We start from the raw sequence: 115343 nt of genomic DNA on the forward strand, positions 1-115343 counted from the left end.
CGCTGGCGCGGGATCCTGGCACCGGCGATGACCCAACCGCACCTGGTCGACGGCCTCGACCGGGTCAGCCGCCAGTTCGGCGGCGTGACGAGGGTGTGGCGGTTCGATCGGATGGCCACCGTCTGCCATCCCGAGTCGGGCCGGGTGACCGCGAGCTTCGCCGGCGTCGCGAAGCACTACGGCGTCTCGGTGGCGATCTGCCCACCCAAAGCCGGGAACCGCAAAGGTGTCGTCGAGAAGGCCAATCATACTGCCGCGCAACGCTGGTGGCGCACCCTGCCGGACGACGTTACCGTCGAACAGGCCCAACAACGCGTGGACGAGTTCTGCCGGCTGCGGGGCGACACCCGGATGCGGGCCACCGCCGACGGCAAGGCCTCGGTGGCGACGATGGCGGCCGCCGAACCGTTGCCCGCGCTGCCGGCCACGCCGTATCCGGCGATCCTCACCGAACCCCGAACCCCGGACCGCATCGCGGCAGGCGCTGGTGTCCTACCGCGGCAACCGGTACTCGGTGCCCCCGGAGCTGGCGTCGGCGCAGGTCACCGTCACCCAAGTCCTCGGATCGGAGGTGATCGACATCGTCACCACCGCGCAGATCACCATCGCCCGCCACCGCCTGGCCCCGGACGGCGCCGGGGTGATCGTCCGCGATCACGGTCATGTCTACGCGCTCGAGCAAGTGGCCATGGCCGCCGCCGGGTCCGCCGGGCGCCCGCACCGTCGGAAGGAACGTATTCCACCCGGACCCGCCGCGATCGAGGCCGCGGACGTGTTGCGCCGCAACATCACCGGACCGGCCACCACAACATCGAGTGCGGTCGAACCCTCGGCTGCAACGGCCTCGACGGTCATCGATCTGTCCACCTACGAGCGGGCCGCCCGCGGAAGGAACACCCTCGCATGACCACCACCCCGATCCCCGATGCGGTGCCGGCGCCGAACACGGCCGAGGCGGCCAGCCTCTACCAACGCCTGCGCGGCCATCTGGCGGTGCTCAAACTCCACGACGCCGCCGAAGCCCTGCCCGCGGTCCTCGACCGCGCGCAACAGACCAACCTGTCGATGACCGCCACCCTGGAGGAGTTGCTCTCGATCGAGGTCGACGCTACCGAGGCCCGCCGACTCGCCGGACGATTGCGGTTTGCGTGCCTGCCGACACCAGCGTCGCTCGAGGACTTCGATTTCGACGCCGCCGCGGGCCTCGACCGGAAGCTGATCGCCGAGCTCGGGACCTGCCGCTACCTCGAAACCGCGACGAACCTGCTGCTCATTGGCCCGCCGGGGGTCGGCAAGACACACCTCGCGGTCGGGCTGGCGCGGGCCGCGGTGCACGCCGGATACCGCACCTACTTCACCACCGCCGCCGACCTCGCCGCCCGCTGCCACCGGGCCGCGATCGAGGGCCGGTGGGCGACGACGATGCGGTTCTTCGCCGGCCCCACCCTGCTGGTCGTCGACTTATGCCGCCCCCGTAACTATGCCGATGCCGGGCGGCGTTCCGGGTGGGCTGCCCTGTCTTGCAATGACTTGCAGTACTTCGAATCTGAATGTGCTTGGCATATTCACAGTGCCTCCAGGAACGCGAGCAGCTGATCCGGTGGTCGGTAGCGTCCGGGTGGCGATGTCGACGACGCGAGGTGTGCGAGGGCACGCTCTTTGATCGCGAGGTCGGCGTGCAGGTAGGCGGTGGTGGATCGAACGTCTGCATGCCCGAGCCAGAGGGCGATGACGGTCGTATCGACGCCTGCGTGCAGAAGCGTCATGGCGCAGGTATGCCGGAAGACGTGGGGGCTGAGGTGTTTTCCGACCAGCGACGGACAGGACTGCCGAGCTTGTGCGGCGTAGATGGTGACTCTGCGTTGGACGGCATCGACACTCAACCGTCGGCCGGTTCGAGTGCAGAACGCCGCATCGTCGCGTTGTCCGACTCGTTCGATCAGCCACACGTTCATGACTGCGCGCACTGATTCGGCACCGACCGTTCTTTGCGGCCCTTGCCGACGCACCGAACGTGTCCGCTCGTTCCGGTGACGACGTCGCCGCAGTTGAGTCCGAGCAGTTCCGAGACCCGCAGACCGGTCTGCATCGCCAACGTCATCAGCGCATGATCACGCCGCCCGGCCCAGGTGCCGCGGTCAGCAGCGGCAAGCATCGCAGCGGCCTCGGGTTCGTCGAGGAAGCAGACGATGGCTTTGTCGAACCGTTTCGGTGGGATCGCCAGGACCTGTGCGATGAGCGCTGCATGTTCGGGATGCCGCAGGGCGGCATAGGAGAACAGTGAGCGGATGGCGGTCAGTCTGGCGTTTCGGGTGCGGGCGGAGTTGGCGCGATCGTTCTCGAGGTGATCGAGGAACGCGCAGATCGCGTCGGCGTCGAGATCGGTCCAGTCCAACCGTGACGGGGCTCGGTGGGTTCGTTGTTCCATGAACGCCAGCAGCAGCCGCATCGTATCTCGGTAGGCGGCGATGGTGTGTTCGCTGGCGCGGCGCTGCATGGTCAACCGCTCGAGGAAGAACGACTGCACCGTCGACGCGATTGCGGTCATGAGTTCACCTGCGGCAGGGTTGGTTCGAGCCGCTCTGCCGCCAACGCCAGCAGCTGCGGTGCCGCGGACAGATACCAATAGGTCGATCGTGGGTCGCGGTGACCGAGGTAGGTGGAGAGCCGCGGAAGTCGAGCGGCGACGTCCTCGCCGTCGCGGTACCACTGCAACAGCACTGTCACTGCGAACGTGTGTCGGAGGTCGTGGATCCTCGGCGCCACCGTCGACTGTCGCCCGATTCCGCTGCCGCGCCGTAGGTCTGCGAATACTTCGAACACCGACTCGTAGATCACCCGGCGGCCGGTGAGCGAGACGAAGTAGCTCTCGTTCCCGGGTGTGCGGTCGAAGCTCTCGCGTAGGGATGCGTGGCGCGCCAACGCCTCGGTTTGCAGCATCGCGATTGGCACACCGGGTGCGGCGACACCCCGTACGTCGAGGTCGTCGCCCGAGACCACCCGCATGAGGTGCGGGCCAAGAGCGGCTACCGGCGGGTGTACGTCTCCGACGAGCTGGACCGCCTCTACGGCGAGTACGTCTGGCGGTTGTGTGAGGTCGGCGCCGATCTGGCCACCGACGACTTCGACGGCACTTGCGTGTTCGTCAACCTCGACCGGGAGCCGCGGTTCGCGCCGTGGCGACCGGAGTCCGTCTACGACCTGGTGGACCGGCTGCGCCGCGAGCTGTCGGGGCAGGTGCCGCAGGCCTGGTCGCCGCACTGGATGCGGCACAGCCACGCCACGGCGCTGTTGTTGTCGGGGGTACCGGTGCACGTGGTGAGTCGACGATTGGGGCATGTCGACGTGCAGACCACGCTCAACACCTACGCGCACGTGAGCGAGGACGCCGAGATGCGGGCGGTCGCCGACTGGAAGGCGGTCACCGCCGGCTGGCGAGTCGGCGCGCACCGCGACGAGCGGATCGAGTCCGGCTCGTGACCGGCGGGCGCGACGAGGCCACGATCGACTGGGTGGAAGCGGCCCGCGTCCGCTGCGACCCGCAGGCGCTGGAGGACTTGTGGGCGGCGGTGCCGGAACCGATGCGGCTGTTGTGCTTCGCCGAGTCGAGTGTCCCACCGGAATACGCGGGAGCGTTCTGCCACGACGGGACCTGGCGGGCCGGGGTGGACTTGTCGCAGCTGCCGGAGCCGATGCGCCGGGAGGTGGCGTGGTGTGTGTTCCGGATCATCGAGCTGGGCGGGAAGATCCCGACACCGGGCTTGAGCATGCTGGTGCGCCGGCTCGGTGAGGTGATCGCCGATCGTGCCGGGCGGGCGCCCGCCTCCCTGCTCGGACTGCCCGTGCGGGACTGGTGCCGGCAGATCCAGCATGCGGTGCACCGCCGCCGCGGACGGCTGCCGGCGGCCACCACGATGAACAACATCCGCTGCCTGCTGACGCGGATGATGCGGCTGCTCGTCACCGCCTCCGATACCGGCCCGTGGTGGCAGCGAGACCGATGGAACCCGGTCGAGGACAACCGGATCCCGCTGCGCGAGCACGAGCCGATGGGCCGGTACTCGGTGCGGTTCGACCGGATCGGCACCCGCTGGCTGCGGCGCGGGCTGCAGTGGCACTGCAAGGTCGGGCTGGAGACGGGATCGTTGAGCTGGTCGACGGTGCACCGCCGGATCGTGGCGGTGGGCGAGTTCGACGGCTTCCTGGGCGGCCGCGGGGTCGAGGGGCCGTGGCTGATCGATGGCGCCGCCGGGATGCGGGCCCTCATGCTGGAGTTCCTCGGTCATCTCCGCGCCAGGCCGGTCACCCGTGGACGCCGCACCGGCCGGTTGTCACCGGCGTCGATGCAGCGCCTGGCCAGCGATGTGGAGCAGTTCTACCTATTCATGACCGACAACAAGGACGCGGCCGCCGCGGCGCTGGCCGAACCGGGCTGGCGGCGACTCGGACCCGAGCACGCCGGCTTCTACCGGCGGGGTGAGCTGCCCGGCAAGCCGCGGCCCCGACTCGACGGTCAGGTCATCGACGACGACGCCATGACGCGGATCATGGGCGGGCTGGACCTGCTCGGCGCCGCGGTCGCCGACGGCGGGTTCGGGGACGAACAGGCCATGCGGATCACCATGCTGGTGGCGTTGTTGGGCCGGCGCGTCAGCGAGATCTGTCTGCTCGACCGCGACCCGCTGCTGCCGTTGTCGCCGACGGCCCCCGCCTCGCCGGGCGACCCCGCGGCAGACGGCGACGAGCTGGGGCTGGTCGCCAAGCTCCGCTACCAGCAGACGAAGATCGACGGCGGGCCGGACACCATCCCGGTGCACGCCGAGGTCGTCGCGATCATCCGCGAGCAGCAACAGTGGGCGCAGCGGTTCCTCGCCGAACACGGCGCACCCGGCAGGACCCCGAAGTACCTGTTCCTGGCCGCGCTGATGAACCGCAACGGCGACCGGCCCTACTCCGGCACCGTCCTGCGGAATCTGCTGACCGATCTGGCCGTCCGGCTGGACGTGCGTGACAGCACCGGAGCCCTGGTCGATTTCAACCGCACCCACCGATTCCGCCACACCGTCGCCACCCGGTTGCTGAACTCCGGCGTCCCGTTGCACGTGCTGCAGCGTTACCTCGGGCACCTCACGCCGACTATGAGCATGACGTATGCGCAGACGTTGCAGTCCACCGCCGAGGCCGAGTTTCTGCGCTTCCGCAAGATCACCGCCGACGGGCGCGAGCTCGAGGTCGATCCCCGCGACCTCTACGACATGCTCGAGCTGGACAGGCGCACCGACCGGATCCTGCCCAACGGGTACTGCCTGCTGCCGCCGCGTCAGGTCTGCGGCAAGGGCAACGCCTGCCTGACCTGCGACAAGTTCGCCACCGACGCCACCTTCCTGCCCGAGCTGCAAATCCAACTCGTCCGAACCACGCAACTCATTACCGAACGCCGCGCGACGTTCGAGGCCCGCACCGGACACCAGATGGGCGAGGACAACATCTGGCTCGCCGGACGCCACCAGGAACGCGACGCCCTCGGCCGAATCATCCTCACCCTCGGGCACACCCGGCTCGCCGACGGCACCGCCGGGGCGATACGCGGCGCCGGCGTCGAGGCTCGCACCGAGGCCATCACCGGAAAAGAGGACAACCACTGATGCGTGGCAACCCGGACAACCTCCGCCAGGCCGCCGCCCGCAAGAGCGCCGCCGCTCAGGCCCGAGCCGAGCAAGGACTGCACGAGATCATCCGCCGCAACGAGCCGGTCACCTTCCGCGGCCTCGCCCGGACCGCGGGTGTCTCCCTGGACTTCCTCTACCGCTGCACCCCGATCCGCCAACGCGTCCAACAACTTCGGGCACAACAGCAGAACACACCGCCACCGGCAGCAGCGGCCCCGACCGGAGACGGAACTCCGAGCAGCGTCGTCCGCACCCTCACCGCCCAGCTCACCGAACTCAAACGGCGTCACCGTGACGAGATCAGCGTGCTCCAACAAGCGCTCGAGGCCGCACACGGCGAGAACCTCGAACTACGTCGCCGCCTCGGCGCCCAACGCGCCCTCCAAACACCAGGGTGACGCCCTGACACTCTTCTTGCAGACGCGTACGCAAACGATCTACCTGCGTAAACACGCAAATTCACGCTCATTACCCCAGATAAGAATTCGGTATAGGTCGACGAACTGGGCTATCTCCCGTTGCCCGGTGAGGCAGCGTCGGCGCTGTTTCAGGTTGTCACGCAACGGTATTTGAAGACCTCGATCATCATGACGACAAACCGCAGTGTCGGCGAGTGGGGTCAGGTCCTCGGTGACACCACCGTCGCCGCGGCCATGCTCGACCGGCTCCTGCACCGCTCCGTGGTGCTCAATCTGGACGGGGACTCCTACCGCCTTCGGGATCATCACGCCCGCTCCGAAAACCTCCGCAAAGCCACCACCACACCCCGCCAACCGCTACAGTAATCACCGCTACAGGTGGGCACTTTCACCGAGCAAGTCTGAGCACTTTCGCCGAGCGTCGTCAGTATCCGGATCCGTGTCAGCGCCGGACTACTTCTCTGATTGGCTCTTGATTCCGGAGAGGTTCCCCTTGATCCCCTTATTGATGATCGACTTAAGCATGAAGTCCGGCACCGTCCATTTGATTGCGATATCCAACGAATAGATGAGCTTCGTGCCGGCGCCGTCTTGGACGAGCTGATAGGTCTGCTCCTGCTTCACGATCATGTCCCCCTCGGTGAGGGTTGATGTGATCGTGGAGCTGTCGGGGTAGCTGAAGGCGAGCGTGTACCCCGCCTTCTGACCCATGGCGGACACATCGAACTTCACTGTGGCCGGCCGGCCCTGATCATCTTTTTCCAGGATTTCCACCTTCTGCATTTCCTTCTGCCAGATGGGGTATGCCTCCACATCGAGGATCACCGATTGCACAGTTTCGATGGGCGCTTTGATGGTGGTGGACTCGGTAATGCTGCTACTCATTTTCTGGCCTCCGTGATTGTGGGATTTCGGGTGTTGCCGCGAGGGGCATGTTGATGCACCGACTGTCGGCGCGAGAGTCCGCTGTGGATTCTGCTGAAGTGGTGGGTATGTGACGCAAACCTATTCGTGAGCGGAACGGCGGTCCCGTCGCCACGCGTCGACGAGATCCAGGACGGTGCTCGGGGTTGTCAAGGGAGTGGCCAGCAGTTAACCTAAATCTGACTCAGTTTAGAATATGTATCCGGTGATTGCCACCCTTGCTTTCCGGAAATTTCGATTCGCCCAACAAGCCGGGCAAAGCTGCGACGGGCACTGTGACATTTCGATCACCAGATCGGGCCCCGAGTTCAACCCATCCGCCCGCGGTCAGACCGAAGGCACCCGCCCGACCGCTCCGATCGTCAACCTGAGAGGCAAGGTCATGGATGGATTCTTCTTGACTCTGGTTATCAGCTTCGGGGTGATTTTCGTGGCGGAGCTCGGCGACAAGTCACAGCTGATGGCATTGACGTTTGCTAGTCGTTTCCGTCCGCTTCCCGTCCTCATTGGTGTCACCATCGCAACGTCGTCGGTCCATCTGATCTCTGTTGCGGTGGGCCACGGTCTCGGAGTCTCGACAACTCCGGGCTGGACCTCATTGGCGGCGGCCACCGCCTTCTTCGGGTTCGGAGTGTGGACGCTGCATGGTGACAGCTTGAGCGAGGAGGACGAGGCAAGAGCGCGTCGCAGCGTTCGCTCCGTCATCATTGCGGTGTCCACGGCATTCTTCCTCGCCGAACTCGGTGACAAGACGATGCTCGCCACGATCACACTGTCGGCGCAGAACGGTTGGTTCGGGGTATGGCTGGGGTCAACCGCGGGCATGGTCGTTGCCGACGCGCTGGCGATCTGGATCGGAATGCGGATGGGCCGGCATTTGGATGCCCGAGTAATCCAATTGGGGGCATCTGCATTGTTCTTCGGATTCGCACTGTGGCTTACCGACCGTGCCATGTCGGAACTGACCGGTTCGTCGATCCTTGATCGCCTCGCAGTGCCATTCGAAGGACGGGTGGCGAGTCTGGTTGCATCGGTGCTGGGAGTCCTGGCACTCACGGCGGTGTGGATCACGCGCCGACACGCGCTCGGCCGGGGTCTGTGGCCACGTGGACGTGCGGTATCGGGCAGTGTGGTGTGGTGGGCGCGCGTCCTGTTCGGCGCGGCAGCTCTGCTCGGCATCCTGGCACCCATCGCCGTTCTCACCGGCGCGGTGGAGCCGATCGATCTCGATCTGCTCGCAGAACCGGGTCTAGTGACCATCGGCGCTGCCCTGCTACTACTCGGCGTGAGCGTCGTGTTGATCGCGCAGGTTCAAGTGGGTGCAGCGCGACGCGCGGAGACTTCTGGCCGCTCACCGCTCGCGACGCGCGGAGTCTTCAGCCGTACGCGGAATCCGGGATTCACCGGAATGGCGATCGCGAACGGGGGAATGCTCTTGATGGTCCCGACGGTCCTCTCGGTTCTCAGCACAATTCTGATGTTGGCAGCAGCCCGAGTACATGTGCGAGGTGTCCGGGAACCAGCCCTTATCAGGAAGCAGGGAGAACTCTTCGTCGAGTACTCCGACCGCGTGGGCAGGTTCTTGCCCCGCATTCGATGAAAGGAGCGCATCGCGCAATGAATGGTATCGAGTTGGCAAGGATTGGACTCCGTACGGTCGTCGGCACGACGATGGTCGCGCATGGCGTGAAGCACGGCCGGACGTTGGACGGGACTGCAGGTTGGTTCGAATCGATCGGGTTCCGCCAGCCGCGAATTCAGGCTCGTGCGAGCGCGATCGTGGAGGTCGGTGCAGGCGCCGCATTGATCGCCGGAATTGCTACTCCTGTTGCTGCTTCGGCTGTTGTCGCCACCATGGCGGTTGCCGCACGCACAGTGCATAAGGAGAACGGATTCTTCATCACGTCGGAGGGCTATGAGTACGTGCTAAATCTAGCCATGGCATCGGTCGCGGTCAGTGCGCTGGGGCCCGGGCGATGGAGTGTGGACCGGCTCATACGCGCCGATTCCCGATCCTCTGGTATGCAGCGTGCCGCAGTCACCGCAGGTCTCGGTGTGGCCGCGGCGGCCACACAGCTTGCGGTCTTCTGGCGTCGCCCGCCCCGGAGACTCTAGACGTGAGCCAACCTCCGGGCTTCTCGCGGACCGAAACTTGGTCGCCTCGGTGACGCCATCAGCCCTAGCGGGCCTGACAGCTAGTGTGTTTCAATTCATTGATGTAGAAATTTTGTTAGATTTCTGCGACAGCACGGAGCCAGACGGAGTGCCATGCGCCCGCGAACGGCGGCTCGATTCCATTTCAGTTGTCGCTAGCCGGCCGAGTTGCACGACGACATACGCAGAGATGCTCGATCGCTCTGCGTCGAGAGAGGACAGTCGACATGACAGCAGAAACCACGGAGCAGGCCGTCTCCACCGGTCCCTCCGAGGGAAGGAGCAGGATCGAGGTACGCTGCCCCGCTGACGGGCGGCTCGTGGGCCGAGTTCCCGACCTGGGTGCGGCAGGAGTCGCTTCGGCCGCGAAACAACTGCGTGAAGCGCAGCCGGAATGGGAGGCGATCGGACCGACCGGCCGCGCGAAGCATATGCGGAATTTCCTCGACTGGATTCTCGACAACGAAGCAAACCTCATCGGGATCATGCAGGAGGAGACCGGCAAGTCGTGGGGTGACGCCTCGCTCGAGATCGCGATGGCCGTTGATTTGATCAACTACTACAGCGGTCACGCCGCTGAGTTCCTCGCTGACCGAAAGGTTCGCAGTTGGGGAGCAGCGGGAATGACCAAACGCCTCAGAGTTTTCGCCCGCCCGTACCAGCTGGTCGGCATGATCACTCCGTGGAACGGGCCACTCGGCGGCCCGATGCTCGATGGCGTGGCAGCCCTAATGGCCGGCGCCACTGTTCTCTTCAAGCCGTCGGAAGTCACACCCTTCACCTGGGCCGAGGCCTCGCGTGGCTGGCTCGAGGACATTGGAGCACCACCCGTACTCGCGAATATCACGGGCGGCGCCGAGGCCGGCGCAGCGGTTGTAGACGAGGTCGACATGGTGATGTTCACCGGCTCGACCCGCACCGGGCGCAAGATCGCGGCACGAGCCGGCGAGCGGCTCATTCCATGCAGTCTTGAACTCGGCGGTAAAGATCCGATGATCGTACTGGCAGATGCGGACATCGACCGGGCGTCCAGCGCTGCGGCCTGGGGTGGGATGTGGAACTCCGGGCAGATATGCATTTCCGTGGAGCGGGTCTATGTCGAGGCTCCGGTCTACGACGAATTCGTCTCGAAGGTGACCGAGAAGGTCGCGAATCTTCGACAGGGAATGGACCCCGACGGCAGCTTCGCAACCGACGTCGGAGCGATGTGTACTCCGGCGCAGATCGACATAGTGAAAAGTCACGTTGACGATGCCCTCGCGAAGGGGGCGCGCGTGCTCACCGGCGGAAAGCGGGCCGAGACCGGGCAGTTCTTCGAACCGACTGTTCTGGTCGATGTAGATCACTCGATGCTGTGTATGCGAGACGAAACCTTCGGTCCCACTTTGCCGATCATGAAGGTGGGGGATGAGCGTGAGGCCGTCCAGCTTGCCAACGACACCCCGTACGGGCTGAGCGCGAGTGTGTGGACGTCGGATCGTAGACGCGCGGACCGTATTTCGCGTCAGGTTGAGGCGGGAGCTGTGAACCAGAACAACGTCATGATGAGTACGTTCCAGATGACGATACCGATGAGCGGTTGGAAGCAGTCGGGCGTGGGCAGTCGCTCTGGTGGAGCCCCCGGCATGCTCAAGTTCTGTCGACAGCAGTCGGTGGTGTCCGAACGAATCAAGCTGAAGTCCGAAGCGCATTGGTATCCCTACGTGCCGAAAAAGAGCCGCTTCCAGGCGAAGATGGTGCGGTTCTTGGGCGCTCACGACTGGCGGCGGCGGTTAGGTCGTGCGCCCAAGCGCTGATGGCGCGCAAGTAGGCGGTGCCGAGAACGAGCGGCGCCCGTGTGGTCGGTTCCCAGTTGGGAATACTCCATGCGGGCGCCGTTGGGTGTCTTGCGGGTGCCGGTAACGCCCCTGGTGTGTCAACCTGGCGGGAGGTTGCGCCACCATAATCTATGTTCACTTCGTATCAACTGTCCCCTACCTGTGGCTGGTTTTACCAGGTAAAACAGACCGGTGCGCCGCCGCAGGTGTTGCGAAATAATTGGTGTGTGGGGCACAATATCTAAGAAGATTTAGATGACGTATCTGGCAACGTGCCACAACACTGAAGGAGAGCATGTGCCGTCGATGATGAATCCGCGGGGTCCGATCGATGAGGTCCGCCTCCGCCAAGCGGTTCTAGTTGCCAACCTGCCCACGCTGACGATGGTGCTCTTCCAACTGACCGGGGATGAGCGATGGCTCCAGGACCCTTACCGCCCGCAACGTGCGCGGGGCCTGGGCCCGAACGATTCCGGTGGGTTTCCTCCTGACGTTGCCGACGTAATCCGATTGAACGCCGTATCCGCGATTGTCGAGTGGTCGCGTGGTGCTCCGCCTGTGGTCCCAGTTCCGGAGCCTGAGTTGCTCAAACAGATGCTCAGTATCTGTATGGGGGAGGAGATCCCGGACGAGTACGAGCGATTGATGCGGGAGGAGATGGGGTTCGTACCAGCGCCGAAAACTGAACCGGTACAAGCCGGTGACTTCTCTGTGGTGATCATCGGTGCGGGTATATCCGGCATGATCGCCGCGATTCGTTTGAAAGAAGCCGGCATTCCCTTCGTGATCCTTGAGCGCAATCCCGATGTCGGCGGGGTATGGCTCACGAACTCCTATCCGGGAGCGGGTGTGGACACGCCGAGCTACCTCTACTCCTTCTCATTCTTTCCGCGCAATTGGTCGACGCACTTCGGCAAGCGGGATGAGATGGTGGAATACCTCCACGAGGTCGCAGACCACTTCGAACTGCGCCGGAGCATCGTTTTCGAAACAGAGGTGGAGACGGCGGTCTACGACGAATCGGCGCAGCGTTGGACTGTGAGTTCCCGCGATCGAAACGGCGCTACTCAGGAGTTCACAGGTAATGCCGTCATCAGCGCCGTTGGTCTCTTCAACAAGCCGAAACTGCCGCAGATACCAGGAATGGACTCCTTTGAAGGACCGATATTCCACACTGCGCAATGGCAGGACGGTCTAGATCTGGCGGGTAAGCGCGTCGCCGTCGTCGGTACTGGTGCGAGCGCCATGCAGGTTGTTCCCGCTGTGGCAGACGAGGTAGCCAACCTCACGGTATTTCAACGTTCGCCGCAGTGGATCGGCGCCAGCGACGAATACTTCGCGCCGGTGCCGGAAGACGTTCATTGGCTGATGGAAAATGTCCCGAACTATCATGCGTGGTACAGGTTCCGGTTGGCCTGGGTGTTTAACGACCGTGTCCACGCATCGCTGAAGATCGACCCGGACTGGAAGCATTCGGATCGCTCTCTCAACGCCGTTAATGACGGGCATCGTCGCTACTTCACCAGGCATCTCACCTCCCAGCTCGAGGATCGACCGGACCTAATCGAGAAGTGCTTGCCGCACTACCCACCCTTCGGCAAACGGATGTTGCTCGACAACGGCTGGTTCGCTGCACTCAAGAAGGACAACGTCGAACTGGTTACGGACGGGGTCTCGGAGGTGACTCGAACAGGCGTGGTGAGCAGTGCCGGTGAAGAATTCGACGCAGACGTGATCGTGCTGTCCACTGGGTTCGATGCGTCTCGCTACCTCCAGCCAATCGAGGTGATCGGTCGGGGTGGGCGCTCGTTGCGCGACACGTGGGGCGATGACGACGCTACGGCGTACCTCGGAATCACCACGCCAGGGTTCCCGAACCTGTTCTTCATGTATGGACCCAACACAAACTCTGGCGCGGGGGGGTCCTACTTCTTCATAGGGGAGTCTCAGGGGCGTTACATCGTGGAACTGATCACGCGGATGGTCCGTGAGGGGCACGGCGCGGTGGAGTGCCGGGTCGAACCGCATGATCGATGGGTCAGAGAAATCGACGCCGAACATTCGCAAATGGTATGGAGCCATCCCGGAATGTCGACGTACTACCGTAATTCTCAGGGCAGGGTGGTCACGAACTCGCCTTACCGGGTCGTCGACTATTGGGCAATGACACATGATCCGGATCTTGCGGATTTTGTGACCGAACCAGTTTCCGTAACAGCGATTGCCGATGCAGCAGGAGCGCGCGCTGGATAACCGAACCGAGCTACGGTGCCCGCGTCACGAGCCAGCGCGGGCACCGGCAGGGGCGGGTCCGTTCCCTCCGTTGAGGACTCTTCAACACGGTGCGGGCGGTCCAGTATGAAGTCTGAGCTGCGGCCCGCTGGGTGCCGGGTGTAGTGGAAGCGTATCCGCCGTGCAGTTCCCACCACTCCTCGGCGCGTTTGGCGGTTTCGCGAGCGGGGGTCGTAGCCCTCGGTGCGGGCATTGGCCCGAGAGACGTTCTCATGCGGGAAGCAATCGCCGCGATCCGCTCACTCGGGGTCGAGTTTGCTGCCGCCGCGATCTCAGAGTTTCCAGGTGTTCCGCCGGCGTAACCTTGGTGATCTGCGTTTGTTCGCCAACTGAAGCAGATGGAGATCATCGACCACGAGTGTCTCGTTCGGCAGCAGTCCCGCGGGGTCGATGGCCACGTATTCGATCGCCTCCCGGAACTGCGGCGTGCGTTGTTTTCAGGCGGGCGATCACCGCCGCCGTGGTGCGCCCTTCTGTACCAGGATCCCCGGTTGTCGGACAGTCGATGAAGCCGGTGTCCCAGGGATCTCAAATCCGAGGTTGCCCGCTCAAGATTGAATTGAAGAGCCCCGTTGAGGGGAGTGCGGGAACTCCTAAAGCCAATACCGTTCAGTTAGTGAACAAGGATGGTGCATTTCGGCGGCTGGGTGGGTTGTGGATGGTGTTGGTGGTGCGCGCGTTTGGCGGCCCACTTGAGGACTTTGCGTTTGACGACCCGTGGGTTGGCGCGGTGGCGGCGTGCGGGATTGATTCGGCGCAATAATTTGTCGATGCCGCGGTTCCACAATCTGGTGGCAGCGTTGTGGTTATGAGGGGGAGAAGGAGCTGTGGGACAGGGATCGTCGGGCGATCCGCAAGGCGGCGACGAAGGAGACCCGGTCCGGGTCGTGACCGCCGGCGGTCGCGGCATCGAGCATGAGCGTGCGGATGGCGTAGTGGCAGCACAGGTGCCCCCAGATTTCCTGCTGCACCAATGGTGGGGATTTCGACCGCAGCACGGCGCGTGGTCCGCGCTGATGGGTTTTCAGCTCGTCGAGGGTGTTCTCGATTTCCCAGCGCTGGGCGTAGGCGAGGGCCAACTCTTCGGCAGGTGCATCGGAGGGGTCGAGGATCGTGGTCAGCAACCGGTACTGCTCGGGGTTCTCCCGCCCGTCGTCGAGGGTGTAGTCGATCACGCGCACCGTCAGTGCGCGCTGCCGCCGATTCTTCCCGGAGGTGGGGACGATCTGCGCCAGCCAGGATCCGTCGTCGAGGGTCTCGAGGCGCCGAGGTGAGAGGGTCGATTTGACCCTCCACAGCAGGTCGGCGCCGGTGGCGGCGGCTCGGGTCCACATGTCGAATCCGTAGACGCCGCGGTCGGCGAGCAGCAGCATCCCGGGTTCGAGGGTGTCCATCAGATCGTGCGCCAGCTCCCGCTCGGAGGTGCGGCACGATCCGATCGCGGCGTCGAACACCGCGTGGGTGCCGCACTCGGCGACCGCCACCAACCGCGCCTGCGGGAACGCGGACTGCTCGCCGCGACTCGATCCCGGCCGCCCGAAATGCTCGGCGTTGGCCGGGGTGTCGGGCAGGTCGAGACAGGTCCCGTCGAGGGCCACCAACCGGCGCCCCGCGAGCCAGGATCCTGGTGTACCCGTGTCGGCGAGCGGTCGCGCGACACGGCGGAACAGCTCCCGCACCGGTTCGTATCCCAAACGTGAACGGGCTTGAAATATGGCCGATTTCGTCGGCGGCGACCAGGACTGCGACCATCCCGACGACCACGACAAACCGTCGGTGAGCTGCTCGAAGACCTCCTCGTAGGAGCCCTGCGAATTCAATGCCATCCCGATCGAGAAATACGCCGTCACGCGAGCGGTCAACGTGCGACTTCGCTGCTCCCTGCGACCGTATTCCGCGATCACCTCATCGACCAAGGACGCGGGAAACACCCTGGTCAGCAACCCCACCGACACCACATCCGACAACCGCCGATCCGAGACCGGCTTCACCCATCCACTCCGAGGCACACCTCATCGTATCGCAAACATCACTAACTGAACGCTATCGCTCCTAAAGTGTAGGGGAGCGCTCGATGCGGTTCCGGTGGCTCACTTAGCGCTATCGGTCCACTGCGATTGGGGTGAAGGACATTTCGGTCTCGCGGCGCTTTGTTCAGGTGTAAGTACAGCGGTGTCGCGGAGCGTCACCTTCTGAACTCCCCAGCGATCTCACGGAACGTCAGGGCTGCATCCACGACGATGCTGCACGAGTCCACAGCACCCGTCGGGACGTGCGGTCCTATCCCATCGCATTGTTCGACGAATTTCGCACCCAGGCACCCAAGAATTCGCGGGCCTGGGTGCGAGCGGTTGTGCACTCCGTTTGCGACCAATCGGACACCAATTCAATTCGTGCCCAATTCGTTCGGGTGATCGATGCGTTGTCGGTGTAGTTGCCCAGGGGTGGCCGATATCACCCTGCGTCGCGCCCGGCCGATCTCTGCGTGTTTACTGGTTTTAGGAATCGTTCTGGAGGTTAGAAGAAGTCAAGACTATCGTGCGAGACGGACGAAGTCTTCGAGACCGCGGGTGCCGCGGTCAGCAAGTCCGTCGAACAGTTGAGAAGGACGATGCCGACGTTCCGAGCCACCGACATCGTGGCTCTGGCAGTCTGAAGTGGTTCTGGCCCACTTTCCGTGATGGTCGTGTTCTCCGCGTGTCGCCCCCGGTGGGGTGGGGATTGTGAGAGATGATCTTGCTGGTGTTCCGGAAGCTGTTGTGACCTGCGTGTTTTGCTTCCCCACCTGGTGGGTGTCGCGATCGATTCGATCGACGTCACTTAGGGCGGGTGAGCATTCGCGCTTCCCCACTGTCGGTGTCGGCGTCCTGCCCCACCTGCGGTGATACCTCCGAGCGAGTGCACAGCCGATACGAACGCACGGTGGTCGACACCGCGATCGGTAATCGACCGAGTCGCCTCGTCCTGCGGGTGCGCCGATTCCTGTGCAGTTCGACCGCGTGCGACCGGCGCACCTTCGCCGAGCAGATCGACGGTGTGACCACGCGATATGCGCGACGCACCCCACTGCTGTGGGGAATCCTCGAAGGGATCGGGCTGGCGCTGGCCCGCCGCGCCGGAGCCCGACTGGCGACAGCACTGGGCGTGCACGTCGGACGCAGCACCCTGCTACGACTTGTCCGTGCGCTTCCGGACCCGCCGGCAGCAACGGTGGAGGCGCGTTGACTCATCGAAAATGCTCGCGTAGCCGCCTTCGTTGACGCGCTCGAGAATGCCCGCGTGGCGGCGTGTCGCTTGAGCGTGCGGGCGGGGTTGCGCTACCGCCGGAGGATGGGATTGACGATGGCCGAGCGCAAAGCCGTGACGAAGACGATCGCGACCCGCTACAAGCGGGCGGACAAGGCCGGTAAGGCGAGGATCCTGGACGAGTTGTGCGCCACCACGGGCTGGCATCGCGATCATGCCCGTAAGGCGTTGCGTGGCGCACTGCGGCCGCGGGTGGTGCGCCCGCGGACGCCGCGTCCACCGACGTACGGTCCGAACGTCATTGCCGCGCTGATCTTCTGCTGGGCAGTGTTGGGGATGCCCGCCGGCAAGCGGCTGGCCCCGATCCTGGGCGAGCTGGTGCCGCGGCTGCGCCACTTCGGCGAGTTGGACATCGACGACGACACCGCTGCGTTGCTGGTGTCGATGTCGGCGGCCACCATCGACCGGCGCCTGACCCCCGAACGGCGCAAGCACGAGCTGGGGGGCCGCAACCACACCAAGCCTGGGTCGCTGCTCAAGTCGCAGATCCCGATCCGTACGTGGGCGGACTGGGACGACGCGAAACCGGGGTTCGTGGGGATCGACCTGGTCGGCCATGAGGGCGGCAACGCCGAAGGTGAACATGCCTACACGCTGACGGTGACCGACATCGCCACCGGGTGGACCGAGAACCGCTCCGTGCGCAACAAGGCCCGCAAATGGGTGATCGCCGCCCTGGACGAGATCGCGAGAATCATGCCGTTCCCGATCCTGGGCGTGGACAGACAACGGCTCGGAGTTCATCAATCATCACCTGCTCGCGTGGTGCGAGAAACGCGAGATCACCTTCACCCGGTCGCGGCCCGGCAACTCCAACGACGGCGCTCATGTCGAGCAGAAGAACTGGGCGATCGTGCGCACCATCGTCGGCTACCACCGCTACGACACCGAGGCAGAATTGTTGCTGCTCAACAAGATCTGGGCGCTGCAGTCGAACCTGGCCAACTACTTCTGCCCACAACGGAAACTCGTCTCGAAGGTCCGCAACGGCGCGAAGGTCGCCAAGAAGTACGACGTCGCGACCACCCCACACCGGCGCGCCGAACACCACAAAGCGGTCGGGAAACACGACAAGGAGATCCTTGCCGACACCTGCACGGGCATCAACCCCGCCGCCCTCCAACGCCGGATCCAGGCGCTCACCACCGAACTGCTGACGCTGACCACCAGCAAGGCAGGGCCAGCCCGAAAGGCACCCGTCACGCGGGCATCCACAAATGAGTCAACGAATCAGACTTCGCGGGCATCTTGACGTGAGGCAATAGGCGCGTCTCCAGACAGTGTCGCCGATGGAGTCTATCGGTTCCGCGCTTTGTCGGGCTCGCTGGCCGCGACCATTTCGTGGCGTTCGACGACCTTGATTCGCTCACGGCCCTCGGGCTCGCCCAGGCTGCGCTCGTGCGCATCGAGGCGGTACCAGCCCTGCCAGGTGGTGTACGGGACCTGCTTGCCCTCGAGGAAGTCGATGATCGCGTCCTCGGACGGGTTGGCGGGCTCGGCGAAGCCGGACCGGTCCTCGAGCAGGTTCGCGACGGTCTCGTTCGCGTCGCCCTTGGTGTGGCCGATCAGGCCGACCGGGCCGCGCTTGATCCAGCCGGTGACGTAGGTGGCGGGCATGAACCGGTCGTTGCCCTCGGCGGTGTCGTCGGCGATGACGCGTCCGGCCTCGTTCGGGACGGTGCCTGCCTGCTCGTCGAACGGGAGCTTGGCGATGTTCTGCGACAGGTAGCCCACCGCGCGATACACGGCCTGCACGTCCCAGTCGTTGAACTTGCCGGTGCCCTTGACGTTTCCGGTGCCGTCGAGCTGGGTGCGCTCGGTGCGCAGGCCGACGACCTTGCCGTCTTCGCCGAGCACCTCGGTGGGCGATTCGAAGAAGTGCAGGAACAGCTTGTGCGGCCGGTTGCCCACGTCGCGGATGGCCCAGTCCTGCAGGGTGTTGGCGACCATGTCGACCTGCTTGGAGTTGCGGCGCGCCTGCTCGGAGCCCTCGTCGTAGTCGATGTCCTCGGGGTCGACGATGACCTCGATCGTCGGCGAGTGGTCGAGTTCACGCAGCTCGAGGGGGGTGAACTTGGCCTGCGCCGGTCCGCGGCGGCCGAACACGTGGACCTCGACGGCCTTGTTGGCCTTGAGTCCCTCGTAGACGTTGGCGGGGATCTCCGTGGGCAGCAGTTCGTCGCCGGTCTTGGCGAGGACGCGGGCGATGTCGAGGGCGACGTTGCCGACACCGAGGACGGCGACCTTCTCGGCCTCGAGGGGCCAGGTGCGCGGGACGTCGGGGTGGCCGTCGTACCAGGAGACGAAGTCGGCGGCGCCGTAGCTGCCGTCCAGTTCGATGCCCGGGATGTTGAGGGCGCGGTCGGCGTTGGCACCGGTGGAGAAGATCACCGCGTCGTAGAAATTGTGCAGGTCTTCGAGGGTGATGTCGCTGCCGTAGTCGATGTTGCCCAGCAGGCGCACCGACGGCTTGTCGAGCACCTTGTGCAGGGCGGTGATGATGCCCTTGATGCGCGGGTGGTCGGGTGCGACGCCGTACCGGATCAGACCGAAGGGGGCAGGCATCCGCTCGAAGAGGTCGATGCTGATCCCGCCGTCAGACGCGGCATCGGATTTCATGAGAGCGTCGGCTGCGTAGATACCGGCGGGGCCGGCACCCACGATCGCAACGCGCAACGGACGTGTCTGCACGGAGTCGGACACAGCATCTCCTCACTCATCGGTTCCGGCAAGCGCTGGAACGTCAACTGATGTTACAGCATGAACGTCATCAAAATCTAAAAAGAAATCGAAAGAATCGACTTGTTGTGCCGATCATGTTGTTGACCTTTCCAGATCTCGCCAGAAGCGAGATACCCCACCCCAGCTGCTGGTATGGACAAATCGCTGAAGCGTCTCTGTCCTGTGTCTCCGATGCATGAAACTGCTGATTCACCGCAGCGTCGAGGGATGAACGGTGTCGCGGATGAGTAATCTATTCTCTGTTAGGCAGGCGGATGTGCCGGGGGTTAGCTCTCGGGCCAGTTTCTTGCAACTGAAGTTGGAAGCCCTTCGAAGGCCCGGCGCGAGAGCGAACAATCCGTCCAGATTCGCGAGGTTTCGGCTTCTCACGTAGAAAGCTGTGAACGGAGCGTCGATCTTGCGCCGGGCGAGGTTGTGGATTCGGCAACCATCCAAGATCAGGTCCCACCGGATCGCACAATTTCTAAGCTGAGATTGGTTGTAACCGTGAACGCAGTCCGCTTACACGGGTGGCAGATGCCCTCTGAGTAGTAGCCACGCGATTGCCGTGACCAACCCCTGGACCGGGTCGACAAGGTCGATGATCATCTCTCTTCCTTTCTGTGTTAGAGCCCCTTTGATCAGCGCAAATGCGTGCAGCGTGAGGGTTGGTCACGCTGATTGTCGCGTCTTTGCGCTGTTGGGTCGAAACGGCGATCTCGGACATTCGAGACACTTGGGGTCGCATTAGAGCGCCTCTTGCTTCAAGCGGTCGAGATCTTGTCCCGTTCCGATAATGGCAGACTACGTCTTCTTGCGCTCAAAAAAACCTGTGCTAGTTTAGATTCACTGTGACTCAGGGCACAAAGGAAATCGGAGGACCGAGAAGCAGCGCTTTCGATCCGGGCGGTCCAACCGCGAGTACCGGTCCACCCGCGAGCGGTCGGCCCTGAGTTCCATGGGTGAGAAGTACGCGGACGAGCGAGGCGCTCTGCAGGTAGCTGAATTGCGACATTCGTACTGGAAGGGCGGTGAGGGTAGTGGTGGGAGTCGAAGTGCAAGTGGAAGGACTGACCAAGTCCTTCGGTTCGCAGACGATTTGGAAGGACGTGACATTGACCCTTCCCCCAGGGAGGTCAGTGTGCTGTTGGGTCCGTCCGGGACGGGGAAGTCGGTCTTTCTGAAGTCTCTGATCGGTCTGCTCTGTCCTGAAGAGGGATCGATCGTCATCGACGGCACGGACATCATGGGCTGTTCGAGTGATGAGCTCTACGAGATCCGCAAGCTGTTCGGTGTGTTGTTCCAAGACGGGGCGTTGTTTGGGTCGATGACTCTTTACGACAATGTCGCCTTCGTTCTCCGGGAGCACACAAAGAAGAACGAGACCGAGATCCGCCGCATCGTGATGGAAAAGATGGAGTTGGTCGGTCTCATCGGTGCCGAGGAGAAGCTGCCGGGGGAAATCTCAGGAGGAATGCGCAAGCGTGCCGGATTGGCGCGCGCGCTAGTCCTCGATCCACAGATCATCTTGTGCGACGAGCCGGACTCCGGTTTGGACCCTGTCCGCACCGCGTACCTGTCGCAGCTGCTGATCGATATCAACGCGCAGATCGACGCCACCATTTTGATTGTCACCCACAATATTTCCGTGGCCAGGACAGTGCCGGACAACATTGGAATGCTCTTTCGCAAGGAACTCGTCATGTTCGGACCACGCGAGGTGCTGCTCACCAGCGATGAACCGGTCGTCGACCAGTTCCTGCAAGGTCGACGGCTCGGTCCGATCGGCATGTCCGAGGAGAAGGACGAAGCCCAGATGGCGGAAGAACAGGCGATGGTCGACGCCGGCCACCACCACGGTGGCACAGACGACGTCAAAGGAATTGTGCCCCAACTTCAGCCCACGCCCGGAATGCCGTTTCGGCAGGCAATTACCCGTCGGCAGGCGCGCGTACGTCAGATGATGGATTCGCTCCCGCCCAATGCACGTGCGGCTATCGAGGAAAGCATGCTCGACACCGACTGGGTGGACTATGAAGATGCTGAGTCTGCAGATGCACTGCATTCGGCACGGATCTGAGGTGCGACGATGAGCAGCGATGTCACGGAGCCGATAGCGATCGCCCGGGAGACCCGTACGCCTTCAACGGCGGCGCCGAGTAACTACCTGCTCGAACGATTCGTGAACACTCCATTGCACGCGGTGGGCGGATTCTTCGAGATGTGTGTGGACACGTTCAAGGCGACGTTTAAATCGCCGTTCCAGTGGCGTGAGTTCTTCCTGATGGCATGGTTCGTGGTGCGTGTTTCGTTGGTGCCAACGCTGCTAGTCTCAGTGCCCTTTACGGTGTTGGTTGTCTTCACCCTCAACATCCTGCTGGTTGAGTTCGGTGCTGCCGACCTGTCCGGTGCAGGTGCCGCCCTGGGTGCAGTGACCCAGATCGGGCCACTCGTAACTGTTTTGATCGTGGCGGGTGCCGGAGCGACCGCATTGTGCGCGGACTTGGGCGCACGCACGATTCGAGAAGAAATCGATGCTATGCGGGTTCTGGGCATCGATCCGATCCATCGTTTGGTCGTACCGCGGGTCCTTGCCTCGACCGTTGTTGCGCTCTTGCTCAACGGCTTGGTAGTCACGATCGGTCTGGTAGGTGGGTTCAGCTTCTCGGTCTTCATTCAGAACGTCACTCCAGGTTCTTACGCATCCTCGCTGACTCTCGTCACCGGACTTCCGGAAATTGTGATCTCAGAGGTCAAGGCGGCCTTGTTCGGCCTGGTTGCCGGTCTGGTGGCCTGTTACCGCGGCCTCACCGTCAAGGGCGGACCGAAGAGCGTGGGCGACGGGGTCAACGAAACAGTCGTCTATTCATTTATGGCCTTGTTCGCCATCAACGTCGTGGTAACCGCCGTCGGCGTCAAATTTGGTACAGGGCACTGAGAGAGATTGGACAAATGGCAGCGACAGCCTCGCGGCAACGACAATTTCCGCGCGCACGCAAGGTGATCAGTACACCCTCGCGTTCCGTGCGAGGCCTGGGTGGACATGGGGTGTTCTATTGGCGTGCAGCCCGCAACACCCCCCACGCGGTCACCGCGTATCGAAAGGAAACCCTGCGTCTCATCGCAGAGATCAGCATGGGTTCAGGAGCACTCGCGGTGATCGGTGGCACCGTAGTCATCGTCGGCTTCATGACCCTATCTGGTGGATCGCTGGTGGCCATCCAAGGGTTCTCGTCCCTGGGGAACATCGGAGTGGAGGCTCTCACCGGATTCTTCGGTGCCTTCATCAACGTCCGGATCATTGCGCCGGTAATCTCCGGTATCGCCCTAGCTGCGACTATCGGCGCCGGCGCAACTGCTCAGCTCGGCGCGATGCGCATTTCCGAAGAAATCGACGCACTCGAAGTCATGGGTATCAAGTCCATGTCGTATCTTGTCTCCACTCGCTTGATCGGCGGCCTGATCTCGATCATCCCGCTGTATTCCTTGGCTGTGATCATGTCATTCGTGGCGACGAGGGTCACTACGACCGTGTTTTACGGGCAGTCTTCGGGTGTCTACGATCACTATTTCGCGACGTTCCTGCGCCCAACTGATCTGTTCTGGTCGTTCCTCCAGGCGATCCTCATGGCGATCGTGGTGATGCTGATCCACTGCTACTACGGCTACACGGCTTCCGGTGGTCCCGCGGGCGTCGGTGAAGCTGTCGGGCGCGCTGTGCGGACATCTCTCATTGCGGTTGTCATGGTGACGCTGTTGGCGTCACTGGCCATTTACGGCACTGCCGGCAATTTCAACCTGGCGGGTTAACGGTGACGAAATTGAACGGGTTGACGTCTTCGAGAACCCATCATGCGCCGCCGCGGCTGATGACAGCTGGTGTGCTGCTTGGGCTGTCACTGTTCGGGATCGTGTCGCTCTGCCTCGTTCAGTTCCGGGGAGGCTTCGACCGTTACGATACCTTTACCTTGCGTGCGGATCGGTCTGGGCTCGTCATGGACCCGGGTGCGAAGGTTCAGATGCACGGCGTACAGATCGGAAAGGTCTCTCGTGTAGACATGACCGACGGATCGGCAACGTTGCAGCTGGAGGTCGAACCGAAGTGGGCTGACCTCATCCCGTCGAACGCGAGCGCGGAGATCAAAGCGACAACGGCATTCGGCTCGAAGTACGTGGCCATCAATGTGCCGACGAACCCCTCGGCTGACCGCCTTCATCCGGGATCGACAATCACCTCGACCAATGTCACTACCGAGGTGAACACTCTATTCGAGAGCCTGACCTCGGTGATGGGACACATCGATCCCGCCAAGCTGAATGCGACCCTGACTGCGGTCGCGGACGGGCTCAGCGGTCGGGGCGCGAAACTGGGGGAGACCCTCACGACATCGAACCAGTACCTGAGTGCGCTGAACCCGCACTTGCCGCAGCTGCAGGAAGACTTCCGACAGTCTGCGATCGTAGCGAACACATACGCCGGTGTCGTACCCGATGTCATGGGAGTTCTCGACAATGCGTCCACGACGTCGGACACCATCACACAACAAGAGAAGGATGTGGGTGGACTTTTGCTGGCCGCGATTGGTTTCGGGACTACGGCCACCGATGTTGGCAACGAGAACGTTGACGGATTCGTAGCGTCAAATGACCATCTGGTCCCGACGACCGAACTTCTTGCCGAGTACAGCCCCGAGTACCCGTGCTTGTTGAACGCATCGGTCCTGGGCGGCAAAGTCATGAACAACGCAGTCGCCGAGACCGGATACTCTCTCACCGTAGATGCGGCTCTGCTGCTCGGTGACAATGTGTACGAGTACCCCAAGAATCTGCCGAAGGTGGCGGCAAAGGGAGGCCCCGGTGGAAAGCCGGGTTGCTATCCCACGATCACCAAAGACCTTTATCCAACACCGTATTTGGTGGCAGACACGGGGGCCAGCATCGCGGATTCGACATCGATCAAACCGAACCACAACCCCGACCTCCTCCAGTGGTTGTTGGGGAGCACACCGGGAGGTGCGGCCCGATGAAGGTCGGCGGATCCATCATCAAGTTCTCGGTCTTTGCGCTGGTCATGATAGTGATCGCAGGAGGGCTGGTCGTGGTATTCGGCCAGATGCGCTTCGACAGCCAGAACGGATACAAAGCAGTCTTCTCGAACGTTTCTGGGCTTCGCACGGGGGAGTTCGTCCAAATTGCAGGTGTGGAAGTCGGAAAAGTCGACAAGATTACGATCGTCGACAATACCCAGGCCGAGGTGGAGTTCTCGCTCGATCGTGAAGTATCGCTCATGACCTCCACGCGCGCATCGGTTCGTTGGTCAAATCTGATCGGCGACCACTACCTCGAGTTGATAGAGGGTACGGCGACCGCTGAGCCGCTTCCCGTCGGGGGCACGATCCCCATCGAGAACACCTCGGCTGCATTGGATTTGGACGCACTTCTCGGTGGATTCAAGCCGTTGTTCAAAGCGCTGGATCCGGACCAGGTCAATCGCCTCAGTTCCTCGCTGATCACCGTATTTCAGGGTCAGGGTGGATCGATAGCCGACGTGCTCAATCAAACCGCCCAACTCACCGGCGCTCTCGCAGACCGCGACCAGTTGATCGGATCGGTGATCACCAACTTCAACACCGTCTTGCGGACAGTCGATCGGCACAACGAACAATTCTCCCAGGGAATCGACAACCTCCAACAGTTGGTGTCAGGTCTCGCTCAGCAATCCGACCCCATCGCAAATTCGCTGGCGCATATCAATGATGCTTCAGCGACCGTCGCCTCCCTACTCGGTCAAGTCCGTCCAAACATCGTCAACGACGTGCATCAACTCGACCGGACCGCAACTCAAATCAACAGCGACAGTGAGTTCCTCGATTCGGTTCTCGGGCGACTGCCCACGATCTACCAGAAGCTGTCCCGACTCGGCCTCTACGGCGACTTCTTCTCGTTCTACATTTGCGATGCAACACTCAAAGTGAATGGTCCAGATGGCAATCCGGTCCTCATTCCGATTGTCGGTCAACGTGCGGGAAGGTGTGCTGTCTGATGAGATCCGTTGACAGGAGCAAACGGATTCGGATCGGTCTCCTCGGAATCGTGACGACCGTCGCCGTGGTACTCATTGCGCAGAGTTACGGCAAGATGCCGTTCATCACGGGAGGTAATGACTACAGTGCATATCTCGCCGACACTGGTGGCCTGCAAGCTGGCAGCAAGGTCGAAGTGGCTGGGGTCACCGTCGGAAGCGTTCAGGATATCGACATCGACGGCGACAAGGTGATCATGCATTTCTCGGCCAAAGGGGTCGAGCTCAGCGCGGATACCTATCTCGCGGTCAAGACTCAGACGGTGTTGGGGACGAAGATGGTGGAACTGAGCCCCGGCCGAGGCGATCGCATGCCACGGGGCTTCGTCATACCCGTCGAACACACCACTGTTCCGTATTCATTGACAGACGCACTGGGTGACTTGACCAATACCGCAACCGGGTTGGATACCGAACAGGTGACGAATGCTCTCGACGTCCTCAGCCACACCTTCGAAGAGACGGCACCGCAGCTCGGGGCGGCGATGGAAAATGTCTCACGATTCTCCGATACCGTTGCCTCACGTGATCAGATGGTTCAAGACCTCTTCGGCAACGCCGAGAAGGTCACCAGCGTTCTCTCGGATCGAAGTGAACAGATCAACCGGCTGCTCCTCGACGGCAATACCCTCCTCGCCGCGCTGGACGCTCGTCGAGGTGCGCTAGACACCCTGCTCACCAACGTCTCCGCAGTCACCGCTCAGGTGAAGGGGCTTATCGCCGACAACAACACCGAACTGACTCCGATGCTCGAGAAACTGAACGCCGTGACGGATCTACTCAACAGGCGGAAAGACGACATCCACGCAATCTTTCAGCCTCTTGCCCTCTACGGAACCTCGCTCGGCGAGTCCGTTTCGGGAGGCCCCTTCTACAAGGCGTACGTGGCGAACATCCTGCCGGGGCAGTTCCTGCAACCGTTCATCGACGCAGCTTTCAAAGATCAAGGTGTCGATCCAGCGACACTCCCGGGGATAGGTGCCACATGGCCTGTCGACTGTGGAAACAACTCGCCCCCCGGCACGGTGCCACCAGGCGGCACGAAGCCGCTGCCCAACCCGAGCCAGTGCCCGGTATCGCCCGAGACCGTTCCCATTCCGGGCGTCAGCCCGCCACCGCCACCGGCACCTCAACCGCCGGTACCGCTGCCATTGATTCCGGGCCTGCCGGCCATCCCCGGATTGGGGGGCTGATCTGTGCAGAACATTCGGGAACTACGCGACAAGTTCGGCGTGCGTCGGCTGATCGCGGCTGCGGTGGTCGCAGTCATCGCTCTGGGCTCGGTTCTATTCGTGGGATGGCGCATCTATACCGCCACCACAACGACATCCGTTACCGCCTACTTCAACAACACGAGCGGTATCTATATCGGTGACGACGTGAAGATCATGGGCGTCAACGTCGGAAAGATCGACCAGATCGAACCGGACGGCGACCGAATCAAGGTCGACTTCCACTATGACTCGTCCTACAAAGTTCCCGCCGATGCAAAGGCAGTCATCTTGTCGCAAAGCTTGATCTCCTCGCGCGCGATCCAATTGGCGCCCGCCTACACAGGCGGTGACGCGCTCACTGACGGGGCTGACATACCGCTGGAACGGACCGCAGTTCCCGTGGAATGGGACGACTTCCGGGCGCAGTTGGAGCGTCTGTCCGCATCTCTCGGCCCCACCGAGACCAACAAGGACGGTGCCCTTGGCGGAATGGTCGACTCAGCGGCGGAGGCACTGAGTGGTAAGGGTGATTCGATCAACCAGACGATCAAGAAGATGTCGGATGCGATGTCGACCCTTTCGAATGGACGCACCGATCTGTTCGGAACCATCCAGCACCTTCAAGTGTTCGTGAGCGCGCTCGCTGCAAGTGACCAACAGATCGTCCAGATCAACGGTCACTTCGCTTCGGTCACCGATGCGCTGAACGGAACCGACCACGACCTCAGTGACGCCCTGAACGACATCGACTCGGTGACCGCTGATCTTCAGCAGTTTGTCGAGCAAAATCGTGACGGATTGACCAAGTCTCTCGACGACCTGGCTGCGGTGACCGGCTCGCTGGAGTCTTCCAAGCCGGACATCGAACAGATCCTGCACATTCTGCCGACAGCGTTGGCGAACTTCGCCAATATCTATCAGCCAGCGCAGGGAGGCATGACCGGGGCCTTGGCGGTGAATCATTTCCAGAACCCGCTCCAATTCATTTGCGGGTCCATCCAGGCCGCAGCGCAAAAGGGAGCAGAGGAGTCGGCGAAGCTCTGCGCACAATATCTGGCTCCCGTGCTGAAAACCCTTCAGTTCAACTATCCACCGGCAGGGATCAATCTGCCCACTGGCATCCAAGTGCGTCCAGAAGAAATCGACTACAGCGAAGATTCGTTGCGCCCACCCCCCGGAATGGTCGACACCTCGGTTCCGGGAGTATTCGAGTCGGCCCCGACGAAGAAAGCGACCGACACCGTGACGGCTGGGGACGGCTTGGCCGGCCTGCTCGGCGCACTGCGGCTGCCCGAAAACGGACCGAGCGGAGGTGGACGATGATGTTGAAAAGTCGGCGGGTCGCCAAGATAGGGATGGGTCTTACCGCAGCTGCGCTGGTGCTCTCGGGCTGTGAATGGCAGGGGGTCAACTCCCTCCCCATTCCAGGAACAGAAGGAAACGGCCCAGGTTCGTACACAGTCGACATCGAGATGCCCAATGTCGCGTCACTGCAACGGAACAGTCGGGTTCGTGTGGCGGATGTCGATGTCGGGCACGTCACGGACATCCGGTTGCAGGATTGGCACGCCCTCGTGACGGTGCAACTCGACGGCGGTGTCACGCTGCCGAAGAATACGGTGGCCAAGGTTGGCCAGACCAGCCTGCTCGGCACGCTGCACGTCGAATTGGCACCGCCCCTGGATGAGCCGGCAGAAGGAAGGTTGGCGGACGAAGACACGATCCCGATCGCGCATGCCGGGCTGTATCCGACGACGGAGCAGACTCTCGCATCGGTGTCAACGCTCCTCAATGGCGGAGGGTTGGCGCAGTTGAATCAGATCGATACCCAGCTCAATGCCGCGTTGTCGGGGCACGAGACCGACGTCCGCAGCTTGATCACCCAACTGGACACTTTCACGTCCGCGTTGAACGAACAGAAGGACGACATCATCACGGCGTCAGAGGGGCTCGACAGGCTGGCAGGAACCGTGAACGCCCAGACCCCCGTCCTGGAGAGGGCTCTCGATTCGATTCCGCCCGCGTTGGCCGTGCTGAATGAACAGAAGGACAATCTGAGCAACGCGATTGTCTCAGTGGGCAATTTCGCCGAGGTCGCGAATCGCGGAGTCACCGAAAGCCACGACGACTTGGTGCGGAATCTGCGTGCACTCGAGCCTACGTTGCGCGGTCTCGCTGACGCCGGACCTGCCCTGACTCAGGCGCTCGGCTACCTCCCCACATTCCCGTGGCCGCTCGACGGCACGCCGAATTTCGTCAAGGGCGACTACGCGAACCTCAGCCCCATTATCGATCTGACCCTGGGGCGGCTAGACAACTCGGTGCTGCAGGGCACTCCGGCGGAGGGTTCCCTCATCGCCCTCGAGACCGCGATGGGTCGCACACTCGGGCGCCAGCCCAACGTCGCGACCACAGCAAATCCGCTCACCGCACCGATGGCAGGAAGTGGCAACTAATGATGCTCTCCAGCTTCGTCCGCGTCCAACTGATCATTTTCTCCATCGTCACTGTCATTTCACTTGTCGTGATGGGCGCGTACTACATGCGCATACCGTCACTCGTGGGCATTGGCAGGTACGAGGTCACCGTTCAACTCCCCACCAGCGGTGGCCTGTATAAGACATCCAATATCACCTACCGTGGCGCTGATGTCGGGACAGTGCTCGATGTTGTTCCGACACAGCAGGGAGCCACCGCAACCTTGAGTATGAACAGTTCGGTGAAGATTCCTGCCGATGTCACCGCGGAGGTGCACAGCCGTTCAGCAATCGGCGAGCAGTACATCGACATGGTCCCCACGGCGCTCGACGGACCGTATTTGCACGACGGTTCGCTGATCCCAGCGGCGCAAACCACGGTGCCACAGGACATTGCCCCGATGCTCGATACCGCCAACAAGAACTTGGCGGCGATCGCACCCGGCAAACTCTCCACCCTCATCGATGAGAGTTACAAGGCGTTCAATGGAACTGGCCCGGATCTTCAACGGTTGCTTGACTCCGCAAATCTCCTAGTTCATGACGCACATGCCAACGTCGCCCCGACAACCCGGCTGATAGACGACATGGGCCCGTTCCTCTCCGCTCAGGCGCAGAGCAGTGACGATATCTATACGTGGGCGCGAAACCTGAACAGCCTCACTGCCCAAGCCAGGGAGCGAGACGAGTCGATCCGCGCGATCCTCCAGAAGGGTCCCGGTGCCGCCGACGAGGCCACAAAGCTGTTTCAGCAACTCAAACCGACGTTGCCGCTACTCCTCGGGAACTTGACGAGCCTGGGTCAAGTCGCCGCGACGTATAACCCGTCGCTCGAGCAGACACTGGTGATCCTGCCGCAGCTGATGAGCATGCTCAACACCATCGGCGTTCCGAACGACGTGCACAACGGAGGTGCGGGCGGTCCGGTCCTCTCCTTCAACCTCGGCAACCTGAACGCACCGGAAAACTGCACAACGGGTTACCTCCCCGCATCCGAGCGGCGCGACGCGAGCGCAATAGACGCGCCGCCACGTACTACCGACCCCATGTACTGTGCCATTCCACAGAATGCTCCACTAGATGTACGCGGAGCCCGCAACCTCCCATGCATGGAACATCCGGGCAAGCGCGCGCCGACCGTGGCGATCTGTAACAGTGACGAGGAGTACCAGCCCAAAGGCACCAACCCGTGGATTGGTGATCCTCTCCCAGTCGTCGGCAACCCACTGGGCGATCAGGTCCCCGGAAACGGCGGTCCAGCCCAACCGGCGCCGGGTGCTGGCGGCGGCACGCAAGCTGCACCGGCTTCCTACGGCACCGCTGTCACCCCAGGTGCCCCCGCACCCGTGGCAACCGCAACCTACGACGCCAAGACGGGTCGGTATCAGGGACATGACGGTGCGACATATGAGTTGTCCTCCGTTGCCACCTCCTCGTCGAATGAGGTTCGAACATGGCAGACGATGTTGACCGGCCGGAGCGCGTGATGCCTGCGGCCACCGGTACCGCAAGCGCACAACTGGCGCGTGCCCGCGCCGTTGCTGCGCAGAAGGCTGCCGAAGCAGCGGAGGCGACAGCCTTGGCCGCGGAGGCAGAGGCGGAAGCGGAAGCGGTTGCTGCCGACGAGTCCGCAGCCGTAGGGGCGCAGGAGATGGTCGCACACGATGCCGGAGAGCGGGCGGAGGAATCAGTTGCGGAGGAGCTGAGTTCGGAACACGAGGGCAACACGGTGAGTCGGAGTCCGATGGGGCGACGACAGTTCGCACTTGCCTCCGGATTCCTCGCCGTGGTCGCCGTGGCACTGGCACTCGCGAGCGTCTACATGCTGCTGCACCATCGGACAGTATCGACCCAGGAGGAGCGTGAAGCCGCGATCGTCGACTTCACCACCGCCAACATCAGCAATCTGATCGCCCCATCCTACGAGGACGCAGATGGGAGCGCACAGCGGATTCTCGACGCTGCTACAGGAGATTGGGCCGAACAGTTCGGGCCGAACAAAGATGCGTTCGCCGCCGCCCTGGTAGAGGCGAAAGTGCAGTCCTCGGCCGATGTAACCGATGTAGGAATAGAGAAACTCAACGAGGACGGAACCACAGATCTCCTCGTATCCGCGACATCCCAGGTGCAGAACACTGTGTCTCCCGATCCGACCCTGCGGACATGGCGTCTGCGCGTGACCGTCACAGAGATGGACGGGCAGTACAAGTTCTCGAAGGTGGAGCAGATCGTATGAGTACCGAGACACGCGCAGGCGAGGCCGTCGAAATCGACGACACCTCGCATCTCTACAAGCCCACGACCTCCGATGAGGAGGCGCCGGCAACCGGGCCCGGCACGGTCGCCGATCCCGAGGGGCGAACGGCCCATGCGCCGTGGCGCAAGCGTGTGGCCGCCTTCCTGATCGACGTGATCGCGCCCGTTGCTTGCATGCTTGCCGTCTTCGAGCTCTGGGACGTGCTACAGAGACCAGGATGGGGCTTGGCCGCAATGGTCGCCGTGTACCTTGCGTTGTGGGCTTTCCTGGTGTGGAACAGCATATTTGAGCAGGGTCGTACTGGTAGAACAATTGGAAAGTCTTTCGTGGGGATTCGAGTTGTTGACGGTGCCGACGGTCGACCGCTGGGATGGTTTCGAGCGTTTACTCGCAACCTTGCCCATGTCATCGACATCGTTCCACTGCTGTCGGGGTGGGCATGGCCGATCTGGAGCCGGCGAAAGCAGACGTTCTCCGACATGCTCTCCGGATCAGTCGTGCATATAGACACAGTACGGTCGGCCGACACTCGCTCGAAGCGGCTTCTCCCACTTGCCGTTGGGCTCGTGTCGGCGGGCACCCTCGTAGCGCTAGCGGTCGCGGCATATGCGACGCAATACAGTCAGGATAGAGACGCCGAGCAGACGAGAAGTGTGATTGCTCAGATCGCAGCAGACAAAGCTGCTGCGGTTCTCTCCTACAAGCCGGACACCGTAGAGACGGATATGGCTGCAGCACAAACTAATCTCACTGGCGGCTTTCTCGAGTACTACAAGAAGTACGCGGACGAAACGGTGATACCCAACTCGAAGAAGGATCTGATTGGTACCGCGTGGACCGTCGTGGGTACTGCGGTCACCAAGGCGGATCCGTCCACGGCTGAGGTTCTGGTGTACCTCAATGGCACCGTGACTACCGGCGCCCAACCGGCCGACATGATCAGTAGCATCCGACTGCACCTGGAGAAGGTTGACGGTGCGTGGTTGATCTCGGACCTCGTACCACTCTGACCGCGACGACCAAGAGAGACACCATCAAGTAAGGAAGGCACCATGGCAGAGCAGAACTTCTCTGTGACCGGTTCGACCCGCCTAGCGGCGGCACGGAAGCGAGCCAAAGGCGCCCGCGCCGCTGCGGAGCGAGCGAGCGCGGAGGCGGAGAAGGCGCTGCTGGCCGCTGAGACAGTGGCCGCCGAGGGCACGGAGAACGCGTCATCAGACGCGGCGGAAGAGCGGGCCGCCAGAGGTGTCCACCGCAGATCACGACGCGACCTGGCACTGATGGTGACCGCGGCGCTCGTGGCGGCTTCGGCGGGCGCGATCAGTATCGTTCTCGCCATCAACCACCACACAAAACAGGCCCGCGCAGACGAGGATGTCGCAATCGTGCAGGCCGCACGTGAGCAGGTGGTCAATCTACTCACTATCGACAAGAACGACGTAACTGGCTACTCCGATCGAGTGCTCGCAGGTTCCACGGGTCGGTGGCAGGAGGAGTTTACCGCGAACAAAGACGCGGTGATGGCCGCGCTCACCGATGCGACGCAGCCCACGTCTGGGCGGGTTGTAGAGGCGGGGATAGAAGATCGAGGAGAAGGAGGCACAACTTCGGTATTAGTGTCGGCCAACACGATTGCTGGTTCCAACGCCGATGAGAAACAACCGGGAACAGCGGTCCGCATGAGGGTCGGTGTCACCGAAGTAGACGGCCAATGGAAGCTATCGAAAGTCGAGATCGTTCGATGACGACAACACAGATGAAGGCCAGCGGCGGCGTGAACGGCCAGGCCGAGGAAAATTCGGCTCCGGAAGACACGGTTGTCGGCGCTGTGGAGCGGACAGAGTCTTCGGACACCTCAACACCGGATACGGACTACGCCGGATTCGCCCGGCGTGCGGGTGCATTCGGGCTTGACTGGATTGCCCCGGTGGTGGTTATCGCGACGGTGGCTGCGATCAATGTTGTTCTCGATCATCCGTTGTGGTGTCTGATCGTGTCCGGCCTGGTCGCTGCGGCCACCATCTCGTTTGTTCTCTGGAACCGGGTGTGGGAACAAGGGCGCACCGGGTCGACGGTGGGGAAAAGTGCCGCGCGCATCGTTACCGTCGACGTAGAAGAGGAAACGCCCATCGGGTGGCGGCGGGCACTATCTCGCGAACTGGCCCACGTGATCGACACGTGTGTATTGATGACAGGGTGGTTCCGACCTTTGTGGGACGGCAAGCGTCAGACACTCGCAGACCGTCTCGTGAAGACCGTCGTCGTAGTCGAGCCGTCCGAACCCGCTCGTGACAAGGGTCGGCTCCGCGTTGTCGCAATTCTCACGGTCGTAGTTATCGCGGGCGGGACGCTTGTGGCAACCACCTACTTCGCCCAGTACCGCCACGATCAGCAGACGTCGGAAGCAAGAACGACAGTCCAGCAAGTGGCCGCAGCCGGTTCGACCGCCCTTCTGTCGTACACCTTCGACACCGCAGAGGCCCAACTCGAGTCCGCCTCAACATTCCTGACCGGCGATTTTCTCGACTACTACAGGAAATTCACAGAACAGGTAGTTGTTCCTGCAGCCAAAGAGAAGAGCGTCACCACGCAGGCGAATGTCGTGGGTAGCTCGATCGAACAGGTAGACCCGACCAGTGCGACAGTACTGGTGATGGTAAATCAATCCACGACCACTTCCGACAGCCCGGCACCGTCCGCCTCCCAAAGTGCCGTGCGCGTCGAGTTGGAAAAAGTGGGCGGACGTTGGTTGATATCGGCCTTCAACCCGGTCTCGTGAACTTTTCGAATACCGAACCTCAAAGGAAGAAACCGATCCATGAGCACGCTGCTGAGAAGGTTCAAGTCCTCTGTCACCAGGGTTCAACCCGCGGGGACGGCCAGGAATTCGGCCCGGCGCAGATGGCTGATACGAGGCCTCGTATTGGCGGTCGTACATGTGATGGTCCGTGCCGCAATGGGGGTGGGAGTGACGAACCACCCATCATCGGATTCTGCCCTGCGGCTGCTGGCGATCGGTGCAGTCGTTGTAGTTGCTCTGGTTTGGGGAATTCTCGACGGGATCTGTAAAGGACGAGATTCTCCGTCCGCGCAGAACGCCGACCTGACCATCATTTGGCTTGAGGCGGCGGCGGTGGCGGCAGTCCTCGCGGGCGTACTGGCCTGGATTGTCGGTCAGGCAACCTCCATCGGCGTTGGCCGCAACTCGCTGTTCTTCGAGGCGACCTCTGGTGCGGCCTTCACGTTGATGCTAGTCTTCGCGCCCGCCGTAGCAGGATCAATTGTCGGACACTACCTGACGCTACGGAACACTAAGGGGCAGAAGGTGGCAGCAGTTTCCCAGAACAAGAACGTCGAGTATCTCGAAGACTTTGAGTATCTAGAAGAGGAAATCGTTGACCATTCCTACGAGGGTCCGCATCAGCATCATCGATAGCCGCGCCGGTGAATCACACCAGAGTGTGTGACAGCCAGCGCCTAGCGAAACCGTGCAACGCCAATCGACTATCTGGCCAATGTTGGGTCGGCAGTGGAAACATCTCTCCACCGGGTACCTGAGGGTGACGATCATCGTCATCAATGCGGAACTGATCAGCGACCGAAGACTGCGGCGCGCGAAAAGGCTTGCCCGTGGTAAACGGGGCGAGCCATCGGCAGGTCTGCGGTGTGCATACAGGTGTGACCGAGCGCCCATCGAATCTGGCGCGCAGCGACACGAGTCCACTTGACGGACTGTCGAATTCGGACAAGAATTCGCCAGAGGGGTCAGCAGTGCCCGTCGAAGGAGGCGCCGTGAGAAATGGATGGTCTCAGCGACTTTGCGTATGGAGCGGTGCTCTGTTCGCTCTCTTGTTCTTCATCGGTTTCGGCGTGATCGCGCGATACATCCCGCCGCCGGATCCACAACGAAGCGCGGCCGACGTCGCGGCGTTCTACCGTGACAACGCGAACTCAATCCGCACCGGCATGCTCGTCAGCATGTACGCCCTAGTCCTCTACGTTCCGTTTGTAGCCGCTATATCCGTGCAGCTCAAGCGCATCGAGGGAACACACACCCCGTTGACCTATACTCAGCTCGGAATAGGATGCACGCTCCCCGTGGCGTTCTTCCCTCCGCTATATTTCTTCCAGGTCGCGGCCTACCGGCCGGAGCGCTCCGACGACTCGATCATGATGCTCAACGACATGGGGTGGCTACCGTTTACCGGCATCATCTACGCGATCTTCATACAGAACCTTGCCATCGGCTTCGCCGTACTGGCGGATCGTCGTGCAAATCCGATCTATCCGAGGTGGTACGGCTACTTCTGCTTCTGGACCGCTTTGCTGTACTGCCCCGCCGGGTTCGATGTCTTCGTCAAGGACGGACCACTTGCTTGGGACGGCCTCTTCTCGTGGTGGCTCTCGCTGGTCTCGTTCTTCGCATGGCTAGTCGTGACCATCATGGTGACACTGCACGCGATAGCCGCCCACGTCGCTGCTCCTGACGACTGCGCAGACACGCCGGTCGCGGTCCGCGAAACCGCAGGACTGTTCATAACATGACCTCCACGAAGGACAACGCTGCCTGCGGGCCGCAAACAGATCGCCGCGAACGTAGCCTTCCGGCGGAAGCGGGCCTATGGCTGTTCATCTTCGGAGACCTGGTCGTATTCACCCTCCTGTTCCTCGTCTATCTCGCGTATCGCACAGACGAGCCAGAACTCTTCGCCAGCTCACAACAGACGCTGAGCATCAACGTCGGGGCCGTGAATACCCTGGTGCTACTCTGTAGCTCGCTGTTCGTCGTGGGGGCCGTGAGGGCGACACGAGCGGGCAACCGGCAACTCGCGCCATGTCTGGTACTCGCCGCGATGGCCTGCGGTTTCGTGTTTGTCTCGGTCAAGGTGTTCGAGTACCACGACAAGCTCGAAACTGATCACACGCCCGCCTCCAACTACTTCTACTTCTTTTACTTCTTCATGACCGGGCTGCACCTGGTCCATGTCGTGATAGGCCTGGGTGTCCTCACGTTCCTCTGGCGGCTGACCCGGCGCGCCGACGAACTCACCTCGCTGGGCATGTCGTCCGTCGAGGGGTCTGCGTCCTTCTGGCATCTTGTCGATCTGCTCTGGATCGTCATCTTCCCGCTGCTGTACCTAGTCCAATGAGCTTGTTCGAAGTCCCGAGGTCCCAGGCCCGATGAACAGAATCAGAATCCTTATTGCATCGCGGCCAATACTTGCTCTCAAGGTGCCCGAGGTGCTCGTCTGGATCGTGCTCGTAGTCGCGACGGCGTTCTCGTGGCTCCTCGGTCACGAGGCGGGGCGCGAGGTCGTAGCGATTGTCATCATGGCGGTCGCGTACGTGAAGGTACGCCTCGTCGGACTGTACTTCATGGAGTTGCGAGGCGTGGTTGGACTCCGTAGATCGCTCGATGCCTACATCCTGATCAGCCTCGTGCTGATCATCGGGTTCTACCTCGCCGCATGATAGACGGCCTTGCTTATTCGCGAGGAGCTCTTGCGACGATGTCATCGGTCGGCGAGGTCGGACACAACCCAGATCCACCAGAAACGTCTGAGCCTCTTCGGAAGTGAATCGTAGTGATCTGAAATCGATTCGATGAGCTCATCGCACACTTGGAATCTGCTCAACGGCAGGTTGCCTGGCTTCTGGTCGTCACGGGGAGTTGTCAGGTGGTCACCGCTGTCGACAGTTACTCCATTACTCCGACGGTTTCAAGCTGGTGCCCAGCCAGTGCCAGTCTTCGACGACCAGGACTACGGCCGCACCGCTCGGTAGCCCCGAGGTCGTGGATATGCACGATGTCCGGAGAGTCTGCCCATCGCGCGTGGTTCGCCGAGTAGCCGTCATGTTCTCGGCATCGAGATGAGACGGAGAAGTTTGACGGCGACGATTGAGTCTAGGGAGGGCTGATGGTAGGGGTACACGACGACGAAGCTGCCTCCCCCGATTTCCTGCAGCGTCGTCGACATCGCATTCGTCAACCCCTCAAGAATGGATCCTTGACAGAGCATTGGCGTGCGTCACTCGCCCACCATGGTGGCGAACCGGGAATCTGCCGCGGCGTCCGGATCGCCGGCGTCGGCTACGAGAATTCAGGATGTGCAGTCCGCGAGGGCACCGAGGAATTCGCCGACCACGTCCACGAACACCGCATTGTCGTCACCGGCAACCATGTGTCCGGCGGCGGCAACGGAGACGGCACGTGACTGTGGAATCAGGTCGAGCAATTCTTGGATGCCTTCGTTGCCGACGATGTCGGACTTGGCGCCGTGCACGAGCAGCGTCGGCGCAGTGATGTGGCTTGCTGCGGAGAAGGCAAGCTGATGAATTCCATGGGGGTTGTCCAGGTTTGCGCCGAGGCGGGTGAATGCTGGATCCCAGTGCCAGTAAAGGCGACCGTCGGCACGCTCACGAACGTTCTTCCGCAGGCCTTCGATGTTCTTCGGGCGGGGACGGTGGGGCTGATAGGCGGCTACTGCGTCGGCGACCTCTTCGAGGTTGGCGAAACCGTCGGGTGCGCTTCGCATGAAGTCGCGGATGCGTTTGATCCCCTGGGGTTCGACCTTAGGAGTGATGTCCACCAGAACGAGCGCGCGCGCGAATCCGGGGTTGCCACCCTCCGTGAGGATACTGGTGAGACCGCCCATCGAGGCGCCGAAGAGCACGGGACGGACGCGGTGTCCTGCTCTCTTTCCGATCTGGTCGACCACCATTTCCAGATCCCGGCCTAACGCGTCGATGGCATAGTCACCGTCTTGGTCCCAGGCGCTGTCGCCATGCCCACGAGCGTCGAGGGTGTAGACGTCCCATCCCTCGGCGACCAGGTTTTTCGCCGCGCGATCCCAGGAGTGCCTGGTTTGGCCGCCACCATGCAACATGACCACGGTTCCCCGGGTCGGCCCATCTGAGCGTGGCGACCATCGGTCTGCGGCGATAGTACCGGCGCCCCCGTCGAATTTGACAGGCTCCGACTTGTACTTGGTCACAGAGTTGCCCTTCTATAGATAGTGCGTGTCTGTGTTCCAGTGAACCGCATCGTCCGTGGTGACGGGATGGTGGGTCTGGCTGGTATGGAACTCTACCCAATGTGGGGCAAGCTCGCGACAGCGAAGAGCTTAGGAGTCAGCTTGCTCGTGCTTACGTTGGTGGTGGTGAGTGCCTGAGAAAAAGGTACCCGGTTGCGGCGTGAGGTGGGGTTCGGGATGGCGAATGCGAGTGAACCGTTGATGAATGTCGGAACCCGATTCGATGGCATCGAAGGCGTGGCATGGCGTGGCTCCGACTTCGGCTTCGGCTTCGGGAGGGAGTCTGGCGACGACAAGAGTGCCGGCGGCGCTCGCGCCATTCGCGGCGACGAGACCCTCGATACTCATCGGGCTGGCAAGGGTCTCACACGCCAGTTTCAGTCACGGGGGAAGAACACCAAACGAATCCCCCCGCGGCTACCGCAACTTTCGAAACTACCGTCTCCGTCTTCCTCTCACAGTGCAGAATCCTCCACAATCGCTGGACATCAACGGATCTGAACCCGCCGACCCAGCTGGGGATGTAGTGCCCGTAAACTGAGGATCATGACTTCGTCGACGCCGACCACCGCCAGCGACTTCCACCGTCTGCTCCAAGAGTAGATCCGCAACGAGTTCGCGGCGTCCCAGCAGTACGTCGCGGTCGCGGTGTACTCACAGCTGGCGGGACGCTTCTACCGGCAGGCGGCCGAGGAACGCGGCCACGCGATGATGATCATCCAGTACTTCGTTGACAACACACTCGAAGTAACGGTGCCGGGCATCCCGGACGTCGTCACCCAGTTCGATTCGGTCCGCGCGCCCGTCGAAATCGCACTCGAGTGGGAACGTGCCGTCACCGACCAAATCAGGACACTCGCGCGCACCGCCCGCGACAGCGGCGACTACCTCGGCGAGCAGTTCATGCAGTGGTTCCTCAAGGAGCAGGTCGAGGAGGTCGCCAGCATGCACACCCTGCTGACGATCGTCGACCGCGCCGGGGACAACCTCTTCAACGTCGAGAACTTCGTGGCCCGCGAGATGAGCGGCGTGGCCCGCGCCGACTCCACCGCACCGAAGCAGGCTTACGCCGACGACTGAGCGACCGCCAGCGGCGGGTGTGGCCGGGCTCGCCGCGGAACCGGGGACTGTCGGGATAACGGTTGAACTGGATCTGGCGACACGCCGAGTTCTCTTGGCGAGAAGGCAAGACGATGACCGAAACACTGGATCCCATGGATCAGTCGAAGATTGACCACCAGAAGCTGGCCCAACAACTGTTGGCCCAGGCCAAAGCTGAAGGTGTGGAGTTGGTCGGCCCGAACGGACTGCTCAACCAGCTCACCGCGAACGTCCTCGAAACCGCGCTCGACGTCGAGATGGATGAACACCTCGGATACGAGAAACACCATGTCAAGGGGAGAAATGGAGGGAACTCCCGCAACGGGCGACGAGCGAAAACGGTGCTCACGGAGATCGGCCCGGTCGAGATCGAGGTCCCGCGAGACACCGACGCCTCCTTCGATCCGCAGATCGTCAAGAAACGGCAGCGACGCCTGACCGGCGTCGACGAAATCATTCTGTCCCTCTCGGCAAAAGGCCTGACCACAGGCGAAATCGCAGCCCACTTCGACGACGTATACGGCGCATCGGTCTCGAAAGAGACGATCAGCAAGATCACCGACAAGGGCCTCACGGAAATGACCGACTGGTCCGTCCGCCCCCTCGACTCGGTGTATCCGGTGATATTCATCGACGCCATCCTCCCCCGCAAGCGGGGGCACCCCCAGTCAAGGTCCGCGACGGTCAGGTCGCCAACCGGCCCATCTACGTCGCGATCGGTGTCACCACCGCCGGAGAACGCGAGATCCTCGGATTGTGGGCCGGCGACGGCGGCGAGGGATATGGAACGAGCACAGGTTCGTTTCCGTAGTTTCGTGCTGCTACCTGAGGTTTTCCCACTGATTGGCGTGTCGTTAATCTTCGAGGTATAAGCCCGCGAGTTAAGCTTGTCGTTTAACCTCTGCCGTGGCGTGGGGCAGTTGGTGCTGGTGTTGTTCGGCGTGTCGCAGCGGCATGAGGCGACCACCGCCTGATCATCTTGAAGTTCCTTCCAGAGAACTTTCGAGACGAAGACAGGCGGTGGCCGTGAGTATCAGTGTGCCCGATCGGCGGGCGGTCGGGGAAGAATCGGTCCCCGATCCGCGTGTCGACCTGGTGTCGTTCCGCGAAGAGTTCTACCGGTCCCTGCCGGCCCGAGGTGATGCTTTGTTCGAGTTGACCGATGCGCTGCTGTGTTCCGGCACCGCGGTTCGCACCCTGGTCGAGTTGTCACTGGCCGCCGAGCATCGGCGCGGTCACGGCGCCTTGTACGACGCAATCAACTGCGGCCGAATAGATTACACTCGGCTGCGCCGCGCCCTCGGCGGGCTGACAATCCCGCGTGATCGCGGCGGCCGGATCGTGTTGGCCGTCGACATCAGTGCCTGGTTGCGCCCGGATGCACCGACGAGTCCGCAGCGGGGTTCTGCCACGTCTACGGCCGCGGGAAGAATCAGGCACAGCTGATCCCGGGGTGGCCGTACTCGTTCGTCGCCGCCCTCGAGACCGGCCGTACCTCGTGGACGACGGTGCTCGACGCGGTCCGCCTACGCCCCGACGACGACGAAACCGCTGTGACGGCCACCCAGGTGCGTGAAGTGATCACGCGGTTGCGCGACGCCGGGCACCACCGCGACGGCGACCCGGACATTCTGCTGGTGTTCGACGCCGGGTACGAGCTGGCCCGGCTGGCGTTCGTGCTCGCCGATCTCCCGGTGCAGGTGCTGGGTCGGATGCGTTCGGACCGGGTGCTGTGCTTCCCGGCGCCGCCACCGGGCCGTACCGGGCGCCCACCCCGGCACGGTTCCGACTTCAAATTCGCCGACCCCAGACCTGGCCCGAACCCGAGACCACCACCAGCACCGACACCGATCGCTACGGAACAGCCACCGCTGCGGCGTGGAATCGGTTGCACCCGAGGCTCGTCCATCGTGGCTCGTGGGCGGACCACCCGGGACCGCCACCGATCGTCGAAGGCACGGTGATCCGGCTGACGGTCGATCACCTGCCCGGGGACCGGCATCCCAAACCGGTGTGGCTCTGGTACTCACATCCTGGTGCGGGAACCGCCGATATCGACCGATTGTGGCAGATGTTTCTGCGGCGCTTCGACCTCGAACACACCTTCCGTTTCTTCAAGCAGACGTTGGGGTGGACCGCCCCGAAGCTCCGCAGTCCCGAGGCGGCCGACCGCTGGACCTGGATCGTGCTGGTGGCCTACGCCCAACTCCGGCTCGCCCGTCCTCTGGCCGAGGACCTACGCCGCCCGTGGGAACGACCCGTCCCACCAACACGATTGACGCCGGCACAGGTTCGTCGAGGGTTTTCGCGCACCCGCGCGACGATGCCTGTTCCGGCCAGTGCACCGAAACCCAGTCGACCCGGACCCGGACGCCCACCCGGATCGAAAAACACCCACCGCGCACCGCATCACCACGTGGGCAAACGCGCCGAAACCAAAGCTAGAAAACCCGTCGGGGCCGCCTGCCCAGGTTAAAGATCAAGTTAAGGTGTTACCGCGAAACGCTAGGTGCGAGGAAGGCGTGCGGTGGGTGACGAGCGACTGCGGGTGATCTCGGGCGACGTCGCACCGGGCGTGGCGACGCGAGATCCGCAGTGTTTCCAGGCCGAATGTGTGGAGGCGTTCGTCGCGTCGTGGACCGCGCGTGGATTCGCGGAATCGACGATCGCCAACGACGTCGGCGTGCTGGAGCGGATGCTGGCGGCGCTGGGTCGGCCGGTGTGGGAGGTGACCGCCGCCGACGTCGATAGGGTGGTGGGCGAGCTGGCCAGCTCGGGTCGATCGGTGTCGACTCGGCGGAACTATGTGCAGGTGTTCAAGGGCTTTCACCGGTTCCTCGAGGTTCGCAAAGCGGCGGAGATCGAGGCAGCGTTCGGGGTGCGGCTGGCCTGTCCGCTGGACGAGTTCAACGCCGCCCGCCACGTCGGCGACGACTCGCCAACCGCGAACACGCCGCCGACACCGGAGCGGGTGGCGGCATTCTTCGAGTTCCTCAAGGCGCGGATCGCGACCGCGCGCAAGTATGGCCCGGCCGCGCGGGACTACGCGTTGTTCCGCACGCTGTATCACGCCGGAGTGCGCGCCGAAGAGGTCGTGATGCTCGACCGCGGCGACGTGCACTTCGGGCGAGGCGCATTCGGCAAGCTGCATGTGCGGTTCGGGAAGGGCGCCAAGGGATCCGGGCCCCGGCCACGGGGGGTGCCGATGTTGGACGGGCTGGATCTGGTGTTGCGCTGGTATCTCGATGACGTCCGTGGCCGGTTCCCGGACAGCTCGGTGCTGCTGTGTGACGAGTCCGGCGGCCGGATGGCCGCGGCCACGATCCGTAACCGGTTGCGGCACCTGATGGACGTGGAGGGTCGGCCCGAAGCGGAGTGGTTCAGCCCGCACGGTATGCGTCGTGCCTGTGCCACCCACAACTACGAGCGCGGCGTGGATCTGGTTGCCATCCAACAACTTCTAGGCCACTGGACGGTCGGGTCGACCATGCGGTACGTGCGCCCGTCGGAAACGTTCATCGAAGACGCCTACCAACGCGCGATCTCGGCGACGCTGACCGAGTTGACCGGACAGGAGTGAGCATGCAGATCAGGTGGAAACTTCGGATGGCCGCCGCCCACCGCGAGGTCTGGACCGGCGCCCAGCTGCAACGGCTGCTCGCGGAGAAGGCCGGATTGGAGCTGTCCTCGGCGTCGGTGTCGGCGTTGTTCACCAAACAGCCCAGCCAGCTCAAGCTGTCCACCCTGATCGCGTTGTGCACCGCCTTGGACTGCACACCGAACGACCTGTTCGACATCGATACTACCCCAGTCGCACAACCGATCTCGTCGAACCCGACCAAGGTCGCGGCGAACGACACACGGGCGTCGCGGCGGGGCCGGTCGATGCCGCCGATCTGAGCATGACCCGCCGGATCCGGGACTGCTGCCGCTGCGGCCGCGGTGTCGGCAAATCCGACCGTGACCTGTGTGCACGCTGCCACTGGGCGGCTTCGCACGCCCCGGTCAAACACCGCTGCCCGGGCTGCGGTGCCGACCGGGTGCTGCAGCCGGGCACCGGTCGTTGCGTGCGCTGCTCGCGCACCTGCCGACAGTGCCAGGCCCCGGTGTTGTTCGTCGCCCGAGACCTGTGCAAGGAGTGTCTCCGACGGCAACGGCGAGACGCCGATCGAGCCGAGTGCCCGCGCTGCGGCAAACGCCGGGACTTGCGATCCGGCACCGGCTGCTGCGGTTCGTGTTCGCGTCCGGGCCGGCCACCGAATCCGGACACGACCTGCGTCGACTGCGGCCGGGTCACCCGACTGACCGGCGCCGGGCGGTGCCGACCCTGTTGGGAACGCTCGCCGCACAGGATCACCGTCCGCGCCGCCAATATCGCTGAAGCACTGGTTGATCCGCCCAGCTGGCTGGGCGGATTCGCCGCCTACCTGGTCGGCCGCCATCATCCCAGCCGCGCGTGCGCCATGCTCACCTGCCTCGGCAAACACCTGATCGACGATGCTCCGGTGTATCCGCAGGTACTACTGGACGCTGTCGCCGCCGACGTGCCGCTCGCGCGGGCGCTGGAGGATTTCCTCACCGCGAGCAAACTGGCACTGCCGCCCGACCGCGACGAACGCCGCGCCGCCGCCCGCCGCCAGTCCCGCATCGACGCCGTGCCCGCACCGCTGCGACCGGCGGTGACCGGGTTCGCCGCGCACCTTGTCGCCGGCCGCGAACGCGCCCGCCGCGCCGGCACCCACCGGCGCGGGCACGCCACGCTCGAGGCCCGCCTCACTGCGGTGCGGGATTTCGCGCGATTCCTGACCGCACGCCGTGGCAAGACCGACTGGGCGACAGTCGATGTCGGCGACGTCGAGGCGTTCTTGCACGCACATCCCGGCCGTCGGACCTTCTACCTGACCGGGCTGGGCCAGTTCTGCCGTTACGGAATGAGGCGTCGGTTGCTGCTGATCGATCCGACCGCCACGGTGCGAGCACCGCAAGCCATGGCAATTCCGCGGACCGACGCTTCCCGGCGACCGCCAGCGCGAGTTGTTCCGGCGATGGAGCACCGACCCCGACGTGCACCCGCACGAGGCGTTCGTCGGGCTCGCTGCCTTTTTGCACGGCGCTACCACCCGGGACCTGCAGCACCTCACCGACGACGACATCGACCACGACCAGCGCCGCATCACTCTGGGGCGTCGATCGCATCCCACACCGTTGGACCCGTGGACCTGGACCGCGCTGCAACGCTGCCTGCAGTACCGTCGGAACCTGGGCAGCCGAAACTCCCGTGTGCTGATCACCATGCAGACCAAGGCCACCCGAACGGCAGCCTCCGACAGCTACGTCAAGCACACCCTGCGCGAGGTCGGTATTCAACCCAGGATCCTGCGCTCCACCCGGCTGGTTGACCTCGTCGGCACGGTCGATGCGAAACTCGTCGCCGCCGTTTACTGCATGACCAACGAGGCCGTCATCGCCTACCTCTCCGATCACGTCGACACCGCGCGTCTGCCGAACCCGTGACAGTTCAGGCGCCACCTCGCACACGTTCGCTCGAACATGTGCGCTTTTGCCAAGTTCTGGCTCGCCGTGCTGACGGAAATCCGCAACCGCGGCGTCGCAGACGTGTGCATCGCCGTCTGTGACGGGCTCAAGGGGCTGCCCGAGGCGATCACCACCGTGTGGCCACTGACGGTAGTGCAGACCTGCCTGATTTATCTGCTCCGCAACACCTTCCGGTATGTATCCCGTCAGTACTGGGACGAGATGTCACGGGACCTGCGGCCGATTTACACCGCAGTCAACGAGACCGCGGCCAATGAGTGTTTCACCGAGTTCGCCGGCAAGTGGGGACCGAGGTATCCGGCGATAGTCCGGCTGTGGGACAACGCGTGGAGCGAGTTCGTGCCGTTCCTTGACTACGGAGCCCGTCGCAGAATGCGCGTTGAGAGAACGGGTGGAGCAGTCGAGTCGATTTTCTCGTTTGCTGCCGATTCTGAGGTGGCCGACTCGTTCCGGCTGGCGCGTTCAGCTGGCTGTTGCTCGGTGGATCTTCATCAGGTTGAATGCGCTGGCCGCGAGGTTGAGCTCGCCGAGGGCGCTGTTTAGACCACGGCCGGAGAATCGGTCGAGGACCTTCTTCAGGTTGCCGATGCCGGGTTCGACGGTGGCCCCGCGGCGTTTGTAGAGACGGGATCCTTCTGGTGTGCGTAGCCGGTGCGACATCGCCTGTCTCGGGCTCGCGCCTTCCGGAGGTGGTCCTGTCACGGGCTGTTCTATGACCGCTTTCGCGTGGTCGCGTGTCTTGTTCAGCGCGATTAACCGCTCTGGTCCGGGCGCAGAAAGGTTGCTGTCACTGCAGTACCCGGCGTCAGCGAGGACGACACCGATGATGTGTTCGGATCTGCCGGTATCGGTGTGCAGCATCGCGGCGGCGCGCCCACTTGCCTCCATCATCGGTACAAGGGATGCAATGTCATTGGGACTCTGACCAATCTGTACGGCCGCGATGATTTGATCGCTGGTGACGGCGAGTTGAGCGTTGTAGCCCTGGAGGAATCCGCGCCTGGTCGGCATTAACCGTGATTGTGGATCGGTGGTGTTGGCCACCGTCTTCGGCAATACACGCTTGGCCGGCTTCGTGGCGGCTGTGTGTTCGGCTGCCAGTGCGGCTTCGACGACTCGTCGGGCGCGGATGATTCGTGAGTGCTGTTCCAATGGAACAGGTGGGGCGCCCATCGGTTTCTTCCCCGCGGCGATCAGTGCGGCACGCCGTTCGAGTTTCGACTGGTGAGTAGCGGTTTCACGTGCCAGGTGGGCGCGTGCTTCCGCGAGCCGGTGCGGTCCGTCAGGGATACGACCGACCACAGGTTCACCCGCTTGAGATTTCGCCAACCGTGCCCGTGCCGCTGCATCGCGGTCATCTTCGTTGTTGCGCTGGCGTTTCAATTGTGCGGCCACCTCGTCGGCCGCTTGACGGATTCGCCGTGCACGACTGCTCTGGTCCATCAGCCGGGCAGGAACCCGATCATCGTCATCATGTGCACGCTGTGCAGCGCGGATGTTCTCGGTGGCGTCGGTCTGTTCGGCTTCGGCAACCATGTGAGTGACCTGCTCGCTCAGCCACTCATGCCCGCGGTTGGCGTCGATCGATGCGTTCGCGGCGATCTTGGTGCCATCGATTGCGACCGTTCCGAAGTGCCCTAGACCGGCGTGGCCGGCGATCATCAGTACCTGCGTGAACAACCCGGTGAACGCGTCCTGGCATTCGGCGCGGAACCGGGCGATCGTGCAATGGTCGGGGACGTCTTGCGCGCACAGCACCCGGAACGCGACATCGGTCGAGCACAACCGTTCAATCTGCCGCGAGGATCGAATCCCTCTGCAGTAGGCATAAATCAGAAGTCCCAGCAGCATCCGCGGGTCGTAACCGGCCGCGCCCACCCCACCACGGCGACGACGCCGGTCGAACTCGTGGGTATCGAGCACGTCGATCGTCTCCAACAGAAACCAGACAAGATGATCCGCAGGAAGCCATTCCCGCATATCCGGAGGCAAAAGGAACACCTGATCGCGCAACACCGGACGATATCCCTTGGCCATACCCAATTTTCCCAGACGAGCGTCACGATCAGTCCCGACGACACGCATTCTGCGACGGGCTCCATAGTCGAGGAAGGGAATGAATTCCGTCCAGGCGTTCTGCCAGAGCCGGATGATCGCCGGATACCGCGAGCCCACTTGCCGGTGAACTCGTCGAACTGCTCCCGTGCGGCAGCCTCGTTGGCAGCGGTATAAATCGGTCGCAGATCCCGTGACATCTCGTCCCAGTATCTGCGGGACGCGTACCGAAACGTGTTGCGGAGCAGATGAATCACACATGTCTGGACAATCGTTCGATCCCACACCGCGGTGATCGCGTCCGGCAGGCCCTTCAGTCCGTCACACACCACAATGCACACATCGGCGACACCTCGATTCTTGAGCTCGGTGAGGACGGCGAGCCAGAACTTCGCGAAAGCGCACACGTTCGCGCGAACGTGTGCGAGGTGGCGCCTGAACTGTCACGGGTTCGGCAGCCGGGCGAAGTCGACGTGGTCGGAGAGGTAGGCGATGACGGCCTCGTTGGTCATGCCGTAAGCGGCGGCGACGAGTTTCGCGTCGACCGTGCCGACGAGGTCGACCAGCCGGGTGGAGCGCAGGATTCTGGGTTGGATACCGACCTCGCGCAGGGTCTGCTTGACGTAGGAGTCGGAGGCGGCCGCGCGGGTGGCCTTGGTCTGCATAGTGATCAGCACAGGCAGTCACGACTACGCCCGCAGCGGCGTCACCAGCCTGGGGGTACCTCCCTGGACGTAGTCCTTGGGGGAGTCGCGGCGTTCAACATCGCCGACGGCACGGTGATCTCCGAGCTTTATCGACGTCACCGGGCCGTGGAGTTCAAGAAGTTCCTCACCGCGATCGACAAGGCCGTCCCCGATCTCGTTCGAGCGTTCCGTCCGCACCTTGGCTCGGAAGGTCCACGGTCTTCGTCCTTATGCCGCGCAGTTCCAGTTCGGCAATCACTGTGTCCCACACCCATGATCCGGTGAAGGCACCGTGCACGAGAAGCACGGGCTTGGCCATGAAATACACCTCATTCGTTTTACGCCGGGTAGTCGCATTATCGCCCGGGAGATGGTTGCCTCGCGATCGAGGCGTTCGGTTTCGCCCCGACACGTCAGGAGGAACGGCTTGGTCAATGTTTTACTCGGGCATTGTCACCCTCTGAGTCCGGAAGGCCGATGGCCTTCTACCCGTACGTACCCGCCACCTCTGAGCGTCACGCGACCAACCTGTCCCGATTGATTGCGATGGCGCAAGTTGGTCGCGTGAGCGCTCAGCGTGATGGCGGATGTGACGTTGGGGCGATCACACACTGGTCGTCACCGGCGCTTGTGACTCGCAGGCCGACGCAGCAGCGCCCAGGCCGAGGAAGCCGATGGCAATCAAGGCGATGAACCCGAGGAATACCAAAGCGGCGCCGAGTCGGGTGTTACCGATTCCTGACATGAGCACCGACCACGAAAGTGGCCCTTTCATCGCGAACACGGTGACAACCGCTTGGAAGACTCCGGCCAAAACGCAAATGCCGCTGAGGACCCGCGTACAGGTGCGCACGGTGGCGATCGCGAGAACGGTGGACGCCGTCGCGAAGACCCAGCCGAGCCAGCTGAAATACGCCGCTTGGAGGAAGGACGGACTTCCGACGCTCGCAGCCGCCAATCCGGCGAAGGTCAGATCCATCGCCGGGGAGTTCGTCGACGCTTGCGCCGGGACGTACGCCCCGGCTGGCCCCAGCAGACCCAGCCACAATGCCGCTGGACAGATCACGCCGAGCAGCGGCGGAATACGACGACCACCCGCGGTGATCTCGATATCAGTGCTCATTCGATTGTTCCTTCAGTTCGTAGGTGCACTTTGTTCGACTGGCAGTGTTGAAGTAGGCAGTGCGCCCCGCTTTTTGCAAGGTACAAATCGTTGACTGGGTTCGCGACAATCTCTCGGTGGCAGTCGCACCAATGCTGTTTCGCAGTTTCGTCACGGCGCGTTAAACGTGGCCGGCGATGACGTCGAATGCGCTGTGCCGGTTACATCCGCGACCGACTGCGACCCCAGACTCCATGTCGCATCCGGTCAGGGTTGACTGTATATCGAGTTCGACGGTACCATGATGACGCGGTCGGCGATAGAGGTTCGAGCCGATAGATCCTCTTCGAATCCTGTTCGGAACTCCGGCATTTCGCGCTCACTGCCCAATATTGCCACCCAATAGTTCACCCGTCATTGAGCATGGGATGTGAACAAAGGAGCGTCCTTGCCGAAATTAACAGCAGCGAGCGATCAACCGACACCTACGGCGCCGCAGCGACCTGGCGACCTGGCGGGGCCTACTCCGACCGAAGACCACCGAGGAGATCACGAGTTCGGTGAGCTCTTGGCGACCTTCCGCGAGCTGCAGGCTGCCCTGTCCGCAGCGGCGCCGCCCATTGGCCTGATGGGACAATTGCGCCGCGAGCTTCGTTCTGCGACGGAACGATTGGCGGAGTTTCGGGTGCCCGAACAGGAGCGCTACTCGCAGCGAAACGAGATGGAGGGCAGAGGGAGTCCGGTGCTGATCCCGTTTGCTGTTGAGGAGCTGAGCGAACGCTACATGGCCGTCGGTGTCGAGTTCACCGATGCGCACTTGGGCGGGAACGCCGCCGTCCACGGCGGCATTATTCCGCTGCTATTCGACGACTTGATGGGAAAATTTACGCGCAACAACGGGCAGGGTGTGTCGCGCACAGCATTTTTAAATGTGAACTACGGAAAGGTCACGCCACTCTATCGACCGCTGAGGGCGGAGGTGTCGATCGACCGGATGGAGGGCCGTAAGACGTGGATTACCGGCGGACTCCTCGATGGTGAGGAGTTGCTGGCAGACGCTGACGCGCTGTTCGTTCGGTTGCTTCCCGGGCAGCCGTGAATGCCTCGGAGAGGCGGGGAACCAGTACAGGTAGCGAGATGTAGTGCGCCCCGGAGAAGCGGGACGGCCATCTCTTCGGGGTAATCGCGCCGGTGCGATGCCGAACGGGGCGCGCTATCGACCGCGGCCGGCGAGATCGGCCCGACAATCCGAGATTGGCATGTCACATCGGGCGACGACCTTAGCGCAGGGAGGTGGATTCGCTCCGGCGTCCGAAAGCGCCCTCGACGTGCAGTCGACACGTCGCAGCGAGGGTTCGATGATCGGCTGCGCTGAGATGGTGGCCATTGCGGTCACGGTCGAGGGCAGCGCGTACCCGATTGTAGAACTCGTCGGTAGACAGGCCGAAATTGACGAAAAGATCCTCGTCTGTCGCTCCTCCGTATGGCGCCCACGCCAGGGCGGTACAGACTAGTGCGCGGTCTTCTTTGGTTAGCACAGGTATTCCTTTCTTGGAGGGGGACAGAGCCGTCAGCGGGATCAGCGAACTGATGCGGCCATTGGGGGACCAACCGGCGTTCCGGCCACCGCGACCGCCCGGGTCCGGGATTGGGACGTTACGAAGTTTCCGGAGGTGACTAGCATGCTCGACTGCAGGTGAAGTTGTCGCGATCGATGAGACGGTGTCATGAAGATCTGTGATCGCAGCCGGGATGGCAGAGGCGGATCGTGATCGTGCCCATATCCGCCTCGCCTTCTCAGCTCATCCCGATTCGACCCGGTACACGAGCACAGCGCTAAAGGTCGAGGATCAGTCTGGCGCTCTTTGCGCGTGAGACACATGGGTACATAACGTCATTCGCTGCCTGTTCGGCTGGACTGAGCAGACTGTCGCGGTGGTCGACCTCGCCTTCGAGGACCACCGCCTCACAAGTGCCGCACGTGCCCTCCTGGCATGAGGACACCGTGAATACGCCGGCCTCGTCGAGCATCTCGAGCACTGACTTGTCCGGTGGGACGGTCACCGTTTTACCCGTCCGCTCGAGTACGACGTCGAAGGATTCGGTGCGGATCGGGTCGCCGAGCTCTTTGGGAGCGAAGCGCTCGAGGTGCAGGGCTCCGTCCGGCCAGGCTGAGCAGCGCTCTTCGACCGCCTGCAGGAGTGCTTCCGGCCCGCAGCAGTAGATGAGTGTGTCCGGCTGCGGAACCTTCAGCACGGAGTCGAGGTCGATCATTCCGACCTCGTCCTGCGGATGAACTGTCAGGCGGTCAGGGTATTCGGACTCGAGCTCGTGCAGGTAGGCCATCGATCCCCGGCTGCGTCCACCGTATTCGATACGCACGTCGGCGCCGTCGGCAACCGCCTGAGCAACCATCGGTACGAGGGGGGTAACCCCGATGCCGCCGCCGATGAACAGGTAGCGGGGGGACGGATCCAACTCGAAGTGGTTGCGGGGTCCTCGCATATGCACGACTGCCCCATCACTCAGGTGGTCATGCACGTATCGGGAACCACCGCGGCTCTTCGGCTCGCGAAGTACGGCGATCTTGTACCGCGTCAGGTCGGTCGGTTCACCGCAGAGTGAATACTGTCGCACCAGTCCCGGCTCCATGATCAGATCGAGGTGTGCCCCGGGCGTCCACTTCGGCAGCTCACCGCCGTCCGGTCGCTGCAAGACCAGCTGCGCCACCTGGTCGGCGATCTGTCGATGGCTCGTCACCACGAGGTCGAGTTCGTGCTCCTCAGACATTGTTACTTTCCTTCTAATTAAGAGGGTATGGAGGACAGGCGTCACAAGCCCACGAATCAAGCCACCGAAACGGGGCCACGATTCCGATCCGGTGAGGCCGATGTGTCATGCACCGCGTTCAGGCACCCAGGTGCATAGGACCGGTGCACAAGCGAGTTCCTCATGGAGGAGGTGCTCCGCCGATCGCGGCCGTCGCTGCTGCGGCAACGGTGACGAGCCGGGCGCAGCAATCGTTGATCTCGGCTCCCGATAGCGGTCGACCCAGTTTGTACAAGCTCAACAACAGCACCGCTGAGCCACGGTCGTCGAATACCGGAACGCTCATCACTCTGACGTCGTATTTGCGGTCCGGATGAATAAGGGCGGGTTCGTAGTCGTCGAGGATGAGGGATTTAGTTGCCGCAGTCAGCTCGAGGGTCTGCTCTCGGCTCGCGTCCCGCAGCGGTAGTGCCGCGACAGCGCGTTCGAAGCGCCGTTGCTGGTCGCTTTCGAGCACCAGGGACCATCCGCGGTCGCGTACCCGATCGACGGCCGCTGCCAGCGCGTCCTGGTCCAGGACCTCACGCGATGAGGACATCCATCTTGTAACCTTCGAAGAGTCCTCCCAGGCGATCAATGGGACAGCCAGCGGCGGCAAGAACGGCATGCGCTGGCCAAGTCGGGTGTGGGGGGCTGTCCGGAGCCGGTCGGCCACACTACTTCCGATCAGCACCAGTTGGTCACCGATCGCGGTGGAAGCGCAGCACTCGCCCTCGAACTCGTTGGCGAGGGTGCTCATCTCGTCACGAATTCGGTCCACATAGCGCAATTGTTGAAAGAGGTCTGCCTCCGCCGGCGCCGTCAACGATGTCGAGGCGAATCGCCCGTACCCGCCTTGGAAGAAGATCAGCGGGGAGTGATCCGTCTCGACCTGCAGGTCTCTGACGCGTCCGACGACTATGTAGTGGTCCCCGGCGTCGTGGACAGTGTCGATATCGCAATCGATCCACCCGATCGCGCCATCGATCCGTGGTGCCCCGCTGCCTGCGGGTGTCCAGGAGATGTTCGCGAACTTGTCGACTCCCTTCAGGGAGAGTCGCCGACACACATCTTGTTGTTGTGCGTTGAGGATGCTCACGCAGAAGCGTCCGGAGCGTTCGATCGTGGGGAAGGTGGTCGACACTTTATCGGGGAAGAATGCCACCAAGGGGGGATCCAGGGAGACCGATGTGAACGACCCCACTGCCATGCCGACCGGTTTGTCGCACTCGTCTGTCGAAGTGATCGCGACAACTCCGGTGGGGAAATTGCCCAGGACGTTCCGGAAGTGGCGTGGATCGATCGCGCTATCGGCATTTACCACTGGAATCACCGTTTCTATCAGGATGGCCTTTAATCGACGCGTTGCCACCAGAGTTACCTTAATTCTGGTCGTAACACATCGCTTGCGTACGGGAATTTAAATGTTGTCGCCGGCCTCGACCCGGAAACCGACTTTTAGCGATACTTGGAAGTGCGCGACGGCGCCGTTCTCTATGTGTCCTCGCGTGCCGATCACCTCGAACCATTCCAGGTTGCGCACCGTTTCGTGAGCGCGGGCGATGGCGTTCCGTAGGGCTGCGTCGGCGTTGTCGGGTGACGAGCCGACGATTTCGATGGAGCGGTAGATATGATTGCTCATTTTCTTTCCTTCTGTGTCGATGCGTGGTTGTGAGAACGGCCAGGGGCGAGTTCCTCTGGGTTTTGTTATGGCTTGCGTCGTCGATCCATGTACTTCTTGATTCTCGTCGTCGGTCCGCCGGCGGAGGCAGGCGATGTCAGAGGGAGCGTCCGATGAGTTCTTTCATGATCTCGTTGGTGCCGCCGTAGATTTTCTGCACCCGCGCCGCAGCGTAGAGTTGGGCGATGGGGTATTCCATGACGAATCCGTATCCACCGAATATTTGCAGGCAGCGGTCAATTACTTCGACCTGTTTCTCCGAGCACCACAGCTTGGCCATTGAAGCGGTGGCTGAATCGAGGCCGCGCTTGATGTGATCGTCGATACAGTAGTCGATGAAGGTTTTTCCTACGAATGCGTCGGTTTTGCATTCTGCTAGAACGAATCGAGTGTTCTGGAATTCGATGATCGGTTTGCCGAAAGCTTTCCGTTCGCGGGCATAGTCGGTGGCCAGTGCAACGGCTGTTTGCGCTGCTGCGGCGGCCATTACGCCGATGATCAAGCGTTCTTGACCCAGTTGATTCATCAGTTGAGAGAACCCGGCACCCTCGCGGTCCCCCAGCAGGTTCCCGGCAGGGACATGCATGTCGACGAATGCGAGTTCACGCGTGTCCTGTCCGTTACCGCCGATCTTCTCGAGGACGCGACCGCGCTCGAATCCGGGCAGGTTGGCTGTTTCGGCGACTATGAGCGAGATACCTTTTGCGCCCTGGCCGGGGTCTGTCTTTGCGACGATGATCAACAAATCACAGTGCGAGCCGTTGGTGATGAAGGTCTTCGAGCCGTTGATGACGTAATCGGCTCCGTCGCGGCGTGCAGTGGTTTTGATTCCTTGCAGGTCCGAGCCTGTGGTGGGCTCGGTCATCGCGATCGCTCCGATGAGGTCACCCGACGCCATTTGTGGCAGCCATCGGCATTTTTGTTCGTCGCTCCCGTAGGCGAGGATGTAGTGCGCGACGATCGCCGAGTGGACCGAGTGTGCGATCGAGGTGTCGAGTCCGAACACGAGTTCCTGCTGCACGATCGCCTCATGCCCGAAGTTCCCGCCGAGTCCACCGAATTCCTCGGGGATGGAGGGACAGAGCAGGCCGGCATCGCCGAGCTTCTTCCATACCTCGCGGTCGATCTGATGTTGCTGTGCCCAGCGAGTCTGGTTGTCTGTTACCTCGCGGGCCACGAATTCACGTGTGTGCAAACGGAATTCGTGCTGTTCGGGAGTCTCCCACGGGCTCGGGTGGTTCGGAAAAATATTGGTGAGCATCATATTCTCATTTCAACGCTCGTGCGTCTTCGCCCGGGTGGGCCACTGGTAGCGGGTCTTCTCGCCATCGACCGGGAGCGGTGTACGAGAGAGTCTTGACAAGGTGTGCGACGGGTGAGCGACCCGCCGCATCCCGCAACAGGTTGGGGGATGCGACGGTGGTACGGCAACGCTCGTGTCGTCTCAGGGTCGGCCGTCGGCCCGGGGGACGTCCACCGTGTGGGTGTATAGCTCGGATTCCTTGGCGGCTTTGCGTTCCTCCTCCGCGAAGCTGGGTGCAGTGCACACCAGCAAGGTGCGGCCGTCGGGTCCGCCGAGCGTGCAGGAGTACAGCCCCAAACCGTTGGGGGCCTTCACCTCGTCGACGATCGCCCCCCCGGGTGCCACGCGTACTGCCCGGCCATACAGTGCGTCCGCGACCCAGATATGTCCCTCGGCGTCGAGAGCGCACCCGTCGGGTGCGAAGTCGGTCTGCACGATGGTTTCGATCGACTCGTACGACGGTTCCTTGCCGACCTGTCCCCACACACGCCGATCGTGCAGCGCACCGTCCTCACCGATGGTGAATGCGGTGAACCGGGCGCCGAAGGTCTCGGCGACGATCAGTGTCTTACCGTCGGGGGTGACGACCATCCCGTTGGGAAAGCGCAGGTCTTCGGCGACGACGGTGACCGTGCCGTCGGGATCGACCCGGGAGACTGCGCCGGGGGCGGGGGTGCCACCTCCGAACAGGTCGAACCCGAATGTTCCGACGAAGGCGCGTCCGCGTTGATCGACGACCATGTCGTTGGCGTAGCCGACTGTGTGCGGCGCGAGGTCACCGTGCAGTTGGAGGGTACCGTCGCGATCGCGGCGCAGCACACGCGAGTCCTTCATCGAGACCACGAGCATGGTGCCGTCGGGCAGCCAACCGATACCGGAGGGCTGATTGGGGGCATAGCCCATCTCAGTGGTGGTGCCATCGGTGTCCACCCGCAGCACCCGGTGGGTGTAGAGGTCGGAGGTGTACCAGGCTCCCTCGTGCCACCGCGGGCCCTCGAAGAAGGTTCCTCCGTCAAGCAGTTTCTTCATGATCGATGTCCTCTCGTTGGATGTGTCAGTTGGTGCGGGGGAGTGCGACGCTGACCGTGCGCAACTCGCAGTACTGGTCGAGGCCGACCGCTGCGTTGGCCCGGCCCACTCCGCTCTGTTTGGTGCCACCGAACGGCACCTCGGGGGAGACGATCCCGTGCCGGTTCACCCATGCCGATCCGGCGTCGAGGCGAGCGGCGATCTCGGTGCCGGCTGCGATGTCGGAGGTCCACACCGACGCGCCCAGCCCGAAGTCCGTCGAGTTCGCGGCGTCGATCGCCTCATCGACGTGGTCGAAGGGGAGGATCGGCAGGGCGGGACCGAATTGCTCCTCCGCCACCAGGGCGGCGTCCGGGTCGAGGCCGGTGACGAGCGTCGGCGGGTAGAACAGACCCGGTCCGGGTAGAGGTGCGCCCCCGGTCACTGCGGTGCCCCCCGAGGCGAGGGCAGTTTCGACGAGCGTCCGCACCCGTTCGAACTGTGCCCGGTTCGCGAGGGGACCCATCGTCGTGGCCGGGTCGAACGGGTCACCGAGGGTGGTCGCCTGGGCTACCCGGGCCAGCGCCGCCGTCAAGGGCTCGAGGACGTCGGTGTGGACGTACAGTCGCTTGATCGCCGCACAGACCTGCCCCGTGCGGTAGAAGGCCCCCGCGAAGATCTTTGACGCGATCTTGTCGACATCGACGTCCGGGAGAACGATCGCTGCGTCGTTGCCTCCGAGCTCGAGCGAGAGCCGCCGCAGCCGCGGCGCGGCCGCAGCCATGATCTGCCGGCCCGCTGCGGTGCTTCCGGTGAACGAGACCATGCCGATGTCGGGGTGGGTCACCAGGGCGGCGCCCAGCTCGTCGTCGCCGACGACGACGTTGAGAACCCCAGCCGGCAACACCTCCCTGAGCAGGCTTGCGAGCTGCAGCAGTGTGAGCGGTGCGAGGGGGGAGGGCTTGATGACGATCGTGTTGCCCGCCGCGAGAGCACACGAGAGCTTTTCGACGGCGATCATCACGGGAGCGTTCCAGGGGATTATCGCGGCGACGACGCCGATGGGTGCACGGTACACGCGGACGGACTGACGTGCGTCGTCGTGAATGATGTCGACCGGGAGCGGGTGTGCGGCACGGTGCCGCGCGAATGCGGCGGCGGCGGCAACCTCGAACTTCGCGTCCTTCAGCGGCAGTCCGATCTCGAGTGACAGTGTCTGCGCAAGAGTTTCGGCGTTATCGGTAAGGGTGTGTGCGATGGTCTCCAGTGCGCGGCTGCGCGTGCTCCAGTCGGCTGCCCACGTGCTGCCGGCCCGCAGAGCTGCATCGACGGCATCGTCGAGAAGCGCACGAGAGGCAACGGGACATTGTCCAGCGGACTCCCCGGTGGCGGGATTCTCCACGGTGAGAGTAGCGCCGGTGGCGACGAGTTCGCCGTTCACGAGCAACCGGGGCTCGGTGAGGATGGTCATGGTGTGGTTCCTTCCGTCGAGGGGGTCGCTGCAGTCACAGGAAAGACCGCCTGCCAGCCCACGCGCGCCTCGGCGTGTCGGCCCAGTGCGGCATAAAGTTCGTCGAGCACAGCGGCGGCACCGGGCTTGTCGAGCTTCCCCTGCAGCGAAGTGAGAACTTGCGCCGACAATGCCGTCACGTCGTGGTGCAGCTGTTCCACATTCGTGTGCCGGTCGCTTCCGGAGTCGGCCCTGCGACGCAGCTCGGCCAGCTCACCTGCAAGACTTTCCTCCGGCACTAGCGCCACGGCCGCTGCGCTCGAGATGAGCAGCTCGTCCACTTCTGCGCGGAGCAGCTCGTGCCGACAACTGAGCTCGATCTCGACAGTGCGCAGCAGCTTCACCACCGCCCGCACCTCGCCGACCAGTTCGGCGGGCACCACCGGGACCACCTCGGCGGTAAGGAACAGGCGAATCTGTGCGAGGGTGTCCAACCCAGTGGTGCGCACTTGTCGGGTGGATGGCACAGTGCTGCAACCGGTGTCGGTCATGATGCCTCCTCGGTGAGGTTCGCGCGCAAGCATTGGGCGATTGCGTGCTCGAGGTGGACCACCGCGCGGCCGAGCAGAAGAAGGGTCGGCCGGACCGGGGACCCGTCCTCGGGGCCGACCGCACCGGAGAGGAAAATCGCCGCGAGCTTGACCAACGCGTGCAGGCGCCAGAAGGCCAGGCGCTGGGGGTCGACCGCGTGTCCACTCGCGACCGCATAGGCCCGGACGTACTCGTCCTCGGAGAGCAGCCCGCCCACGAGATCGAAGCTGGTGGTCCACAGCATGGTCCAGGCCAAATCCTCGAGCGGGTCACCGAGGTGGGCGAGCTCCCAGTCGAGCACGGTGACGCGTCCGTCGGACCCGAACAGCAGGTTGTTGGCCTTGAAATCACCGTGCACAACACCGACGCGATCGGCTGCGGGAGCGTGAGAGCGCAACCATGCCAGCGCCCCGGTGATCAACGGACCGGGATCGGAGGTGGCCTCGGCGATTGTGGTGGCCCACCGCTCCACCTCGGTCGAGGGGGACGATTCCTCGCCGACCGAGTCCGGGGCCGGGACGGCATGCAGCTGCGCCTGGAGTCGGACGAGTTCGTGTCCTAGCACCACACGGTCGGGCGCGCGGCCTTTACCCGCGAGGGCTTTCCGGAGGTCGGTTCCGTCGATGCGTTCGAGAATCATGAACGGCAGGCCGAGGGGCGAGTCGTTCACCTCACACCAGAATGGCCGGGGTACCGGAATTCCACGCGCCGCGAGGTCACAGAGCAGATCGAATTCCGTGCGCAAATTCCCATCGAGGGTCGCATTGTCGAACTCACGGCGCAGCACGAAGGCTTCGGTCCCGGTTTCCGAGTCGTGCACGTCGAAAGCCCACGTCTCGTGCAAGGTGCCACCCGCCAGGCGGCGCAAACCGTCCACGGAAACCGGTCGCCCCCGGCGGTCGCCGATGTACTTGCTCAGGGCGGCGCCCAAATCACCGCTCGCCGGCGCGTGCAGCGTGGCAGCGGCAGTCATGAGGTGAATCCGTAGCGTGGAAAGGCGCCGAAGATCTGAGTTTCGAACGTCCCATACCCGACTTCACCTGTGTCCGTGGTCATCCGGCACAGCACATGGGTGGGACCGATACGCGCAGTGACGGACTCGTCGGAAAGGTCATAGGACACCGAGTCGACCCAGTTCTGCCCCATGTAGGCGCCGTGCCGCCACGGGTCCGGCCCACCGTATCCGGTACCGGCCCGCAGGTATGCACGCCGCAGAGGTTCGAGGTTGACCTGGCGTCGGGTGCCGTCGGCCTCGAGGAACGAGATCGACGACCCATCGAGCAGTTCCCGATTGGCGTCGAACTTCAGTTCGTGTTCGAGCCCGGAAAGCTCGAGCACGGATCCGCCCGCGGTGAACGTCGGCACCTGCCGGACTGTCTCGATCTCCCGCTCACCGGAGGCGTGCTCGGACACGACGAGGTGGACGGTGCGTTCCTCGAACTGCATCGGCGACCAAATCCACAACGGCGGTCTCTGCGCGGACAATCCATGGGCCTGCGCGATGCCCTTGGGTTCACGCTCGAGGCCAATCGACCGCACCCCCCAGGAGCGGTCACGGGCACCCCACCACGTGTCCGGTTGGACATCGAAACGTCGTCCGGCGACCGTGATCTGGCCCGTCCACCGTCCGCTCTGAATCAGACGGGTACCCTGCTCGAGCACCCGGCCCGCGACGCGGGAGAACAGCGGCGGCTCCTCGAAGGCGGGAACCGCACCGTTCCACTCGAGATCCAGGGAGACGTCTTCTCCTGGTGCTACCCGAAACCGCAACCTGCGCAAACCCTCGAGCACTTCGAGGTCGACCGGACCGACCGAAGTGGAATCGAGCCTGTCGACCCCGAGCTCCCGCGAGGCGCGGGTGGTCCACTGCGTGTCACCCACGGCGACCGAGGCGAAGGTGTCGATCACACCGAGGTTGGGGTAGACACCCATACCCAGCATGAAGAACACCTCACCGTCGTTGGAGTGGCCGGTGAGAAAGTGCCGGTCGTAGAAGCGCCGGTCACTCGTACCGGCGAAACGCACCGGCTCGTGGGTTTGGTGAATCATCAGGTCGTCAGCTGGGCCGATCATTGTGTACTCCCGTGTCTCAGTGGTCGGTGGTCAGTAGTAGACAGCCGGCGGGAATTCCCCCACCGGAAGTGGCGACGGCAACCTCGGCGCCGGGTACTTGCCGCGCGCCGGCACGTCCTTGTAGTTGCAGAACGGCCTCGACGAGGTGATCGAAACCGTTGCTGCGCCCCGCGGTGAGCTGCCCACCGTGCGGGTTGAGCGGCAACTCGCCTCCGGGCCCGATGCGGGTCGCTCCGGCAACGAAGTCACCCGCTTCACCGACGCCACAGAAACCGAGCGCCTCCAGCCAACTCAAGGCGTTGAAGGTGAATCCGTCATAGAGCAACGCGACATCGACGTCGGTGGGTCGCAGGTTGGTGCGGCTCCACAGGTGTGCCGCCGGGCCGAAGAGGTTGGGCTGATGGGTCATGGTGCCCTGATCCCACGATTGCGGCTCAGCCAGTTGGGTTCCGACGGCCTCCACCCGCACTGGCGAATGCCGCAGATCACCGGCGGCGTCGGCCGCTGACACGATGACCGCAACCGCACCGTCACAGGGGATGTCGCAATCGAACAATCCGAAGGGTGTGGTGATGGTTCGCGCGGCCAGGTAACTGTCCATGTCCAGGGCGGTGCGATTGAGAGCGGCAGGATTGCGGGCGGCGTGCCTGCGCGCGGAGATCGCCAGCCAGCCCAGTGCCTCACGGTCGACGCCGTATCGCGCCATGTACTGCGAGGCATACAGTGCAATCCAGTGCGCCGGGGTGATGGCGCCGAAGGGCAGCCGCCACTGTCCTTCCCCGCCGATCCGATCACGGGTCGCATCCAGCCGCGGCACTGCTGTGGTGCTCACCGCGGTCACACAGAGCACGTGCCGGCACAAGCCGGCTGCGACCGCAAGCATGGCCGCGATGACGGTCCCGGCCTGACCGGGAACCTCCGCGGCACCGCAATGCCAACTCGGATGCAATGCCAGGGCCTGTTCCAGACCTCGCACACCTCCCTCGGATACGCCCGGAAGGCCGACGGTCCCTGGGTAGGCGCAGATGCCGTCGATATCGGCGGCGGTCAGGCCGGCATCCGCGATCGCGGTTCGGCAGGCCTCGACCGAGAGTGACAGCGGTGTGCGTGCCAGTCGCCGACCGAACTCCGACCGCCCGACACCGGTCAGCGCTACCCGATGTTCGAACCGGTCGACGCGGGCCGGTGGTCTCACTACAACCGAGGGGGCTTGTAGCTTCACGGGAGGCGCGGGCTCGGCGGACGGCTCGAACACCGGTAACCACACCTCGTCCTTCTGCACGAACCGTGCTTGCACAGCGAGTCCGACCGCGACCTCTTCCGGAGGGCAGCCGACAATGTTCGTGGTCAGCCGCACCCGCGGGTCTTCCGCGAGGGCGACGACGGCCACGACATACGGCGGTGGAAACTCCGGGGAGAACTCGTGCCGGTCGAGAGTGCATGCGATGACCGAGCCCTGTCCGGACACGCAGGCGATGGCGAGGTCGCCGGCTCCACAGTCCGGGCAGAACTCCGCCGACGGATGCACCAGCCGGGTGCATCCGTCGCAACGCAGCACCCGCAGCGTCCCGTCGGAGCCGGAGGTCCAGAAGAAACCACTCGGCCCGTCGGTCCGCGGCAGGGGTGCCATCGTCAGGGAAGTCACGGTGTGATTCCGTCAGCACGCAACCACAGTTCCTGCAGCCCGCGGGTCAGAAACACCTGCTGCCAACGCAAAGGCCGTTCGGCGAGGCGAACTCCGGGGAGCCCCGTCAGCAGAATCGGGACCGCGACACTCGCCTCCAGCCGCGCAAGCGCCGACCCGAGGCAGGTGTGGGCGCCGAACCCGAAGGCGACATGGGTGTTGTTCGCCCGATCGAGGCGCAGCACGTCCGGATCGTCGAAGACCTCGGGGTCGTGATTCGCCGCAGCCAGCACCAGAAACACACGTTGGCCCTTGCGGAGGAGTTGGCCACCGAACTCGGTGTCCTCCCTCATCACTCGCACGACGGCCTTGCCGGGTCCGTCGAACCGCAGGAGCTCTTCGACCGCCAGGCGTGTATCGACCTGTCCGTCGCGCAGCGCCGCCAGTTGGTCGGGATGCCGGAGCAACGCGAGCATGGAGTTGGCGATCAGGTTCGCGGTAGTTTCGTGGCCACCGAACAGCAACAGAGTGCAGGTAGCAACGACCTCTGCCTGCGTCAGGGCGTCGCCTTCGTCACGAGATTCGATCAGTCCCGAGATGAGATTGTCGGCCGGTTCGGCTTCGTAGCGACGCAGCAGATCCCCGAAGTACTCGATGAGGGCGTCCATCGCCGCGGCCGCCCGGGCGTACCGGTCCGGATCGTCGAGCCCGGCCGACACCAACGGCGCGATCTCATCGGTCCAGTGCTTGAACGTGTCTCGGTCCTCGGGCGGCACCCCGAGCATTTCGGCGATGACGATGGCAGGAAGGGGATAGGCGAATTCGGCGATGAGGTCGAACTCGTCGTCAGCCGAAATCTTGCTCAGCAGGTCGGTGGACAGTTCGGCCACCCTCTCCTGCATTCGCTGCACGGAGCGCGGAGTGAATGCTTTGCGAACCAGGCTGCGCAGCCGCATATGGCTCGGCTCGTCCTGGAAAACCATCCAGTGCCGCAGTACCTCGAACGCCTGGCGGATCAAGGGGTCGGTGCCCGGGTCGGCCAGCTTGCGCTCGATGAAGGGCGCAATGCGGTCGGAGGAGAAGCGATCATCGCGCAGTGCGGCCGACACATCCCGATGGCGGGTGATCACCCATGATCGGTATTGCGGATTCCACACGACGGGGTTATCGCTGCGCAGCGGGGCGAACGCGCTGTAGGGATCCCGGATCGCTTCTTCTCCCATGAGATCGATCTCGGGTGTCGCGGCGGTCATCGTGCCACCGCCTCGGGGCGCTCGTCGATGACCCGGCGGGCCTTGAGCACAGCGCGCTCGAAGGAGCCGGACTCGACGAGAGTGACCGGAATTCTGATCAGGCACCGGGTTTTGAGCTCGTCGGCGGCTCGCCGTCGCACCCGTTCCCGGTCCTCAGCGCTGCCGAGGAAATCGGAAGACAGCTCGGCCTCTACCGCAATCTCATCCAAGTTTCCCCTACGGGACACGCGGATTCGGAATTCGAGGCCGAGTCCGTCGACCCCGCGCAGCGCGTGTTCGATCGCGGACGGGAAGACGTTCGCGCCGCGGATCACCAGCATGTCGTCGGCGCGTCCGAGTAGTCCGCGAGGCATCCGCGGATAGGTTCTCCCGCACGCGCAGGGTTCGGAAGTCATGAAGCTTCGATCATTGGACGCGAACCGGATCATCGGCTGCGAGATCCGCCACAGATGGGTATAGACAATGTTCCCGACTTCGCCCTCCGGTACAAGATTCGCCGGATCGTCCGGATGGACGATTTCAGTCCATACCTCGTCGTTGTAGACGTGGGTGCCATTCATCTGGTCACACTCGGCGTTGGTGACGAAGGGGAACATCTCCGAGGTGGTGCCGGCGTCACAGACCGTCTTCAGGCCCCAAGTGTCGAGCAACTTCTGTCGTGTCGACGGGATCGACCCTCCGGGCTCTCCGCCGGAGAGGAAGACCCGCAGGGGCGACGCCGCCGTGTCGTAGCCGAGGTCCTGGGCGACTTCGGCCATGTGCAATAGATACGAGGGAGTGCCTTCGATGACGGTGCAACCCATCTTGTAGATCATTTCGATGTGCCGACGGGTGTCCGCGGCACCCATCGGAAGCACCGTGGCCCCCACCGATTCGGCGGCGTACAGCATCGCCCACCCGCCGAAGAACAGGCCGAAGGGAAACGCGAAATGCACGATGTCGTTCGGTCGCACACCAGACGCCCAGTGCGTCATCGCGAAGATCTCCCGTGCCTGGTCCCAGTCCTGCTTGGCGACCCCGTACATCGTCGGAGTGCCCGAAGTGCCGCTCGAGCCATGGATGTGCCAAATGTCCGACCGATCGATGCCCAGGTATGAACCGAACGGCGGGTGCTCGGCCTGGTCAGCTACCAACATCTTCTTCGTGATGATCGGACAACGCTTCGTGAAGTCATCGAAGCTGCGCACCTGGTCCGGGTGGAATCCGTGGGCGTCCCAGTGACGCTTGTAGAACGGCAGCGTGTACGCCCGCGCAAGTTGCTTCTGCAACTGGGCGAGTGAGGCTGCCTCGCGTTCTACCGGGTCACGGAGCTCGCGCTGCGGGTTCCAATACGCCGACGTGTCGGGCATGGTGGGGGTCCTTTCGGGGAACTGGGTCAGACGGTGACGGCGGCGGCAGCGGCGGTTGTTTGCTCGTTGATGCGCCGGTTCACCTCGGGGATGACTTCTTCGGAGATCAGCCGCAGGCTCTCCTTGACGTCCTTGTAGTCCATTCCGCCGTAGGAGACGGAGTCGGATCGTGTACCGAGTGGATCGGTGTGCAGCCGCCGTGGTGGGCGGTGCTTTGATCGGGACTGCACCTGGCCTGCATCAAGAGTGATGCACATCACGTGCCTGGTCAACCGAGGGCACTACGGTTAAAGATGCGGGCCACGTCCGGGGAAAACACGGACAACGATGCCGACGGTGACACGTAAGCTTTTGCTCCTGTCCGCGAGTCGCGTCCCACTGGAGGAGGAACCATGCAGCACACCTCCACCTCAGCCCATGAGTGGTCGAATTACGCGATACTCCAAGTCCTCAAACGCACCCCTACCAGCGAGACACACCTCGCGGTGCAGCACCACACCGGCGCAAAAGTGATACTGAAAACCGCCGACGCTGACATGGCCTCGATCGCCACCGGAATCCCCAGCGAGCGTCAAGCCGCGATACTGTCGAAGGAGCACTGTCCTGGCGTCGCCGCACCACTCGACATAAAGGTTTCTAACGGGCGGATCCACACCGTCCGGCCCTACATCGAGGGAATCTCGTTGCGGGAGTGCCTCACCGGCGGACCCCTCGGTCTCACCGACACCCTTGCGACGGGTCGCGGCGTTTTGACCGCGCTGTCTTGTCTCCACGGGCAGGGTCTCACACACCGCGACGTCAAACCCGAAAACGTGATCGTCAACGACCCCGGCCCGCTGCAGTCCATCACGATCGTCGATCTCGCTGTCACCTCCACCCCGTTCCCCACTCAGGCCCACGGTGACCAGTCCGCCCGCACTCCCCGGTATATGGCCCCCGAACTCACGGGGATTCTCGACCGAACCGTCGACGGACGCGCGGACCTCTATTCCCTCGGAATCGTGTTGTTCGAGTGCCTTACAGGGCGACCCCCGTTTGGCGCACCAGAAATGCGGGACCTGCTGCGGCAACACCTTTCTCAGCCCTTGCCGCCGCTCCGATCGATCGGCGTGCGGGCCCCACAGGCGCTGGAGGAAATCCTTCGGAGGCTCACGCACAAGGACCCGGAAGACCGATACCACTCGGCGGAGGCGGCGCTCGCCGACATCGTCGCGTTGGGCCAAGCACTCGGTCGTGGTGTTCTCGAACCCGACATCGCCGTCGGCTCCCACGATTGGCGCCAGACCCTGACCGAACCGGCGCTCACCGGGCGGGAGACGGAGCTGGGAGCTTTGCACCGGGGCATCACCGATGCCGGGGCAGGCGCGAGCCGGCTGATCATCCTCGAAGCCGAATCCGGCGGAGGTAAGTCGCGGGTCCTCGACGAGTTCTGTCGCCGAGCCGCGTCCGAGGGTGCCTGGGTGTTGCGTGGGCAGGGCATCGAACTGGCCGCCCAGCACCCCCTCCAGGTGCTCGCCGGCGTTGTTACCGGGATTACCGCTGACCGGAACGAGATCCCGCGGATCGTCGATCGGCTCGGTGACGCCGTGGATCCACTGTGCCAAGCGCTACCGGAACTCGTTGATGTCCTGCCCGGCCCCTCGAGCCCTCCCATGGTCTCAGAGGCGCAAGCCCGGGTCCGCACTGTGACAGCGCTGGTGGATCTGCTCAATGCGCTCGGTTCGGCAAATCGGCCGGCAGTGGTCGCACTCGACGATTGCCAATGGATCGACGAACTGACCCTGCAGGTACTCCAAGCCTGGTGTGAGCAGACCTATGACGACACGGCAGAGCCAGCGCACGTACTCGTCGTCCTCGCTGTGCGTCCTGACGAGGGCGCAACCCCCCAGCTCGTGGCGGGCCTGGCCGCGGCCGAGCGCGTGCTTCTCCCCAGATTGGACACCGAGCAGATCAGCAAGATCGTCACGTCGATGGCCGGCGTGGTACCGGACGAAGCGATCCGCGCCGTTGTCGAGCTCTCCGGCGGCAACGCCTTCATGGTTTCGGCAGTACTGCGCGGGCTGGCGGAGTCCGGGACACTGCGCGCCGACCGACACGGGTGGCGCTTCACTCCTGGCCCGGGCGGATGGCAAGCATCACGGGAAGCGGCGGCGATCCTCGCCCAACGCATCGCACTCCTGGCCCCCGCCACCCGCCGGCTCCTCGCCGCCGGCGCAGTACTGGGGCGATCCTTCGATCTACGGCTAGCGGCGCGGCTGGCTGCCAGCGGAGAAGACCACACGCCCGCCGAAGTATCGGCCATCGTGCGGCAGGCAGTCGAGCGGCATCTGGTGTGGTGGGACGGACCCGGCGTGTGCAGCTTCGTGCACGATCGGTTACGGGAAAGTTTGCTCGTCGACCTCACCGCCACCGAACTCGCGGAGCTTCACCGCCGAGCAGCCGAGCACATCGAGTCATCCGAGCCCTCGCGTGCGTTCGAACTCGCCTACCACTACGACGCAGCCGGCGAACCGGTGCGGGCACTGGGCTATGCCATGGAATCTGCATCCGCCGCCCGTGCCCGCCATGACCTGGAGTTGGCCGAGCGTCAATATCGGATCGCCGAACGCGGCGCCCCACACCATGATGCGAAAATGTGCTCGGAGATCGCGGAGGCCCTTGGGCAGATTCTCACTCTGCGTGGCCGCTACACCGAGGCCGCCGAACGGTTCGAGCTCGCGCTCTCGCTCACCGGCAATGAGATCGACATCGCCCGACTCGAGGGGCAGCTCGGTGAGGTGTTGTTCCGCACCGATGATCTGGAAGCCTCGGTGCGCCACAGCGAGGCCGGGCTGCGGGTCCTCGGTGAGCGGATTCCCACGGGGACGGTCATGGTCGTGGTGGCGTTGCTGTGGGAAATCCTTCGCCGATTCACGACGGGCGGACTGAGCAGGCGACATCCCCCACGGGCCACCGCGACCGAGCGACAGCTGCTGAGATCGCACCTGTACACCCAGCTGCAGTATCCGCGATGGTTCCACAACCGCCGCATCGACGCGCTGTGGCTGATGTTGCGCCAGGTGAACGTCGCAGAGCGGTGCCCGCAGAACCCAGAACTGGCTCACTCCTACGGGGTGTGGGGTGGTGCACTATCGGTGACCTTCCCGTTCCTGGCACGCAGCGGCCGCCGCTACGTCGACCGTAGTCGCGCCCTCAGCCACACCCGGCGCGACTCAAGAGGGGAAGGACACGCCGCCAGCATGCTGACCTGTCAGCTGCTCGGCGCCGCCGAATACCGGAAAGCGGCTGAGTCAGCGCAGCACGCTGCGGAGATGTTCGAACAGTATGGCGACCGGTGGGAAGTGAACTTCGCTTCGCGGAATCGGGCCCTCTGCCTCTACCGCCTGGGCCGATTCCGTGAGGCTGCCGAGGAAGCCCGCCGGGTGCACCGTCTCGCCATCGAAATCGGTGATGTGAACGCCGAGGTGACAGCGCTCGAGGTGATCGCCAAGGCAACCAATGGGCAGGTGTCGTCCGCACAGACGCAGCGAGCCCTGCGCCTGCGCGGGTCCGATCTGGAAGTGACCGTCGGTGCAGCGCAGGCAGAGGCGCTGAGGCTCCGCCGAGCGGGCCGGCTGGACGAGGCCGCGCGATACCTGGAAGACGCCGCCCTGGAAACCCGGCACGCCTGGCCCAGCAGCGTCTACCTGGTGCCGGTGCACTCGTGGCTTGCCACACTCCACCGCGAACTCGCGGAACATTGCGAGTTGCCGGGCCCCCGCAAGCGCGCCCTTCGACAGGCGCAGCGCTCGGCGCAGCGAGCCACTCGGCATGCGCGAATCTATCCGGGGGAGCGCCCCCATGCCCGGCGCGAAGCGGCGCTCGTCGCCGCCCTGGTGGGTCAGTCCCGCAGAGCCCGCCGTCTCGTGAAACGTAGTGTGACGGCGGCCGTAGCGCAGGAGGCGTGGGCCGAGCTGGCCGAGACACGACGACAGTGCAGCCGACTCGGGTTGCCGATGCTCGTATCATCGGCAATCGACGAGGCGCCGGAACCGGAAACTTTCACCGATCCGGTCAAACTCCCCACTCTGGGACTTGCCGACCGTTTCGCTTCATTGCTGGAGGCTGGCGCGCTCCTGGCCTCGGCCGACTCGCCGGAGGCTATTACCGATGCCGTGCGGCAGACCACGACCTCACTGCTGCGCGCCGACCAATGCCTCGTTGTGGGATTCGGCGTCGAGGATGCCGAATGGTCCGCCGACGCCCCGGCCGATTGGCGTGCCGGCCTCGAAGTGGCTCGATGGGTCGCGGAGTCGAAGCGCCCGATAGTGCTCAGTGAACCGTTCTCTACCGAACACGATGTCGTCGACAGCCTCGTTCTCGCCGGAATTCGCTCGTTGGTGTGCGCTCCCGTGATCGTTCAGGGCGAGGTGGCCGGCTGCATCCTTGCCTCGCATTCACAGGTTGGGCAACTCTTCGGAGAAGAGGAGGAGCGACTGGTCGAGTTCATCGCGCGACTCGCCGGTGCGGCCATGGAGCGTCAACTGCTGCAGCGGCAATCACGCATCCGCGTCATCAACGCCCAAGAAGCTGAGCGCGCACGAATCGCGCGCGACCTTCACGACGAAATCGGCCAGGCTTTCACCGCGGTGTTGCTGCAAGTGCGCCTGATCGAGGACAGCGCCGCTGACCTCGAGGGCGGGCTGCGACCGACACTGCTTCAACACATGTCTGAACTACGTGACCTCGTCAGTACCGGGCTGCGCACCGCACAACGACTGGCATTTGATCTCAGGCCCGCGGTTCTCGACGACCTCGGCCTGGTCGCTGCGCTGCGTCGGTTGGTCGTCACGGCGTCGGGTAACCCGTCGGTGACGGTGAGGCTGGAGGCTGTCGAGCTGAACGACGGCGATCGACTGCCCTCGGATGTCGAGACGACAGCGTATCGGGTGGTGCAGGAAGGTCTCACGAACGTCGCGCGGCACTCGAAGGCCTCCGAATGCAGTGTCGTCATCGCCCGCCAGGAGGATCGTCTGCGTGTCATCATCGAAGACGACGGGGTTGGCTTCGACCCGGGTGACAGTCATCTCGGACTCGGGTTGCGGGGGATGAGTGAGCGCGCAGAACTCGCCGGTGGCACATTGAGGCTGAATTCAGTGCCCGGTGAGGGTACTACGATTGTGCTCGAGGTTCCCATTGACTGAGCAACTGCGCGTACTCCTCTGCGACGACCATACGATCATGCGCAGCGGACTTCGCCGCATCCTCGGTGACGCGGCAGACATCACGGTGATAGGTGAAACCGGCACCGCCGCGGACGCCGTCGAAATGGCCCGTACCGAGAAACCCGACATCGTGGTCATGGACCTGACCCTGCCCGATGCGAGCGGGATCACGGCCATTGAGCGGATCCGCACTGTGAGTCCCGCGAGTCGAGTGCTGGTACTCACGATGCACGAAGATATCGCCTACCTACGAGAGGCCTTCGCGGCCGGCGCCGCCGGATACCTGGTCAAGGCAGCAGCCGATGCCGAACTTCTGCGTGCGGTCCACGACGTCGCAGCCGGGACGCGATACGTCGATCCATCGATGGGAGCGGCCCTGGTGGACGGCGGAACACAACCACAAAACCTCGCCGAGGCCGCAGTTGCCTCACTTTCCGAACGCGAACTGGAAATTTTGCGGCTGGTCGCGCTCGGCTACACCAATCCGGAGATGGCGAAAAAACTGATCCTGTCGGTACGCACCATCGAGACCTACCGCTCGCGCATCCAACAAAAGGTCGGCCTCCGCTCCCGTGCGGAACTCGCGCGTCTCGCACGTGAAGCCGGTATCACCCGCTGATCCTCACTCAGTGCGTACGGGCGACGAACGCCGGCGATGCCAGTCGTGTTTCGCGTTGCGGCACCGCAAGATCGGGAACGTGGGCCTACCGGAGCAGCCCTGCCCGTGCATGACAGGTCTCGTTCGACTGACCGTCGTCCATCGAATGCACCGACGCTCCACCCCACCGCATCCGTGCCTGAATGTGCATTTCCGGGTCAATCAGGGCGGGGGCGGTCCCCCTCAGCCGAGGGAAGTGCGGCGAACGGCGGAAGTCGCCGGCCGGCGAGAATAACGAACAACGCCGCGGTGACCTGGGCACCGACCATCACGGACCAGGCAGCCGAGTACGAACTCGTCGCGATGATCACTCCCATGATGACCGGTCCGATCACGCCACCGATGAAGTACGCACTTTGGACGATGCCGGAGGCCCGAGCCACCGCGTGCGGGTATCGGCACATGACACCATGAACAAGCAGTGAAATCCACGACCACCCTGGGCCGAGGGCGAGAAGAAGTCCGAGGACATATGTCCAGGAAGCCGACGAAGCGAGGAATCCGAAACCGACAGCCCCAGCCAACATCATCAGCCAACACATCGGGAACGGGTCCCAACCTCGTCGATCAACGAGTGCGGCACACACCAGTCGCAACACGATGGACGCACCCGCTCCGGCAGATACTGCAAGGGAAGCGTGATCGGAGTCCATCCCGGCTGCGGGAGCTGCCAGGACCATGAACGCGGTGGCGGCGCCCAACGCCAGATTCCCGGCCAGGACACCCACCATCATCACCGCCAGCGGACGCAGGGACGGAGCCCGCGGATTCGAGTCGGTGTGGTCCGCGGCCGGTGGGGTCGGTGTGGTCGGTGGTGTTTCGGCCGCGCTTTTCACCAACGGGGTGTGTAGGACAGCAGCGATTCCGCTCAGCACGAATGCGCATCGCCATCCGATCGAACTTTCGAATGCCGACCCGACTATCCCAGCCAACATCAAAGCTGCCACCGGACCGGTGCTGGCCACCGCAAAGGCGGATGCTCGGCGGCGGGCCGGCACGGCCGACATGATCACCATGTTCATGGCAGGAGTGGCCAATGCGGGGGCGCACCCGGCGAGCCCGAGGGTGATTACCAGCGTGCCGGCAGAACGTGCGCTGCTGGCCAGCAAGATGCAGAGTAGGAAAGCGAGGATGCCGGCGACCCGCAGCGCGCGAACCGGTCCCCATATATTCGCTTTAGAGGCCATCGGATAGGCCGCGACCGAGGCCACCAGCCAGAAAGCCGAAAACGCGAATCCGAGCACTACCGGGTCGAGTTGCAGATCGGACGCGATGGCGCCCGGCATCGAACTGACCAGGAAGCTGGGAAGGACGCACACAGCGTTCAGCAGGACCGCCACCAGTACCTGGCGGGCAGCGTTCCGTGTAACCGGCGAAGCCGGCGTCACGGGTGGTGCTGTCCCGTCGTCGATGCGGTCCCGGCCGACTGGCTGCATCAGTTCACCGAACCGGTCACTGGTCACTGGTCACTGGTCATTCTTCTTCCTCCGATGTGGCTGCCAGCGCCGAACCGCGCCGACCGTCTCGATCGGCCACCGGTGGCGGCCGCAGGTGCGACAGCGAAATCTCACCCTCCCCGTTCTGTGCCAAAGCGCGGAACGGGGAGGCCGACCACTTGATGCGGTGTTATGACACCTCACTGCCGTTGGCGAACAGGGGGAAACCCGAGCCGAACTCGTGGTCGAGCCGGGTGCGTTTCGTCGTGAGGTATGCGATGTTCTCCGGATTCGGGGTGATGACCAATGGTTCGCGTGCGACGACACGTACGTCGTGCGCCGCCAGACCGCGACTCTTGGCGGGGTTGTTGCTCATCAACCGAACGTCGCGCACGCCGAGGTCTCGTAGGATTTCGGTGCTGACACCGTAGTCGCGACTGTCAACCGGGAGACCCTGCATGAGGTTGGCGTCCACGGTGTCCAGCCCGGCATCCTGCAGGGTGTAGGCGCGCAGTTTGTGGCTGAGGCCGATACCCCGGCCCTCATGCCCACGGAGGTACACGATCACACCGCGTCCCGCTTCACCGATCTTGGCCATTGCCCTGTCGAGCTGCTCCCCGCAGTCGCAACGCAGAGATGCAAAGACATCTCCTGTCAGGCACTCGGAGTGAACCCGGACCAGTACCGGCTCTGCGCCCACCGATGTCGGCTCAGTCGATGCTTGATCGACTTCGCCGCAAACCAGAGCGACGTGCTCGACACCGTCAACGTGGGATCGATAGTTGATCGCGGTAAATTCTCCGTGCGGAGTGGGTACCCGCCCTTCCGCCTCGCGATGAATCGAGGCTTCGGTGGCGCGGCGATAGTCCACGATATCGGCGACGGTAATCATGGTCAGCCCATGAGTCTCTGCGAATCGGATCAGTTCCGGTCGGCGTGCCATGGCGCCGTCATCGTTGGTTACTTCCGCCAGCACCCCCGCCGGTGCGAGCCCGGCAAGTCTGCACAAATCCACGGCGGACTCGGTATGCCCGGTGCGTTGCAGGACACCTCCCGCACGGGCGCGCAAAGGAAAGATGTGACCGGGCCGAGACAAGTCTTCGGGTTGCGTCGCCGAATCCACCAGAGCTCGGATGGTCATGGCTCTGTCGGTTGCCGACACCCCGGTGCCGCACGTTTTCGAATCAACCGACACTGTGAACGCTGTGCCGCGTGGATCGTCGCTGTCGGTAACCATGAGCGGCAACCGCAGTTGGTCGGCGCGTTCGTCGGGAATGCCGACACAAAGTATGCCGCTGGTGTGCCGGATCATGAAAGCAATGGTCTCCGGCGTGGCCTTCTCGGCGGCCATGATCAGGTCGCCCTCATTCTCGCGGTCCTCGTCGTCTACCACGAGAACCATGCGCCCGCGCCGTAGTTCGGCTAGCGCGGTCTCGATCACCTCCCAGGAGCCACCCACCATGCCGTCCTTTCTCTCTTCTATCGAGTACTCGTCTTGTGTTGGGCTACGGAGCTCGCGCTGCGGGTTCCAATACGCCGACGTGTCGGGCATGGTGGGGGTCCTTTCGGGCACTGGGTCAGACGGTGACGGCGGCGGCAGCGGCGGCGGTTTGCTCGTTGATGCGCCGGTTCACCTCGGGGCTGACTTAGAGATCTTTGAACGCCGGCACGACTTTCTCGCCGAACAACTTCATGCTTGCCTTCACCTCATCGAAGGACTGACCGCCGTAAGAGCACAGGAACATCTGCTTGTAATCGCCGATCAGTTCGCGACGCATCTTGATTGTCTCGATGATCTGGTCGGGCGTGCCCTTCAACTGCAGGTCGGAGAATGCCTGGAAGCCAGCTTCTCGGCCGACCTCCCGCAGCATGTCGGCGCTATTCTGGTAGCTCTCATAGTTGTGAGTTTTTCCGAAGTGCTTGCCATCGAACTCGTAGTGGTCAACCATGGCGTTGTAAAAGGCACCCAGATATTTCTGCATGTGTGCCTCGACGTGGTCAGCATCCTCGTGGCAGTAAGCAAAGTCGAGAAGCACCGGCGCCGGCGGCTCCGTCTTGTGCGTCTCGCGATACTTCTCACGCCACTCGTCAAACACTGCGGCCTGCTGCTCGATCGGATACTGGTAGTTGAAGCACATGAGCGAGCCGCCGAACTCGGCGGCCTGCATTACCGATGGAGGTGACATCGCGATCGTGTGGAGGCGATCGTCCCAACTGTGGTCGGATCGTGGGTGGATGGTCGCGCGAGCCTGCTGGTAGTGCTTACCGTCGAACTTCTCAACGACGCCGTCACGCAGACCGCTTAACAGCATCTCGGCAGCCTCATCGTAGCGACCGCGCGAGTCTTCCATCTCAATGCCGAAGGTTTCGTACTCGACACGGGCCAACCCACGGCCGACACCGAGAAGCACGCGGCCGTCACTCATGATGTCGAGAATGTTCAGGCGCTCGACGAGGCGCACGGGATCATGGTGCCATGGCAGGATGATCGCTCCAGTGCCGAGCTGAATTGTCGAGGTGCGTGCAGCGATATGGTTGAGCACATCAAGGTTGTCCGGCGACATGCAGTACGGCGCATCGAAGTGGTGCTCCGGAGCCCACACCGAATCTAGGCCGCACTCCTCTGCATAGACGCCGAGGTCCACTTCGGCCTTGAACAACTCGGCCTCACTCATCGACTTGCCGGCCTGCGCGAATAGCAGAAGCGTTCCGAAATGCATTCAATTCTCCTTCTCGGTAGATTCTCCAAAAGGACCGAACACACGAACAGTCAATTGTGCGGAGGGTCCGGGCCAGGTGGAGTCGGATCGTGTACCGAGTGGATCGGTGTGCAGCCGCCGTGGTGGGCGGTGCTTTGATCGGGACTGCACCTGGCCTGCATCAAGAGTGATGCACATCACGCGTCTGGCCAACCGAGGGCACTACGGTTAAAGATGCGGACCACGTCCGGGGAAAACACGGACAATGATGCCGACGGTCATCCCGGATGTGGCGGCGCCACCACACGATTTTTGCGGCCACATCCTCCGTTCCCCGACGTGCACGGTAAGCCGATCGCCACGCCGTGGCGCACTCGCGCAGGAAAAAGCAGCCTCGAATGGTCCGCCACCCGCACGGGCGGCGGAATCACCGCCGCTCGGCCGCATAACCGGCAGGAAGCCAGAGGCACTCCACCGCACAACGATTCGAGTACTACCTCGGACGCGAGACGAGGCATTCGGCGCGTAGATTGCACGGCATGAATGAAGAGAGAGTTCGTATCCGAGTAGGTGACAACGGTGTCGCAACGGTTGCGATGGTGCGCCGGGACAAGCACAACGCGTTGGATCAGGCGATGTTTGAAGGTCTGCGGCGCGCCGCCAGTCAACTGGCAGATGACCGGAAAATTCGGGCAGTGGTGCTTTACGGAGAAGGCAAGAGTTTCTGCTCGGGTTTGGATATCCCGAGCTTCCTCGCCGACCCTGTTGAAGGTATTGAGGCCCTGCTCGTCCGTGAACACGGACATGCGGCCAACTTCGCGCAACGCGCCGCCTATGACTGGTCCCGCGTTCCCGTGCCGGTGATCGCCGCAATCAGTGGTCACTGTTTTGGGGGAGGCATGCAGATCGCACTGGGTGCTGACATTCGTATCGCCGCACCCGACTCGAGTCTGTCCATCATGGAGGTCAAATGGGGGCTCGTGCCGGACATGGCCATCACGCAGTCGCTGCCGCGACTTGTGGCCATCGATGTCGCCAAGGAACTTACCTTTACCGGTCGCATCGTCTCGGGCGCCGAAGGTGAAGCACTTGGTCTGGTCACCCGCACGGCAGACGACCCGCTCGCCTCTGCACTGGCTCTCGCAGAGGAGATCGCTCAGAAATCACCCGATGCGGTCCGCGCGGCCAAGCATCTCTACGACCAGACGTGGACCGGTACTGACGCTGCCGCAGCCCTTGTTCTCGAGACCGATCTGCAAAGAAAACTTCACGGAAGCCCAAATCAGATCGCCGCTGTCACTGCCGGCATGGCGAAGCAGCCTCCGGTATTCGTAGATCCCGACCATGATCGGCTGCAGTAGTTTTCCCAGGTTTCATCGGGTCCCGACACACACCTCAACTCCAGCCGAGGCGGCTTTCGTAATTTCGTAGCCGACGCGGCTGTACGTAATGCCAGTTAGCCAAACTTGTCCCGATAGCCCCCGGAGGGTTCCGTCGCTCGATGTGCCGTCAACCTCAACCGCCGCTGTCATCCCACCGAACATCCAGTCAGTGCGTAGTGCCTCAAGAGTCCTCCCTCGCCGATACAATCACTGCATCGTAAGCCGTTGATGACCGCTGGTCCGCCAAGTCGCCTCGGCTCAGATTTGGAAGCCCCAGTATTCAGCTTTATCGCTGACCTGGGGCTTTCCTGTATTTCGGGTTGGTCTAACCGAGCCTTCTGACGGAAACCGCAGTTCAGTGGGGTTTCACCGTCGACAAGTCGGGATATCACGCTCTACCGGCCTGAGACGGCGGCACAAGTCAGCCACACAGGCAGGCAGGTTCGTTGTTCGGCGCGGGTTGCTCGTGGGTCATGTGCTGATCAGGTGAAGTTCCGGACGTGTGGTGGGTTCGCCGAGGAGGAGTCGGAGGCGGGGCAGTTTGAAGGACAATTCTGCGGCGAGGTCCTTGAGGCTGAGTCCGTTGGCTTCGGCGAGTTCGAACGCTCGGGTGAGGAGGACGGGGATTTCCCCGGGGTATCCGTCGACTGGTTCCGGACGGAACAAGTTGAGTTTGCGGAGCTGGTTGAGGCGTTGATAGGCGCGGCGGTAGGCGGCGTCACTGACGGCCCCGACCTCGCGGCACCGGTAGATCAACGAGTCGACCGATACACCCCAACCCTTGCCGAGCTGTTCGAGGGCTTTGAGGTCGAGTCGGGGCGGTAGGTGCGGGGTGATCTGCGCGGAGGGAGTAAGTAGCTCCGCGGCGAATCGGTCGGCTTCCTTTTCCTGCTGTGGATCTCCGGTAGCCAGTTCACCATGCATCACAAGATGACCGAGTTCGTGCGCGGCGGTGAAACGGTGCCGGTAGATGTCGTTGGCGCGGTCAGGCGTGAGCACGACGACCGGGCGATCGAGATGGGAGGTGGAGAAAGCATCGACGGTGGCGGTCGCTGCGCCGGCGAACGGTGACAGCGTCACGATGAGGCCGTGTGTCTCCATGGTGCGGACCAGGTGAGCGATCGGTCCGGTCTGCAGTCCCCAGCGTTCCCGTAGTAATCGGGCGGCCGCTTCGGGGCCGGCGGGGTCATCGACGAGAACTTCGGCAGGCAGCGTTGGCAGATCCACCGGGGGCAGCTGCACCCGCTTCTCGAGTGCGTGGGCCAGTTCCCAGACCTGTTCGGTATAGGCAATCGCTTTATCTCGCTGGGTGGCAGGGGTGCGGCGCAGGCTGCGAAAGTGCGCGGACGAACTATCGAGTCGTGCATAGGGACGGCCTGCTGCGAAGAACGGCGGGATCACGTCGAGGACTTCGGCGAGGTGGCCGATGTTGTCGGGCCGTGGTGTCGTTGTCCCTGCCTCCCACTGGCTCACCGCGACCGGGGACACACCGAGTTCTTCGGCGACAGCTTTTTTGGTGAGACCGGCGAGACGACGAGCTTGAGTCAGTCGGGCGGGGTCGAAGCCAGCAGCAATCGCCGTCAACTGCTGTCGATCACCGTGTTGACCGGACACGGAGGATGACTCGTCGAGAAGAGAGAGTTGCCCGCGCAGGCGGGGTTGAGGATTCACACGTCATCACTCCCGGCCTTCAGCTCAAGCTCTACTTCGGCCGCGTGCAACGGTTCAGCTGTGCGTGGGGCGAGCACGAGGTCATCGAGCGGTGTATCGTCGAACCGAACACCACCGGTGACGGGAACGGGTGGCTGCACGAGGGACGGACGCAGTTCCAGCGACTCCCAGGTTCCGTTCAAGGGCTCCCAGTGACGCCATACGACGGCGCCGGTCTCCTCATCGGCGAGAACAATTTCAGCAAGGCCCAGGTCGAACAGGCCTGACGGGTTGCTTGCATATCCGACCGTCACCACCCGACCGAACTCGGCGAGCTGATCGAGTGCAGCCTGCTCGTCGGCGAAGTCCTGCGGATCCTCATCGACCTGATCGAAAGACAACTGAGCTTCAGCGTTCGGGGTTGCAAGTGTCAACAGCGACCGCCGCAGATCGGACAGCGGTTTGGGAAGCTTCGCGTCCTTGCGGCGGGTCCACCCATCCACCGCGAAGCGCCACGGGTACAGCACAACCGCCGTCTCATCAAACACGACAAGATCGAACCTGCTGGTCACCTCGGCTGGCTTACGTGTAGTCACGCCGGGAATGTGTGCGGTGCATGCGATCAGCTGCTCGTGCTGGGCGGCCTTGAGGGTGTTTCCATAGGCGTCGTTCGTGCTTAGTTCACCTGCGATGTGAGCGGCGAGAGACTGCTGGTGGGCACGGTGAATCGCGAGCGGAATGGCGTATAGAAACTCCTCAGCCGCATCACCGAATCGTTCCCGCGACCACTGCGAAGGCTTCATTTCTGACACGAAGCTTGCCCACCTATCTTCTGTTTATCGCACCCCTGCGGCGCAGGGCTTAACTTTACGACACAATTTGCGCAATCGCGACTTTCTGGGTGTGGCGTCGCGCACCATTGGAAGGTGGAGGTTAACGGGAGGGTCCTATGACTTCCTGACCCCGAAACGCTGCAGGCCGGCGGCCAACCCAGATGGTTGCATCGATCCACCCCTACGAGCTCTTAGCGGGTGCACGCGCGGTGCGGCCGGAATGCGACTACCGGACAGCTGATGGTGTTTGACTGGATCCATGACACAGTGGTTCAACGTTGAAGCTGACTATCACCAGTTCAATCTGGCTGCCCCAGAAGCCGACACGACGGCATTCCAGGAATTTGGCAGCGTATTCGATACGGGGACCGCCTTCGTGACCTTCCATACGGGAATCGCGTGCGGGCCGGTAACAGTCGGGATCGACATGCTGCAGTCGCCTCCGGAATGGAGCGAATCGGCGGAGTGGGACAACGTTGACGAGGCGGTCCTTTCCGCGCCGACCCCCCTCCGAGTCATCACCAATTCAGGGACAGTGCAGGAGGCCTTCGGGCAAATCGATGCCCCCTCTTCCGGGAAGTTCGGTATACGAGGGTTGCGTCCATGACGATGGATGCTCCTATTGCTGTCAAGCCGTGTCGGCCAGGGATAGGGAGCTGGATTTCTGCTCGCGGTCGGTGAGCCACCGCGAGTAGGTGAGGGCGAGATCGGGGTCGAGGCGTTGCCCGATTTCGAGACGTCGTATGCGCTGGTAGGGAACCGCGAGTGCGGTTGCCACCGTGGTGATCGGGATGGCCAGTGTTCGGCGACGTTGGCGAAGTCGGCCCGTGCCGTTATTCACTGGCAGCGGATTCTCCGATGATCTTGAAAACCTCGCGCGCGACGAAGCGTTTGAGGCAGCGGATGATCTCGCGCTCGGACTTGCGTTCCGCTGTGCGTCGCGCAATGTAGTCGACGGTGCGTGTGTCACCGGCGGACATCCGCACGAGCACGATGCGATGGATCGCGGAGTTGGCGGTGCGGTCACCGCCCCGGGAGAGCCGGTGCCGCTGATGCTTACCCGACGAGGCGGGGATGGGTGCAGTGCCGCACAGTGCGGCGAACTGCTGCTCGCTGCTCAGTCGTTCGGGGTTGTCACCGCAGGCGACCAGAAGCTGGCTGGCGACGAGAGGGCCGACGCCGGGCAGCTGCAATAGGGCCGGGTTGACCTGGGTGGCCAGCTCACCGAGCCGGGTGTCGATGCCATCGATGTCGGACGTGTGCTGCTGATGGCGCACGGCCAGTCGCTTCAAAGAGCCGCGGAGGGTTTGCTGCGGGCCGTGACCGGGAGTCGGCCGTGATCGAGCGAGTGCGGCAACGAGTTTCACGTTGCCGAGATTTCGGTAGGTAGCGCGTATCTGTTCCGGTGCGGTCACCAGCAGAGCATGGATCTGGTTCATCGCCGCGCCTCGCGCCTTGCGAGCCGAGGACCGTTCGGTGAGCAGGATCCGCATCGATTCGACCAGCCCGTCGCGGTCTTTCGGGGTCGCCAGCCCGCGCCCGGACAGTGCAGTGACGGCCGCCTGGAGCGCGTCGAGCGGGTCGGACTTGCCGTGCAGGCGGCGTGCCCGGCGGTCGGGCCGGGCGACCTCGAGAACGGTCATCCCGGCACGGCGCAGTACGCGCGCCAGTTCGGCGCCGTAGCTGCCGGTGCCCTCCACCGCGACCGCGACGACGACGCCGAATCCGCGAAGATAATCGATGACCTTCCGGTAGCCGGCGCCGGTGGCCCCGAACTCGCGGTCACCGAGTGGCCGTCCGTGTTCGTCGATGACCGCGACGTGATGGGTGTCCTTGTGGGTGTCGATTCCCCCGTAGACGCTGATCTTGCTCTCGTGGTCGGTGCCCACAGATGATGCCCTTCCCTCGATCGGTGTGGACACGCACCAACCGGGCGGGCAGACAGCACATAGACGAGACTGCCGAAGTCAAGCTCCTATCAAGTCATGCCTGCCCGGTCGGTGCGCGCAGCCACGAGGTGACGGACAGATCCATCGGAAGACAGTCCCACATCGGGGCGTCGGTGTACGACCGGGTCACGTCACCCCGCGGCCCGTATCCATCATCTATGTGTACGAGCCGGATCTCGTACCAATGACCGGCGTGTCGTAACCGGACGAGAGACGGTCACCGCGTGATTCTTCGAGAGAGGTACCAACTCGACTCGACGAAAGAGCACGCGATGACCACTGCCCACGATATCGACCTGCATCAGATCCTGACCGACCGACTCACCGGTGCGAGCCCCGACCTGCTGCGCGAGCTGCTGACGCTGTTCATCCATACCCTGATGGGCGCCGAAGCCGACGCGCTGTGCGGCGCCGGCTACGGACAACGCTCCGACGAGCGCACCAACTCCCGTAACGGGTACCGGCACCGCGACTTCGATACCCGCGTCGGCACTCTCGACGTCGCCATCCCCAAACTGCGATCTGGTTCGTACTTCCCCGACTGGTTGCTCGAACGCCGCAAGCGTGCCGAGCGGGCGCTGACCTCGGTGGTGGCCACCTGCTACCTGCTCGGCGTCTCCACCCGCCGGATGGACCGGCTCGTCGATACCTTGGGCATCACCAGCCTGTCCAAGTCTCAGGTGTCCGTCATGGCCAAGGAACTCGACACCCAAGTCGAGGCGTTCCGCAGCCGGCCGCTCGATGCCGGGCCGTACACGTTCGTCGCCGCCGACGCGCTCGTGTTGAAGGTCCGGGAGAACGGGCGGGTGGTCAACGTGCACACCCTGGTCGCGGTCGGCGTCAACGCCTTGGGCTACCGGGAGATCCTGGGCCTGGATGTGACCTCCAGCGAGGATGGTGCCGGGTGGTTGGCGTTCTTCCGGTCGCTGGTCGCGCGCGGTTTGTCCGGGGTGCGGTTGGTGACCTCCGACGCGCACGCCGGTCTCGTGTCTGCGATCGGCGCTACCTTGCCGGGAGCGGCATGGCAACGGTGCCGAACGCATTGTGACTGTAAGGAATTAATGTGTCGATTCGGGTGTGTCGCCCTCTCGTGGTGGTATGGCAGCGAGGAGGGCGGCGGCGGTGCGGTAGCGGATGGTTGCCGGTGCCGGGGTGTAGCCGTCCTGTTCGAGCAGTGGCCGCACGTCGAGCAGGGCATTGCCGATGGTGCGTGGGCTGACCTGGAACAGTTCGGCCAGGACGGCGCGGTTGCAGAGCTGGCGCATATGCAGAACGGTGGCCAGGACGCGTTCGGCATCGGTGATCTTCTGGAGGAAGATTCCGCCGCGGCCCCCGGGCATGCGTTCGCCGCCGCGTTGGGCGTAGCGGCGTCGTTCGACCATGGCGGCTTGCCGGACGGCGAGGCGTTCGACGAGGTCGCCCAGTTGCCGGCGACTCATGCCGGTCAGTGCCGGATGCGACAGTGCCTCGGGGAGCGGCCGATTCGGTGTCGGGTCGGGTGCCGTGCCGTCACGGAGAAATCCCGCGAGGTCTGCGGCGGTGCTGAAGCGCAGCCCGATGGTCGGGGTGACGTGATGGCCGTGTTCGTCGAGCAGCATCCGCGTTTCGGCGATGATTTCGCCGATGGAGTTCGGATTCACCCCGAGCAGATCCGACAGCACCCGCTGAGGGCAGACCTGCCGCAGATACACGACGGTGATCAGCAGGGCCGCGGCGTCCGACAGCAGGCGTCGCCCGCCGGCACCCGGGGCATTGCGGCGCCGGCCGCCGCGTTGGTGCCAGCGGCGTTGCTCGGCGCGGGCGGCCTGAGCCGGTGCCAGCCGTGCGGTGAGTTCCTCCAGCTCGTCGCCCGTCATGCCAGTCAGGCGCGAGTCGGCGAGCATCGCGACGGCCGCGGCACGCTCGCCTTCCCGGTCCCGGTTGGGAACCGGAGCGGCGTCGGCGTGAGTGGGTTCGATGGTGTAGTTCCACGTTCCGCACTGGGCGTGCGGGCGGATGGGCAACGCGCGCAACTCCTCTCGACCAACCGAGATCCCGATCGGGTAGTCGCCGGTGTCCAGCTCGGCGTCCACGCGCAGCCCGGTGCGGGTGCGGGTGGAGGCGATGGTCTTGACCACGACCTCGTGGCTGGTCAGCGGCCGCCCCCGCCAGTTCATGGTGATCTGGGAGAACAGCCGGTGCTCGATCTTGTTCCACTTCGAGGTGCCGGGCGGGAAGTGGCAGACCGTAATCGCCAACCCGGTCTCGGTTGCCAGCGCAGCCAATTCCGCCTTCCACAACCGGTACCGGTAGCTGTTGGAGCCACCGGCGTCGGCGGTGATCAGCAGCCGGCGCGCGTGCGGGTAGTCGGCGGCGCCGCGGGCCTGCCGCCAGCGGCGGATGGAGGCGACCGCGAACGCGGCGGTGTCGTGGTCGACGCCGACATTGACCCAACCTGCGTCGGTGGTCAAGTCGTAGACGCCGTACGGGATGGCCCGGTCCGCATTCGGTCCGGTGAAGAAGCTGTGATCGACCACCCGCACCGGATCGCCGTGCGGCCGCCACTCGCGCCCCGGGGTGGGCAGCTGGCCGAGTTGTTCCTTCTTCTTCGAATCGACGCTGATCACCGGCTCGCCCGCGTCCTGGTGCGCCTTGACCTGCTCGTTGATGTAGCGGAACTGCACGTCCCGGTCCGGGTGCTGCTCGCCTTCCAACGTCTTGGCGTTGGCCTGCAAACTGAATCCGTTGTCCCGCAACAACCGTCCCACCGTCGGTGCGGACACCGGATGGCCCTGCCGGGTCAGCTCCTCGGCCAGGTGTCGCAGCGACTTGGTCGTCCACCGCAACGGAGACTCCGGATCCCCACGCTCATCCGGCTCGACCAGCGCCAACAACGCAGGCACCAGCTGCGGATTCAGCGCGTCCGCACCCTTGCGGCCCCCACCCGGACGGCGGACCCGACCCGTCGGCGCCGGCTGCTCGCCGGCCTCCAACTCGAACACGCCCCTGCGAACCGTGGTCTCGCTGACACCGACCGCCCGGGCCACCGCCCGCACCCCGCCATGCCCCAGCGACCGGGCCTCCGCCGCCAACGCCAAACGCCGCTGCCGCTCGTTCAGGTGCGGCAACAAGACCTCGAACCGCTCCCGCAACCGGTCCTCGACCTCGCTCACAACCGCCCTACCGCACCGACCTGACTCAAACTGCAAAACACCATGTTATTACCTTACAGTCACATTATTCGACGAATCTCATGTCCCAGACCCCGAAGAACTCGTGGCCCTGGGTGCGTGCGCTCCTGCACTCCGTTTACGACCAACCAGACGCCGATTCTGTTCATGCTCAATATGATCGGGTGATTGATGCATTGTCGGAGAAGCTCCCGAGGGTCGCCGATCACCTCGATGCAGCCCGGGTGGATCTGCTCGCGTTCACCGCGTTTCCCAAGCAGATCTGGCGTCAGATCTGGTCCAACAATCCCGAGGAGATTAACCGGCCTTCGCGTGTGGGTCAATCGCAGACTGGCGATCTGGAGTCAGCGGTCGAGCCGGTGGAGGTGATCGGTCAGGGCGTCTGCAACGCGGTGGTGGCGAGCAGCTTCGTCGGGCCAGCCGCGGTCGCAGGCATCGGCTTCGAGGGCCTGGACGTCGGTGCGTTGCGCCTCGAGCGCGTCGTGGAACTCGGGTCCGGTGACGAAGTTGTCGCAGGTCTCGCAGATGTTGGCATAGGGACAGGCTCCGGCCGCCTCGTGCCGAGAACAGTAGCCGTGGGCGAGGCGGGTTTTGAGCATCTCGCTGCCGAGCCAGCTGACGGTGTCGGGAACGATCGGCTTGCCGACCGGGGTAAGGGTGAACCGGCGGCGCATCTTGCCCATGGCCTGGTCGTAGGCGTCGCGCAACGTCGGCGATGCCAGGGTGGCGTAACGGAGAGTCATCTGAGGAGTGACGTGCCCGAGCAGCGCCATCAACGCCTGCAGGCTCATACCGGCATTGGCGAGCTCGGTCGCCCAGGTATGCCGCAGCTGATGTGGGGTGACGATCAGCGGCTTGCCGCCGGCGCCGCGCAGCCCGGACCGTTCGACGGCGGTGAGCAGCCCGTTGCGCAGCCGGGTCTGGCCGAGGCGGCGGCCGTGCGCGACGAACAGGAAATCGGTCAAAGCTCCTGTTCGCGGATGTGGCAGCGGCCGGCAGACGCCGCGCCCGCTGGTCCACTCGTCCAACGCCGAGACCGTGGCCGCCGAGAGCGGCACCATGCGCTCGGTGGCGAGTTTGCCCAGCGGCACCTTCAGCCAGGTCCCGGCCGGGCCGTAGTCCATCACGCTGCCGAGCTCGAGATCGAGCAGTTCCCCGACCCGCAACCCCGCCCCGCGGAGCGCCGTCAACCCGATGCGGGCGAACGAATCCTCCAACCCGGCAACAGCGTTCATCACCACGCCGTCGACGTCGGGTGCCAGTGCGCGGGGCAACGGCTGGTCGAGCTTGGGGACGTCGGCGGCGAAGACCAGCCGGCGCGGCGGCGCCTGCTCCCAGCCCCATTCGGTGAGATCGTCGAGTAAGTTGCGCAGGCTCAGCACCGTCGATTGGATCACGGCCCTCGAGATGGTGCGACCGGCGCCGGCGGCGGTGCGTTGCCCGCGCCAGGTGCGGGTGCGGTTCCAGACGAGGAAGCCCTCGATGTGACTGCGGTCCAGCTCGCGCAGACAGGTCAGGTCGCGGTGGTGTGTGGTGAGGTAGTCCGCGAACGGCAGCAGGTCGTTGATCAGTGATTCGACGGATTTCGGGCGAAGCACGGCGGCTCGGACGGTCACATAGCGCAACAACGTCTCGCGGATCGCGTCTGCCATCGGCAGCGTCGGCGAACCGTTGGGCGTAGCTGCGGGCCCAGACGCGGCGCCGTGGTGGAATATCGACGATGCGGGCCTCGAACAGCACCTGCCGCAGACCCGCGATCCGATTGCGGTAGGCCCGCCGTGACGACGGCGGAATAGCTTGTGTTGCAGCCAATGCGGCATCGAAATCGTCGACGGTGTCGTTGGTGATGCCGCTGACGAGTCCGCCATGCCAGGCGAGCAGCACCGCCAGGCACTCGCCGAGGACGGTCTCGACCCACGACGGTGCCCAGCCCAAGGCCAGTCCGGCGGTCCGGGCCGCGGCGAACCCGTCCGGGTCGCGGGCCTCGATGGCACTCCCGAGTCCGGTGAGGTTCTTGACGGCGGCGAACTCGAGGTCCAGTCGCAGCTCGTCTCGACCGATGACGTGACACAACAGGGGCCACGCCCCGGTGCTGCGGAGTTCGGTAAGCCGGTCCGAGGCAGGCCGGGCCATCCATTCCCGCAGATCCGGGTGCTCGACCAGGAATGCGGTTGCGATGCGGGTGCGGCCGCGGACGGCTCTTCCGCCCAGCCCGAGGGTGGCGACGTGGTCGAGATAGCCGGCCAGCACCGTATCCGGGTCGAATACGGTCGGCCATGCCGTGGTCATCGCCGTGCCCCGGCGAGACTGGCTCGGGCGGCGCCGTATTCGGCGGCGAGCTGCTCGATCGACAGGTGCACGTACTCGGCGGTGGTCTCCGGGGACGCGTGCCCCATCAGCTCCCGCAGCACCATCAGATCGATTCCCGCGGAGGCGAGTTCGGTGCCGTAGGTGTGTCGCAGCCGGTGCGGACGCACCCGACCCGCGCCGGACAGGTTCCGGTGCCGCCGGAACAATGATCGCAGCCCGGCCTCGGTCACCGGCGCCCCCACGGTGGGGCCCCGCAGCACGACGAAGCACTCCGGTGTGACCACCCCGGGTGGCCGCTCGAGGCGCAGATAGGCCGATAGTTCGGTGAAGAACACCGCATCGACCGGTACCACACGCTCCTTCGAACCCTTGCCGAGCACCCGCAGACGGCGTCGACCGAAATCCACCTCCGCCAACCGGAGCGACCGCACCTCGGCGCTTCGCAGACCCCCGAGCAGCATCGCCCACACCATCGCCCGGTCCCGATGGGTGCGCAGCGACGAGACGAACACGTCCACCGCGTCGGCGTCGAGGGATTCGGGCAGCAACCGCGGCTGGCGCACCAGCCGGCCTCCGGCCCGGGGCCGGCCGGGCCCGAGATGCCCGAGCAAACCCCGCCCCGACGGACGTAACCCTTGACCCCGCCGGGGTGAGGGCACCGGATTGTCGGCGCGCACCCCGGTCATCACCAGGTACTCGAACAACGCCCGCACCGCCGCGACCCGCCGGTTGATCGTCGACGCCGCCGCCGTGCGCTGCCGGCCGTTCCTCGTCGTTGCGCCGGGTCGGGGATCACGGCGCACGCCCTGCCAGTCGATCCACTCGAACACGGTCACCGGCGTCACCGCCGCCAATCCGAGATCGCGGGCGATCAGGAACCGCGCCAGGTTCAGCACATCGAACGCATACGCCCGCACCGTCGCCACGCTGTACGCGCGCCCGGCCAGATGTTTGAGGAACGCGTTCGCCGCCGCGCAACCCTCCCACTCGCCGACCACCACATAACCGTCGTCCACCGCGTGCACCCGAACGGCCATCGCCTGCTCCTCTCCGATCGAGCCGCCACCGTCAGCATGCGCCCCATCCGGCCATCGGCCCCGGACCTCAGGCCGCGGACAGAATCGTGTCGCCCGAGAGCCGGTTAACCGATCGCGGATTGTTGCTCCAGATCTGTTTCCAGATCTGCTTGGGAAACGCGGTGAACGCGAGCAGATCCACCCGGGCTGCATCGAGGTGGTCGGCGACCTTCGGCAACTTCTCCGACAGTGCGCCGATGATTCGATCATATTGGGCATGAACAGAATCCGCGTCGGGTTGGTCGTAGACCGAGTGCAACAGCGTCTTCACCCAAGGCCACGAGTTCTTCGGGGTCTGGGACATGAGATTCGTCGAGTAATGTGACTGTAAGGTAATAACATGGTGTTTTGCAGTTTGAGTCAGGTCGGTGCGGTAGGGCGGTTGTGAGCGAGGTCGAGGACCGGTTGCGGGAGCGGTTCGAGGTCTTGTTGCCGCACCTGAACGAGCGGCAGCGGCGTTTGGCGTTGGCGGCGGAGGCCCGGTCGCTGGGGCATGGCGGGGTGCGGGCGGTGGCCCGGGCGGTCGGTGTCAGCGAGACCACGGTTCGCAGGGGCGTGTTCGAGTTGGAGGCCGGCGAGCAGCCGGCGCCGACGGGTCGGGTCCGCCGTCCGGGTGGGGGCCGCAAGGGTGCGGACGCGCTGAATCCGCAGCTGGTGCCTGCGTTGTTGGCGCTGGTCGAGCCGGATGAGCGTGGGGATCCGGAGTCTCCGTTGCGGTGGACGACCAAGTCGCTGCGACACCTGGCCGAGGAGCTGACCCGGCAGGGCCATCCGGTGTCCGCACCGACGGTGGGACGGTTGTTGCGGGACAACGGATTCAGTTTGCAGGCCAACGCCAAGACGTTGGAAGGCGAGCAGCACCCGGACCGGGACGTGCAGTTCCGCTACATCAACGAGCAGGTCAAGGCGCACCAGGACGCGGGCGAGCCGGTGATCAGCGTCGATTCGAAGAAGAAGGAACAACTCGGCCAGCTGCCCACCCCGGGGCGCGAGTGGCGGCCGCACGGCGATCCGGTGCGGGTGGTCGATCACAGCTTCTTCACCGGACCGAATGCGGACCGGGCCATCCCGTACGGCGTCTACGACTTGACCACCGACGCAGGTTGGGTCAATGTCGGCGTCGACCACGACACCGCCGCGTTCGCGGTCGCCTCCATCCGCCGCTGGCGGCAGGCCCGCGGCGCCGCCGACTACCCGCACGCGCGCCGGCTGCTGATCACCGCCGACGCCGGTGGCTCCAACAGCTACCGGTACCGGTTGTGGAAGGCGGAATTGGCTGCGCTGGCAACCGAGACCGGGTTGGCGATTACGGTCTGCCACTTCCCGCCGGCACCTCGAAGTGGAACAAGATCGAGCACCGGCTGTTCTCCCAGATCACCATGAACTGGCGGGGGCGGCCGCTGACCAGCCACGAGGTCGTGGTCAAGACCATCGCCTCCACCCGCACCCGCACCGGGCTGCGCGTGGACGCCGAGCTGGACACCGGCGACTACCCGATCGGGATCTCGGTTGGTCGAGAGGAGTTGCGCGCGTTGCCCATCCGCCCGCACGCCCAGTGCGGAACGTGGAACTACACCATCGAACCCACTCACGCCGACGCCGCTCCGGTTCCCAACCGGGACCGGGAAGGCGAGCGTGCCGCGGCCGTCGCGATGCTCGCCGACTCGCGCCTGACTGGCATGACGGGCGACGAGCTGGAGGAACTCACCGCACGGCTGGCACCGGCTCAGGCCGCCCGCGCCGAGCAACGCCGCTGGCACCAACGCGGCGGCCGGCGCCGCAATGCCCCGGGTGCCGGCGGGCGACGCCTGCTGTCGGACGCCGCGGCCCTGCTGATCACCGTCGTGTATCTGCGGCAGGTCTGCCCTCAGCGGGTGCTGTCGGATCTGCTCGGGGTGAATCCGAACTCCATCGGCGAAATCATCGCCGAAACGCGGATGCTGCTCGACGAACACGGCCATCACGTCACCCCGACCATCGGGCTGCGCTTCAGCACCGCCGCAGACCTCGCGGGATTTCTCCGTGACGGCACGGCACCCGACCCGACACCGAATCGGCCGCTCCCCGAGGCACTGTCGCATCCGGCACTGACCGGCATGAGTCGCCGGCAACTGGGCGACCTCGTCGAACGCCTCGCCGTCCGGCAAGCCGCCATGGTCGAACGACGCCGCTACGCCCAACGCGGCGGCGAACGCATGCCCGGGGGCCGCGGCGGAATCTTCCTCCAGAAGATCACCGATGCCGAACGCGTCCTGGCCACCGTTCTGCATATGCGCCAGCTCTGCAACCGCGCCGTCCTGGCCGAACTGTTCCAGGTCAGCCCACGCACCATCGGCAATGCCCTGCTCGACGTGCGGCCACTGCTCGAACAGGACGGCTACACCCCGGCACCGGCAACCATCCGCTACCGCACCGCCGCCGCCCTCCTCGCTGCCATACCACCACGAGAGGGCGACACACCCGAATCGACACATTAATTCCTTACAGTCACAATGCGTTCGGCACCGTTGCCATGCCGCTCCCGGCAAGGTAGCGCCGATCGCAGACACGAGACCGGCGTGCGCGTCGGAGGTCACCAACCGCACCCCGGACAAACCGCGCGCGACCAGCGACCGGAAGAACGCCAACCACCCGGCACCATCCTCGCTGGAGGTCACATCCAGGCCCAGGATCTCCCGGTAGCCCTCGGCGTTGACGCCGACCGCCACGAGGGCGTGCACGTTGACCACCCGCCCGTTCTCCCGGACCTTCAACACGAGGGCGTCGGCGGCGACGAACGTGTACGGCCCGGCGTCCAAGGGTCGGCTGCGGAACGCCTCCACCTGGGCGTCGAGGTCCTTGGCCATGACGGACACCTGCGACTTCGAAAGCGAGGTGATTCCGAGGGAATCGACGAGTTTCTCCATCCGGCGGGTGGAGACTCCGAGCAGGTAGCAGGTGGCCACCACCGAGGTCAGCGCCCGCTCGGCACGCTTGCGGCGCTGCAGCAACTAGTCCGGGAAATACGAACCCTGACGCAGCTTCGGGATGGCGACGTCGAGAGTGCCGGCGCGGGTATCGAAGTCGCGGTGTCGGTACCCGTTGCGGCTGTTGGTGCGGTCCTCGGAGCGTTCGCCGAAGCCGGCACCGCACAGGGTGTCAGCCTCGGCGCCCATGAGCGCGTCGATGAACGTGGACAGCAAACTCCGCAGCAGATCGGGGCTGGCGTCGGCGAGCTGATCGCTCAGGAACTGGTGCAGGTCGATATCGTGGGCAGTGGCCATCGCGTGGTCCTTCATCGAGTGACTTTGGTCGGTCTCTCGAAGAGTCACGCGATGGCCGCCTTCATAGGGCTACGACACGCCGGTCAGGTTCGGATCCGGCTCGTACACCACTCTGCTGGACGCAACCCCCTGCGAACACCACCACGGATGTGAATCTGGGGGTGGATCGGCTCTCTTAGTTCGCACAGGAGCATATCGAGACATTCCGACCAAATCGGCCACTTGATCATCGGGCCGGCGTGGGCCGTTCATATTTGCCCGCAGCACTGAGGACGAACGACCTTGATGCCGGGCGAGGATCCGCCGCATGCTGAGAGCCCGGGTCGACGAGGGGTGAAGAAGTGTGGTTCAGGTTGTGGGCGCCTCCCGGTGTTCTGGTCGGGGAGCAACTTTGTGTGGTGGCCTGTGCCGGCGCCCGGGTTCGGGGGGCGTATGGAGCTCCGCAGTGACACCGGGTCGGTGGCGTGGCGCACGGTCGCCGACGTCCAGGCCACCGGCCCCACCCCACTGCGAGCGGCGCTGTGATGAACACCGACAGCTGGACCGAACGATGGCCAGAACCATTCAAGGTCGCGGTCGGTCTGCTTTGATATTCCGATGGCCGTTCACACATACACCGGCGCGGGGTCCACCGTCTCGTTCGATGACGTCTCGGGGACTGTCACGTTTGAGCACACACACTGGCGGCAGCCACGCAATAAGCGGGCGGCGTCTCCGTGGACCGTTCCGGTAGGCGCGATCGAAGGCATTTCCTGGCGTGAGGCCACTGCGTCCAAGCCTGCCCAGATGAGGTTGCGCCTCCGCGGACGCGTAGGGCACAGCAAGGACGGCCGAGCTGACTTCAACTACATCACCGGCAAAGATGAGATTGGGGTCTTGGTTACAGCGATCAACGCCGCTGTCCAAATCGCTGAGCCAGTACTCGGATTCGGGGACGAGCTGACCCCGCGACAGGCACCCGCGCCGCCGGCGGTGTCAGTCAACGTCCCTGTCGCTGGCGGCCCGCCGGCGCCCGACAAGGAGGAGTTCGGCGGATTCAAACTGAACGGAAAGATCCTTACCTACAAAGGCGTGCGATATGGCGTCGCCGGTATGAAGGCGACGGTAGACATCGGGGGGACCCAGCGACGCACGACCCTCACACGCGTTGTCGTCGGGACCGCAATCGACCCCGGTAAAGGGACGCTCATCGGGGCGATGGCGAAGAAGCAGACGAGCTATGTCTACCTGACGGTCGAGTTCCCGAATGGAACGGAGATCATGGTCGAAGCGCCCGGCAACTATGAGTTGTTCGCTCGCAGTTTCGCATCGGCGCTCAACTCTGCCAGCCGCTCGGCGTCGCGCTCGGGCTAGGATGCTGATCGGATAAGGATCCGTGTCCGAGCTTGCGACGCTGCGAGCGGAAGCCACATCATGGAGCCAAGGTCGGGCAGTAGGCCGATCATTGCGCGCTCCTTAGAACGGATTCCACCAGTTGGCGATTTGGGTAAGGATGGGGAACCAGAAGGCCGATTCCCCTTCCGAAAACCAGCCGGGGAGGTCAGGCAGATTGCCGATCATCTCGACTCCTCAGAACTGATTCCACCAGGTAGCGAATGCGATCCATGCGGAGCCCGGAAATAGATAGGGCGCCGAGAAGATGTCGACGGGCAGGTCGGGCAGAAATCCAATCATCAGTTCATCGCCTGCCACCACTCGACGATCGGCCACCAGACCGGCATGGTCACGGTTGCGAACCACACGTAGAAGTCACCGATTGGGCCATACATTCCGGGTGACATGGCTAGAACTGATTCCACCAGTTGGCGAAGTTGACGTACCAAACACCCGGTGGCCAGATCGGGTCGCCGAACACTGGGATGTCAAACACGATGCCGATCATGACTGTCTCCTGGTCCTCCCGACCTGCCTGACGTATCGCTGACCTGGCAAAGCCCGTTACCCAGACAGGGCCCACGCCACCCTAATCGGAGGACGGCCCAGGACGCATCACCTGCGTACTCGCCGCCGACGTCCTGTCGGAGAAGGCAGCCTAGAGCCGCCTCCGCTCATCTTGCCGTCAGTCGTTGACCTTGAGCCGTGACGCGTAGGCAAGTGCGTCCTGGAACGCGTCGTCCGCCGCATCCAGGGCGCGATCGACGCCGCCCAGGCGCAGCAGCACCGCATCGAGCGCCTCTGTAGCAACGCAGGCCATGCGAATAACCAACTTACTACTGGTAACCCCGCGTATTCGGTCCGTGCGTATGTGGACTCCGAATGATGACGGTCGTTAGGCGTGAGTTTCATCTGTCAACGGTCGCTCGGCGGCGCAGGACATTCTGTGTGCGCTCGGACACCTCCTGGAACGGTGCCAGCTCGTCCATATCCGCGTCATTCATGATGGACTCCACACCAGTGGTAGCCAGGTATCGGACGCCTCCACGGTTCACGTACGGATACCAGCACGGACCGGTACTTCGATACACCACACCCTCCGGAACTTTCCTCCAGCTGTTCCAGGTGCCCTGATTTGCGTCAGTCATTTTGTTCCTTTCATCTGTGGTCCCGCGGCGTATCCGGCCCAAGGTTGCGCCACTTCAGCGGCGTGGCGATGTGCGATCTGCTGGCTGTAGCCGAGCATGTCCGCCACGACCGGAGCAGGCACCTCCGACACCAATGTTCGGATCGCTGTGGTGCGAGTACCGAGGAGATCGATACCGAGGGTGCGCAACCGGTTCATGATCGTGTTCGGGTGCAGGTGACGGCCGGGCGTGCGGCCGGGGAAGAGCCACTCCGAGTCACCATCTCGGACCGCATGCAGGTTGGGGCGTTGTGCGAGGTGTTCGGTGAGCATGCCCGCGAACGGCGTCGGAATGGGCGCAGGATGGGTGCCGAGGGAAAGATATGGACCGTCTGACGCCAGGAGGACGTCGGACGTGCGATGGGATGCGATCCTCGCGATCGTTGAGCGTAGAGGAGCAGCAGTGTGCCGGCGATCCGATAGGGCAGGGATTCGCTGTTACCGGTCAGCAGTTCACGCAGCCAGGCGATCCGTTGGTCCTGGGTGATGGTGGGGGAGGAGCGGGCGCTGCGGTGGTTGATCAGGATGCCGGTGTTGACCCGCGCCCGTCGAGACCAGACGAAGAACGTTCGGATGCCGTGGCGGGTGGTTGGTCCAGCGGTAAGCCATTCATCGACGTCGCGTTGGTTGCATGTCGAGGCGACACGGCCGTGTGCTTCGAGGAGCCAGTCCAAGAACTTGATCGTCTCGGCAATCTCCTGCTTGGCCGCGTGGACCGGACCGCGCGTCGAGGTTCCGGTGGCGGAGATAACGCGGATCCGCCGAAGGTGGTGCCATGTAGCGAACTGTTCGACGGGTTGCCGGACGGCCGCGTCGCCGATGGCATCGAGCTTGACCCGCAGCCAGTGTTCGAAGCGGGCGAGATAGGCGTCGCGTTGGGGTAGGAGACCCTGATGCTCGAGCAGACCCCGGAGGTGGGACGCTCGATGGCCGTGTCCGAGCTCGTCGATCCCTTCGTGACTCATTGAGATCTCGCCAACCGCCAGCTTGCGCAACATCTCTCGTAGAGCGCTGCGACCATCTGCAGCGAAACACGTTCGGGGCGCTGGGTGACCAACCGGTAGACCTGGGGGCGGGAGAGGTCGATTCCACGTTCATGCAGTAGGGGAATCAGGTCGGTGCTGTTGTGCTGCCCGCGCGCGGCCATGAGTTCTGCCAGCCGCCAGGTGTAGTCGACGGTGCGTTTCACGACATTCTTCCTTCGTCGGAGAGTGCGGCATCCATCGCGGCGTCGAGGGCACGACGCAACGTGCGGATCCGGAAGTCACTGGACACGCAGGTGTAGAGGGCGGTGCTGCTGGCGTGGTCGTGACCCATCTGCTGTTGCACGAACAGAGCGTCCCAGCCGTCCTCGATGAGGTGGGTGGCGTAGGAACGACGCAGCGAGTGCAAGTCGAGCCCGGGCTCGAGGTTCAGTTCAATGCAATTCTCTGCACTTGTCAACAAGTTCGGGATTCGTTGGCAAAGCGCATGGATCGCAGCAAGTTTAGCTGCGAGTCGCGTGATTACACCGAGTGTGAGACAGACCCGGTAGAAACTGTCGAGCGCAAAATCGGTGAAGACGAGACCACCCGCGAAGCCCAGGGGCGTTCGCTCCCGAGGAGCGGCCGGACACTCCATCGGTGCGTCCGCACGTAGAAGTGTCCAGATATGCCAGAGTGTGTGGGGTGAATCGCGAGCATCGACATGACTATTCTCTTCGCTTCGAGTGGGGATTGTCTGAGGCCACCGCAGTGGCGTCCGACGCCGACGTCGCGGTTATCGTCGATGTTCTGTCCTTCACCACCACCCTGTCAGTCGCGATCGATGCTGGTATCGAGGTGCTTCCCTATCGATGGCGGGACGCTTCTGCGGTGCAATATGCCGCAGCCCAAGATGCTGTGCTGGCTGTTGGTAGGAGTGTTGCAACGCCGGGTTCGATCAGTCTGTCGCCGGGCACGATTCGTTCGGCGCAGGGGGTGGATCGACTCGTCCTTCCGTCCCCGGACGGTTCATCGATAGCGTACGAGCTGAACTCCTCCGTGGGGGTATGTATCGGAGCTTCGCTACGCCCGTGCGGTCGCGAGATGGATCTCCGAAAACTACACGAAGGAAACGGTCGTGGCGGTGATTGCAGCCGGTGAGAAGTGGCCGGATGACACCTTGCGGCCGGCGGTGGAAGACCACTGGGGCTGCCGCATCGGTGCACGCCGCAGCCGGGGCGACGGGTCTATCGGGCTCAGCTGTTGCATCCGTCGGCGATCGGGTGCGGCCGGGACCGGATTGACCAGTGGGCCGCGGCCGAACATGCGGTGGAACTCGTAGAACGAGTACACCACGGTCAACGCATGGTTGATCGTCGACGGCGCGTACCCCGCAGGTAGGACCGGTTTCCCGGTCTTGAGATTCACTGACCCCGGCTGCGACACCGACAGACTTGAGCGCCGGTGCTGCGGGTTGACCGCTGATCGCAGCCACCCCACCATCACCTCGACGTCCTCGCGAGTCGCGCGATCCCACCGCAGCCCGAGCACTGTCAGGACCTTCCACCACCGCAGCAGATCGTGGGCATAAGACCGCACCGTCAACGCACTGACGTCGGAGATGACCAGACCCGACAAATACACCGAGACGGGCTCGACCTCCACCCCGTCGACCACCACCACGTACGGCACCACAGCCGGAGGCGCCGCGCGCTGCACGCTCCCCACCGCCGGCAACTCGATGCGTCTTCGCGAACCGCTCGCCGCAGCTCGTCCATCTACCCACCCCCGTAGCATCCGCCCGTAGGCTACCTATCCTTCGAGACCTTCTAAGTGCAGTTAACAGGTCCCGCGGCGAATGGCTCGCATCGTGCACCTTCACCATCCCCACCGGCAACAAGTTGGGAAGTCTCGAGGTCACCCACTGGTGCCCCGCAGCGGCCGTCACCGCCGCCGACCAGGACTGACCCATCCAATGCGTTCCTACCGCCCGGCGGTGGACATTGCGTGAGGTACCCGTGACCCGATCTGCTGCACTCGGACAGTGAGACGCCGACGCCCTGTTCCTCATCGCGGCCACCCACGGACTGTAGGGAATGAATGACCCCCACCACCACTCACCGAACCTCGAGTGCGAACCCAGATATGCCGCGCTGGTCGAAACAACCGCGGCAGGGGGTTGGCCACTCGGACGAAATCAACCGCCTCCTGGCTCGACTCGACATCGACGACAGCGCAGCCAAATATGGCAGGAACGATCCACTCGATCCTCCCGAATGGCGTTCGTCGCGCTCGACATCGAGTCCACAGCCACGCGGAGGCGCAGTCGGGCGTGACTTGGGGCGCGAGATGCCTGCCATCTCCTCGTCCGGGAGATCGGGCAACCTCGGGAAGCGTGCTGTCCCGGATCCGCCTGACCCCGAGACGTAATCGCTCCGGGCAGTCATTAGACTGACGGGCGTTCTGGTGAACATCCCCCCAACTTGTTTCCAGAACACCCCCTGTGGCCCGGCATCACCCCCCGATGCCGGGCCACACCCCTGCGGTAGCGACGACGAAACATCGGCCCCACGAGCGGGATCCGGTCGTATAGAGCGATACCGGACCCCCGAACGCGTGCGTGGGCATTACGGCATGCCGTTGTAGGGTCATTCCGAGGAAAGTCCCGCACCGCCTGGCGCAGTATCGCGGCCGGTCCGCCGGGTCGACCGCCGGGCCGCAACCGAACTACCACCGCATCGTCGACAGGCGATGAACAGGAAGGGCTCTCGCTATATGGCCAACCCACATCGACTGACCACCGATCAGGTCATCGACCTGATCAAGAAGGAAACCGGTACCGAGCTGTCGGTCTCTACGTTCCGCGGGTACGTCTCCCGCGGGCAAGCGCCGGCGCCGGTGGAGAAGATCGGCCGCACTCCGCTGTGGAAGCGCTCGGAAATCGTCGAGTGGGCGAACAACAGGCCGGGCCAGGGCGCGCGCACCGACATCCGCAAACCGCGCCGACGCCGCGCCGAGTGAGCACCTTCCTTCTTGCGACGCCGAAGGCCTGGACTCCCGTCCGCCGAAGTTCGCCCCCTGAAGGCCGGGCCGCACCACGCCAGCTGAACTACTGCTCGGGGGGAGTGGTGGTGCGTACAGGCGGCACGCACCTGCCTTATGGGCATCCCGCCTGACGAATTCCGTTGATGCCGCACGTGTAGCTCGAGAGAGCCTCTGCAGCTTCATAGCTCGGTCGTCGATCGTGTGTGACCGAAGGGGCGGTACGGTGAGCGGCGCCCGAATTACATCACGGTGACGAAAGTGAGGGGGTGGTCTACGCACGTTGGGATCGTCTGATGAAACGCCGGTGGCGCAGTTGAGGAGGCGCCTCAACGGATCGCCGGCGGCCGCTCGCACCAAGGTGCTGTGCACGGACTGATCGTCAGGATCTGACGCTTGCAATCCTAGCTAGCGTAGCTATCGGTGATGCAAGTGTCCGGTAGCGGGACCATACCGACCACCTCGAAAGTCGTCGTTTTCGTGACGAGTAGGGCTGTGTAATTGGTCGGTGCCGTCGATGGGCTCGTGTTCGTCGATCCGGGCTAGAGGTTTAGTTGCACGTTGGAGGGGGCGAGTGCGATCGGTTTCGATGATGAGTACGCCAGCGGGTTCCGCGAAACCCCTCGACACATGTTGGTGTGGGGCGGGGCGGTGAGCGCCGCTCATCCCGTGTCCGCATCCGCGCCGGACCGTGTAAACCCCCACGGCGCTCGGTGCTCCTGCAGTGCACGGCTGGGGATCGGTGAGGGGCCGCGCGGCGCCGGCTGAGGTCTGTCGTGGTCGGTGCCGCGCCACTGTTCGGGGTGCATGATGTTGTCAGGACCAGACTCTGGGGCTCTGCTTCGTCGGTTGGCTGTGCGATGCTGGTGCCACGGTTCGGATTCGGTGACGTCGCGAGGGTGACATGACTGTGCAGGTAATCCAATCCAGTGGACACAATGGGTGGGCGGTGCGGTGCGATCTGTGTGAGCACCGATTCGAGGCCGCGGTCGCCGGACAAACGGCGGCGGTGGCCTTCGCCCGGATCAACGGGTGGGTCGTCGGCGAGACCACCCGGTGCCCGATGTGCGCGACGGCTCGAATCGGCTGAGCGTCAGACGCCAGTGTGCGGTACCGGTCAGTTCCGATAACCAGGAATCGACAACAGTCGCTCAACATGCAGCTCGTCGAGCACAGTCGGACACCGTCACCGACGGGCATCGGACCCGAAGGTGGTGGGGAAGGGGCTGGGTCCGAGCGTGAGGGTGACCGAGGTGGGGTGGAGTCCGACCTGTGGCCAGCTGGTGGTGAGGGTCAGTGATCCGGTGGGCGGATAGGTGCCGATCCAGTACTGCGGCGTGGTTCGGTACGGCCCGGATTCCTCCGGGCCGGAGTCGGGGACCGCGTGGAACGGGTCAGCAAGCCCGCCCAGGTCGTCGGCGAGGATGCGCACGGCCAGATAGGACCACTGCGCCGACCAGTCTTGTGGGTCGGTCAGGGGTCGCGTTTCGTAACGCGCGAAGTCGGCGCGGACACCGGTGACCGATAGCGTGAACCGCAGCAGAAGCCCGGACGCGAACGCGGTCGCGGCGGACAGTTCGAGGGTGAGGTCGTTCTCGGCCACGATCGGCATGCCCGCGTGCACTGTGATCCCTCCGTGGTGGGCGGCGCGAGGGCCGGCCAACGATGGCGGCGCATGCTTCATCGTCGCATCACTCGGCCCCGCGATGTCTGTGAGTATCCTGAGAGTTCCTCCCCGCGAGAACGATTCGAGAACGAGACCTACAGCCCGGTAACTGAGAGCAGGGTGCCGGCCCCTGTGCTGTCGCCGAAGAGGGTCGTGTCTGCTCCAGAACCACAGAGCACGACGAACGCAGGATGCTGGGTGACACCGCGCACTACCGGAACACACACGCCGGCGGTCGGGGCATACGGGCAGTGTCAGAGGGCGGCGGTGATCAAGCCGACAATGCCGGCGACCGCGACGAGCGCGAGAAGGGCCAGCGGAAAAGATCCGAGGACCGTGCACACGACGGTGGTCAGCAGCGACAGGCCGATGGTCACGGCGATACCCGCTTCCCAGGACTCGAGGAGCGCCTCGCCGGTCGACGCCGGGTCGTCGCGACCGGTGTCGAGGGTGGTCTGTGTGATGGGCAGATGCGGGCCGGGGACGGCGGTCACGGGTTGGTGCGGATCCTTCCAAAAGTCGAGGACGGGGCGTGTAGGGGCTGGTGCGCGGGTCACGGGTACTCCAGCACCGGAAAGAGCGCGATCGCGGACACCGTGATCCCCGCGACTCCGGCGACGACGCCGAGCAACGCCCGCAGCGACGCGGACTCATCGTCGACTACGCCGGACCGGGATGTGGCGAGAGCACCGCACACTACGGCGCTCACACCCAGGACGAACCCGAGTCCGACCACCCAGAACGACGCGATGGACAATGCCCCCAAGGCGATCGACACGGAGGGCAACCGCGATCCACCGCGCGGCGCTCGCCGGCGTGCGCGCCCGGAGGAACGCCCGCCACGGGTGACACCTGATGGTCGCGAGGTAGCGGCGGTCATGATCCTCCTCCAGTGCGTCGGGTGGTCCGGTCGTCTGTGGTGCGACGCCGGATGTGCCGATCAAGGGCAACCTTCCATCACTGCCCCGACCCGGTGGCAATTTTGCCGTGCACCGGGACCAGCGACTGTGACTGGGCCCAGCGGCTTCTCGCGGGGCCGTGCCATCGATTAAAGAGAGAATTTAGCACTCTCGATGGTTGAGTGCTAATGATTTGTCCGGTCGGCTTGGCGACCATCGGGTCGGATCAGTCATCGGGTGGGGCGTCGAGTTCTCGTGGATCAGGTGGCAAGGCCAGTCCTCGTCGTTCGGCGTTTCGTTGTCGGTAGAGCTCGAGTTCCCATCGGACGAAGTCGTCGAGATTCGGGTCATCGGGGCGCATCGTCATACTCGGTTGGACGCGCGCAGCAGCAAGCCGGTTCCATCCTTGTAGAAATTGTCCGGCAGACTGCTGGACAAATTTCGCACGTCCCCTGCCCCCACCCTCCTTCTCGAGCGGCTTGGGGTCAGCCTCGGATAGTCAGGGTGGTTGCGTCACAGTGAATGTGGGATGGGGAGAACGGTGATCCCGGTGTCCTGTTGAAGTTCCTGCATCAGGTTGCGGCGCTCGATGAGGGGGTTGGTCGCGATGACCGAGTAGACGGGTGATTGTGCCCCCTCGGCGGGGCGGGCGCCGGCGGTATCGAACAACGCGAGGCACGCGTGGGTGTGGGCGAGGTCGTGCCGTGCCCAGTACCGGATGCCGTCGAACCCTGCTGCGTGGAGCGCGGATGCCCACGTCTGGGTCAGTTGGTAGTTCCCGGTCGTGAAGATCTCGGCGGTGACCCCAAACTGGGCGGCCGTGTTCGAGGTCAGGTCCGCCAGCATCCGGTCGGTGGTTACCTGCATGCGCGAGACCGCGCGGGCGGTGAGTTCGGTACTCGGGATCACCCGCATCCCACCCCAGGTTTCGAGGAGGGTGATCTGCTCGGATTCGGCGGTGTAGCAGGTGCCCTGGGTGTCGGCGAGGTCGAACCTGCCGTACCCGGCGTTGGCGAACCACAGCGGTCCGTGTTCAGCGCCGTGACACCGGAACACCTCCGTCCCGGCGGGGCAGAGCCAAGACGGGAACCGGTCGTGCAGGTGTTCCGGTGGTGAGGGTGCGAGCAGGTGCAGAGCAGTGCGGGGTGAACTCACGCGGCGAGCCGCCCGGTGGCCGCACGAGCAAGATCGACCACTGAAGGCCCATCCCCGTCGAGCAACGCCTGCCGCGGCGTCCTGCCGCCGAGCTCGGGTTGTTCGGTCATCATCCAGGACGCGGCCATCCACCCGGTACCGTCGGCGTCCGCCCACACCCGCAGGACATCCTTGACCCCGAGGATGGGGCGGGCCGGAGCGGCACCGTCGAACCCCGCGACGGAGTATCCGGCGGAGCCGTCCTCGGCCTTGAGGCGCAGGACTCGATGATCACGCACCGCCTGGCTTAGCGCCTGCTTCGTCCAGCCGGTCACCTCGAGGACCTGCTTGTGGGTGAGGATCGCCCCGATGTGGTTCTCCCAGGCGCGGCGGGCCTTCAGCCCGGAGAGCACACCGCGGATCCCGTTCTCGACGTACGCGGCGTCGCCCGGGTTCAGCTCGGTCTGGTCGAGACCGCTGGCGGCGAGCTCGGCGGCCACGATATCCCGCAGTGGTGTGCTCATGCCTTGATCATTCTCGGTCAACGAGGTCAAGTCAACCAGGTCAAGCTGGAGTGGTGTGTGGAATGGGCGTCAGAACTTTGCAGAGGGAGCCGAGCATCAGGCGGGCCCGAGGTGACCGGTCGCAGTGCATTCGGTGTCGGCGGGCACGCACCGAACATCCGGCATCATCGTCCGGCTCGGTAACGCTGCGTCGCCCGCGGGTCCGCATCAGTCGGTCGCTCACACAGTTGTCGGAGGTACCCGCAATACTTGCGATCACACCAGCCCCACAGGTAACAGGAGACCAGACACATGCGCCATCGCCCCCGGACCGCCTTCCTCGCTCTCGGTGCGGTCACCGTCATCGGTCTGACCGGGTGCTCGGCCATCGCCGATGCAGATCCGGGCACCGGGTCACTCGGGGGCGCACCGGCCGCCCCCGCACCGGTCTTCGATGCGGCACCGGCGTTGGCGAAGCTCGACACCCTGGCGGTCAAGGGCCGCGCCCCGAAGACCGGCTACTCACGAGAGCAGTTCGGTCCATCGTGGTCCGACGACAACGGCGTCGAGGGCGGTCACAACGGCTGCGACACCCGCAACGACATCCTCCGCCGCGACCTGGTGGACCTGACCTACAAGACCAGTACGCGGGATTGTGTGGTGGCGACCGGCACCCTGCACGACACCTACACCGGCACCACCATCGCGTTCGTCCGCGGTCAGGACACCTCCACGGCGGTGCAGATCGATCACGTGGTCGCCCTGTCGGATGCGTGGCAGAAGGGCGCCCAGCAGCTCAGCCCGGAGCAGCGTCGCGACCTGGCCAACGACCCACGGAACCTGCAAGCCGTCGACGGGCCCACCAATTCGAAGAAGTCCGATTCCGACGCCGCTTCCTGGTTGCCGCCGAACAAGAGCTACCGGTGCACCTACGTCTCCCGGCAGATCGACGTCAAAGCCCTCTACGGGCTCTGGGTGACCCAGGCGGAGAAGGACGCAATGAGCCAGGTCCTGCACTCCTGCTAACAAACACCCTTCCTGGGTTCGGCCGCGAGGGCAGCGGTGGCCACCAACGCAACCCCGGTACAGGAGGACGCTCATCCAATCGCAGGAACAGCTTGGAGCTGGCGAGATTCGCGCTCAGATTCGCGTTTCCGCCGAAAGCTGCCGGTCGCGGCGATGGACTGCCGATCTGGTGTGCTGTGCCGGCGTTCGCGGCCCCCGCGGCCGTGGACCAGGGTAGACCCCGAGAGCGGCGAGCGGACGACGTTCGTCCTCGGGCAACGAGTCGGCACGCCACTTCTTGACCGCCCGATAGAGCCACTGACCTACCTGTTCACCGTCGGCTGTGACATAGTTCGCGGGCACCAGCGCATTGCCGTGCTCTTCTCGGTAGGCAGCGATTTCGGTAAGCATCCGCCGCCGCTTGCTGTCGGCGCATGACACAGTCGGAAGTGGGACATCGTCGTCATCGCTCCACACGAACCCAATCGCATCGAGTTGCTGAATGCGTTGGGGCGGCAGGGTACCGAGCATGCGGGCAACCCGCTGGCGCTCCTGCCATCGGCCCAGTCGAAAACCGCACTCGGCGACGTAGTCGACGGGCATCACGCTTCGGGGATCATGCCGGCGAAACGCAGCGTAGAGGCGCAGAGGTGAGGCGGAGGCCCGGGTTGCTCGCACCGAGATCGCATCCTTGTGAGAGCCGTAAAGCGTTGTCCGGATAGTCATCACTTCAAGTATGTCAACTAGTTTGACGACTTGTCACCAAAGTCGAGCAATGTTGGATCGAAAAATGCTGCGAATCAAATGAACCACCCACTCGCACACCCGGACGCAGAGATGCTCGACCTCCTCACCCGCCGCCTGGAGGGGCGTTGGGCATCTTCGGCATCTTCTCGCCGCTCGGAATCTGCGTTCAGCATCCTGTGACTGTGACCGGGGAATCACCAGGAACCGGGGCGTTCCCGCACCCCGGCGGGTCCGGCACGTTCACTGGAATAACCTGTCGGCCGGGCGCATCAGGTGTTGCTCCCGTCAGCGCGAGCGCCCCCGGGCGCAGTCACCGCGACGATCGGCGCCGGGTATATCGACGCCCTCGACGGATGCATCCTCCCTTAGCCGTCCTCGACTGTTGTCCGATCCGCAGGTGGGTGGCGCCCACGCCTTAACTCGCTGGAGGGGACGTGTCATGTCCACGGGTAGTGATGTATTTCTTTCGGACGCGACGGGTGGCGTGACTCCACTGCGGAGTGGCCTGTGCGGCGACTGCCGGAGCGGGACCGCGTGCACCGCGGGATCGCAGGCGGATGGAACGGTCGCAGCCCGTTGTAATGGGGTCCGGTGTTGTCGGCGGCACCGAGGGTTAGCAGTCAACGGCGTTGGGGCGGGATGCCCGCAACTGGGATCCCACCCGCGCGTGTCACACGTCACACACCGGTTTGGGAACCTTGCGCGCCTTTGAGACCTCCCACTTGTGTATCGAACAGGAGCGCAACTGGCCGTCCAGTCCCGAGTTTGTTGTGGGGCCGCAATCTATCCCGGTTGGTCAGACACTGACATCGAGCACGCGGAACCGGCGCGCGAGCCACTCCTATGTCACAACAGAAGGCGAGCATCACATGAAGAAGATCATGCGCGGAGCGATTCTGACTGCTGTCGCAGCAGGCATCACACTCGGCGCGGTCAACGCAGCGCGCCGAACCGGTAGATGATCAGCTGCGTGTGAAGGCCGCGTGCGAATCAATTGCCGCGCAGTACACCCGTTTCGGCGAGGGCCAGCCGGGCTGGCGCCGTCACTCAGGCGGCCTGCCGCGGCGGGGCGGTGTTCCCGGGGTGGAGTACAGAACTGGCAGCGTTGCCGTCGAGGTGGAAGGTGATGAGCGAGAAGAGCATGGGCCGGGTACCGGTGGGTGATCCGATCCCGCTGCGGTTCGATCCGACCACCAAGCAACGGCTCGAGGAGTTAGCCGCCGGCATCGGTCCGCGTCGATTCGGGCGCTGGTGCGGGTCGCCGCACGACGACTTCTCGCGGACCCTGATCGGCTGCCGGATGCACTGGTCCAGGCCCGCCGGGCCTCCGCAGAGGCCCGCCGCATCATCTGGGCGGAGCGACCGCTGGATCTCGACCCCGAAGCCGGCACTCGCCTCAACCAGCTCGCCCGCGAGTTCCACACCGACCGGAGCTCGATCGTCCGTGTCGCTCTGCACCGCTTCCTCACCGGGGCAGGCCGTTTCCGGCACCCGGTGCTCCGCGAAGATGCCCGCACCGATCTGAGCTGCCGCATCCGCGTGTACGTCAACCGCTCCACGCTGGTCCGCCTCGACTGGCTGATCGGCCGCAACGGTGACGTCCTCACCTCCGCTGCGATCCGGGTCGCGGTACGCCGACTCCTCGACGATCCGGAAGCCCTCGTCGCCGACCTGGCCACGATCGGCGCCGCCCGCGACCTGACCCCGGAAGACCTCGGCCCTCGCACGAACGTGCACTTCGACGACGACCTGCGCCAGCAACTCGATGCCCTCGCCGGGCAGCTCGACTCCGACCGCGCCGAACTCATGCGCCTGGCAGCCCGCCAACTGCTGGCGAACCCGCGTGACCTCGACCAGGCGGTCACCGAGGAGATCTACCGCGGGGGCGCCAACCGGGCAAAGCTCCTCGCCCGGAACACCCGCCGCCAGCAGACCGCGGCCGCAAACCAGGCCCCCCGCACGCCCGCCGTCCGCAAGGCGCCCAGCCCGCAAGGCAACCCGTTCGGGAAACGGCATGTCTTCCGGTTCGATGTGGACACCAAACGCCGCCTCGAAGAGCTGGCGAACGAATACGGTCCCCGCCGGATCTCCGCGCTGCTCCGCGTCGGGATCCGCAGACTCATCGGGTCCCCGCACGCCGATGTCGACCTCGCGCAGGCCCGCCGGGTGGCCGCCCAGGTACGGGCGCTTCCGCACGACCCGGTGACCCTGAAACTGGACTCGCCGACGGCGGCCCGCTTCCGCGCCCTCGCCGCCCGCCACGAGGCGTCGCCGCGGGACCTGGTCGCGGTCGCGGTGCACCGCTTCCTCGCCGCCCCCGGGCACTATCGGCCGACCCTGATCGACGAGGCCGCCGCATCCGGGCTCGACGAGAAGTTCAAGGTGTCGCTCTGCCCATCCGTCCGCCGCGACATCGAGCGGCTCGCCGACCGGCAGGGGAGTCGGTTGGCCTCTGCGTTGGTGCGGGTTGCGGTGCGCCGGCTCCTGGACAACCCTGGCGACCTCGCGGGCGACCTGAAGACCGTTGCGCCGGTGCACGACCTGCGACCGCCACCGCCCACCGCCCGGATCGACGTCGCCCTCGACGACGAACTCCTCGCACACCTCGACGCCCTCGCTGAACGGCTCGGCTCGGACCGTCAGGAACTGGTGTATCTGGCCGCCAAACGCATCCTCCGCTTCCATCACAACATCGAAAACCGGATGCTCGACGAGATGTTCCGCGCCCAGAACAACCGTTAGCACCTGCTGGCCAAACATGCCCGCCGCGAGCGGATTCGTCGGATGGACCGCGGCAGCGACACCTGACCTGGGAGAATGGGCGGTGTGTCGGGCCCGCACCACCGGAGGATGCCATGTCTCGGTTTCTGCGCCTCACCCTCGTCGCGGCGGCCACAGCGGCTGCGGCGATGTCTCTAACCGCGGCGCCCGCACACGCCGCACCGCCCGTCCCGGGTGGATGCGCATGGTAGAGTTTCGTCATTGGCGGGCTGTCGACGTGTGCACCGAGTTCGGTGAATTCCCATCAAGTGGAGGTGGTGTGCCATCTGCTCGGCGGATTCCCCTATATGGACTTTTCCGTGTGGGGGCCGGCGGTGCCCACCTCCCTGCCGTCGATCGCGCTGTGCCCGCCGCTTCACGTTGGACTCGGCGGCACCGTGCACGCCCGATAGCTCCGGCGCGCCCAGTGAACTGCGGAAATGACACGTCCCCGGGGTCGGTCCGCCCGATCGGCCGCCGCCGCCAGTAGGGTTCTGCCTGCTGTATCGAGAAGCCGTGAGAGATCGGGGAACTGTGGCGCGCAAAGTAGTTGTCGAACTGGTCGACGACATCGACGGAACCATCTTCGGCGAGGACGGGGAGAACATCACCTTTTCCGTCAACGGGGTGGACTACGAAATTGATTTGAAAGACAAGCACGCCAGCAAGTTTCACTAGAAGATCGGATTCTTCATCGGACACGTCACCCGAGTCGGTGGCCGCAAACGACGCTTGGATCGGCCCGTCGCCCCGGACGCCCCGCCGCGGGGGAGGGGGGAACTCCAAGGAGATTCGCGCCTGGGCGGCCGAACATGGCTACGAAATCTCCTCGCGCGGGCGCATTCCCACCGAGGTCGAGCAGGCGTTCCAGGACGCCCACTGACACCCAGTAGTGGGCATGTAGCGTGGGATTCCGACATGACACAGGGGTTTGACGGTGAACGAAACCGACCAAGGGAACACGAGAGCGCGTGATTGGCTGCTGTCCGGCGTGCTGGATTTGCGCGTGAGCCTGGGCCTGGGTGCTTGCGTTCTTCTGCTGGCGGTCATCGGGACGTCGAACAACGGTCCGGGGTTGGTTACTGCGATCGTGGTGGTGTGTCTAGCTGCCAGTGTCATCGCATTCGTCGCTGCCGTGACGAGGGGGGCGAAGGATCGTTGACCCGATCGCTGCGTAACCCCTGGTATCGGGCTCGGTGCGCCGAGCGGCGAGCGAGCATTGGCTGACCACCGGCAGCCGCGGGTTACGTGGCATGACGGGTGAGCCGGTGGAACTCAGCGACACCGAGGCCGCCACCGTCCTCGCTGCCCTAGTCGAAACCACCGGCGGTCGGTGGCCGGCCCACCCTGCACGCATTGTCCGCGCACTTCGCCGGCTCGGCATCGACGGCAATGCCGAGCAGATGGCCGCAGTAATAACCGCTCTGGTGAGCGACCCGGCCTGGCCGCACCGTGCCCGCGAGATTACGTCCGGCGCATCGGACTGGTAGGCCGGAACGGCTCATTCACCTGGGGGGATGACATGTCCCCATCGCTACGGGGTTGAGGAGGCGTTGTACCGATCCGCCTCTTCCCGGCGATACACAGCGCAGGAGGTCGTTGTCATGCTCAGCTCGTCCTAGTGGTTCCCGAAATCATCCGCATCCTGAACGGAGCATTCGCGTGGTGGGAATCGCTCCCTTTCCGCTGACCCGGAGGTGATAACGATGGTTCCGATCCCCCGTACGGGTTGGGAACAAGCTGGATGGTGTGGACACTTTGGCTGGTGCCCATAATTCTCTGGTGGAACTCCTGGCACTGACCCAGTACCTACTGCGCCGCCGGCGATGGACGGGCGGTGACGGCCGTGCGGTTGTCGTGATTCTGTAATCAGCGTCGAGTTCGGCAGAATTGGGGTTGACCTGCGATGACGACAGGTCGCCAGGAAAGGATGAGGCGAGCGCCGGAGTGTGTGCGGGTTCGTTTGACCGGTTGCCGGATGGATTTGCCCTTTTCAGCTGGCAGTGGAGTACCCGACTCGCACTGAGAGCTGTCGGACGGTTTCACGTGTCACTGACGGATTCCATGAGTCAGGTGTGGATTCGGCTTGTTCGTGATGGATTCCGTTACTTGCCTGCCGCTGTCGGCCCTTCGATATTCCTCATCGTTCAGCCGAAAGAGCCGCTCGGTATCTGCAGCTGTCTCACGGTGTGTGGATCGTCGGCGACGGTCTTGCGGCCGGTCGCTCGTCGATGAGCTTGTTCTGGTGCGGGCTGGTGATGCTCAGAGTTTCAGTAATGCTTGGGCGTGGGTGCGGGCGATCTTGATGTGGTCGTTGTCGTTGATTCGAGTCGGTCGAACCATTCCGCAGCTTCGCGCATGTCCTCGAACGGGTAGTCGGCGGAGAACAGCAATCGGTCGGCACCGACTTCTTGGATGGTGTTCAGCAGCGCCGGGGTGCGGAAGTTCGCGCTGGTGGTGAGGTAGAAGTTGGTGCGGAGGTAGTGGCCGAACGAGTGCTGGATGTCGATGCCCCGCGGTGCCACTGCGCTGCGGTGGTCGGTGCGCCAGATGTTGAAGGGCAGCAGCTCACCGAGGTGGCCGAGGATGATGTTCAGGTTTGGGTGCCGGTCGAACAAGCCGCTCCCCATCAGGCGGAGGGCGTGGGTTCCGGTTTCGACGGAGAACGCCCACGCGGACCCGTAGAGCCAGGGGTGGCCGTGGTACTGCGGCGTGGTGGACTCGAGCGGGTCACGCGGGTGCAGATAGACGGGAATATCGAGTTCCTCGACAGTGGACCAGAATTCGGCGTATCGGGGGCGTCGAGGTAGACGACGGTGTTCTCGTCACCGACCTGGGAGAATCCGTTGACGAGGGTGCCGACGAGGCCGAGTTCGGTGACGGCGCGGCGTATTTCGGCGTGGTCGCGGCGGCGGGGTCCTGCATGGGTAGTGCAGGTGCGTGCGGGTCGAGGTCATCGATCGATTCGTCGCGATTCATGATCGTCAGCGTCGTATGCCGGTCGAGGAGGGACCGCACCATGATCCCGGGTGTGTTCCAATCCTCGACTTTCCGGGAACGGAACAGCATGCGGTCACCGCTGTCGTCGAACAGGTGACCGTTCAGTTGCGCGATCTCGCGGCGGTACTTGCGCTTGATCTGCGCCAACAGCTTGTTCGCCGTCACTGTCGCTTCTCATCATCTCGCGCCGTTGGGCGTCTCTCGTGATCCGTGACACCGCACGTTTTCGCCCAGCGTGGATCCTGATGACCGATGGCCACCGGATAGCCCAGGAGGCACCCGTCTGTCCGGTGTGCGCGGCCGCGGGAACATTCCGGAATGTCGCCGCATCTAGAAGCCCACGGGAGATCCGCTCCCAGGCACCTGGAAAGGGACATTGCGATTCCAATGACGACTCCCGCTGAGAACACTGACACCGCCCCGGCCGCCGTCCCTGTGCCCGTACCGACCCCCATCCCGGCCTCGGCCCCCGAAGCGGACCCGTTGGCCGACGTCGGGATCGACCTGGCAAGCCTTCTCGGCGAGGGTTCGGCCGATGTGTCGACCTTGGAAATCGACGGCGGCATATCCGGCGCCGGCGGCATATCCGGCGCCGGCGGTGTGCAGATGAGTGCCGGCGTCGAGGCGTTCGTGAGCGCCCCCGCGGGTATCCCGCAGGTCGGTGCCGGTGTAGGTGCGCAGTTCGCGGCAGAAGGCGAATTCGATACCTACGGTAGCTACGAAGACGTCGACGTCAGCACGGACGCCGATGCCGGCACAACCGATGTGTCCGCAGAGGTGATCGACGGTGGCGTGTCCGGAGAGGCCGGGATCGAGGTCGGCGGCGAGTTCGGAGTCGACTTCCAGCCGGTAAATGGTGGGATCCCCGAGATCGGCATCGAAGCCGGTGGCGAGTTCGGCACATACGGCGGCTACGACGTGCACGGAGGTTACGAGCAGATCGATGCCCACCACCAGAGCGAGGACGCCATATGTCGGCTGACCATGGCGCCTTCAACCCTAGCAGCACCAGAACCGCAGGACATTATGCCGGCTAGATGCCTAAGCGCTCTGTGTTGTCTCTCGTCGCCCTGCACTGGATGCCCTTGAACGCGCCCCCGAGAGCTTAACCGCGCACAGTTCGAGCAGACCACGTCTAGTTGTGAATTCGACTCCGCCGAGCGCTCTCGCCATCAGTATGGCCTGGAGGCGCCGGTAGAACACTGTCGGAAGCAATCCAAACTCTGGAAGGATGTGCTCGTCTCCGCCTCCGTAGGGCGCCCAGCGCAGGGCGAAGGTAATCATGGCGACTTCATCTTGAGTCATGGTCACTCGCATTTCGAGAATCAGGTGGACTGCGGAGAACTTGAAGCAAACCACTGCTGAAAGCGTGTGACAGTCTCCCTCAGGATTATCTCTGTACCCCGTTCGAGATATGTTCCGGCTCACAGTGAATGATGGAGCTCTGAACGGTGAGTTGAAATTTCTTGTCGTTCAACGTGTGGGAGCCCATCACGTCGGTAGACCCCTGCGTCGATTGGTTCGTCGACTCCTCGTGTTGAGAACCAACTCAGTGGTCGGTAGCGATGCGTAGCGTACACAAGACAATTGGTGCAGTGAGTTTTTCGTTTCGAAGCCGCCGGGATGTGGACTCACTTCGCGGGACCCGCTAACGGCGTCGGTGGTCGGCTCACCCCCGAATTAGTCCCGGGGCAGCGAGGTGCATGTGCGGCAGCGCGGTCCGGCGGCCCCGTCGCGGAGTGTCCCATTGCCGGGCCACGTGGCTACGCGGTCGGGGCGGGCCGTGAGGCGCGTACGGACACGAAACGACGGAGGTCGTCGCGGAAGTTGGGATCGAGTTGGTTGGCTGTCGGTCCTGCCAGGATGCTGTCCAGTCTCGCGATGTAGCAGGCTGGAGTCATGCCGAACTCGACCAGGAGGTCGCCGGTTGTACCACCGCCGTAGGGAAGCCATTGGCGCGCGAACTCGATGATCCTCATGTCTTCGATAGCAGAGTCGTCGATCACGGTTTTACCTCCAACCGTCATACCTGGACAAACGCGGAGAGATGAGTCTTTCCGACCGAGTTGTTCCGGGTGGGTGCCCTTGGCCCCGGTCAGGCTGTCGCCAGAATTGGATTGCCGTCTGATCTTCCTACCGAGTGCGCGAGACCATTTGATCTGTCTAGTGCACCAGCGCGTGGACTGGACTGCAACTCCTTATAGGAAGGATCCCCCTGTTGGGGAGTGTTTTTCCCCCTTGGGGGGAGTCCGGTCAGGTGATGTGAGCCATATCTTGAGAGATGTCTTGGTACGGCGTTTGGGTCTATGTACCTCAAATCCCGGCATGTTCATCCCTGGAAGTTTGGAGTACCGATGTCAGCCGTCAGCTCGGTAGAACCGCCCGGGGAGGGGGTTGGTGTTGTCGGAGGGAACCACACTCGAAGGGTGGGGACCGAATCGGATTTCTTGACACGTTCGAGTTTCTTTCCTGGCAACAGCATTCAGTCAAAGCTTCTGACACACGCGTTACGTGTGACGGTCAAACCTGCGCTCGGTGTGTGGGCACACGTTCCGAGCGCACGTTGGGCCGCGCGGGTGGTTGACCAGGCCGCGCGCGTGCTACCCCCACTCGATGGGGTCGGGCATCGTCGTGTGCGCTTGGCGGATTGCGACGCGGATTGGATCCAGGCGCACAACGCCGACCTGCGCAGCGTGGTCCTCTACCTTCACGGCGGGGGGTTCCTGACCGGTGGCCTCAATACGCACCGCCGTCTTGCCTCTCGGATTTCGCAGTCGGCCGACGCCAGCGTGCTCAGCGTCAACTATCGACTGATGCCCACGCATGCGATAGGGGACGCCGTCGCCGACGGGATCGCCGGCTATCGCTGGTTGCTTGCACGAGGATTCTCCCCGACCCAGATCGTCATCTCCGGTGATTCCGCCGGCGGATATCTCGCGTTCATGGTGGCACTGGCACTCGCCGACCTGGATCTGCCGAGGCCTGCCGGTCTGGTCGCATTGTCACCGCTCACCGACTTGGACCCGACCGTCAAGTTGCAGCATCCCGCGTCTGCGCAATGCCCGATCCTTCCCAGTTCGGCGCTGGTGGCGCTGACCGCCCTCACCGAGCGCGTGGAGTGCCGTACTCGTGGCGTTTCGGGGCTGCCTTTGTCTCCTGTCGATGCAGATCTGCGCGGGCTTCCGCCAGTACTACTTCAGGTCGGATCCAGAGACATGCTGTATCCCGATGCGCGGCTGATGTTCGAGTGCCTTACCGATGCCGGGGTCCCGGTTGCCCTCGAGATATGGGATGGCCAGTTCCACGTCTTTCATGTGGCTGCGGATCTTCTGCCTGAGGCACGCAGGGCAATTGAGCGTGTCGCGGAGTTCATTCGCGCGGTGACCACCGTTCGAACCGGCGATTCGGCACCTGATCCCCTCGGTTCGGACCGCGAGATCGCTTGACGCAATCGGTACGGGCGATGCTCCGGGATCGAACCTCCACAGCAGATCGCTAGCGCGGTGTGACAGCAAATCTGTGACGGCAAATCTGTGTGAGCAACATTTCGGCACGAGCCGCCACAGAGCGATCTGCGTGAAAGATACGGCAAAACCCTCACGATGGATGGGAATCGATTTCAATGGCGTGGTTGTTGCTCGTTACAGCGATTGTTCTCGAGGTTGCGGCTACGAGCATGCTGCCGCTCACTCACGAGTTCACCCGAGTCCGGTTATCTGCTGCGGTGCTGGGGCTCTATGGAAGCGCCTTCTTTTTGTTGGCGAAGGCGGTCATCCAGATCGACATCGGTGTTGTGTACGCGCTGTGGTCGGCGCTGGGGACGGCGGCGGTGGTCGCACTCGGTGCCCTCTTCCACGGGGAACGTATCTCACGGGTCAAGATTGTCGGTCTCGCGCTGACCGTCGTTGGTATCGTCGCGATGAATTTTGGAGGGTAGGCGCCATGGGCTGGTCCTACCTCATGGGTGCGGTTGTCGTGGAAATCCTTGCCACAACCGGACTTCACTCGACTGAAGGGTTCACTCAGCCGATCCCAACGGTGGGGGTCCTCGCCGGGTACCTCCTGTCGTTCTTCTTCCTGTCGAAAGCGCTCAGATCGATCTCGCTCGGTGTCTCGTACGCGTTGTGGTCGGCAATAGGCACCGCCTCTATTGCGGTGGTCGGAGTGCTGCTGTTCGGCGATGCTGTGTCGGTCGCGCGCGTGGTTGGATTGATATGCATTGTGGCCGGGGTCGTCACTTTGAACATGGAGGCGGACCGCGAGTCCAGGCCTACCGTGCCCGTGGACGCCCGGCAGTCGGTGGAGTTCGACTGAGATCAATCGCGCAAAGCGTGGACCATCGCGATGCCGCGAGCGAGCGTTCCCGGGACGGAAGCGGCGCATCTTGGAGGACCACGTCTGGGTGCTGTCAGGTCGCGGCCAATATGTTGGCGATGCGTGCGTCCTCATCCAACAATATTTGAGTCAATCCGAGCTCCGTGCATCTCGCTGCGACCGGAGCCAGCACGGACCGCGCCTCCGTGAACCGCTCCGAGGCGGACAAGCACACCGCCAACAGTAATTTCGCGCGGATGAGCGCCCGGGGCCTGCCCTGTTTTTCGATGCTGAGCACGAGCTCTTTCGCCCGCGAACAGGCGTGCGCGACATCGTCGGAGGTACTCGCACCGAGCAGGATCCTGATCGAAGAGTCTTCGTCGAGTTCGGATGTGATGGTAGCGATCCCGTCTGCTTGCGGACGGTACGCGTTCAAGCCCATCAGTCGAGTGCGGACGTCTTCGCCGACGGGCAGCCCTGAGCGGATCCGCTCGTTGACCATCCGGGCGGCCAGACGTGGCAGCCGCAGCGATTCGGCAATCCTGGCGCCCTCCTCGAGTCGACGTTCGGCCTCTTCATGATGTCGGAGTGAGGCTTTGACCCGTGATCCGGTGCCGTAGGTGGCAAGCATGAATTCCACGAGGCCGCCACCCTCGGAACCGAGTTTGTAGCTTTCGTCGAGGAGTCGTTCGGCCTCTGTAATGTTTCCCATCTCGTAGAGAAGCGCTCCGAGCAAGGCTCCGGCGAGTCGTGCTGCATGGGCGTGGACGCCGGATTTCCCGGTCATCGCCACTGCGGATCGGAAGTAGTTCTCGGCCGCGGGAATATCGAGTTGTTCGTATGCCGCTGCGCCGGCCAGGCAGTATCCGTACATGACACTGAAGGGGCCGCTGGTTTGCGCATGATATGCGGCGGCCCAGTCCTGCCAACGGCGCGCTGCGTCGAAATCGAATGTGTAGAGGGCCACGAAGGAAGCGATGCTGCCGGCGCCCGACGCGAGGAAGGGCCGCACCGCATCCGGGTGGCGCAAACAATCGGCGACGAGTTCCTGCACCCCTGCGATCTCATCGGCGAAGAGTTTGCCGGATGCTTGGACGACGGCGGCTTCGACGCGAAGGGCATCAGTCGCGGTGTCGTCTGTCTGGGTGTTCGTGAGTGCGGCATCGAAGAGATCGAGGGCAGCTCTCATCTGTCGTGGACGCTGCATCAGTATGTTCGCCCACGCTATGTTCAATTGGAGTCGGGCACTTGTCACAGCAAGGTTCGGGGGAAGTTTCGCGACCAGGCCGAGGAGGGTTGTCATCCGCGAGTCCTCGATGAGTGTCATGCCGCCGTCTTCGACCAGCCGAAGGGCGTGGTCGGTGTCGCCGGCGGCAAGTGCGTTGTCGACAGCCTCGCTGAGCATGTTGTGGTCGGCAAACCAGTGCGCCGCGATCCGGTGGAGTTCTTCACGACGGCCCGGATGGAGGCGTTCGAGGCGGCGATGGAGGAGATCGGCGAACAGGTGGTGGTAGCGGAACCATTCCCTGTCGTCATCGATGCTTTGCAGAAACAGGTCTCGCCGTTCGATTTCCTCGAGCATCTCTTGGCCGGATGGAACGTGTGTCAGCATGCCGGCGAGGTCACCGCAGATCTTCTCCGTAATGGCTGTCGCCAGGAGGAACTCGAGGATGGTCGGCTCGAGTGTGCTCAGGACGTTCTCCACCAAATATTCGTGGATGGCATGGTGGCCTCCGGAAAGATGCGCGATGAAGTCCATGCGATCGCTGCGGCCGCGTAGCGACAGGGACGCCAGTTGCAGCGCCGCGACCCATCCGTCGGTCGATCTTCGAAGACTGCTCACTTCTTGGTCATCGAGTGTGAGTCCGTTGACGTCGACGAGGAATGCCCGGGATTCCGCGGTGTCGAAACGCATTGCCGTCGGCCCGATCTCGACGAGTTCGTCGCGTACTCGCATGAGGCTCAGCGGGAGACCGGATTGGGATCGTGTTGCGACGATCACCTGGACGTGATGGCATCCGTTCTCGAGCAGGAAGTTCATTGCCGCCACGGTGTCGGGCGAGGTCACCCGGTGCCAGTCGTCGATCACAATGGCGATCGCGTGGCCACTGTCGTGGATGTCGTTGATCAACGAGGGCAGCACATAGCGCGCTGCATCTTCGTAGTGGTCTTCGAGGATGCGCTCGAGGTCGGGCGCGGTCGTGGGCAGCGCGGTGTGGATCGCCTCCACCAGGTGGGACAGAAACCAGGTGACGTTGTTGTCATCGCGGTCGATGGTGAGCCAGGCGACGGGCATTCCCTCGGCTATCAGAGCGTGCCGCCATTGGGAGGCCAGGGTGCTCTTACCGAAACCTGCGGGGGCGTGGATCACTGTCAGGCGCCGCCCAGCGCCGGCGCGGAGGGTCTCGAGGAGTCGTCGGCGCTCGACCAATGGCCGTGCCGAGGTCGGGGGACGAAATTTCGTGGCGGCGGTGGGCGGGGTGTTCGGCATTGCTGCCGGGGTCTTCTCCGCGGGTGCCCCGCCGGTTCCGGGCGGGGGCGAGGTGGCTCGGAACGGATCGGCGGGCATCGCCATCGCGTCCATTTGCAGCCCGTGCAGGAGTTGGACCGTTCGAAGCTCGTTTCCGAATGCGTCGGCCGATGCTGGTCGATCGGCGGGAACGCCCGCCATGGCGTGTTCGATGGCGGTGCACACGTCGTCGGGAATGCCGTGCTCACGCAGGTCCGGGATCGGTTGATTGGTGACCCGCACGAACTGGGCAACCACCCCTTCCCGGGTGCGGCGCTCGAAGGCGGCGTGTCCAGTCATCAGGCAGAACAGCGTCGCACCGAGACCGTATACATCGGACGCGGGACTCGGTGGTTGGCCCTTGAGCACCTCGGGGGCGGTGAAGGCGGGGGTGCCGACGATGCTGCCCGCGGATGTTTCGAAATCGCCCCCGATCCGGGCGATGCCGAAGTCGGTCAGTTGCGGCTCGCCGTATCCCGTGATCAGGATGTTGGCGGGTTTGATGTCACGGTGGAGGATGCCCTCACGGTGAGCGGCCGCCAGAGCCCCGGCCAGTTTCACTCCGATCCCGAGCACGGTGGGCAACGGGAAGGGACCCTTCTGCCG

90 protein-coding genes and 21 pseudogenes (2 of these 111 cut by a window edge) are annotated in these 115343 nt (G+C 63.8%); 57 read left to right on the forward strand and 54 right to left on the reverse strand.

The genetic code is table 11. The features are described 5' to 3' along the window. Both CBI38_RS34795 and CBI38_RS34800 read left to right on the forward strand, forming a co-directional pair. Positions 1-907 (forward strand): annotated as a pseudogene (locus tag CBI38_RS34795) (IS21/IS408/IS1162 family transposase); it begins 477 nt to the left of the window's first position. Continuing rightward, a pseudogene (locus tag CBI38_RS34800) lies at positions 904-1461 on the forward strand (ATP-binding protein); the annotation flags it as partial. The pseudogenes CBI38_RS34795 and CBI38_RS34800, both read left to right, overlap by 4 nt. A gap of 104 nt (positions 1462-1565) precedes the next feature. Here the strand turns inward: CBI38_RS34800 and CBI38_RS34805 are convergent. Both CBI38_RS34805 and CBI38_RS39840 read right to left on the reverse strand, forming a co-directional pair. After that, positions 1566-2548, reverse strand: a pseudogene (locus CBI38_RS34805) (tyrosine-type recombinase/integrase). Further along, positions 2545-2940 carry a site-specific integrase gene (locus CBI38_RS39840; protein WP_230990353.1) on the reverse strand — a complete coding sequence of 132 codons (396 nt, stop codon included), beginning with the start codon at positions 2938-2940 and terminating at the stop codon, positions 2545-2547. The pseudogene CBI38_RS34805 and the gene CBI38_RS39840 overlap by 4 nt, the downstream one beginning before the upstream one ends. Between CBI38_RS39840 and CBI38_RS34815 the strand changes: the two genes are divergently transcribed. From CBI38_RS34815 to CBI38_RS34830, 4 genes and pseudogenes are all read left to right on the forward strand, one after another. After that, positions 2932-3480: a tyrosine-type recombinase/integrase gene (locus tag CBI38_RS34815; RefSeq protein ID WP_204165027.1), complete on the forward strand. Its 549-nt coding sequence runs from the start codon at positions 2932-2934 to the stop codon at positions 3478-3480. The genes CBI38_RS39840 and CBI38_RS34815 overlap by 9 nt on opposite strands. After that, the gene (locus CBI38_RS34820; protein ID WP_109335957.1) at positions 3477-5645 is read left to right on the forward strand and encodes a tyrosine-type recombinase/integrase; all 2169 of its coding nucleotides are present in this window, start codon (positions 3477-3479) and stop codon (positions 5643-5645) included. Before CBI38_RS34815 ends, CBI38_RS34820 begins: the two co-directional genes overlap by 4 nt. After that, a complete protein-coding gene (locus CBI38_RS34825) occupies positions 5645-6067 on the forward strand; it encodes a DUF6262 family protein (RefSeq protein ID WP_109335958.1) in 423 nt (140 codons plus the stop codon). The genes CBI38_RS34820 and CBI38_RS34825 overlap by 1 nt, the downstream gene beginning before the upstream one ends. A 96-nt stretch (positions 6068-6163) precedes the next feature. Next, a pseudogene (locus CBI38_RS34830) lies at positions 6164-6454 on the forward strand (ATP-binding protein); the annotation flags it as partial. A gap of 87 nt (positions 6455-6541) precedes the next feature. Here the strand turns inward: CBI38_RS34830 and CBI38_RS34835 are convergent. Beyond that, positions 6542-6973 (reverse strand): SRPBCC family protein, encoded by a 432-nt coding sequence (locus CBI38_RS34835; RefSeq protein WP_016881717.1) that lies wholly within the window; start codon positions 6971-6973, stop codon positions 6542-6544. 421 nt (positions 6974-7394) lie between these two features. Between CBI38_RS34835 and CBI38_RS40460 the strand changes: the two genes are divergently transcribed. From CBI38_RS40460 to CBI38_RS34855, 4 genes are all read left to right on the forward strand, one after another. Next, positions 7395-8612 (forward strand): TMEM165/GDT1 family protein, encoded by a 1218-nt coding sequence (locus CBI38_RS40460; protein WP_109336136.1) that lies wholly within the window; start codon positions 7395-7397, stop codon positions 8610-8612. 17 nt (positions 8613-8629) lie between these two features. Next, positions 8630-9127, forward strand: a complete 498-nt coding sequence (locus CBI38_RS34845; protein ID WP_109335959.1) for a DoxX family protein — start codon at positions 8630-8632, stop codon at positions 9125-9127. A 266-nt stretch (positions 9128-9393) separates the two neighbouring features. Beyond that, positions 9394-10962, forward strand: coding sequence for an aldehyde dehydrogenase family protein (locus CBI38_RS34850; RefSeq protein ID WP_109335960.1), 1569 nt, complete (start codon positions 9394-9396; stop codon positions 10960-10962). 276 nt (positions 10963-11238) lie between these two features. Continuing rightward, the gene (locus CBI38_RS34855) at positions 11239-13236 is read left to right on the forward strand and encodes a flavin-containing monooxygenase (protein ID WP_335743643.1); all 1998 of its coding nucleotides are present in this window, start codon (positions 11239-11241) and stop codon (positions 13234-13236) included. 845 nt (positions 13237-14081) lie between these two features. On the opposite strand, the gene CBI38_RS34860 is transcribed toward CBI38_RS34855, so the two are convergent. Beyond that, positions 14082-15284, reverse strand: coding sequence for an IS4 family transposase (locus CBI38_RS34860; protein WP_109335961.1), 1203 nt, complete (start codon positions 15282-15284; stop codon positions 14082-14084). An 820-nt stretch (positions 15285-16104) separates the two neighbouring features. Here CBI38_RS34860 and CBI38_RS34865 point away from each other — a divergent pair. Next, positions 16105-16500 carry a transposase family protein gene (locus CBI38_RS34865; RefSeq protein WP_109335962.1) on the forward strand — a complete coding sequence of 132 codons (396 nt, stop codon included), beginning with the start codon at positions 16105-16107 and terminating at the stop codon, positions 16498-16500. A 105-nt stretch (positions 16501-16605) separates the two neighbouring features. Then, positions 16606-17833 (forward strand): annotated as a pseudogene (locus CBI38_RS34870) (DDE-type integrase/transposase/recombinase). Positions 17834-17877: 44 nt separating this feature from the next. On the opposite strand, the gene CBI38_RS34875 reads toward CBI38_RS34870, so the two are convergent. Continuing rightward, positions 17878-19284, reverse strand: coding sequence for an FAD-dependent oxidoreductase (locus tag CBI38_RS34875; protein ID WP_109335963.1), 1407 nt, complete (start codon positions 19282-19284; stop codon positions 17878-17880). Positions 19285-20345: 1061 nt separating this feature from the next. Between CBI38_RS34875 and CBI38_RS34880 the strand changes: the two are divergent. The 17 genes and pseudogenes from CBI38_RS34880 to CBI38_RS34960 all read left to right on the forward strand — a co-directional run bounded on the left by CBI38_RS34880 (position 20346) and on the right by CBI38_RS34960 (position 36804). Further along, positions 20346-21382, forward strand: a pseudogene (locus tag CBI38_RS34880) (ABC transporter ATP-binding protein). Positions 21383-21523: 141 nt separating this feature from the next. Next, the gene (locus CBI38_RS34885; RefSeq protein WP_230990436.1) at positions 21524-22240 is read left to right on the forward strand and encodes an MlaE family ABC transporter permease; all 717 of its coding nucleotides are present in this window, start codon (positions 21524-21526) and stop codon (positions 22238-22240) included. Between the two features lie 14 nt (positions 22241-22254). Further along, a complete protein-coding gene (locus CBI38_RS34890) occupies positions 22255-23112 on the forward strand; it encodes an ABC transporter permease (RefSeq protein WP_109335965.1) in 858 nt (285 codons plus the stop codon). Between the two features lie 59 nt (positions 23113-23171). After that, the gene (locus CBI38_RS34895; RefSeq protein WP_109335966.1) at positions 23172-24329 is read left to right on the forward strand and encodes an MCE family protein; all 1158 of its coding nucleotides are present in this window, start codon (positions 23172-23174) and stop codon (positions 24327-24329) included. Further along, positions 24326-25345: an MCE family protein gene (locus CBI38_RS34900; protein WP_109335967.1), complete on the forward strand. Its 1020-nt coding sequence runs from the start codon at positions 24326-24328 to the stop codon at positions 25343-25345. The genes CBI38_RS34895 and CBI38_RS34900 overlap by 4 nt, the downstream gene beginning before the upstream one ends. Further along, positions 25345-26577: an MCE family protein gene (locus CBI38_RS34905; RefSeq protein ID WP_109335968.1), complete on the forward strand. Its 1233-nt coding sequence runs from the start codon at positions 25345-25347 to the stop codon at positions 26575-26577. Before CBI38_RS34900 ends, CBI38_RS34905 begins: the two co-directional genes overlap by 1 nt. A gap of 3 nt (positions 26578-26580) precedes the next feature. Then, on the forward strand, positions 26581-27921 hold the full coding sequence (locus tag CBI38_RS34910) for an MCE family protein (RefSeq protein ID WP_230990354.1): 1341 nt from the start codon (positions 26581-26583) through the stop codon (positions 27919-27921). Next, complete coding sequence (locus CBI38_RS34915; RefSeq protein ID WP_109335969.1) at positions 27918-29054, forward strand: MCE family protein; 1137 nt, start codon at positions 27918-27920, stop codon at positions 29052-29054. Before CBI38_RS34910 ends, CBI38_RS34915 begins: the two co-directional genes overlap by 4 nt. Continuing rightward, the gene (locus tag CBI38_RS34920; RefSeq protein ID WP_109335970.1) at positions 29054-30562 is read left to right on the forward strand and encodes an MCE family protein; all 1509 of its coding nucleotides are present in this window, start codon (positions 29054-29056) and stop codon (positions 30560-30562) included. The genes CBI38_RS34915 and CBI38_RS34920 overlap by 1 nt, the downstream gene beginning before the upstream one ends. Further along, the gene (locus CBI38_RS34925; protein WP_162603386.1) at positions 30529-31311 is read left to right on the forward strand and encodes a hypothetical protein; all 783 of its coding nucleotides are present in this window, start codon (positions 30529-30531) and stop codon (positions 31309-31311) included. The genes CBI38_RS34920 and CBI38_RS34925 overlap by 34 nt, the downstream gene beginning before the upstream one ends. Further along, entirely contained in the window at positions 31308-32342 is a 1035-nt protein-coding gene (locus tag CBI38_RS34930) for an RDD family protein (RefSeq protein ID WP_162603387.1), read from the forward strand. Before CBI38_RS34925 ends, CBI38_RS34930 begins: the two co-directional genes overlap by 4 nt. A 42-nt stretch (positions 32343-32384) precedes the next feature. Continuing rightward, positions 32385-33077, forward strand: coding sequence for a hypothetical protein (locus tag CBI38_RS34935; protein ID WP_109335973.1), 693 nt, complete (start codon positions 32385-32387; stop codon positions 33075-33077). Continuing rightward, positions 33074-34111, forward strand: a complete 1038-nt coding sequence (locus CBI38_RS34940; protein WP_162603388.1) for an RDD family protein — start codon at positions 33074-33076, stop codon at positions 34109-34111. The genes CBI38_RS34935 and CBI38_RS34940 overlap by 4 nt, the downstream gene beginning before the upstream one ends. Positions 34112-34150: 39 nt before the next feature. Then, entirely contained in the window at positions 34151-34768 is a 618-nt protein-coding gene (locus CBI38_RS34945) for a B-4DMT family transporter (RefSeq protein WP_109335975.1), read from the forward strand. 335 nt (positions 34769-35103) lie between these two features. Further along, positions 35104-35877, forward strand: coding sequence for a hypothetical protein (locus CBI38_RS34950; RefSeq protein WP_162603389.1), 774 nt, complete (start codon positions 35104-35106; stop codon positions 35875-35877). Next, a complete protein-coding gene (locus CBI38_RS34955; protein ID WP_109335977.1) occupies positions 35874-36482 on the forward strand; it encodes a cytochrome c oxidase subunit 3 in 609 nt (202 codons plus the stop codon). The genes CBI38_RS34950 and CBI38_RS34955 overlap by 4 nt, the downstream gene beginning before the upstream one ends. A gap of 31 nt (positions 36483-36513) precedes the next feature. Next, a complete protein-coding gene (locus CBI38_RS34960; protein ID WP_109335978.1) occupies positions 36514-36804 on the forward strand; it encodes a cytochrome C oxidase subunit IV family protein in 291 nt (96 codons plus the stop codon). Positions 36805-37433: 629 nt separating this feature from the next. On the opposite strand, the gene CBI38_RS34965 is transcribed toward CBI38_RS34960, so the two are convergent. Continuing rightward, complete coding sequence (locus CBI38_RS34965) at positions 37434-38327, reverse strand: alpha/beta fold hydrolase (protein ID WP_109335979.1); 894 nt, start codon at positions 38325-38327, stop codon at positions 37434-37436. Positions 38328-38969: 642 nt separating this feature from the next. On the opposite strand from CBI38_RS34965, the gene CBI38_RS34975 reads away from it, so the two are divergent. From CBI38_RS34975 to CBI38_RS34995, 5 genes and pseudogenes are all read left to right on the forward strand, one after another. Continuing rightward, complete coding sequence (locus CBI38_RS34975) at positions 38970-39446, forward strand: ferritin (protein WP_230990439.1); 477 nt, start codon at positions 38970-38972, stop codon at positions 39444-39446. A gap of 113 nt (positions 39447-39559) precedes the next feature. Beyond that, positions 39560-40248, forward strand: a pseudogene (locus CBI38_RS34980) (IS256 family transposase); the annotation flags it as partial. Between the two features lie 245 nt (positions 40249-40493). Continuing rightward, positions 40494-41943 (forward strand): annotated as a pseudogene (locus CBI38_RS34985) (NF041680 family putative transposase). 51 nt (positions 41944-41994) lie between these two features. Further along, on the forward strand, positions 41995-43047 hold the full coding sequence (locus tag CBI38_RS34990) for a tyrosine-type recombinase/integrase (protein ID WP_109335981.1): 1053 nt from the start codon (positions 41995-41997) through the stop codon (positions 43045-43047). Positions 43048-43049: 2 nt separating this feature from the next. Beyond that, positions 43050-43367 (forward strand): helix-turn-helix domain-containing protein, encoded by a 318-nt coding sequence (locus CBI38_RS34995; RefSeq protein ID WP_109335982.1) that lies wholly within the window; start codon positions 43050-43052, stop codon positions 43365-43367. A 620-nt stretch (positions 43368-43987) separates the two neighbouring features. Here CBI38_RS34995 and CBI38_RS39855 read toward each other — a convergent pair. Continuing rightward, a complete protein-coding gene (locus tag CBI38_RS39855; protein ID WP_230990355.1) occupies positions 43988-44344 on the reverse strand; it encodes a hypothetical protein in 357 nt (118 codons plus the stop codon). Positions 44345-44531: 187 nt separating this feature from the next. Between CBI38_RS39855 and CBI38_RS39860 the strand changes: the two genes are divergently transcribed. Beyond that, positions 44532-44981, forward strand: a complete 450-nt coding sequence (locus CBI38_RS39860) for a hypothetical protein (RefSeq protein ID WP_230990356.1) — start codon at positions 44532-44534, stop codon at positions 44979-44981. Between the two features lie 48 nt (positions 44982-45029). Further along, positions 45030-45434, forward strand: a pseudogene (locus CBI38_RS35005) (transposase); the annotation flags it as partial. A gap of 51 nt (positions 45435-45485) precedes the next feature. Here CBI38_RS35005 and CBI38_RS35010 read toward each other — a convergent pair. The 4 genes and pseudogenes from CBI38_RS35010 to CBI38_RS35035 all read right to left on the reverse strand — a co-directional run bounded on the left by CBI38_RS35010 (position 45486) and on the right by CBI38_RS35035 (position 48887). Continuing rightward, positions 45486-47108 carry a transposase gene (locus tag CBI38_RS35010; RefSeq protein ID WP_230990440.1) on the reverse strand — a complete coding sequence of 541 codons (1623 nt, stop codon included), beginning with the start codon at positions 47106-47108 and terminating at the stop codon, positions 45486-45488. An 8-nt stretch (positions 47109-47116) separates the two neighbouring features. Continuing rightward, positions 47117-47473 (reverse strand): annotated as a pseudogene (locus tag CBI38_RS35015) (transposase); the annotation flags it as partial. Between the two features lie 48 nt (positions 47474-47521). After that, positions 47522-47755, reverse strand: a complete 234-nt coding sequence (locus CBI38_RS35020; RefSeq protein WP_230990445.1) for a hypothetical protein — start codon at positions 47753-47755, stop codon at positions 47522-47524. Between the two features lie 613 nt (positions 47756-48368). Beyond that, the gene (locus CBI38_RS35035) at positions 48369-48887 is read right to left on the reverse strand and encodes a hypothetical protein (RefSeq protein ID WP_109335984.1); all 519 of its coding nucleotides are present in this window, start codon (positions 48885-48887) and stop codon (positions 48369-48371) included. Positions 48888-49434: 547 nt separating this feature from the next. Here CBI38_RS35035 and CBI38_RS35040 point away from each other — a divergent pair. After that, positions 49435-49965, forward strand: coding sequence for a PaaI family thioesterase (locus CBI38_RS35040; protein WP_230990357.1), 531 nt, complete (start codon positions 49435-49437; stop codon positions 49963-49965). 181 nt (positions 49966-50146) lie between these two features. On the opposite strand, the gene CBI38_RS35045 is transcribed toward CBI38_RS35040, so the two are convergent. From CBI38_RS35045 to CBI38_RS38165, 14 genes are all read right to left on the reverse strand, one after another. Then, the gene (locus CBI38_RS35045) at positions 50147-50404 is read right to left on the reverse strand and encodes a hypothetical protein (RefSeq protein WP_109335985.1); all 258 of its coding nucleotides are present in this window, start codon (positions 50402-50404) and stop codon (positions 50147-50149) included. Positions 50405-50702: 298 nt separating this feature from the next. Further along, positions 50703-51656: a PDR/VanB family oxidoreductase gene (locus CBI38_RS35050; protein ID WP_109335986.1), complete on the reverse strand. Its 954-nt coding sequence runs from the start codon at positions 51654-51656 to the stop codon at positions 50703-50705. Between the two features lie 160 nt (positions 51657-51816). Continuing rightward, positions 51817-52998 carry a flavin reductase gene (locus tag CBI38_RS35055; RefSeq protein WP_162603390.1) on the reverse strand — a complete coding sequence of 394 codons (1182 nt, stop codon included), beginning with the start codon at positions 52996-52998 and terminating at the stop codon, positions 51817-51819. Positions 52999-53094: 96 nt separating this feature from the next. Next, entirely contained in the window at positions 53095-53316 is a 222-nt protein-coding gene (locus CBI38_RS35060) for a dodecin (protein WP_109335988.1), read from the reverse strand. Positions 53317-53452: 136 nt separating this feature from the next. Continuing rightward, complete coding sequence (locus CBI38_RS35065; protein WP_109336140.1) at positions 53453-54616, reverse strand: acyl-CoA dehydrogenase family protein; 1164 nt, start codon at positions 54614-54616, stop codon at positions 53453-53455. A 183-nt stretch (positions 54617-54799) separates the two neighbouring features. Next, on the reverse strand, positions 54800-55687 hold the full coding sequence (locus CBI38_RS35070; RefSeq protein WP_204165028.1) for an SMP-30/gluconolactonase/LRE family protein: 888 nt from the start codon (positions 55685-55687) through the stop codon (positions 54800-54802). Between the two features lie 25 nt (positions 55688-55712). Further along, positions 55713-57137 (reverse strand): aldehyde dehydrogenase family protein, encoded by a 1425-nt coding sequence (locus CBI38_RS35075; protein ID WP_109335989.1) that lies wholly within the window; start codon positions 57135-57137, stop codon positions 55713-55715. Beyond that, on the reverse strand, positions 57134-57667 hold the full coding sequence (locus CBI38_RS35080; protein ID WP_109335990.1) for a hypothetical protein: 534 nt from the start codon (positions 57665-57667) through the stop codon (positions 57134-57136). The genes CBI38_RS35075 and CBI38_RS35080 overlap by 4 nt, the downstream gene beginning before the upstream one ends. Beyond that, positions 57664-58680 (reverse strand): phosphotransferase family protein, encoded by a 1017-nt coding sequence (locus tag CBI38_RS35085; protein ID WP_109335991.1) that lies wholly within the window; start codon positions 58678-58680, stop codon positions 57664-57666. The genes CBI38_RS35080 and CBI38_RS35085 overlap by 4 nt, the downstream gene beginning before the upstream one ends. Continuing rightward, complete coding sequence (locus CBI38_RS35090; protein ID WP_109335992.1) at positions 58677-59780, reverse strand: Rv3169 family protein; 1104 nt, start codon at positions 59778-59780, stop codon at positions 58677-58679. Before CBI38_RS35090 ends, CBI38_RS35085 begins: the two co-directional genes overlap by 4 nt. A 16-nt stretch (positions 59781-59796) precedes the next feature. Beyond that, positions 59797-61410, reverse strand: coding sequence for a thiolase C-terminal domain-containing protein (locus CBI38_RS35095; protein ID WP_109336142.1), 1614 nt, complete (start codon positions 61408-61410; stop codon positions 59797-59799). Positions 61411-61421: 11 nt separating this feature from the next. Further along, a complete protein-coding gene (locus CBI38_RS35100) occupies positions 61422-62657 on the reverse strand; it encodes a cytochrome P450 (RefSeq protein WP_109335993.1) in 1236 nt (411 codons plus the stop codon). Beyond that, positions 62654-64006 carry a phenylacetate--CoA ligase family protein gene (locus tag CBI38_RS35105; protein WP_109335994.1) on the reverse strand — a complete coding sequence of 451 codons (1353 nt, stop codon included), beginning with the start codon at positions 64004-64006 and terminating at the stop codon, positions 62654-62656. The genes CBI38_RS35100 and CBI38_RS35105 overlap by 4 nt, the downstream gene beginning before the upstream one ends. Positions 64007-64032: 26 nt before the next feature. Then, the gene (locus tag CBI38_RS38165; RefSeq protein ID WP_162603391.1) at positions 64033-64236 is read right to left on the reverse strand and encodes a hypothetical protein; all 204 of its coding nucleotides are present in this window, start codon (positions 64234-64236) and stop codon (positions 64033-64035) included. Positions 64237-64398: 162 nt separating this feature from the next. On the opposite strand from CBI38_RS38165, the gene CBI38_RS35110 reads away from it, so the two are divergent. Together CBI38_RS35110 and CBI38_RS35115 are read left to right on the forward strand one after the other, a co-directional pair. After that, the gene (locus CBI38_RS35110; protein ID WP_109335995.1) at positions 64399-69189 is read left to right on the forward strand and encodes a protein kinase domain-containing protein; all 4791 of its coding nucleotides are present in this window, start codon (positions 64399-64401) and stop codon (positions 69187-69189) included. After that, complete coding sequence (locus CBI38_RS35115) at positions 69182-69829, forward strand: response regulator (protein WP_109335996.1); 648 nt, start codon at positions 69182-69184, stop codon at positions 69827-69829. Before CBI38_RS35110 ends, CBI38_RS35115 begins: the two co-directional genes overlap by 8 nt. A 197-nt stretch (positions 69830-70026) precedes the next feature. Here CBI38_RS35115 and CBI38_RS35120 read toward each other — a convergent pair whose 3' ends face one another. The 3 genes from CBI38_RS35120 to CBI38_RS35130 all read right to left on the reverse strand — a co-directional run bounded on the left by CBI38_RS35120 (position 70027) and on the right by CBI38_RS35130 (position 74024). Further along, the gene (locus tag CBI38_RS35120) at positions 70027-71331 is read right to left on the reverse strand and encodes an MFS transporter (protein WP_109335997.1); all 1305 of its coding nucleotides are present in this window, start codon (positions 71329-71331) and stop codon (positions 70027-70029) included. A gap of 163 nt (positions 71332-71494) precedes the next feature. After that, a complete protein-coding gene (locus tag CBI38_RS35125; protein ID WP_109335998.1) occupies positions 71495-72766 on the reverse strand; it encodes a bifunctional 3,4-dihydroxy-2-butanone-4-phosphate synthase/GTP cyclohydrolase II in 1272 nt (423 codons plus the stop codon). 184 nt (positions 72767-72950) lie between these two features. Then, the gene (locus CBI38_RS35130; RefSeq protein ID WP_109335999.1) at positions 72951-74024 is read right to left on the reverse strand and encodes an LLM class flavin-dependent oxidoreductase; all 1074 of its coding nucleotides are present in this window, start codon (positions 74022-74024) and stop codon (positions 72951-72953) included. 518 nt (positions 74025-74542) lie between these two features. On the opposite strand from CBI38_RS35130, the gene CBI38_RS35135 reads away from it, so the two are divergent. After that, the gene (locus CBI38_RS35135; protein WP_109336000.1) at positions 74543-75364 is read left to right on the forward strand and encodes a crotonase/enoyl-CoA hydratase family protein; all 822 of its coding nucleotides are present in this window, start codon (positions 74543-74545) and stop codon (positions 75362-75364) included. 492 nt (positions 75365-75856) lie between these two features. Here CBI38_RS35135 and CBI38_RS35140 read toward each other — a convergent pair whose 3' ends face one another. Further along, complete coding sequence (locus tag CBI38_RS35140; protein ID WP_230990358.1) at positions 75857-76999, reverse strand: XRE family transcriptional regulator; 1143 nt, start codon at positions 76997-76999, stop codon at positions 75857-75859. 53 nt (positions 77000-77052) lie between these two features. Continuing rightward, a complete protein-coding gene (locus tag CBI38_RS35145; RefSeq protein WP_109336001.1) occupies positions 77053-77838 on the reverse strand; it encodes a hypothetical protein in 786 nt (261 codons plus the stop codon). Between the two features lie 289 nt (positions 77839-78127). On the opposite strand from CBI38_RS35145, the gene CBI38_RS35150 reads away from it, so the two are divergent. Beyond that, positions 78128-78475, forward strand: a complete 348-nt coding sequence (locus tag CBI38_RS35150) for a hypothetical protein (RefSeq protein ID WP_109336002.1) — start codon at positions 78128-78130, stop codon at positions 78473-78475. 21 nt (positions 78476-78496) lie between these two features. Here the strand turns inward: CBI38_RS35150 and CBI38_RS35155 are convergent, their stop codons facing one another. Together CBI38_RS35155 and CBI38_RS35160 are read right to left on the reverse strand one after the other, a co-directional pair. Further along, positions 78497-78709, reverse strand: coding sequence for a hypothetical protein (locus tag CBI38_RS35155; RefSeq protein WP_109336003.1), 213 nt, complete (start codon positions 78707-78709; stop codon positions 78497-78499). Further along, a complete protein-coding gene (locus CBI38_RS35160) occupies positions 78702-79757 on the reverse strand; it encodes an IS110 family RNA-guided transposase (RefSeq protein ID WP_109336004.1) in 1056 nt (351 codons plus the stop codon). Before CBI38_RS35160 ends, CBI38_RS35155 begins: the two co-directional genes overlap by 8 nt. Before the next feature lie 332 nt (positions 79758-80089). On the opposite strand from CBI38_RS35160, the pseudogene CBI38_RS35165 reads away from it, so the two are divergent. Next, positions 80090-80860: pseudogene (locus tag CBI38_RS35165) on the forward strand (IS256 family transposase); the annotation flags it as partial. Positions 80861-80875: 15 nt separating this feature from the next. Here CBI38_RS35165 and CBI38_RS35170 read toward each other — a convergent pair. After that, positions 80876-82969 (reverse strand): ISAzo13-like element ISRop2 family transposase, encoded by a 2094-nt coding sequence (locus CBI38_RS35170; RefSeq protein ID WP_109336005.1) that lies wholly within the window; start codon positions 82967-82969, stop codon positions 80876-80878. 56 nt (positions 82970-83025) lie between these two features. Between CBI38_RS35170 and CBI38_RS35175 the strand changes: the two are divergent. After that, a pseudogene (locus CBI38_RS35175) lies at positions 83026-83284 on the forward strand (transposase); the annotation flags it as partial. 47 nt (positions 83285-83331) lie between these two features. Here CBI38_RS35175 and CBI38_RS35180 read toward each other — a convergent pair. From CBI38_RS35180 to CBI38_RS35190, 3 genes and pseudogenes are all read right to left on the reverse strand, one after another. Further along, positions 83332-85276, reverse strand: a pseudogene (locus tag CBI38_RS35180) (tyrosine-type recombinase/integrase). Continuing rightward, complete coding sequence (locus CBI38_RS35185) at positions 85273-86334, reverse strand: tyrosine-type recombinase/integrase (protein WP_109336006.1); 1062 nt, start codon at positions 86332-86334, stop codon at positions 85273-85275. The pseudogene CBI38_RS35180 and the gene CBI38_RS35185 overlap by 4 nt, the downstream one beginning before the upstream one ends. 112 nt (positions 86335-86446) lie before the next feature. Further along, positions 86447-86701: pseudogene (locus CBI38_RS35190) on the reverse strand (transposase); the annotation flags it as partial. Positions 86702-86757: 56 nt separating this feature from the next. Between CBI38_RS35190 and CBI38_RS35195 the strand changes: the two are divergent. Continuing rightward, positions 86758-88850: pseudogene (locus CBI38_RS35195) on the forward strand (ISAzo13-like element ISRop2 family transposase). Positions 88851-88865: 15 nt separating this feature from the next. Here CBI38_RS35195 and CBI38_RS35200 read toward each other — a convergent pair. Continuing rightward, positions 88866-89636, reverse strand: a pseudogene (locus tag CBI38_RS35200) (IS256 family transposase); the annotation flags it as partial. Between the two features lie 597 nt (positions 89637-90233). Here CBI38_RS35200 and CBI38_RS35205 point away from each other — a divergent pair. Next, a complete protein-coding gene (locus CBI38_RS35205) occupies positions 90234-90989 on the forward strand; it encodes a DUF4429 domain-containing protein (RefSeq protein ID WP_109336007.1) in 756 nt (251 codons plus the stop codon). Between the two features lie 216 nt (positions 90990-91205). Here the strand turns inward: CBI38_RS35205 and CBI38_RS38690 are convergent, their stop codons facing one another. The 6 genes and pseudogenes from CBI38_RS38690 to CBI38_RS35225 all read right to left on the reverse strand — a co-directional run. Further along, positions 91206-91376, reverse strand: coding sequence for a hypothetical protein (locus tag CBI38_RS38690; protein ID WP_204165029.1), 171 nt, complete (start codon positions 91374-91376; stop codon positions 91206-91208). A 319-nt stretch (positions 91377-91695) separates the two neighbouring features. Next, positions 91696-91830 carry a hypothetical protein gene (locus CBI38_RS40200; RefSeq protein ID WP_257792498.1) on the reverse strand — a complete coding sequence of 45 codons (135 nt, stop codon included), beginning with the start codon at positions 91828-91830 and terminating at the stop codon, positions 91696-91698. Between the two features lie 324 nt (positions 91831-92154). Next, positions 92155-92355, reverse strand: a complete 201-nt coding sequence (locus CBI38_RS39865; RefSeq protein WP_230990360.1) for a hypothetical protein — start codon at positions 92353-92355, stop codon at positions 92155-92157. Further along, a complete protein-coding gene (locus CBI38_RS35215) occupies positions 92352-93161 on the reverse strand; it encodes a hypothetical protein (protein ID WP_230990361.1) in 810 nt (269 codons plus the stop codon). The genes CBI38_RS39865 and CBI38_RS35215 overlap by 4 nt, the downstream gene beginning before the upstream one ends. A gap of 41 nt (positions 93162-93202) precedes the next feature. Beyond that, positions 93203-93385: pseudogene (locus CBI38_RS35220) on the reverse strand (helix-turn-helix domain-containing protein); the annotation flags it as partial. Further along, positions 93382-93612: pseudogene (locus CBI38_RS35225) on the reverse strand (tyrosine-type recombinase/integrase); the annotation flags it as partial. The pseudogenes CBI38_RS35225 and CBI38_RS35220, both read right to left, overlap by 4 nt. A 251-nt stretch (positions 93613-93863) precedes the next feature. On the opposite strand from CBI38_RS35225, the pseudogene CBI38_RS39870 reads away from it, so the two are divergent. After that, a pseudogene (locus CBI38_RS39870) lies at positions 93864-94368 on the forward strand (2-phosphosulfolactate phosphatase); the annotation flags it as partial. Here CBI38_RS39870 and CBI38_RS35230 read toward each other — a convergent pair. Beyond that, a complete protein-coding gene (locus CBI38_RS35230; RefSeq protein WP_109336010.1) occupies positions 94278-94955 on the reverse strand; it encodes a site-specific integrase in 678 nt (225 codons plus the stop codon). The pseudogene CBI38_RS39870 and the gene CBI38_RS35230 overlap by 91 nt on opposite strands. A 978-nt stretch (positions 94956-95933) precedes the next feature. On the opposite strand from CBI38_RS35230, the gene CBI38_RS35235 reads away from it, so the two are divergent. Further along, positions 95934-96179 (forward strand): helix-turn-helix transcriptional regulator, encoded by a 246-nt coding sequence (locus CBI38_RS35235; RefSeq protein ID WP_109336011.1) that lies wholly within the window; start codon positions 95934-95936, stop codon positions 96177-96179. Between the two features lie 925 nt (positions 96180-97104). Continuing rightward, complete coding sequence (locus CBI38_RS38170) at positions 97105-97290, forward strand: hypothetical protein (RefSeq protein WP_143548746.1); 186 nt, start codon at positions 97105-97107, stop codon at positions 97288-97290. A gap of 96 nt (positions 97291-97386) precedes the next feature. On the opposite strand, the pseudogene CBI38_RS35240 reads toward CBI38_RS38170, so the two are convergent. From CBI38_RS35240 to CBI38_RS35260, 5 genes and pseudogenes are all read right to left on the reverse strand, one after another. Continuing rightward, positions 97387-97877 (reverse strand): annotated as a pseudogene (locus tag CBI38_RS35240) (hypothetical protein). Between the two features lie 243 nt (positions 97878-98120). Further along, positions 98121-98360, reverse strand: coding sequence for a hypothetical protein (locus tag CBI38_RS35245; protein WP_109336012.1), 240 nt, complete (start codon positions 98358-98360; stop codon positions 98121-98123). Between the two features lie 59 nt (positions 98361-98419). After that, positions 98420-98746: a hypothetical protein gene (locus tag CBI38_RS35250; RefSeq protein WP_230990362.1), complete on the reverse strand. Its 327-nt coding sequence runs from the start codon at positions 98744-98746 to the stop codon at positions 98420-98422. 532 nt (positions 98747-99278) lie between these two features. Beyond that, the gene (locus CBI38_RS35255; RefSeq protein WP_230990363.1) at positions 99279-99920 is read right to left on the reverse strand and encodes an RES family NAD+ phosphorylase; all 642 of its coding nucleotides are present in this window, start codon (positions 99918-99920) and stop codon (positions 99279-99281) included. Next, positions 99917-100423: a hypothetical protein gene (locus CBI38_RS35260; RefSeq protein WP_109336014.1), complete on the reverse strand. Its 507-nt coding sequence runs from the start codon at positions 100421-100423 to the stop codon at positions 99917-99919. The genes CBI38_RS35255 and CBI38_RS35260 overlap by 4 nt, the downstream gene beginning before the upstream one ends. A gap of 291 nt (positions 100424-100714) precedes the next feature. Here CBI38_RS35260 and CBI38_RS35265 point away from each other — a divergent pair, with 291 nt between their 5' ends. Further along, entirely contained in the window at positions 100715-101428 is a 714-nt protein-coding gene (locus tag CBI38_RS35265) for an HNH endonuclease family protein (protein WP_109336015.1), read from the forward strand. Between the two features lie 114 nt (positions 101429-101542). Here the strand turns inward: CBI38_RS35265 and CBI38_RS35270 are convergent, their stop codons facing one another. Then, the gene (locus tag CBI38_RS35270) at positions 101543-102133 is read right to left on the reverse strand and encodes a helicase associated domain-containing protein (protein WP_109336016.1); all 591 of its coding nucleotides are present in this window, start codon (positions 102131-102133) and stop codon (positions 101543-101545) included. Between the two features lie 1272 nt (positions 102134-103405). Between CBI38_RS35270 and CBI38_RS35275 the strand changes: the two genes are divergently transcribed. From CBI38_RS35275 to CBI38_RS35290, 4 genes and pseudogenes are all read left to right on the forward strand, one after another. Next, entirely contained in the window at positions 103406-104896 is a 1491-nt protein-coding gene (locus CBI38_RS35275; protein ID WP_230990364.1) for a ribbon-helix-helix domain-containing protein, read from the forward strand. A gap of 552 nt (positions 104897-105448) precedes the next feature. Continuing rightward, positions 105449-105797: pseudogene (locus CBI38_RS35285) on the forward strand (histone-like nucleoid-structuring protein Lsr2). Between the two features lie 54 nt (positions 105798-105851). Next, positions 105852-106076 carry a hypothetical protein gene (locus tag CBI38_RS38175; protein ID WP_162603395.1) on the forward strand — a complete coding sequence of 75 codons (225 nt, stop codon included), beginning with the start codon at positions 105852-105854 and terminating at the stop codon, positions 106074-106076. 91 nt (positions 106077-106167) lie between these two features. After that, the gene (locus CBI38_RS35290; RefSeq protein ID WP_109336017.1) at positions 106168-106404 is read left to right on the forward strand and encodes a hypothetical protein; all 237 of its coding nucleotides are present in this window, start codon (positions 106168-106170) and stop codon (positions 106402-106404) included. Between the two features lie 780 nt (positions 106405-107184). Here CBI38_RS35290 and CBI38_RS35295 read toward each other — a convergent pair. Next, positions 107185-107670, reverse strand: coding sequence for an amidohydrolase family protein (locus CBI38_RS35295; RefSeq protein WP_230990441.1), 486 nt, complete (start codon positions 107668-107670; stop codon positions 107185-107187). Next, entirely contained in the window at positions 107645-108079 is a 435-nt protein-coding gene (locus CBI38_RS39875; RefSeq protein ID WP_230990365.1) for a hypothetical protein, read from the reverse strand. The genes CBI38_RS35295 and CBI38_RS39875 overlap by 26 nt, the downstream gene beginning before the upstream one ends. A 222-nt stretch (positions 108080-108301) precedes the next feature. Between CBI38_RS39875 and CBI38_RS38180 the strand changes: the two genes are divergently transcribed. Continuing rightward, complete coding sequence (locus CBI38_RS38180) at positions 108302-109003, forward strand: hypothetical protein (RefSeq protein ID WP_162603396.1); 702 nt, start codon at positions 108302-108304, stop codon at positions 109001-109003. A 674-nt stretch (positions 109004-109677) separates the two neighbouring features. On the opposite strand, the gene CBI38_RS35310 is transcribed toward CBI38_RS38180, so the two are convergent. Further along, complete coding sequence (locus CBI38_RS35310; RefSeq protein WP_109336019.1) at positions 109678-109920, reverse strand: DUF3263 domain-containing protein; 243 nt, start codon at positions 109918-109920, stop codon at positions 109678-109680. Positions 109921-110427: 507 nt separating this feature from the next. Here CBI38_RS35310 and CBI38_RS35315 point away from each other — a divergent pair. From CBI38_RS35315 to CBI38_RS35325, 3 genes are all read left to right on the forward strand, one after another. Then, complete coding sequence (locus CBI38_RS35315; protein WP_335743644.1) at positions 110428-111360, forward strand: alpha/beta hydrolase; 933 nt, start codon at positions 110428-110430, stop codon at positions 111358-111360. A gap of 176 nt (positions 111361-111536) precedes the next feature. Then, a complete protein-coding gene (locus CBI38_RS35320) occupies positions 111537-111851 on the forward strand; it encodes a DMT family transporter (RefSeq protein WP_109336020.1) in 315 nt (104 codons plus the stop codon). 5 nt (positions 111852-111856) lie between these two features. Further along, complete coding sequence (locus CBI38_RS35325) at positions 111857-112228, forward strand: DMT family transporter (protein WP_109336021.1); 372 nt, start codon at positions 111857-111859, stop codon at positions 112226-112228. A gap of 94 nt (positions 112229-112322) precedes the next feature. Here CBI38_RS35325 and CBI38_RS35330 read toward each other — a convergent pair whose 3' ends face one another. Then, positions 112323-115343, reverse strand: the 3' portion of a protein-coding gene (locus CBI38_RS35330) for a serine/threonine-protein kinase (RefSeq protein WP_109336022.1). Its footprint extends 354 nt past the window's final position; the window shows 3021 of its 3375 coding nt (coding positions 355-3375); the start codon falls outside the window, past its right edge; it ends in the stop codon at positions 112323-112325.

Source organism: Rhodococcus oxybenzonivorans (assembly GCF_003130705.1).
Taxonomy (GTDB): domain Bacteria; phylum Actinomycetota; class Actinomycetes; order Mycobacteriales; family Mycobacteriaceae; genus Rhodococcus_F; species Rhodococcus_F oxybenzonivorans.

Coding starts and splice junctions, on each gene's coding strand:
- CBI38_RS38180 (WP_162603396.1), top strand. CDS start 108,302: ATGACGACTCCCGCTGAGAACACTGACACCGCCCCGGCCGCCGTCCCT.
- CBI38_RS34850 (WP_109335960.1), top strand. CDS start 9,394: ATGACAGCAGAAACCACGGAGCAGGCCGTCTCCACCGGTCCCTCCGAG.
- CBI38_RS34995 (WP_109335982.1), top strand. CDS start 43,050: ATGCAGATCAGGTGGAAACTTCGGATGGCCGCCGCCCACCGCGAGGTC.
- CBI38_RS35095 (WP_109336142.1), bottom strand. CDS start 61,410: ATGGCACCCCTGCCGCGGACCGACGGGCCGAGTGGTTTCTTCTGGACC.
- CBI38_RS39855 (WP_230990355.1), bottom strand. CDS start 44,344: ATGTGCGTGCAAGAACGCCTCGACGTCGCCGACATCGACTGTCGCCCA.
- CBI38_RS34885 (WP_230990436.1), top strand. CDS start 21,524: ATGTGTGTGGACACGTTCAAGGCGACGTTTAAATCGCCGTTCCAGTGG.
- CBI38_RS34920 (WP_109335970.1), top strand. CDS start 29,054: ATGATGCTCTCCAGCTTCGTCCGCGTCCAACTGATCATTTTCTCCATC.
- CBI38_RS35260 (WP_109336014.1), bottom strand. CDS start 100,423: ATGAGCACACCACTGCGGGATATCGTGGCCGCCGAGCTCGCCGCCAGC.
- CBI38_RS39840 (WP_230990353.1), bottom strand. CDS start 2,940: ATGCTGCAAACCGAGGCGTTGGCGCGCCACGCATCCCTACGCGAGAGC.
- CBI38_RS34930 (WP_162603387.1), top strand. CDS start 31,308: ATGAGTACCGAGACACGCGCAGGCGAGGCCGTCGAAATCGACGACACC.
- CBI38_RS34845 (WP_109335959.1), top strand. CDS start 8,630: ATGAATGGTATCGAGTTGGCAAGGATTGGACTCCGTACGGTCGTCGGC.
- CBI38_RS35270 (WP_109336016.1), bottom strand. CDS start 102,133: ATGACTATCCGGACAACGCTTTACGGCTCTCACAAGGATGCGATCTCG.
- CBI38_RS35090 (WP_109335992.1), bottom strand. CDS start 59,780: ATGATCGGCCCAGCTGACGACCTGATGATTCACCAAACCCACGAGCCG.
- CBI38_RS34900 (WP_109335967.1), top strand. CDS start 24,326: ATGAAGGTCGGCGGATCCATCATCAAGTTCTCGGTCTTTGCGCTGGTC.
- CBI38_RS34905 (WP_109335968.1), top strand. CDS start 25,345: ATGAGATCCGTTGACAGGAGCAAACGGATTCGGATCGGTCTCCTCGGA.
- CBI38_RS35035 (WP_109335984.1), bottom strand. CDS start 48,887: ATGAGCACTGATATCGAGATCACCGCGGGTGGTCGTCGTATTCCGCCG.
- CBI38_RS34960 (WP_109335978.1), top strand. CDS start 36,514: ATGAACAGAATCAGAATCCTTATTGCATCGCGGCCAATACTTGCTCTC.
- CBI38_RS35130 (WP_109335999.1), bottom strand. CDS start 74,024: ATGCATTTCGGAACGCTTCTGCTATTCGCGCAGGCCGGCAAGTCGATG.
- CBI38_RS35065 (WP_109336140.1), bottom strand. CDS start 54,616: ATGCTCACCAATATTTTTCCGAACCACCCGAGCCCGTGGGAGACTCCC.
- CBI38_RS40460 (WP_109336136.1), top strand. CDS start 7,395: ATGGATGGATTCTTCTTGACTCTGGTTATCAGCTTCGGGGTGATTTTC.
- CBI38_RS35185 (WP_109336006.1), bottom strand. CDS start 86,334: ATGGCCGTTCGGGTGCACGCGGTGGACGACGGTTATGTGGTGGTCGGC.
- CBI38_RS35325 (WP_109336021.1), top strand. CDS start 111,857: ATGGGCTGGTCCTACCTCATGGGTGCGGTTGTCGTGGAAATCCTTGCC.
- CBI38_RS34855 (WP_335743643.1), top strand. CDS start 11,239: ATGACGTATCTGGCAACGTGCCACAACACTGAAGGAGAGCATGTGCCG.
- CBI38_RS34955 (WP_109335977.1), top strand. CDS start 35,874: ATGACCTCCACGAAGGACAACGCTGCCTGCGGGCCGCAAACAGATCGC.
- CBI38_RS34945 (WP_109335975.1), top strand. CDS start 34,151: ATGAGCACGCTGCTGAGAAGGTTCAAGTCCTCTGTCACCAGGGTTCAA.
- CBI38_RS34895 (WP_109335966.1), top strand. CDS start 23,172: ATGACAGCTGGTGTGCTGCTTGGGCTGTCACTGTTCGGGATCGTGTCG.
- CBI38_RS35075 (WP_109335989.1), bottom strand. CDS start 57,137: ATGACCATCCTCACCGAGCCCCGGTTGCTCGTGAACGGCGAACTCGTC.
- CBI38_RS35230 (WP_109336010.1), bottom strand. CDS start 94,955: ATGCTACGGGGGTGGGTAGATGGACGAGCTGCGGCGAGCGGTTCGCGA.
- CBI38_RS35150 (WP_109336002.1), top strand. CDS start 78,128: ATGACACAGTGGTTCAACGTTGAAGCTGACTATCACCAGTTCAATCTG.
- CBI38_RS35135 (WP_109336000.1), top strand. CDS start 74,543: ATGAATGAAGAGAGAGTTCGTATCCGAGTAGGTGACAACGGTGTCGCA.
- CBI38_RS35080 (WP_109335990.1), bottom strand. CDS start 57,667: ATGACCGACACCGGTTGCAGCACTGTGCCATCCACCCGACAAGTGCGC.
- CBI38_RS35105 (WP_109335994.1), bottom strand. CDS start 64,006: ATGCCCGACACGTCGGCGTATTGGAACCCGCAGCGCGAGCTCCGTGAC.
- CBI38_RS35145 (WP_109336001.1), bottom strand. CDS start 77,838: ATGAAGCCTTCGCAGTGGTCGCGGGAACGATTCGGTGATGCGGCTGAG.
- CBI38_RS35265 (WP_109336015.1), top strand. CDS start 100,715: ATGCGCCATCGCCCCCGGACCGCCTTCCTCGCTCTCGGTGCGGTCACC.
- CBI38_RS35125 (WP_109335998.1), bottom strand. CDS start 72,766: ATGGTGGGTGGCTCCTGGGAGGTGATCGAGACCGCGCTAGCCGAACTA.
- CBI38_RS34915 (WP_109335969.1), top strand. CDS start 27,918: ATGATGTTGAAAAGTCGGCGGGTCGCCAAGATAGGGATGGGTCTTACC.
- CBI38_RS35060 (WP_109335988.1), bottom strand. CDS start 53,316: ATGAGCAATCATATCTACCGCTCCATCGAAATCGTCGGCTCGTCACCC.
- CBI38_RS34925 (WP_162603386.1), top strand. CDS start 30,529: ATGGCAGACGATGTTGACCGGCCGGAGCGCGTGATGCCTGCGGCCACC.
- CBI38_RS34835 (WP_016881717.1), bottom strand. CDS start 6,973: ATGAGTAGCAGCATTACCGAGTCCACCACCATCAAAGCGCCCATCGAA.
- CBI38_RS34890 (WP_109335965.1), top strand. CDS start 22,255: ATGGCAGCGACAGCCTCGCGGCAACGACAATTTCCGCGCGCACGCAAG.
- CBI38_RS34935 (WP_109335973.1), top strand. CDS start 32,385: ATGGCAGAGCAGAACTTCTCTGTGACCGGTTCGACCCGCCTAGCGGCG.
- CBI38_RS34825 (WP_109335958.1), top strand. CDS start 5,645: ATGCGTGGCAACCCGGACAACCTCCGCCAGGCCGCCGCCCGCAAGAGC.
- CBI38_RS39865 (WP_230990360.1), bottom strand. CDS start 92,355: ATGAACCGGTTGCGCACCCTCGGTATCGATCTCCTCGGTACTCGCACC.
- CBI38_RS35050 (WP_109335986.1), bottom strand. CDS start 51,656: ATGTCTGAGGAGCACGAACTCGACCTCGTGGTGACGAGCCATCGACAG.
- CBI38_RS34940 (WP_162603388.1), top strand. CDS start 33,074: ATGACGACAACACAGATGAAGGCCAGCGGCGGCGTGAACGGCCAGGCC.
- CBI38_RS35010 (WP_230990440.1), bottom strand. CDS start 47,108: ATGCGTGTCGTCGGGACTGATCGTGACGCTCGTCTGGGAAAATTGGGT.
- CBI38_RS35100 (WP_109335993.1), bottom strand. CDS start 62,657: ATGACCGCCGCGACACCCGAGATCGATCTCATGGGAGAAGAAGCGATC.
- CBI38_RS35110 (WP_109335995.1), top strand. CDS start 64,399: ATGCAGCACACCTCCACCTCAGCCCATGAGTGGTCGAATTACGCGATA.
- CBI38_RS38170 (WP_143548746.1), top strand. CDS start 97,105: ATGACTGTGCAGGTAATCCAATCCAGTGGACACAATGGGTGGGCGGTG.
- CBI38_RS40200 (WP_257792498.1), bottom strand. CDS start 91,830: ATGGCCTGCGTTGCTACAGAGGCGCTCGATGCGGTGCTGCTGCGCCTG.
- CBI38_RS35070 (WP_204165028.1), bottom strand. CDS start 55,687: ATGAAGAAACTGCTTGACGGAGGAACCTTCTTCGAGGGCCCGCGGTGG.
- CBI38_RS35320 (WP_109336020.1), top strand. CDS start 111,537: ATGGCGTGGTTGTTGCTCGTTACAGCGATTGTTCTCGAGGTTGCGGCT.
- CBI38_RS35290 (WP_109336017.1), top strand. CDS start 106,168: ATGACGGGTGAGCCGGTGGAACTCAGCGACACCGAGGCCGCCACCGTC.
- CBI38_RS35205 (WP_109336007.1), top strand. CDS start 90,234: ATGGCCGTTCACACATACACCGGCGCGGGGTCCACCGTCTCGTTCGAT.
- CBI38_RS35085 (WP_109335991.1), bottom strand. CDS start 58,680: ATGACTGCCGCTGCCACGCTGCACGCGCCGGCGAGCGGTGATTTGGGC.
- CBI38_RS35235 (WP_109336011.1), top strand. CDS start 95,934: ATGGCCAACCCACATCGACTGACCACCGATCAGGTCATCGACCTGATC.
- CBI38_RS35250 (WP_230990362.1), bottom strand. CDS start 98,746: ATGACCGCCGCTACCTCGCGACCATCAGGTGTCACCCGTGGCGGGCGT.
- CBI38_RS35215 (WP_230990361.1), bottom strand. CDS start 93,161: ATGAGTCACGAAGGGATCGACGAGCTCGGACACGGCCATCGAGCGTCC.